Origin of the sequence: Pseudomonas sp. USTB-Z (assembly GCF_019691255.1) — a bacterium.
GTDB lineage: Bacteria > Pseudomonadota > Gammaproteobacteria > Pseudomonadales > Pseudomonadaceae > Aquipseudomonas > Aquipseudomonas alloputida.
In genome coordinates this window covers 115,344-227,731 of sequence record NZ_JAECZP010000009.1, presented here as the reverse complement: position 1 = coordinate 227,731, position 112,388 = coordinate 115,344, and the positions used below count along the sequence as shown (strand labels likewise).

At 62.2% G+C, this 112,388-nt stretch carries 107 protein-coding genes and 2 tRNA genes (2 of these 109 cut by a window edge); 59 read left to right on the top strand and 50 right to left on the bottom strand.

Translation table 11 applies throughout. The features are described 5' to 3' along the window. The 4 genes in view from I8746_RS13350 to I8746_RS13335 are tightly spaced (at most 17 nt apart) and all read left to right on the top strand, a layout consistent with a single transcriptional unit that may run on beyond the window. A protein-coding gene (locus I8746_RS13350; RefSeq protein ID WP_003255919.1) for a TauD/TfdA family dioxygenase crosses the window boundary here: on the top strand, positions 1–623 show its 3' portion. 277 nt of this gene lie to the left of the window's left edge; 623 of the gene's 900 nt are visible here — the last part of the coding sequence; the start codon falls outside the window, past its left edge; the stop codon is at positions 621–623. A gap of 17 nt (positions 624–640) precedes the next feature. Further along, complete coding sequence (locus I8746_RS13345) at positions 641–1,660, top strand: ABC transporter substrate-binding protein (RefSeq protein WP_003255916.1); 1,020 nt, start codon at positions 641–643, stop codon at positions 1,658–1,660. A gap of 6 nt (positions 1,661–1,666) precedes the next feature. Next, positions 1,667–2,530, top strand: a complete 864-nt coding sequence (locus tag I8746_RS13340; protein ID WP_003255915.1) for an ABC transporter ATP-binding protein — start codon at positions 1,667–1,669, stop codon at positions 2,528–2,530. A gap of 14 nt (positions 2,531–2,544) precedes the next feature. Next, on the top strand, positions 2,545–3,408 hold the full coding sequence (locus tag I8746_RS13335) for an ABC transporter permease (protein ID WP_011953178.1): 864 nt from the start codon (positions 2,545–2,547) through the stop codon (positions 3,406–3,408). Between the two features lie 117 nt (positions 3,409–3,525). Here the strand turns inward: I8746_RS13335 and I8746_RS13330 are convergent, their stop codons facing one another. After that, positions 3,526–4,086, bottom strand: coding sequence for a WYL domain-containing protein (locus tag I8746_RS13330; protein ID WP_003255912.1), 561 nt, complete (start codon positions 4,084–4,086; stop codon positions 3,526–3,528). A gap of 207 nt (positions 4,087–4,293) precedes the next feature. On the opposite strand from I8746_RS13330, the gene I8746_RS13325 reads away from it, so the two are divergent. From I8746_RS13325 to I8746_RS13290, 8 genes are all read left to right on the top strand, one after another. Continuing rightward, positions 4,294–5,088: a tetratricopeptide repeat protein gene (locus tag I8746_RS13325; RefSeq protein WP_011953180.1), complete on the top strand. Its 795-nt coding sequence runs from the start codon at positions 4,294–4,296 to the stop codon at positions 5,086–5,088. A gap of 207 nt (positions 5,089–5,295) precedes the next feature. Continuing rightward, positions 5,296–5,748, top strand: a complete 453-nt coding sequence (locus I8746_RS13320; RefSeq protein ID WP_003255908.1) for a MarR family winged helix-turn-helix transcriptional regulator — start codon at positions 5,296–5,298, stop codon at positions 5,746–5,748. After that, positions 5,745–7,832, top strand: coding sequence for an FUSC family protein (locus I8746_RS13315; RefSeq protein WP_221100747.1), 2,088 nt, complete (start codon positions 5,745–5,747; stop codon positions 7,830–7,832). The genes I8746_RS13320 and I8746_RS13315 overlap by 4 nt, the downstream gene beginning before the upstream one ends. Continuing rightward, complete coding sequence (locus tag I8746_RS13310) at positions 7,829–8,041, top strand: DUF1656 domain-containing protein (RefSeq protein ID WP_003255905.1); 213 nt, start codon at positions 7,829–7,831, stop codon at positions 8,039–8,041. Before I8746_RS13315 ends, I8746_RS13310 begins: the two co-directional genes overlap by 4 nt. Further along, positions 8,038–8,913: an HlyD family secretion protein gene (locus I8746_RS13305; protein WP_003255903.1), complete on the top strand. Its 876-nt coding sequence runs from the start codon at positions 8,038–8,040 to the stop codon at positions 8,911–8,913. The genes I8746_RS13310 and I8746_RS13305 overlap by 4 nt, the downstream gene beginning before the upstream one ends. Then, on the top strand, positions 8,910–10,328 hold the full coding sequence (locus I8746_RS13300; RefSeq protein WP_011953182.1) for an efflux transporter outer membrane subunit: 1,419 nt from the start codon (positions 8,910–8,912) through the stop codon (positions 10,326–10,328). Before I8746_RS13305 ends, I8746_RS13300 begins: the two co-directional genes overlap by 4 nt. A gap of 100 nt (positions 10,329–10,428) precedes the next feature. Further along, positions 10,429–11,382, top strand: coding sequence for an RHS repeat-associated core domain-containing protein (locus tag I8746_RS13295; RefSeq protein ID WP_011953183.1), 954 nt, complete (start codon positions 10,429–10,431; stop codon positions 11,380–11,382). Between the two features lie 80 nt (positions 11,383–11,462). Next, complete coding sequence (locus I8746_RS13290) at positions 11,463–13,406, top strand: FTR1 family protein (RefSeq protein ID WP_221100746.1); 1,944 nt, start codon at positions 11,463–11,465, stop codon at positions 13,404–13,406. 62 nt (positions 13,407–13,468) lie between these two features. Here I8746_RS13290 and I8746_RS13285 read toward each other — a convergent pair whose 3' ends face one another. Both I8746_RS13285 and I8746_RS13280 read right to left on the bottom strand, forming a co-directional pair. Then, complete coding sequence (locus I8746_RS13285; protein ID WP_003255900.1) at positions 13,469–13,714, bottom strand: TIGR02647 family protein; 246 nt, start codon at positions 13,712–13,714, stop codon at positions 13,469–13,471. A gap of 69 nt (positions 13,715–13,783) precedes the next feature. After that, the gene (locus tag I8746_RS13280) at positions 13,784–14,086 is read right to left on the bottom strand and encodes a hypothetical protein (protein WP_011953185.1); all 303 of its coding nucleotides are present in this window, start codon (positions 14,084–14,086) and stop codon (positions 13,784–13,786) included. Positions 14,087–14,233: 147 nt separating this feature from the next. Between I8746_RS13280 and I8746_RS13275 the strand changes: the two genes are divergently transcribed. Further along, positions 14,234–14,896 carry a glutathione S-transferase gene (locus I8746_RS13275; protein ID WP_011953186.1) on the top strand — a complete coding sequence of 221 codons (663 nt, stop codon included), beginning with the start codon at positions 14,234–14,236 and terminating at the stop codon, positions 14,894–14,896. Positions 14,897–15,002: 106 nt separating this feature from the next. Here the strand turns inward: I8746_RS13275 and argH are convergent, their stop codons facing one another. After that, entirely contained in the window at positions 15,003–16,397 is a 1,395-nt protein-coding gene (gene argH / locus I8746_RS13270; RefSeq protein ID WP_003255897.1) for an argininosuccinate lyase, read from the bottom strand. A gap of 297 nt (positions 16,398–16,694) precedes the next feature. Here argH and I8746_RS13265 point away from each other — a divergent pair, with 297 nt between their 5' ends. The 7 genes from I8746_RS13265 to I8746_RS13240 all read left to right on the top strand — a co-directional run bounded on the left by I8746_RS13265 (position 16,695) and on the right by I8746_RS13240 (position 23,074). Next, the gene (locus tag I8746_RS13265) at positions 16,695–17,438 is read left to right on the top strand and encodes a LytTR family DNA-binding domain-containing protein (RefSeq protein WP_003255896.1); all 744 of its coding nucleotides are present in this window, start codon (positions 16,695–16,697) and stop codon (positions 17,436–17,438) included. Between the two features lie 118 nt (positions 17,439–17,556). Then, positions 17,557–18,498, top strand: a complete 942-nt coding sequence (hemC, locus tag I8746_RS13260; RefSeq protein WP_011953188.1) for a hydroxymethylbilane synthase — start codon at positions 17,557–17,559, stop codon at positions 18,496–18,498. Continuing rightward, positions 18,495–19,262 carry a uroporphyrinogen-III synthase gene (locus I8746_RS27215; protein WP_011953189.1) on the top strand — a complete coding sequence of 256 codons (768 nt, stop codon included), beginning with the start codon at positions 18,495–18,497 and terminating at the stop codon, positions 19,260–19,262. The genes hemC and I8746_RS27215 overlap by 4 nt, the downstream gene beginning before the upstream one ends. A 45-nt stretch (positions 19,263–19,307) precedes the next feature. Further along, entirely contained in the window at positions 19,308–20,408 is a 1,101-nt protein-coding gene (locus tag I8746_RS27210; RefSeq protein WP_003255892.1) for a uroporphyrinogen-III C-methyltransferase, read from the top strand. Continuing rightward, positions 20,405–21,643 carry a heme biosynthesis protein HemY gene (locus I8746_RS13250; RefSeq protein WP_011953190.1) on the top strand — a complete coding sequence of 413 codons (1,239 nt, stop codon included), beginning with the start codon at positions 20,405–20,407 and terminating at the stop codon, positions 21,641–21,643. Before I8746_RS27210 ends, I8746_RS13250 begins: the two co-directional genes overlap by 4 nt. A gap of 222 nt (positions 21,644–21,865) precedes the next feature. Then, complete coding sequence (locus I8746_RS13245; protein ID WP_003255889.1) at positions 21,866–22,372, top strand: disulfide bond formation protein B; 507 nt, start codon at positions 21,866–21,868, stop codon at positions 22,370–22,372. Between the two features lie 231 nt (positions 22,373–22,603). Next, the gene (locus I8746_RS13240) at positions 22,604–23,074 is read left to right on the top strand and encodes an Rsd/AlgQ family anti-sigma factor (protein WP_003255887.1); all 471 of its coding nucleotides are present in this window, start codon (positions 22,604–22,606) and stop codon (positions 23,072–23,074) included. Positions 23,075–23,082: 8 nt separating this feature from the next. Here the strand turns inward: I8746_RS13240 and I8746_RS13235 are convergent, their stop codons facing one another. Next, positions 23,083–23,721: an FKBP-type peptidyl-prolyl cis-trans isomerase gene (locus I8746_RS13235; RefSeq protein WP_221100745.1), complete on the bottom strand. Its 639-nt coding sequence runs from the start codon at positions 23,719–23,721 to the stop codon at positions 23,083–23,085. A gap of 178 nt (positions 23,722–23,899) precedes the next feature. Here I8746_RS13235 and I8746_RS13230 point away from each other — a divergent pair, with 178 nt between their 5' ends. Continuing rightward, positions 23,900–24,880, top strand: a complete 981-nt coding sequence (locus tag I8746_RS13230) for an AlgP family protein (RefSeq protein ID WP_221100744.1) — start codon at positions 23,900–23,902, stop codon at positions 24,878–24,880. On the opposite strand, the gene I8746_RS13225 is transcribed toward I8746_RS13230, so the two are convergent. Further along, the gene (locus tag I8746_RS13225; RefSeq protein ID WP_011953193.1) at positions 24,859–25,338 is read right to left on the bottom strand and encodes a TIGR02444 family protein; all 480 of its coding nucleotides are present in this window, start codon (positions 25,336–25,338) and stop codon (positions 24,859–24,861) included. The two genes, I8746_RS13230 and I8746_RS13225, sit on opposite strands and share 22 nt — an antisense overlap. A 50-nt stretch (positions 25,339–25,388) precedes the next feature. Here I8746_RS13225 and I8746_RS13220 point away from each other — a divergent pair, with 50 nt between their 5' ends. From I8746_RS13220 to I8746_RS13210, 3 genes are all read left to right on the top strand, one after another. Further along, positions 25,389–27,299, top strand: a complete 1,911-nt coding sequence (locus I8746_RS13220; RefSeq protein WP_088513465.1) for an ATP-binding cassette domain-containing protein — start codon at positions 25,389–25,391, stop codon at positions 27,297–27,299. After that, the gene (locus I8746_RS13215; RefSeq protein WP_003255880.1) at positions 27,299–27,886 is read left to right on the top strand and encodes a mechanosensitive ion channel family protein; all 588 of its coding nucleotides are present in this window, start codon (positions 27,299–27,301) and stop codon (positions 27,884–27,886) included. The genes I8746_RS13220 and I8746_RS13215 overlap by 1 nt, the downstream gene beginning before the upstream one ends. Positions 27,887–27,985: 99 nt before the next feature. Next, positions 27,986–28,618: a LysE family transporter gene (locus I8746_RS13210; RefSeq protein WP_011953195.1), complete on the top strand. Its 633-nt coding sequence runs from the start codon at positions 27,986–27,988 to the stop codon at positions 28,616–28,618. 45 nt (positions 28,619–28,663) lie between these two features. On the opposite strand, the gene I8746_RS13205 is transcribed toward I8746_RS13210, so the two are convergent. Together I8746_RS13205 and I8746_RS13200 are read right to left on the bottom strand one after the other, a co-directional pair. Then, the gene (locus I8746_RS13205; protein WP_020190425.1) at positions 28,664–29,419 is read right to left on the bottom strand and encodes a slipin family protein; all 756 of its coding nucleotides are present in this window, start codon (positions 29,417–29,419) and stop codon (positions 28,664–28,666) included. Positions 29,420–29,421: 2 nt separating this feature from the next. Then, positions 29,422–30,768: a nodulation protein NfeD gene (locus I8746_RS13200; RefSeq protein WP_011953197.1), complete on the bottom strand. Its 1,347-nt coding sequence runs from the start codon at positions 30,766–30,768 to the stop codon at positions 29,422–29,424. 98 nt (positions 30,769–30,866) lie between these two features. On the opposite strand from I8746_RS13200, the gene I8746_RS13195 reads away from it, so the two are divergent. The 3 genes from I8746_RS13195 to I8746_RS13185 all read left to right on the top strand — a co-directional run bounded on the left by I8746_RS13195 (position 30,867) and on the right by I8746_RS13185 (position 32,337). Then, positions 30,867–31,325: an aminoacyl-tRNA deacylase gene (locus tag I8746_RS13195; protein WP_003255874.1), complete on the top strand. Its 459-nt coding sequence runs from the start codon at positions 30,867–30,869 to the stop codon at positions 31,323–31,325. 61 nt (positions 31,326–31,386) lie between these two features. Continuing rightward, entirely contained in the window at positions 31,387–31,629 is a 243-nt protein-coding gene (locus tag I8746_RS13190) for a DUF2789 domain-containing protein (protein WP_011953198.1), read from the top strand. A gap of 69 nt (positions 31,630–31,698) precedes the next feature. Next, on the top strand, positions 31,699–32,337 hold the full coding sequence (locus I8746_RS13185; protein ID WP_003255871.1) for a hypothetical protein: 639 nt from the start codon (positions 31,699–31,701) through the stop codon (positions 32,335–32,337). A 6-nt stretch (positions 32,338–32,343) separates the two neighbouring features. Here the strand turns inward: I8746_RS13185 and I8746_RS13180 are convergent, their stop codons facing one another. The 3 genes from I8746_RS13180 to I8746_RS13170 form a co-directional block, all read right to left on the bottom strand. Further along, a complete protein-coding gene (locus I8746_RS13180) occupies positions 32,344–32,781 on the bottom strand; it encodes a CBS domain-containing protein (RefSeq protein WP_003255870.1) in 438 nt (145 codons plus the stop codon). 170 nt (positions 32,782–32,951) lie between these two features. Beyond that, entirely contained in the window at positions 32,952–34,682 is a 1,731-nt protein-coding gene (locus I8746_RS13175; RefSeq protein WP_041168251.1) for a dipeptidase, read from the bottom strand. Between the two features lie 162 nt (positions 34,683–34,844). Then, positions 34,845–34,921 (bottom strand) — tRNA-Arg (locus I8746_RS13170). Between the two features lie 30 nt (positions 34,922–34,951). Between I8746_RS13170 and I8746_RS13165 the strand changes: the two genes are divergently transcribed. The 4 genes from I8746_RS13165 (at position 34,952) to I8746_RS13150 (ending at position 39,689) form a co-directional block, all read left to right on the top strand. After that, positions 34,952–35,170 carry an aryl-sulfate sulfotransferase gene (locus I8746_RS13165; protein WP_004576384.1) on the top strand — a complete coding sequence of 73 codons (219 nt, stop codon included), beginning with the start codon at positions 34,952–34,954 and terminating at the stop codon, positions 35,168–35,170. A gap of 219 nt (positions 35,171–35,389) precedes the next feature. Further along, complete coding sequence (gene gabD / locus I8746_RS13160) at positions 35,390–36,832, top strand: NADP-dependent succinate-semialdehyde dehydrogenase (protein WP_003255867.1); 1,443 nt, start codon at positions 35,390–35,392, stop codon at positions 36,830–36,832. A gap of 182 nt (positions 36,833–37,014) precedes the next feature. Continuing rightward, positions 37,015–38,292, top strand: a complete 1,278-nt coding sequence (gabT, locus tag I8746_RS13155; protein ID WP_003255866.1) for a 4-aminobutyrate--2-oxoglutarate transaminase — start codon at positions 37,015–37,017, stop codon at positions 38,290–38,292. A 137-nt stretch (positions 38,293–38,429) separates the two neighbouring features. Further along, the gene (locus I8746_RS13150; RefSeq protein ID WP_003255865.1) at positions 38,430–39,689 is read left to right on the top strand and encodes a response regulator; all 1,260 of its coding nucleotides are present in this window, start codon (positions 38,430–38,432) and stop codon (positions 39,687–39,689) included. Positions 39,690–39,791: 102 nt separating this feature from the next. Here the strand turns inward: I8746_RS13150 and I8746_RS13145 are convergent, their stop codons facing one another. Continuing rightward, positions 39,792–40,820 (bottom strand): sensor domain-containing diguanylate cyclase, encoded by a 1,029-nt coding sequence (locus I8746_RS13145; protein ID WP_003255864.1) that lies wholly within the window; start codon positions 40,818–40,820, stop codon positions 39,792–39,794. 99 nt (positions 40,821–40,919) lie between these two features. After that, positions 40,920–42,104, bottom strand: coding sequence for a delta-9 fatty acid desaturase DesA (desA, locus tag I8746_RS13140; protein WP_004576383.1), 1,185 nt, complete (start codon positions 42,102–42,104; stop codon positions 40,920–40,922). Positions 42,105–42,250: 146 nt separating this feature from the next. Between desA and dibA the strand changes: the two genes are divergently transcribed. Then, the gene (gene dibA / locus I8746_RS13135) at positions 42,251–44,146 is read left to right on the top strand and encodes a phosphodiesterase DibA (RefSeq protein ID WP_011953200.1); all 1,896 of its coding nucleotides are present in this window, start codon (positions 42,251–42,253) and stop codon (positions 44,144–44,146) included. 27 nt (positions 44,147–44,173) lie between these two features. Here the strand turns inward: dibA and I8746_RS13130 are convergent, their stop codons facing one another. The 9 genes from I8746_RS13130 to tcyJ form a co-directional block, all read right to left on the bottom strand. After that, entirely contained in the window at positions 44,174–44,818 is a 645-nt protein-coding gene (locus I8746_RS13130) for a methionine ABC transporter permease (RefSeq protein WP_003255861.1), read from the bottom strand. Beyond that, positions 44,808–45,917, bottom strand: coding sequence for a methionine ABC transporter ATP-binding protein (locus I8746_RS13125; protein WP_011953201.1), 1,110 nt, complete (start codon positions 45,915–45,917; stop codon positions 44,808–44,810). Before I8746_RS13125 ends, I8746_RS13130 begins: the two co-directional genes overlap by 11 nt. A gap of 1 nt (position 45,918) precedes the next feature. Then, on the bottom strand, positions 45,919–46,719 hold the full coding sequence (locus I8746_RS13120; RefSeq protein ID WP_003255857.1) for a MetQ/NlpA family ABC transporter substrate-binding protein: 801 nt from the start codon (positions 46,717–46,719) through the stop codon (positions 45,919–45,921). After that, positions 46,712–48,097 (bottom strand): LLM class flavin-dependent oxidoreductase, encoded by a 1,386-nt coding sequence (locus tag I8746_RS13115; protein ID WP_014755019.1) that lies wholly within the window; start codon positions 48,095–48,097, stop codon positions 46,712–46,714. Before I8746_RS13115 ends, I8746_RS13120 begins: the two co-directional genes overlap by 8 nt. Continuing rightward, complete coding sequence (locus tag I8746_RS13110; protein ID WP_011953204.1) at positions 48,097–49,278, bottom strand: SfnB family sulfur acquisition oxidoreductase; 1,182 nt, start codon at positions 49,276–49,278, stop codon at positions 48,097–48,099. Before I8746_RS13110 ends, I8746_RS13115 begins: the two co-directional genes overlap by 1 nt. A gap of 141 nt (positions 49,279–49,419) precedes the next feature. Next, entirely contained in the window at positions 49,420–50,661 is a 1,242-nt protein-coding gene (locus I8746_RS13105; protein ID WP_003255852.1) for an SfnB family sulfur acquisition oxidoreductase, read from the bottom strand. A 317-nt stretch (positions 50,662–50,978) separates the two neighbouring features. Continuing rightward, the gene (tcyN, locus tag I8746_RS13100; RefSeq protein ID WP_003255850.1) at positions 50,979–51,737 is read right to left on the bottom strand and encodes an L-cystine ABC transporter ATP-binding protein TcyN; all 759 of its coding nucleotides are present in this window, start codon (positions 51,735–51,737) and stop codon (positions 50,979–50,981) included. 2 nt (positions 51,738–51,739) lie between these two features. Next, a complete protein-coding gene (gene tcyL / locus I8746_RS13095) occupies positions 51,740–52,408 on the bottom strand; it encodes a cystine ABC transporter permease (RefSeq protein ID WP_003255849.1) in 669 nt (222 codons plus the stop codon). After that, positions 52,405–53,199 carry a cystine ABC transporter substrate-binding protein gene (gene tcyJ, locus I8746_RS13090; RefSeq protein WP_003255847.1) on the bottom strand — a complete coding sequence of 265 codons (795 nt, stop codon included), beginning with the start codon at positions 53,197–53,199 and terminating at the stop codon, positions 52,405–52,407. Before tcyJ ends, tcyL begins: the two co-directional genes overlap by 4 nt. A gap of 307 nt (positions 53,200–53,506) precedes the next feature. Here tcyJ and epsC point away from each other — a divergent pair, with 307 nt between their 5' ends. Together epsC and betT are read left to right on the top strand one after the other, a co-directional pair. After that, positions 53,507–54,439 carry a serine O-acetyltransferase EpsC gene (gene epsC / locus I8746_RS13085; RefSeq protein ID WP_011953205.1) on the top strand — a complete coding sequence of 311 codons (933 nt, stop codon included), beginning with the start codon at positions 53,507–53,509 and terminating at the stop codon, positions 54,437–54,439. A 270-nt stretch (positions 54,440–54,709) separates the two neighbouring features. Beyond that, entirely contained in the window at positions 54,710–56,713 is a 2,004-nt protein-coding gene (gene betT, locus I8746_RS13080; RefSeq protein ID WP_003255844.1) for a choline transporter BetT, read from the top strand. Between the two features lie 123 nt (positions 56,714–56,836). Here betT and tauD read toward each other — a convergent pair whose 3' ends face one another. From tauD to tauA, 4 genes are read right to left on the bottom strand one after another with little or no spacing between them, the layout of a single operon-like run. Then, positions 56,837–57,670: a taurine dioxygenase gene (gene tauD, locus I8746_RS13075; protein WP_019750185.1), complete on the bottom strand. Its 834-nt coding sequence runs from the start codon at positions 57,668–57,670 to the stop codon at positions 56,837–56,839. 48 nt (positions 57,671–57,718) lie between these two features. Continuing rightward, positions 57,719–58,558 carry a taurine ABC transporter permease TauC gene (tauC, locus tag I8746_RS13070; protein WP_011953207.1) on the bottom strand — a complete coding sequence of 280 codons (840 nt, stop codon included), beginning with the start codon at positions 58,556–58,558 and terminating at the stop codon, positions 57,719–57,721. Continuing rightward, a complete protein-coding gene (tauB, locus tag I8746_RS13065) occupies positions 58,555–59,343 on the bottom strand; it encodes a taurine ABC transporter ATP-binding subunit (protein WP_011953208.1) in 789 nt (262 codons plus the stop codon). The genes tauC and tauB overlap by 4 nt, the downstream gene beginning before the upstream one ends. A gap of 13 nt (positions 59,344–59,356) precedes the next feature. Next, positions 59,357–60,328 carry a taurine ABC transporter substrate-binding protein gene (tauA, locus tag I8746_RS13060; RefSeq protein ID WP_003255840.1) on the bottom strand — a complete coding sequence of 324 codons (972 nt, stop codon included), beginning with the start codon at positions 60,326–60,328 and terminating at the stop codon, positions 59,357–59,359. Positions 60,329–60,846: 518 nt separating this feature from the next. Here tauA and I8746_RS13055 point away from each other — a divergent pair. The 8 genes from I8746_RS13055 to I8746_RS13020 all read left to right on the top strand — a co-directional run bounded on the left by I8746_RS13055 (position 60,847) and on the right by I8746_RS13020 (position 67,922). Then, positions 60,847–62,187 (top strand): OprD family porin, encoded by a 1,341-nt coding sequence (locus tag I8746_RS13055; RefSeq protein ID WP_011953209.1) that lies wholly within the window; start codon positions 60,847–60,849, stop codon positions 62,185–62,187. Between the two features lie 165 nt (positions 62,188–62,352). Beyond that, positions 62,353–62,991: a peroxiredoxin gene (locus I8746_RS13050; RefSeq protein ID WP_003255836.1), complete on the top strand. Its 639-nt coding sequence runs from the start codon at positions 62,353–62,355 to the stop codon at positions 62,989–62,991. A gap of 218 nt (positions 62,992–63,209) precedes the next feature. Continuing rightward, a complete protein-coding gene (gene ssuE / locus I8746_RS13045) occupies positions 63,210–63,803 on the top strand; it encodes an NADPH-dependent FMN reductase (protein WP_003255835.1) in 594 nt (197 codons plus the stop codon). A gap of 85 nt (positions 63,804–63,888) precedes the next feature. Further along, on the top strand, positions 63,889–64,854 hold the full coding sequence (locus I8746_RS13040) for a sulfonate ABC transporter substrate-binding protein (protein WP_010951615.1): 966 nt from the start codon (positions 63,889–63,891) through the stop codon (positions 64,852–64,854). Positions 64,855–64,913: 59 nt separating this feature from the next. Continuing rightward, on the top strand, positions 64,914–66,062 hold the full coding sequence (gene ssuD, locus I8746_RS13035; protein ID WP_011953210.1) for an FMNH2-dependent alkanesulfonate monooxygenase: 1,149 nt from the start codon (positions 64,914–64,916) through the stop codon (positions 66,060–66,062). A gap of 10 nt (positions 66,063–66,072) precedes the next feature. Next, on the top strand, positions 66,073–66,870 hold the full coding sequence (gene ssuC / locus I8746_RS13030) for an aliphatic sulfonate ABC transporter permease SsuC (RefSeq protein WP_003255831.1): 798 nt from the start codon (positions 66,073–66,075) through the stop codon (positions 66,868–66,870). Beyond that, positions 66,867–67,679 carry an aliphatic sulfonates ABC transporter ATP-binding protein gene (gene ssuB / locus I8746_RS13025; RefSeq protein WP_010951617.1) on the top strand — a complete coding sequence of 271 codons (813 nt, stop codon included), beginning with the start codon at positions 66,867–66,869 and terminating at the stop codon, positions 67,677–67,679. Before ssuC ends, ssuB begins: the two co-directional genes overlap by 4 nt. 27 nt (positions 67,680–67,706) lie before the next feature. After that, a complete protein-coding gene (locus tag I8746_RS13020) occupies positions 67,707–67,922 on the top strand; it encodes a molybdopterin-binding protein (RefSeq protein ID WP_003255829.1) in 216 nt (71 codons plus the stop codon). Positions 67,923–68,064: 142 nt separating this feature from the next. Here the strand turns inward: I8746_RS13020 and I8746_RS13015 are convergent, their stop codons facing one another. The 4 genes from I8746_RS13015 to I8746_RS13000 form a co-directional block, all read right to left on the bottom strand. Next, complete coding sequence (locus I8746_RS13015) at positions 68,065–68,697, bottom strand: TetR/AcrR family transcriptional regulator (RefSeq protein ID WP_011953211.1); 633 nt, start codon at positions 68,695–68,697, stop codon at positions 68,065–68,067. Beyond that, on the bottom strand, positions 68,697–70,274 hold the full coding sequence (gshA, locus tag I8746_RS13010) for a glutamate--cysteine ligase (protein WP_029611781.1): 1,578 nt from the start codon (positions 70,272–70,274) through the stop codon (positions 68,697–68,699). Before gshA ends, I8746_RS13015 begins: the two co-directional genes overlap by 1 nt. Positions 70,275–70,427: 153 nt before the next feature. Then, complete coding sequence (locus I8746_RS13005) at positions 70,428–70,811, bottom strand: PaaI family thioesterase (RefSeq protein ID WP_003255824.1); 384 nt, start codon at positions 70,809–70,811, stop codon at positions 70,428–70,430. Beyond that, positions 70,811–73,135, bottom strand: coding sequence for a Tex family protein (locus tag I8746_RS13000; RefSeq protein ID WP_004576371.1), 2,325 nt, complete (start codon positions 73,133–73,135; stop codon positions 70,811–70,813). Before I8746_RS13000 ends, I8746_RS13005 begins: the two co-directional genes overlap by 1 nt. Positions 73,136–73,352: 217 nt before the next feature. On the opposite strand from I8746_RS13000, the gene ompR reads away from it, so the two are divergent. Continuing rightward, positions 73,353–74,093 (top strand): two-component system response regulator OmpR, encoded by a 741-nt coding sequence (ompR, locus tag I8746_RS12995; protein ID WP_003255821.1) that lies wholly within the window; start codon positions 73,353–73,355, stop codon positions 74,091–74,093. 13 nt (positions 74,094–74,106) lie between these two features. Then, complete coding sequence (locus tag I8746_RS12990) at positions 74,107–75,420, top strand: ATP-binding protein (protein ID WP_003255819.1); 1,314 nt, start codon at positions 74,107–74,109, stop codon at positions 75,418–75,420. Between the two features lie 97 nt (positions 75,421–75,517). Here I8746_RS12990 and rimK read toward each other — a convergent pair whose 3' ends face one another. Next, complete coding sequence (gene rimK / locus I8746_RS12985; protein ID WP_003255817.1) at positions 75,518–76,423, bottom strand: 30S ribosomal protein S6--L-glutamate ligase; 906 nt, start codon at positions 76,421–76,423, stop codon at positions 75,518–75,520. After that, entirely contained in the window at positions 76,420–76,902 is a 483-nt protein-coding gene (locus tag I8746_RS12980) for an ATP-dependent zinc protease (RefSeq protein ID WP_004576370.1), read from the bottom strand. The genes rimK and I8746_RS12980 overlap by 4 nt, the downstream gene beginning before the upstream one ends. A gap of 109 nt (positions 76,903–77,011) precedes the next feature. Here I8746_RS12980 and I8746_RS12975 point away from each other — a divergent pair, with 109 nt between their 5' ends. Next, positions 77,012–77,413, top strand: a complete 402-nt coding sequence (locus I8746_RS12975) for an RNA-binding S4 domain-containing protein (protein WP_003255812.1) — start codon at positions 77,012–77,014, stop codon at positions 77,411–77,413. A 27-nt stretch (positions 77,414–77,440) separates the two neighbouring features. Here I8746_RS12975 and I8746_RS12970 read toward each other — a convergent pair whose 3' ends face one another. Continuing rightward, on the bottom strand, positions 77,441–78,235 hold the full coding sequence (locus I8746_RS12970) for a phosphatase PAP2 family protein (protein ID WP_221100743.1): 795 nt from the start codon (positions 78,233–78,235) through the stop codon (positions 77,441–77,443). A 120-nt stretch (positions 78,236–78,355) separates the two neighbouring features. On the opposite strand from I8746_RS12970, the gene hslO reads away from it, so the two are divergent. The 3 genes from hslO (at position 78,356) to I8746_RS12955 (ending at position 81,698) form a co-directional block, all read left to right on the top strand. Next, the gene (gene hslO / locus I8746_RS12965; protein ID WP_011953214.1) at positions 78,356–79,255 is read left to right on the top strand and encodes an Hsp33 family molecular chaperone HslO; all 900 of its coding nucleotides are present in this window, start codon (positions 78,356–78,358) and stop codon (positions 79,253–79,255) included. Positions 79,256–79,434: 179 nt separating this feature from the next. Continuing rightward, positions 79,435–80,976, top strand: a complete 1,542-nt coding sequence (locus I8746_RS12960; RefSeq protein ID WP_003255806.1) for a phosphoenolpyruvate carboxykinase — start codon at positions 79,435–79,437, stop codon at positions 80,974–80,976. 281 nt (positions 80,977–81,257) lie between these two features. Next, entirely contained in the window at positions 81,258–81,698 is a 441-nt protein-coding gene (locus tag I8746_RS12955) for a thioesterase family protein (protein WP_011953215.1), read from the top strand. Between the two features lie 56 nt (positions 81,699–81,754). Here the strand turns inward: I8746_RS12955 and I8746_RS12950 are convergent, their stop codons facing one another. The 3 genes from I8746_RS12950 to fdhD form a co-directional block, all read right to left on the bottom strand. Continuing rightward, positions 81,755–82,237, bottom strand: coding sequence for a glycine zipper domain-containing protein (locus I8746_RS12950; protein ID WP_003255803.1), 483 nt, complete (start codon positions 82,235–82,237; stop codon positions 81,755–81,757). Between the two features lie 196 nt (positions 82,238–82,433). Beyond that, on the bottom strand, positions 82,434–84,779 hold the full coding sequence (locus I8746_RS12945) for an FdhF/YdeP family oxidoreductase (protein ID WP_011953216.1): 2,346 nt from the start codon (positions 84,777–84,779) through the stop codon (positions 82,434–82,436). A 5-nt stretch (positions 84,780–84,784) separates the two neighbouring features. Then, entirely contained in the window at positions 84,785–85,615 is an 831-nt protein-coding gene (gene fdhD / locus I8746_RS12940) for a formate dehydrogenase accessory sulfurtransferase FdhD (RefSeq protein WP_011953217.1), read from the bottom strand. A gap of 175 nt (positions 85,616–85,790) precedes the next feature. Here fdhD and lysM point away from each other — a divergent pair, with 175 nt between their 5' ends. Next, on the top strand, positions 85,791–86,231 hold the full coding sequence (gene lysM / locus I8746_RS12935; RefSeq protein ID WP_010951629.1) for a peptidoglycan-binding protein LysM: 441 nt from the start codon (positions 85,791–85,793) through the stop codon (positions 86,229–86,231). A gap of 111 nt (positions 86,232–86,342) precedes the next feature. Here the strand turns inward: lysM and yrfG are convergent, their stop codons facing one another. Continuing rightward, complete coding sequence (gene yrfG, locus I8746_RS12930; protein ID WP_003255795.1) at positions 86,343–87,005, bottom strand: GMP/IMP nucleotidase; 663 nt, start codon at positions 87,003–87,005, stop codon at positions 86,343–86,345. Positions 87,006–87,069: 64 nt separating this feature from the next. Between yrfG and nudE the strand changes: the two genes are divergently transcribed. Next, positions 87,070–87,636: an ADP compounds hydrolase NudE gene (gene nudE / locus I8746_RS12925; RefSeq protein WP_003255794.1), complete on the top strand. Its 567-nt coding sequence runs from the start codon at positions 87,070–87,072 to the stop codon at positions 87,634–87,636. After that, the gene (cysQ, locus tag I8746_RS12920; RefSeq protein ID WP_088513476.1) at positions 87,633–88,451 is read left to right on the top strand and encodes a 3'(2'),5'-bisphosphate nucleotidase CysQ; all 819 of its coding nucleotides are present in this window, start codon (positions 87,633–87,635) and stop codon (positions 88,449–88,451) included. Before nudE ends, cysQ begins: the two co-directional genes overlap by 4 nt. Positions 88,452–88,597: 146 nt before the next feature. Here cysQ and I8746_RS12915 read toward each other — a convergent pair whose 3' ends face one another. Genes I8746_RS12915 through rfbC form a run of 4 tightly spaced genes read right to left on the bottom strand, consistent with a single transcriptional unit; the run spans position 88,598 to position 92,858 of the window. After that, positions 88,598–89,053: a YiiD C-terminal domain-containing protein gene (locus I8746_RS12915; RefSeq protein WP_004575932.1), complete on the bottom strand. Its 456-nt coding sequence runs from the start codon at positions 89,051–89,053 to the stop codon at positions 88,598–88,600. Continuing rightward, positions 89,053–90,459 (bottom strand): sigma-54 dependent transcriptional regulator, encoded by a 1,407-nt coding sequence (locus I8746_RS12910; RefSeq protein ID WP_014589347.1) that lies wholly within the window; start codon positions 90,457–90,459, stop codon positions 89,053–89,055. The genes I8746_RS12915 and I8746_RS12910 overlap by 1 nt, the downstream gene beginning before the upstream one ends. Next, a complete protein-coding gene (locus I8746_RS12905) occupies positions 90,456–92,270 on the bottom strand; it encodes an ATP-binding protein (protein WP_004575931.1) in 1,815 nt (604 codons plus the stop codon). Before I8746_RS12905 ends, I8746_RS12910 begins: the two co-directional genes overlap by 4 nt. 42 nt (positions 92,271–92,312) lie before the next feature. Beyond that, positions 92,313–92,858: a dTDP-4-dehydrorhamnose 3,5-epimerase gene (rfbC, locus tag I8746_RS12900; protein ID WP_011953219.1), complete on the bottom strand. Its 546-nt coding sequence runs from the start codon at positions 92,856–92,858 to the stop codon at positions 92,313–92,315. Positions 92,859–93,136: 278 nt separating this feature from the next. Between rfbC and aguA the strand changes: the two genes are divergently transcribed. Together aguA and I8746_RS27205 are read left to right on the top strand one after the other, a co-directional pair. Beyond that, positions 93,137–94,243: an agmatine deiminase gene (gene aguA / locus I8746_RS12895; protein ID WP_011953220.1), complete on the top strand. Its 1,107-nt coding sequence runs from the start codon at positions 93,137–93,139 to the stop codon at positions 94,241–94,243. A gap of 194 nt (positions 94,244–94,437) precedes the next feature. Then, complete coding sequence (locus I8746_RS27205) at positions 94,438–94,635, top strand: hypothetical protein (RefSeq protein WP_011953221.1); 198 nt, start codon at positions 94,438–94,440, stop codon at positions 94,633–94,635. A 66-nt stretch (positions 94,636–94,701) separates the two neighbouring features. Here I8746_RS27205 and I8746_RS12890 read toward each other — a convergent pair whose 3' ends face one another. Beyond that, complete coding sequence (locus I8746_RS12890; RefSeq protein WP_011953222.1) at positions 94,702–96,771, bottom strand: TonB-dependent siderophore receptor; 2,070 nt, start codon at positions 96,769–96,771, stop codon at positions 94,702–94,704. Positions 96,772–97,245: 474 nt separating this feature from the next. On the opposite strand from I8746_RS12890, the gene I8746_RS12885 reads away from it, so the two are divergent. After that, complete coding sequence (locus I8746_RS12885) at positions 97,246–98,565, top strand: OprD family porin (protein ID WP_003255784.1); 1,320 nt, start codon at positions 97,246–97,248, stop codon at positions 98,563–98,565. A gap of 150 nt (positions 98,566–98,715) precedes the next feature. Here the strand turns inward: I8746_RS12885 and I8746_RS12880 are convergent, their stop codons facing one another. The 3 genes from I8746_RS12880 to I8746_RS12870 form a co-directional block, all read right to left on the bottom strand. Then, positions 98,716–100,386, bottom strand: coding sequence for an FMN-binding glutamate synthase family protein (locus tag I8746_RS12880; RefSeq protein ID WP_020190008.1), 1,671 nt, complete (start codon positions 100,384–100,386; stop codon positions 98,716–98,718). Positions 100,387–100,631: 245 nt separating this feature from the next. Further along, positions 100,632–101,999, bottom strand: coding sequence for an ATP-binding protein (locus tag I8746_RS12875; RefSeq protein ID WP_221100742.1), 1,368 nt, complete (start codon positions 101,997–101,999; stop codon positions 100,632–100,634). Between the two features lies 1 nt (position 102,000). Further along, positions 102,001–102,720, bottom strand: a complete 720-nt coding sequence (locus I8746_RS12870; RefSeq protein WP_108191480.1) for a response regulator — start codon at positions 102,718–102,720, stop codon at positions 102,001–102,003. A gap of 140 nt (positions 102,721–102,860) precedes the next feature. Here I8746_RS12870 and I8746_RS12865 point away from each other — a divergent pair, with 140 nt between their 5' ends. Then, positions 102,861–105,158: a TonB-dependent siderophore receptor gene (locus I8746_RS12865; RefSeq protein ID WP_221100741.1), complete on the top strand. Its 2,298-nt coding sequence runs from the start codon at positions 102,861–102,863 to the stop codon at positions 105,156–105,158. A 150-nt stretch (positions 105,159–105,308) separates the two neighbouring features. On the opposite strand, the gene I8746_RS12860 is transcribed toward I8746_RS12865, so the two are convergent. Then, positions 105,309–105,515 carry a DUF3079 domain-containing protein gene (locus tag I8746_RS12860; RefSeq protein ID WP_011953227.1) on the bottom strand — a complete coding sequence of 69 codons (207 nt, stop codon included), beginning with the start codon at positions 105,513–105,515 and terminating at the stop codon, positions 105,309–105,311. Between the two features lie 58 nt (positions 105,516–105,573). Here I8746_RS12860 and I8746_RS12855 point away from each other — a divergent pair, with 58 nt between their 5' ends. From I8746_RS12855 to I8746_RS12845, 3 genes are all read left to right on the top strand, one after another. Next, positions 105,574–106,050 (top strand): type II toxin-antitoxin system HigB family toxin, encoded by a 477-nt coding sequence (locus I8746_RS12855; protein WP_230849509.1) that lies wholly within the window; start codon positions 105,574–105,576, stop codon positions 106,048–106,050. Between the two features lie 41 nt (positions 106,051–106,091). Then, positions 106,092–106,565, top strand: a complete 474-nt coding sequence (locus tag I8746_RS12850) for a type II toxin-antitoxin system HigA family antitoxin (protein WP_103470263.1) — start codon at positions 106,092–106,094, stop codon at positions 106,563–106,565. 224 nt (positions 106,566–106,789) lie between these two features. Beyond that, positions 106,790–108,400 carry a sensor domain-containing diguanylate cyclase gene (locus I8746_RS12845; RefSeq protein ID WP_088513481.1) on the top strand — a complete coding sequence of 537 codons (1,611 nt, stop codon included), beginning with the start codon at positions 106,790–106,792 and terminating at the stop codon, positions 108,398–108,400. Positions 108,401–109,197: 797 nt separating this feature from the next. Here the strand turns inward: I8746_RS12845 and I8746_RS12840 are convergent. Further along, positions 109,198–109,273 (bottom strand) — tRNA-Thr (locus I8746_RS12840). 98 nt (positions 109,274–109,371) lie between these two features. Beyond that, complete coding sequence (locus I8746_RS12835) at positions 109,372–109,620, bottom strand: hypothetical protein (protein ID WP_221100740.1); 249 nt, start codon at positions 109,618–109,620, stop codon at positions 109,372–109,374. Positions 109,621–110,145: 525 nt separating this feature from the next. Between I8746_RS12835 and I8746_RS12830 the strand changes: the two genes are divergently transcribed. Further along, positions 110,146–110,433, top strand: coding sequence for a DUF3077 domain-containing protein (locus I8746_RS12830; RefSeq protein ID WP_047603189.1), 288 nt, complete (start codon positions 110,146–110,148; stop codon positions 110,431–110,433). A gap of 354 nt (positions 110,434–110,787) precedes the next feature. Here the strand turns inward: I8746_RS12830 and I8746_RS12825 are convergent, their stop codons facing one another. Together I8746_RS12825 and I8746_RS12820 are read right to left on the bottom strand one after the other, a co-directional pair. Then, complete coding sequence (locus I8746_RS12825; RefSeq protein WP_221100739.1) at positions 110,788–111,993, bottom strand: methyltransferase; 1,206 nt, start codon at positions 111,991–111,993, stop codon at positions 110,788–110,790. 111 nt (positions 111,994–112,104) lie between these two features. Continuing rightward, positions 112,105–112,388 carry the final stretch of an ABC transporter permease gene (locus I8746_RS12820; protein ID WP_014755060.1) on the bottom strand. Its footprint extends 406 nt past the window's final position, so only the last 284 of its 690 coding nucleotides appear in the window; its start codon lies off the right edge, out of view; it ends in the stop codon at positions 112,105–112,107.

The following is a 112,388-nucleotide window of genomic DNA, read 5'->3' as shown; positions in this document are numbered from 1 at the left end:
GCCACCCCGAGATCCTGATCGTTTCCAACATCATCGAAAATGGCCAGAACATCGGCCTGGGTGATGCCGGCAAGTTCTGGCATTCGGACCTGTCGTACAAAGAGCTGCCAAGCCTCGGTTCCATGCTGCATGCCCAGGAACTGCCCAGTGAAGGCGGTGACACCTTGTTCGCCGACATGCATAAAGCCTGGGACGCTGTACCTGATACCCTGCGCAAAGTGGTCGAGGGCCGCAGTGCCGCTCACTCCTATACCGCCCGTTACGCTGAAACCAAATTCGAAGGCAACTGGCGCCCGACCCTGACTGCCGAGCAACTGGCGCAGGTAAAGGAGGTCATTCACCCGGTAGTCCGCACCCACCCGGAAAACGGCCGCAAGGCCCTGTTCGTGAGTGAAGGCTTCACCACCCGCATTGTCGGCCTGCCTGATGATGAAAGCCGCGACGTGCTGCAGCAGCTGTATGCCCTTAGCGTGCTGGAGCAGAACATTTACCGCCACCAGTGGCAGCCCCATGACCTGGTGTTCTGGGACAACCGCTCGCTGATCCACTTGGCCACCGGCTGCCCCGCGCACCTGCGGCGCAAGCTGTACCGCACCACCATCCAGGGCGATGCCCCGTTCTGACGACTGAGGAAACCATCATGCGCAAATCCATCAGCCGCCTGGCGGCAAGCATCGGCCTGGGCGCAAGCCTGGTCGTCGGCAGCCTAGCCGCCCCCGCCGTGGCCCAGGCCGAAGGCAAGATCCGTATTGCCGAACAATTCGGCATCGTCTACCTGCTGCTGAACGTGGTGCGTGACCAGCACCTGATTGAGAAACACGGCAAGGAGCAGGGCATCGACATCGAAGTCGATTGGGCGCAGCTGTCGGGTGGCTCGGCCATCAACGACGCATTGTTGTCCGGTTCGGTGGACATCGCCGGCGCCGGTGTCGGGCCGCTGTTGACCGTCTGGGACCGCACCAAGGGCCGGCAGAACGTGAAGGCCGTGGCTTCGCTGGGCAACTTTCCGTACTACCTGGTCAGCAGCAACCCCAACGTGAAGACCATCGCCGACATCTCCGACAAAGACCGTATCGCCGTTCCGGCGGTGGGTGTTTCGGTGCAGTCGCGCTTCCTGCAGTACGCCGCTGCCCAGCAGTGGGGCGACAAGGAATACAACCGCCTCGACAAATACACCTTGGCCGTGCCGCACCCGGACGCCACCGCCGCACTGTTAGCGGGCGGCACCGAGCTGAACGGGCACTTCTCCAACCCGCCGTTCCAGGACCAGGTGCTGGCCAACAAGGACGTGCACGTGGTGCTCAACAGCTACGACCTCCTCGGCCCCAACTCGCCGACCTTGCTGTTTGCTACTGAGAAGTTCCGCAAGGACAACCCCAAGACCTACAAGGCCTTCGTCGATGCCCTGGCCGAAGCCGCAGACTTCGCCCAGAAAGACAAGGCCGCTGCCGCCGACACCTATATCCGCGTAACCAAGGCCAAGATCGACCGCGACGCGCTGATCAAGCTGATCGACAACCCGCAGTACGAATTTACCGTTACGCCCAAGAACACCTACAAGCTGGCCGATTTTCTCTATCGGGTAGGCGCCATCAAGCACAAGCCGCAATCGTGGAAGGATTACTTCTTCCAGGATGAACGCCCGCTGCAGGGGAGCTGACCGATCATGACCGCCCCATTGCCAGGCCACACGGCCAGCAACCTGAGCCGTGTTGCAGCGCCGCCTTTGCTCAAGGTGGATAACCTCAGCCTCGAATACCGTACCGCGCAACGCGTGGTGCGGGCCACCCATCAGGTCAGCTTCGAAGTCGACCGCACTGATCGTTTTGTACTGCTCGGCCCCTCCGGCTGTGGCAAGTCCACCCTGCTCAAAGCCGTGGCCGGTTTTATCCAGCCGCAAGAAGGCCAGATTCTGCTGCAGGGCCAGACAGTTCGTGGCCCAGGCCCCGACCGCATCGTGGTGTTCCAGGAGTTTGACCAGTTGCCGCCGTGGAAAACGGTGAAGCAGAACGTCATCTTTCCGCTGCTGGTGTCTGGCCAACTCAAGCGTGCGGAGGCGGAGGAGCGGGCGCTGCATTATCTGGAGAAGGTCGGTCTGGCCGCCTTTGCCGATGCTTATCCACACACGTTGTCCGGTGGTATGAAGGCACGTGTGGCAATTGCCCGGGCCTTGGCCACCCAGCCCAAGATCCTGTTGATGGATGAGCCGTTCGCCGCCCTGGATGCGCTGACCCGGCGCAAGATGCAGGAAGAGCTGTTGCTGCTGTGGGAGGAAGTGCGGTTCACCCTGTTGTTCGTCACCCACTCCATCGAAGAAGCGCTGGTGGTCGGCAACCGCATCCTGTTGTTGTCGCCCCACCCGGGGCGGGTGCGCGCCGAAGTGCACAGCCATCAATACGGCCTGGGCAGCCTGGGTGGCAGCGACTTCCAGGCCAGTGCCCGGCGTATCCACCGTTTGCTGTTCGATGAAGCCGATATCCCGGAACAGCCTGACAACCTTGGGTTCAACGATATTCGTATCGCCTACTGACAGGAGCCTCAGCCATGACCACTACACCTGTACGCCAGGAATACGAGGTGCAGCTGGAGCCCCTGCTCAGTGTGCCTGTAGAACGACAACTCCCCTTGGCCCAACGCCTGTGGCAGCAAGGCTGGTTGAGAAAGGCGGTCATATTGCTGGTGATCGCTGTGCTATGGGAAGCCGTTGCCCGCTACCAGGACAATGACCTGCTGCTGCCAAGCTTTCTGCAAACCGCCACGGCGCTATGGGACGGCATGATCAGTGGCGAACTGCCCGCCAAGGTCGGTGTTTCGCTGGTAATACTGCTCAAAGGCTATGTGCTGGGTATCGTCCTGGCCTTTGGCCTGACCAGCCTGGCGGTGTCGACCCAATTGGGCCGAGACTTACTGGGCACACTGACCTCGATGTTCAACCCGTTGCCGGCCATTGCCCTGCTGCCGCTGGCCTTGCTGTGGTTCGGGCTGGGTGACAACAGCCTGATCTTCGTGCTGGTGCATTCGGTGCTATGGGCGTTGGCGCTGAATACTTATGCCGGCTTCCTCGGTGTGTCGGAGACGCTGCGCATGGCTGGCCGCAACTATGGTCTGAAGGGCCTGCGGCTGGTATTGCACATCCTCGTGCCAGCAGCCCTGCCGTCAATCTTGTCGGGGTTGAAGATCGGCTGGGCGTTTGCCTGGCGTACCCTGATCGCCGCTGAATTGGTGTTTGGTGCCAGCAGTGGCAAAGGCGGGTTGGGTTGGTACATCTTCCAGAACCGCAACGAACTGTATACCGACAAGGTCTTTGCCGGGTTGGCGGTGGTGATCCTGATCGGTCTGCTGGTGGAAGGGCTGGTGTTCAATACGCTGGAGCGGTTGACGGTGCGGCGATGGGGGATGCAGCGCTAGCAGGTTAGCCAGTACCGGCCTTTTCGCGGCAGATTGACGCTAGAATCCGCGTCTGCGGGATCTTCGTCCTTGAAAGAGGGGCGAGGCGCCGAACCGCCGCGAAAGACCCTGTACTGGCTACAAATTCTGGTACTGAGCTGCCGCATTGCTCAGAATCCTGCCAATCTCTTCCCGCAAGCCGGCAGGCTGCTCTACCACCACCCTGTCCCCATGGCTCAACAGCCACCAGCGTAATGGCCAGCCGTCACTTACCGTGCCGCGTAACCGATGCCCATGCTCCAGCGCCGTCAGTTGCATGTCGCTGCTCAATGGCGCATCCCGCAACTGCCGCGCCAGTGCATCGCTGATTCGCGCCACCAGCTCCACGCCCTCACCCTGCGATGGCTGCAATGCATCCCCTCGCAGATGTGTCAGCAAGTCGAAATTGCCGCGCAATTCGCCCACGGCACTGGCCGACCAGTGCCAACCGAACGGAATGCTCTTGTCATTGCGCTCCAGCGGGAATATCAGCGAAAGCTCGTTGAGGTCACGCTCGACAGTGCGTTTGCTGACCGTGAACCCCACGTCACGCAGGCGCCAGACCAGCTCGGCGCTGGTTATGCCTGGGGAACGGCTGGGCAACTGGCGCAGCAGCGCCCACTGTCGGCTAAGGGTGGCGCGAGTGGTGGCGAACGGCAAAAGATAACGTCCTTGTCTAGGCTTGCCGCAATAGGATGGCGGCATGCGAGGGGCATGGCAATTGGCCACAGCCTGCTCAGATCAAGGAAGTCGCATTTGGTTGCCTCGTGCCGGTTCGTTCGCGACAGGTTTTGACGTGACATCACGCAGAATCACGCCTCATCACAGCCGAAGGTTGGGGCTGTGCGTCGTTCAATGAGGATGAACATGTCTGTTGCCAGCAATATCCATTCGCTACTTGCCCGCCTTCTGCCCGAGCGGGTCATCGCCCCTCCTGCCCCTGCAGGAAGGCGACAGCGGCTGTTCTGCGGTGTGGGCTTGCCCAGCCAGCGGTCACTGCTGGTCAACCGCCTGGATGAGGCCAACGACCTGCAGGCGGTGTATGTCGACTTGCGTCGCCAGGCATTGCAAGGCAGCGTGTCCGCATTGAACGATCTCGGCTGGATCTGGCTCAACGGCAAGTACTGGCGGGCCGATACCGTGCTGGCCGGGCACCTGTTGCGCATGGCGGCCCTGCAGGGCAATGCTGCTGCCTGGTTCAACCTTGGGCAACAACACTACTTCGGCAAAGGCATCGACCCTTCCTATGTGCAGGCGGCGGAGTGTTACCGGCAGGCCTTCGACCGCGGCATGCTGCATGCCGCCGCCGCACTGGGTGACCTGTATGAGGAGGAGGTGTGCGACGGTGACCTGGAGTGGCAGGTTGACCTGGTGCAGGCCTACCAGTGGTTCATGCGTGGCGCCGAACAGGGCGAGGCGCGTTGTCGTTTTGAAGTGGGCTACCGGCTGATGCATGGGCTGCACGTAGAGGCCAACCTCAAGGCAGCGCTTTACTGGCTTGAGCTGGCAGCAGCGGCGGGGGTGGTGCAAGCGGCAGAGGAGCTGGCGGTGCATTTCAGCAGCCGTGATGCGGTGCGGTATCAGGAGTGGCGGGACCGGGCGGTGCAAATGGGCAGTACATTGGCCTTGACCATGAAGCTGGAAGACCAGATCCAGCCCTGAGTATTTCTCTCCAGTGCTGCACAGGGATTGCGTAGATTCCGAAACCGGTGCAGCCCCTGTGTGCGGGTTTACCCGCGAAGCGCGCCAGCACTGGCTGAAAAATGAACAACATTTCACCCCGGCTATCCGTCGCCCCCTGTTGACGACAGGGGGATGTCGGGGCGTATATTGATAGTTAGCAAACTATGAATATACTTGGTTCTCTTCATGTCCCTTGATTTCCTGCGCCTGCAAGTCAGCAGTGGCCTGGTAGTTGCTGCCCGCCACTGGCGGCGCATCTGTCATACCGCCTTGACCGGCTACGGCATTTCCGAGGCCTGCGCTGCGCCGTTGCTGATGATCGTGCGCCTGGGCGACGGCGTGCACCAGGTGGCTGTGGCCCAGGCCGCTGGCCTGGAAAGCCCGTCGCTGGTACGCCTGCTTGACCAACTGTGCAAAGCTGGCCTGGTGTGCCGCAGCGAGGACCCACTGGATCGCCGCGCCAAGGCACTGAGCCTGACTGCCGAAGGCCGTGCCCTGGCAGAAGCCATTGAAGCCGAACTGGTGCGCTTGCGCCGCGATGTGCTCGGCGGTATCGATCAGGCCGACCTGGAAGCTGCCTTGCGTGTGCTTCGTGCCTTCGAGGCTGCCGGTCTGGGCAGCGCAGGCGGGGTGGCATGAACGGTTTCTTCAGCTCTGTCCCTCCGGCCCGTGACTGGTTCTACGGCGTGCGCACCTTCGGCGCGTCCATGATTGCCCTGTACATTGCTCTGCTCATGCAACTGCCGCGTCCCTACTGGGCCATGGCTACGGTGTACATCGTCTCCAGCCCCTTCGTCGGCCCGACCAGCTCCAAGGCGTTGTACCGTGCCGTCGGCACGTTGCTCGGCGCTGGCGGGGCAATCTTCCTGGTGCCGCCGCTGGTGCAGTCACCGTTGCTGCTGAGCATCGCCATTGCCCTGTGGACCGGCACCTTGCTGTTCCTTTCGCTGAACCTGCGCACGGCCAACAACTACGTGCTGATGCTGGCCGGTTATACCCTGCCGATGATTGCCTTGGCCGTGGTGGATAATCCGCTGGCAGTGTTCGATGTGGCCTCTTCTCGCGCGCAGGAAATCTGTTTGGGAATTGTCTGCGCGGCAGTCGTCGGGGCTATCTTCTGGCCACGCCGGCTGGCGCCGGTGGTAGTCGGTGCCACCGGAAACTGGTTCACCGAGGCGATTCGCTACAGCGACACCTACCTGGCCCGCGATGCCAGTGCCGACAAGGTCAGCGGGATGCGCGGGGTGATGGTCACCACCTTCAACTCGCTGGAGCTGATGATCGGTCAGCTCGCCCACGAAGGTGCCGGCCCGCATACCCTGAAGAACGCCCGCGAATTGCGCGGGCGGATGATCCATCTGCTGCCGGTGATCGACGCCCTCGACGACGCACTGGTAGCCCTGGAAGGCCGCGCCCCGGCCCAGTTCGCCCAGCTTCAACCCGTGCTGGAAGCCGCTCGTGAATGGCTCAAAGGCACTGCCGACAGCGCTTCGGTAGCGCACTGGGCCACGTTGCATGAGCAGATCGGCCGCTTGCAGCCCGCTACAGCCGCCCTCGACCAGCGCGCCGAGCTGCTGTTGTCCAACGCCCTGTACCGCCTGACCGAATGGGCCGACCTGTGGCAGGACTGCTGCACCCTGCAGCACGCCCTGCGTACCGATGATGCCAAGCCTTGGCGTGCGGTGTATCGCCACTGGCGGCTGGGCCGCCTGACAGCGTTTTTTGATCGTGGCCTGATGCTGTACTCGGTAGCCTCAACGGTCCTGGCGATCGTGGTCGCCTGCGGCCTGTGGATCGGACTGGGCTGGAACGACGGCGCCAGTGCGGTAATCCTCGCGGCAGTTGCGTGCAGCTTCTTCGCCGCCATGGACGACCCGGCACCGCAGATCTACCGGTTCTTTTTCTGGACGCTGATGTCGGTCATCTTCTCCAGTCTGTACCTGTTTTTGGTACTGCCCAACCTGCACGACTTCCCGATGCTGGTGCTGGCCTTTGCCGTGCCGTTCATCTGCATAGGCACCCTGACCGTACAGCCGCGCTTCTACCTGGGCACCTTGCTGACCATCGTCAACACGTCGACCTTCATCAGCATCCAGGGCGCCTACGACGCCGACTTCTTCACCTTCCTCAACTCCAACCTTGCCGGCCCCGCGGGCCTTCTGTTCGCCTTTATCTGGACCCTGGTGATGCGCCCGTTCGGCGTGGAGCTGGCGGCCAAGCGCATGACCCGCTTCGCCTGGCGCGACATCGTCGAAATGACCGAGCCTGCGACCTTGGCCGAGCACCGCCAGGTTGGCGTACAGATGCTCGACCGCCTGATGCAGCACCTGCCACGCCTGTCGCAAACCGGCCAGGACAGTGGCGTGGCACTGCGCGACCTGCGCGTAGGGTTGAACCTGCTCGACCTGCTGGCGTACATGCCGCGCGCCGGCCAGCAGGCTCGCGAGCGCCTGAACACTGTGGTCGAGGAAGTCGGTGCGCACTACGCCGCCTGCCTGCGTGCTGGCGAACGCCTGCATGCCCCGGCCGCACTGTTACGCAACATGGAACGCGCTCGCCTGGCGCTGAACCTGGACGAGCTGTACGAGCGCGGTGATGCCCGCACCCACCTGCTGCATGCCCTGAGCGGTCTGCGCCTGGCGCTGTTGCCGGGGGTGGAGGTGATGCTCGAGCCAGCTGAACAACCGCAACTGCCCCCCGGCCTCGACGGAGCACCCCTGTGATTGGTGAACTGGATATCAGCGGGGTGTTCCTGCCCACGCTGCTGGTGATGATGTTTGGCACCTACCTGCTGTTCCTTGGGGTGCACGCGGTGCTGGTGCGCCTGCATTTCTACCGCCTGGTCTGGCACCGGGCGTTGTTCAACGTTGCTCTGTATGCCGTGCTGCTTGGTGCGGTGGACCACTTTTGCCGAAACCTGATGCTGCCATGAAAAAACCTATGCTGACCTTGGGCCGTGTGGTCCTGACCTTGCTGGTAGTGACCTTCGCCGCCGTGCTCGTGTGGCAGATGGTGGTCTACTACATGTTTGCCCCCTGGACCCGTGACGGCCACATACGCGCTGACGTGATCCAGATCGCCCCCGATGTGTCGGGATTGATCCAGAAGGTCGAGGTGCGCGACAACCAGACCGTCAAACGTGGCGACGTGCTGTTCACCATCGACCAGGACCGCTTCACCTTGGCCCTGCGTCAAGCCAAGGCAACCCTTGGCGAGCGCCAGGAGACCCTGGCCCAGGCTTCCCGCGAAGCGCAGCGCAACCGCAAGCTGGGCAACCTGGTGGCCGCCGAGCAACTGGAAGAAAGCCAGTCCCGCGAGGCCCGTGCCCGTTCGGCTGTCAGCGAGGCGCAAGTGGCTGTCGATACTGCTCAGCTCAACCTTGACCGCTCGGTGGTGCGCAGCCCGGTAGACGGCTACCTCAACGACCGCGCGCCGCGTAACCACGAGTTCGTCACCGCCGGCCGCCCGGTGCTGTCGGTGGTCGATAGCGCCTCGTACCATGTCGATGGCTACTTCGAGGAAACCAAGCTTGGCGGTATACACATCGGCGATGCCGTGGACATCCGTGTGATGGGCGACAACACCCGCCTGCGCGGCCATGTGCAGAGCTTTGCCGCTGGCATCGAAGACCGCGACCGCAGCAGTGGCGCCAACCTGCTGCCTAACGTTAACCCGGCGTTCAGTTGGGTACGCCTGGCCCAGCGCATCCCGGTGCGCATCGCCTTTGACGAAGTGCCGCAAGACTTCCGCATGATCGCCGGGCGCACTGCCACGGTGTCGATCATCGAGGGCCAGCGCCCATGAAACAGCTGATCCTGGCTGGCCTGTGCCTGTCGCTGGGGGCCTGCATGATGGTGGGTCCCGACTATGAGGTGCCTGGGGATGCGGCCGTGCAACGCAATGACCTGAACGGCCCGCTGCGCCAGGATGCCGACAGCGTCGTGTCGGCGCCGGTCCCCGAGGACTGGTGGCAGCTGTATCAGGATCAGCGGCTGAATGAACTGGTGCGCCAGGCGCTGAGTGCCAACACCGAATTGCGCGTGGCGGCGGCCAACATCGCCAAAGCTCGCGCCCAGGTGGAGGTGGCTGAATCGCAAGGCGGCTTCAACGGTGGCGTCAAACTCGGCGCTCAGCGGCTGCAGGAGTCGGGCGAAGCTTTCCTGCAGCCTGAGAAGGTGCCGGTAGCCAACATCGGTGAGGCCATCATCAGTGCCTCGTACCAGTTCGACCTGTGGGGTACCTTCAAGCGTGGTACCGAGGCTGCCAAGGCAAATGCCGACGCAGTGCAGGCCGCTGCCGACACTGCCCGCATCACGCTTGTGGCGGACGTGGTCAAGGCTTATACCCAGGTGTGCTCGGCCAACGAGGAATACCACATTGCCCGTGAGTCCCTCGATCTGCAGGAGCAAAGCGTGAAACTCAACCAGCGCCTGCGCGATGCTGGGCGTGGTGATGAAACCCAGGTCACCCGCTCGCAGACCCAGTTCAAATCCTTGCGTGCCGAACTGCCACGCTTCAAGGCCGAACGCGAGACGGGCATGTACACCCTGGCCGCGCTGCTGGCCAAGCCGGTCGACCAGTTGCCTGCCGGTACCGCCGATTGCGCCGAGCTGCCGCACCTGAACCAGCTGGTCCCGGTGGGCGATGGTGCGGCCCTGCTCAAGCGCCGCCCCGACGTGCGTCAGGCCGAACGCCAGCTGGCTGCCGCCACCGCCTATATTGGCGTGGCCACCGGCGCCTTGTACCCGGACATCAGCATTGGCGCCCAGGTTGGCACCATCGGTATCCTGGAGAACCTTGGTGAGCCTTCGACCAACCGCTGGGGTTTTGGCCCGCAGATCAGCTGGACCATCCCCACCAACGGCACCCGTGCCCGCATTCGCATGGCCGAAGCCTCGACCCAGGCGGCCCTGGCGAACTTCGATGGGGTTGTGCTGAATGCCATCCGCGAGACCCAGACCCGCCTGGCGCAATACAGCGCCTTGCTCGATCGGCGCGAGGCGCTGGCCGAGGCGGAGAAATCGGCCAAGGAAGCGGCGGACCAGACGCACCGGTATTACCAAGCGGGGCGTGAGTCGTTCCTGGCGGATTTGCAGGCGACGCGGACCTATACCGATATGCGTGCGCAGTTGGCGGCGGCGAACAGCCAAGTGGCGTTGGGGCAGATTGGGGTGTTTCTCGCGTTGGGTGGGGGGTGGAAGGCCCGTACTCAGGAATAAGTGTGCTCACGGCTCGGCGAATTACGCACTATCAAAATTGCCAGTTACGCGGTTCGAAAATAGGGGGCATGCTTCCGTGAGCTAAAAAAGGAGGTGTGATATGGGCGAGGATTCGACGAGTGTCGTGAAGAGCTTTTACTGCCGAGATCGATTGGCAACACAAGTGCGCGAGTTATCGTCGTACTCGTTACTTGACCACCGGCAAGGCTGTCTGGCTCAGGTAAATGTCGGGCAGGGCGCAGGCTCTGTATTATTTGCTGTCGATGCCATGCGGACTGTAATTGCAGGTAGTGCTGAGCTATCTTTTGCCAAAATGTGCTATCAAGCGTACGGACTCAGTTCTCCTCAACCATCGATAGTTCCCGGCTTTAATGGTGAGTCTCGTGACGCCGTCACCGGCTGCTACCTGCTGGGTGCAGGCTACCGTCTTTACAGTCCGGTAATGATGCGATTTTGCAGCCCGGATAGTTGGAGCCCATTTGGCGAAGGTGGTTTGAATGCATATGCCTACGTGTCGTGTGACCCTGTCAACTATTCTGATCCAACGGGGCATGGTAAACACATTAAGATGAAGGTTTCACAACCGAAAGAAAGGCCTGGTAAGTTAGCGGTAGAGCCTCTCCGTACTCCGGCTTCGAAGAGTCCCTCACTGGATCGATCGAACTCAAGCGGTTCGAATTTATCTGGGGCGTCGTCACCCTTGACCCCCTCCCCAGTCAGTGCGGGAAGTAGTAAGCGATACAGCTCTCAAGCTTCAAGTGACACCAGTGCATCTACTGACCTTGACGACATTTGGAAGCTTGATAAGAGCCGAGCCACGTATAAAGAGCTGACACCTGCCGAGCAGTATGTGTTTGATGAATTTCAGAATGCTATAAAAAACGAGGGCAAGTCTCCCAGAGACGCTGCAGAGATGGCAGGTGCCAGTGACTATAAGAGAATGAAAGATAAAAAAGTCAATAGGTTTCAAATCCGCCTTAGTCAAGGGCAGCGTGTGTCATTTGAAATAGAAGGTAAGAACGTGATCATTCGCCAAGTAGGTGGGCATACCTGATTATCGCGTATCAAATTTGTAGCAAGATTTTTCATGAAATCTGCCCAAGACCCTTGAGGTAAGCTGAGTCAGAGTAAAGAATGTTCTCTTTCGCATTCCCTCCGAGACTGGCCATGAATTCCCGTTTCCGTCTACTTGCCTGGCTACCGGCTGTGTTGCTTGGCCCGGTGCTGGCGCTGTGCAGTAACCTGGCGCTGGCAGAAGCGCCCGCCGAGGCCACCAAGGCCTTGCATTTGCTCGATTACATCGGTGCCGACTACCCGCCGACCGTACAAGACGGGACGGTGATCGACGATGGCGAGTATCGCGAACAACAGGAGTTCAGCGCGGTATTGGCCGATCTGCTCAAAGGCCTGCCGGCAAATGCTGAGCAAAAGGGTCTGGAGCAAGGTGTTCAAGCGCTACGCCAAGCCATCGACCAACGCCAGGAGGGCGCCGCAGTCGCCAAACAGGCCCGACAGCTGGGTGCGCGACTGGCTGTGGCCTACGAGGTCAGCCAGGCACCGGTGATTACCCCGGACCCAGCCCGCGGTGCTGCGCTGTACGCGCAAAACTGCTCGATTTGCCACGGCGAAACCGGCGCCGGCGATGGCCCGGCTGGCGTGGGCCTGGAGCCTGCACCCGCCAACCTGCGTGATGTCTCGCGCCTGGACCAGTTGAGCCTGTTCGACCTCTACAACACCCTGGCCTTGGGTATCGACGGCACCGAAATGCCGTCGTTTGCCGACCAATTGGACGATCGCCAGCGCTGGGACGTGGCCGCGTACATTGCCAGCTTCACCGCCAAGCCGGAAGCAGGCAAGGGTGACAAGACCTGGAACCTCGCCGACCTGGCTCGCCAGACGCCGGCCGAAGTCGCCGCCAACGAAGGCACTGCGGCCGTCGAGGCATTCCGTGCCCAGCGTGCTCAACCGCCGCAAGTAAAGCGCGGCCCTGCGCAATTGCTCGAATACACGGCCAGCACACTGGACAAGAGCCTGGCGGCCTACCGCGCAGGCGACCACGATCAGGCCTATGACCTGTCGGTGGCGGCCTACCTGGAGGGTTTCGAGCTGGTGGAAAGCTCGCTGGACAACATCGACACCCAGGCGCGCAAGGACACCGAAAAAACGCTGATGGCCTACCGTCAGTCCTTGCAGGACGGCTTGCCCGTGGCCCAGGCCGAACAGCGTCTGGCCGACGCCAAAACCAAGCTCGAGCAGGCGGCCAAGCTGCTGGGCAGCGATGGCCTGAGCTGGACGCTGAGTTATATCTCCGGTTTGCTGATCCTGCTGCGTGAAGGCCTCGAGGCGATTCTGGTGCTGGCGGCGATCCTGGCCTTCCTGCGCAATACCGGGCAGCAGTCGGCAGTGCGCAGCGTCAACATCGGCTGGGGCCTGGCGCTGGTTGCCGGCTTCGCCACCTGGGCGCTGGCGGCCTATGTGATCGATGTGGGGGGCGCTCAGCGCGAGCTGCTGGAAGGCTGCACGGCGCTGTTCGCTGCTGTGATGGTGCTATGGCTGGGTGTGTGGATGCATGACCGCCGCCACGCCGCCGCCTGGAAGGACTACATCAAGAGCAGCCTGGTCAGCGGTGGCGGGCGCTTCGGCTTTGCTGTGCTGGCATTCTTCTCGGTATACCGCGAATTGTTCGAAGTGATCCTGTTCTACGAGACCCTGTGGCTGCAGGCAGGCCCTGCCGGGCATCAGGCGGTGCTGGCGGGTGGCGCGACGGCATTGTTGCTGCTGGTGGGCCTGGCCTGGGCGATTCTGCGGGGTTCGGCCAAGCTGCCGCTATCGCTGTTCTTCAGCATCAACGCCGCGCTGCTGTGCGCGCTGTCGGTAGTATTCGCCGGGCATGGCGTGAAGGCGCTGCAAGAGGCCGGCGTGCTGGGCACACGGCCAGTGGCGTTCTTTGAGTTCGACTGGCTGGGGATTCATGCCGATGCCTACTCGCTGTCGGCGCAAGCGGTGGCCTTGCTGGCCATCGTGTTCCTTTACGGCCGCTCGTGGCTGGCGGAAAAGCGCAGTACTGCGGCCAACTGACTGGAGCCTGCGCGGTCCTGCAGGGCCCGCGCAAGGTCTCAGATCTTGCGCGAGCCTGATGCTCAGGCCGGCTGTGGCGCCTTGAGAATGTTCTGTAGCAGTTGGACACTTTCAACGGCGTCATGACCCAGGCTGGTCAGATAGCCGCCATCCGGTTGATCGGTCAGCCCCTTCTCATGCAGGCGTTGCGCAGCCGCGATCAGGGCAGGGGATGCGGTGCTGGTTATCTTGATGCCTTCCTGGCTGCTGTCGTGTTTGAACAGCGCGAGTACTTCCATTTCGTCGATCAAATCGGGGGTAAAAGGCATGGCGACTCCTGACTTCCAGACAAGGATTGCGGCACTTTCTACGGTGCCTGATCTTCGAGTGTAGCCGGGTTATTCGTCGTCGCCTTGATCCATCTCAGGCGGCAGCTCCGGCAGTGCCCGCAGAGCGTTCTCATACCACTCGCCGTTGAACGCACGGTCCTCTACCAACATGTTGTCGATTTCGAAGGCCAGCACATGGGCCATCAGGTTCAGAATGTCTTCACGCTCATAGCCGACCAGCGTCAGCTTGTTGAAAGTGGCCTTGGCCGCAGGCGGCTCGCCGCTCTCGATCTGGTTTTCGATGGCCTGGGTCAGTGTTGCCTCGGCGAAGGCTTCGTCGTCGTCATTGTCGATGTTGGTGGGCTCGCTCATCGCGGTACTCCTAGGATGGATGCAACAGTGTGCCATGCCTGTGGCGGCAATGCCCGGGCATTGACGGGGTGCATGACGCTGGTCAGCGGCAGGCGTTCAGTCTATAAAAGCCAGGCCAACCCCTTACGGCCTGGAGGCTGTTACCTCATGCTCAAGCTTCATGGATTCTCGGTCAGCAACTACTACAACATGGTAAAGCTGGCCCTGCTCGAAAAAGGCCTGCCTTTCGAGGAAGTCACCTTCTATGGCGGCCAGGCGCCACAGGCGCTGGAAGTGAGCCCGCGGGGCAAGGTGCCGGTGCTTGAAACCGAACATGGCTTCCTCAGCGAAACCAGTGTGATCCTCGACTACATTGAACAGACCCAAAGCGGCAAGGCACTGCTGCCGGCCGACCCGTTCGAGCAGGCCAAGGTGCGTGAGCTGCTCAAGGAAATCGAGCTGTACATCGAGCTGCCTGCGCGTACCTGCTACGCCGAGTCGTTCTTTGGCATGTCGGTCGAACCGCTGATCAAAGAGAAGGCGCGTGCTGACCTGCTGGCCGGGTTTGCCACGCTCAAGCGCAATGGGCGCTTTGCACCCTATGTTGCGGGCGAGCAACTGACGCTGGCAGACCTGATGTTCTGCTTCTCGGTCGACCTGGCCAACGCGGTGGGCAAGAAGGTGCTGAGCATCGACTTCCTGGCGGACTTCCCGCAGGCCAAGGCATTGCTGCAGTTGATGGGGGAGAACCCGCACATGGCGCGGATCATGGCGGACAAGGAAGCGTCGATGCCAGCCTTCATGGAGATGATCCGCAGCGGCAAGCGCTGAGATTTGTGTTGGGTCATTCGCGGGTAAACCCGCTCCTACCGGTAAAGCACAACCGTTGTAGGAGCGGGTTTACCCGCGAACGAGGGCGAAGCCCTCGCCCCGGAGGTTAGCGAGACGCCAACAGGGCCTTGCCACGAACAACGGCAGCACGCACCTGCGCCGGCGCCGTACCACCAATGTGGTCGCGCGCATTCACCGAACCTTCCAGCGTCAGCACGGCAAACACGTCCTGTTCGATCTGGTCGCTGAACTGGCGCAGTTCGTCCAGGCTCATCTCGGCCAGGTCCTTGCCAGTGTCCACACCATACTTCACCGCGTGGCCAACGATCTCGTGACAGTCACGGAATGGCAGGCCACGGCGAACCAGGTAGTCGGCCAGGTCGGTCGCGGTGGAAAAGCCGCGCAGGGCCGCTTCACGCATGATGGCGTGCTTGGGCTTGATCGCCGGGATCATGTCAGCGAAGGCCCGCAGCGAGTCGCGCAGGGTATCGGCGGCGTCGAACAGCGGTTCCTTGTCTTCCTGGTTGTCCTTGTTGTAGGCCAGTGGTTGGCCTTTCATCAGGGTCAGCAGGCCGGTCAGGGCGCCGAACACACGGCCGCTCTTGCCGCGTACCAGCTCTGGCACGTCCGGGTTCTTTTTCTGCGGCATGATCGAGCTGCCGGTGCAGAAGCGGTCCGGAAGGTCGATGAACTGGAACTGCGCGCTCGTCCACAGCACCAGCTCTTCGGAGAAGCGCGAAAGGTGCATCATCGCCACGCTGGCAGCGGCGCAGAATTCGATGGCGAAATCACGGTCCGACACGCCATCCAGCGAGTTGCCGGCCACGGCTTCAAAGCCCAGCAGCTTGCAGGTCAGTTCACGGTCGATCGGGTAGGTGGTGCCGGCCAGCGCGGCGCTGCCCAGTGGCATGCGATTGGTGCGCTTGCGGCAGTCGACCAGGCGCTCATAGTCGCGGCTGAGCATTTCGAACCACGCCAGCAGGTGGTGGCCAAAGGTGACCGGCTGCGCCGTCTGCAGGTGGGTGAAACCAGGCATGATGGTTTCGGCTTCACGCTCTGCCTGCTCCAGCAGGCCCTGCTGCAGGCGGGTGATTTCGCCCAGGATCAGGTCGATTTCGTCGCGCAGCCAAAGGCGGATGTCGGTGGCCACCTGGTCGTTGCGGCTACGGCCGGTGTGCAGCTTCTTGCCGGTGATGCCGATGCGGTCGGTCAGGCGTGCTTCGATGTTCATGTGCACGTCTTCAAGGTCGACACGCCAGTCGAAGTTGCCGGCTTCAATCTCGCCCTGGATGGTTTTCAGGCCATCGATGATGGTGTCGCGCTCGGCATCACTGAGCACGCCGACCTGCGCCAGCATGGTGGCATGGGCAATCGAACCCATGATGTCGTGACGGTACAGGCGCTTGTCGAAATCTACCGAGGCGGTGAAACGGGCGACGAAGGCGTCGACGGGCTCACTGAAGCGGCCGCCCCAGGACTGATTGGTCTTGTCGGTGCTCATGGATTCACTCATTGCAGGCGTGAACGAAAAAGTGGCGTCGATGATAGCAGGGTTGGGCTGGCTGCCGCAGGGCGCCGGTCGAGAGAAATGCCCGGAAAATCGCATAGAAGGATTTCAAGGAATGAACGGCAGTGTTCCACGGACCGTCTACAGTTGGACAAAGGACTGGCAGTGAATCTGCCGGGCCGAGTGAATCTTTGGCCATCGCACCGGTCTAGAGCGTGACCGCAGTGTCGCTCGAACCACACCTGTCTACGCTATACCTGTGCGAGACTCATTCAGGAATCCAGCGCAATTATGAATGTCCTGATCGTTGATGACGAACCCCAAGGCCGTGAACGCCTCAGCCGGCTGCTCGGCGAACTGGAGGGTTACACTGTGCTGGAGCCCAGCGCCACCAACGGCGATGAGGCCTTGGCGCTGATTGAAAGCCTCAAGCCCGATGTGGTCCTGCTGGACATCGGCATGCCAGGCCTGGATGGCCTGCAGGTTGCCGCTCGCCTGTGCGAACGCGAGGCGCCGCCGGCGGTGGTGTTTTGCTCCGGGGATGATGAATACGGTGCAGAGGCATTCAAGGACAGTACCCTCAGCCATGTGACCAAGCCCTTCCAGGCCCAGGCCTTGCGCGATGCCTTGCGCAAGGCCGAAAAACCCAACCGCGCCCAATTGGCGGCGCTTACCCGGCCGGCCAATGAAGGCGGCGGCCCTCGCAGCCATATAAGTGCCCGCACGCGTAAAGGCATCGAACTGATCCCTTTATCCCAGGTGATCTATTTCATTGCCGACCACAAGTATGTGACCTTGCGTCACGAAACCGGGGAGGTGCTGCTTGACGAGCCACTCAAAGCCCTGGAAGACGAATTCGGCGAACGCTTCGTGCGCATCCACCGCAATGCGTTGGTCGCCCGCGAGCGCATCGAACGCTTGCAGCGCACCCCGCTGGGGCACTTTCAGCTGTATCTGAAAGGCCTGGACGGCGATGCCTTGACCGTCAGCCGTCGCCATGTGGCCGGTGTGCGCAAGATGATGCAGACCCTCTGAGGCCCTTGGACTCGGCCCGCTCCTGCACCTGACTGCGTGTGGCCTGTTGATCCGTATCTGCAAGCGATACCGGCGATGCTGTTATGATCGGCGGTATTTCTCTGGATCGGGGCGTTTCATGTCCACTCGCGAAATCCGCATTGCCACCCGTAAAAGTGCTTTGGCCCTGTGGCAGGCCGAATACGTCAAGGCCCGCCTCGAGCAGGCCCACACCGGTCTGCAGGTGACCTTGGTGCCCATGGTCAGCCGCGGTGACAAGTTGCTCGACGCGCCGCTGGCAAAAATTGGCGGCAAGGGGCTGTTCGTCAAGGAACTGGAAACCGCGCTGTTGGACAACGAAGCCGACATCGCCGTGCACTCGATGAAAGACGTGCCCATGGACTTCCCCGAGGGCCTGGGCCTGTACTGCATCTGCGAGCGTGAAGACCCGCGTGATGCCTTCGTTTCCAATACCTTTGACAGCCTCGAAACGCTGCCCGCCGGCAGTATCGTCGGTACCTCAAGCCTGCGCCGTCAGGCCCAGTTACTGGCGCGCCGCCCAGACCTGCAAATCCGCTTTCTGCGCGGCAACGTCAACACCCGCCTGGCGAAGCTGGATGCCGGCGAGTACGACGCCATCATCCTCGCCGCGGCGGGCCTGATCCGTCTGGGCTTCGAGGACCGCATCACCTCCACCATCAGCGTCGATGACAGCCTGCCGGCAGGTGGTCAGGGCGCGGTGGGCATCGAGTGCCGCAGTGCCGACGTTGAGATTCATGCACTGCTGGCGCCACTGCACCATGTCGACACCGCTGACCGGGTGATCGCCGAGCGCGCGCTGAACAAACGCCTGAATGGTGGCTGCCAAGTGCCGATCGCCTGCTACGCGGTCCTTGAAGGTGACCAGCTGTGGCTGCGCGGCCTGGTCGGCCAGCCTAGCGGCGGGACCTTGCTGGTGGCCGATGCCCGTGCACCCCGTGCTGCTGCCGAGGCCCTGGGCGTACAGGTGGCCGAAGACCTGCTGGGGCAGGGCGCCGAGGCCATTCTGAAGGAAGTCTACGGCGAGGCCGGTCACCCATGAGCCAATGGCGCCTGTTGCTGACCCGGCCTGCCGAGGACTGCGCGGCGCTGGCGCAAAGCCTGGCGGCAGCGGGAGTGGGCAGCAGTTGCCTGCCACTGCTGGAAATTGAACCTATTACCGTGCAAGCCCCACAGCGACTGTCGCTGGAGGGCTTGCATGACTTCCAGGCGATCATTGTGGTCAGCAAGCCGGCCGCCCGGCTGTTGCTTGAGCATCTGGCCGAGACCAGCATCCAGCCTCCGCAGCGAGGCTGGTTCACCGTAGGTGAGGCAACCGCTGGGGTGCTGCAGGGTGCAGGGCTGGAGGTAAGCTTTCCGCCGCGTGGCGATGACAGCGAAGCCTTGCTGGCACTGCCGGCCCTGCGCCAGGCACTTACCGAGCCGGCACCGCGTGTCTTGATCGTTCGCGGCGTCGGAGGTCGCGAACTGCTGGCAGAGCGTCTTGCAGAGCAAGGTGCTAGTGTCGAATATCTGGAACTGTATCGTCGCTGCCTGCCGGCCTACCCGGCGGGTACGCTGATGCGCCGCATTGAAGCGGAACGCCTCAATGGCCTGGTGGTCAGCAGTGGGCAGGGTTTTGAACATTTGCAGCGGATGGCCGGTGCCGATTGGCTGCGGCTGGCCCAGTTGCCGCTGTTCGTGCCCAGCCCGCGGGTCGCCGAGCAGGCCAAGGCCGCCGGGGCCCAACAGGTTGTGGATTGCCGTGGCGCCAGTGCCACGGCCTTGCTGGCAGCCGTGCAGCGTAGCGCTGCACCTGCCTCTTAAGGCGCTAAGCTGAATGCGGTGCGCCCCCATGCAAAGGATGGATACGTGAGCGAGACTGTCTTGTCCAATAACGATCAACCGTCGGCACAGGCGCCTGCGGAACCCGTTACCACCCCACCTGCCAAGCGCTCCGGCAGTGGCCTGGCAGCGCTGGCCTTGCTGCTGGGTGCGGCCGGGGTGGCGGTAGGTGGCTGGGGTGTCTGGCAGGTGCGTCAACTGCAGGGCAGTGAGTTCAACCAGGGCCAGCACATCGAGGCGCTGACCCAGCGCGCCGAGGCGCTGCAGCAACGTGAACAGCAGATCAGTGCGCAACTGGCCAGTCTGCCAGCCGCCAGCGAGCTGGAAGACCGCCGGCGGCTGGTAGCCCAACTGCAGGGCGACCAGCAGCGGCTCAGTCAGCGCCTGGAAACCGTGCTGGGAGAAAGCCGCAAAGAGTGGCGCCTGGCCGAAGCCGAGCACCTCCTGCGCTTGGCTACCCTGCGCCTTTCCGCATTGCAGGACATCACCAGTGCCAAAGCCCTGGTCGAAGGCGCCGACGAGATCCTGCGCGAGCAGAGCGACCCGGGTGCCTTCGCCGCCCGCGAGCAGCTGGCCCGCAGCCTGGCCACGCTCAACAGCACTCAGCAACCGGACCGCACTGGCCTGTTCTTGAAGCTGGCTGCGCAGCGTGAGCTGGTACAGCAGTTGAGCGCCCAGTCCCCCGAGTTCGACAGTAACGCCGATGCGCTTGGCGCCCTGACCGCCGACGGTGATGGTGCCAGCAGGCTGTCGCAGTGGTGGGCAGAAATATCCAAGTACTTCCAGATCGACTTCAATGCCGATGAAAACGTGCGTCCGTTGCTGGCCGGGCAGCAACTGAACCAGCTGCGCCTGGCGCTGAGCCTGACTATCGAGCAGGCCCAGTGGGCGGCGCTCAATGGTGATGCCAAGGTTTACACGCAGGCGCTGGACGACGCCCGCAGCGTACTGCTGGCCAACTTCAACGCAGACAACCCGCAAAGCAAGGCCATGCTCGACAGCCTCAATGCCCTGGCCGATCAGCCGGTATCGGTGGTTACCCCTGACCTTAGTGAAAGCCTGGCGGCAGTGCAGGCCTATATTCAGCGCCGTCACCTGCCGGCCGAGGCTGAAGGGGGCAAGCCATGAAGCGTGTCTACCTGTTGGCCGTGCTTGCGATCGTGGTTGCTGCGGCACTGGGCATCGCGGTCGCCAAGCACAGCGGCTATGTACTGGTTTCCTATGGTGGTTTCCGTTATCAGTCGGGGCTGTGGGCAGCCTTGGCGGGTATTTTGGCGGTCGTCCTGCTGCTGTGGTTGCTGCGCTATCTGGTCGGCCTGGTGCTGACTTCCAGTGGTGTGGTCAACCCGTGGTCACGGCGTAACCGCAGCCGACGTATCCGCCTGGCGATCGAACAGGGCCAACTCGATCTTGCCGAAGGCCGCTGGGCCAGTGCCCAACGGCACTTGCACCGTGCCGCCGAGGCTGAGCGCCAGCCGTTGCTGTACTACCTCGGTGCCGCGCGTGCCGCCAACGAGCAAGGCCGCACCGAAGACAGCGACAACTTGCTGGAGCGTGCCCTGGAGCGCCAGCCGCAAGCGGAGCTGGCCATTGCCCTGACCCATGCCCAGTTGCAAATGGACCGTGGCGAAAACGATGGGGCCCTGGAAACCCTGCTGGCCATGCAGGAACGCCACCCGCACAACGGCCAGGTGCTGCGCTTGCTGCAACGCCTTTACGTGGAGCGCGGCGACTGGTCTGCACTGATCCGCCTGATGCCCGACCTGCGCAAGGGTAAAGTGCTGCCCGCCGCCGAGCTGGCTGCTCTGGAACAACGCGCCTGGGGCCAGAACCTTAGCCTGGCGACCACCCGTGGCGAAGATGCGCTCAGTGCACGTCAATCCTTGGAGCGCGCCTGGCAGCAGCTGACCGCAGCCCAGCGCCAGGAGCCACAACTGGTGCTGGCGTACGCCGAGCAACTGCGCCAGGTAGGTGCCCAGAACGAGGCCGAACAGGTGCTGCGCACGGCCCTCAAGCGCGACTACGAAAGCCACCTGGCCCGCCTTTACGGCCTGGTGCGTGGTGATGACCCGGCGCGTCAGCTGCAAACCGCTGAAGGTTGGCTCAAGGCTCACCCGCAAGACGCCAGCCTGCTGCTGACCCTGGGCCGTCTGAGCCTGCAAAACCGCTTGTGGGGCAAGGCGCGTGACTACCTTGAAAGCAGCCTGCGCATGGAGCGCAACCCCGAGGCCTGTGCAGAGCTGGCCCGCCTGCTCGCGGGGCTGGGCGAGACGGAGCGCAGCAACCAGCTGTTCCAGGAGGGCCTTGGCCTGCTGGACGAGCGCCTGCTGGCGCTGCCTTTGCCAGAAGGCGTACGCGCCTGACCTACCCCAAGGCCCGCGCAAAGGTGCGGGCTTTGGGGGCAGGTAATTTATCTTTCGCTGTCAGTTTGATCTGAAGTCCATTTCTTCCGTCGCCTCCTACGGCATATCTGGAAATTTCCTACGCGATTCAGTGACTTGTCGTTGCTGTCGTGCCTTGAAACAAAGCGTGTCTTTCCTCTACCGTTTCAAGCCACTACTTTTTCCCCGGGACCTTCACCGCCCATGCTGCCGGCCCGTTTGCGCACCTTTTTTCTTCCTGCCTGCCTAGTCGCACTGGCGGTACTGGTTGCGTCTTTCCGTCTGGAAAACACAGTGGGGCTGATGCCGTGCCCATTGTGCCTCAGCCAACGGTTGCTGCTAGGCGTGTACGCGCTGCTGTGCTTCGCAGCCGTGCTGCAGGCGCCGGGCACGCGGGGCATCCTTCGTTATGCTCGCCTGGTGCTGGGCTGCTCGTTGGCCGGCGCCTTGCTGGCAGCACGGCATGTCTGGTTGCAGGGGGCTGAGGGGGTCAATGAGGTATGCCCGGTGCCGATCGGGCGAGTGTTCGAGCAATCCTGGGGTGAGGCGGCACGGCAACTGTTGCTGGGTGGCCCGGATTGCCGTTCGCTTGCCTGGAGCTTTCTCGATCTGACACTGCCGGAATGGAGCCTGTTGGCCTTCCTGCTGCTGGCGGTGCTGCCCTTGAGTTGCCTGCTGGCGTATCGTTTCCGCACCCTGGCAAGAACATGACCTGGCGCAAGGTTGTGCCATTAGCGCGACCAATGGTGATGTAACAGGGTATTAAACACTTGTATGAACTTTGTGTGCTGCGTACCTTGAAGGGCAGCACGCGCGGGAATAATCTCCCAGCACGCATACCGGAAAAACAACTGCTCGATGCCGTCCTGCTGATGTCACCTTTGTGCTGCGCGGTCGTGGTGCGAGGTGCAGCGGCATCTACCCAGAAGGGAAGAGATCGCCATGCTCGATAGTTGTCAGAACGCCCAGGAACGCTGGGGTGGGGTTCACAAGCTGATCGACCGTTGGCTGGAGGAGCGCCAGGAACTGGTGCAGGCTTTTCGCGCCCTGCGCGATGTGAGGCCAGCCTTCGCCGACAAGGACACCAACGGGGACTTTTGCGCCCTTCTGGTCGACTACGTTTCGGCGTGGCACTTCGAAGTCTGCGAGCAACTGGTCAGCGAGGCCAAGGCGTTCGGAGACAAGAAGGCGCTGAAGCTGGCCGAAGAGATCAACCCACGGATCAACGACAGTACTCAGATAGCACTGGCCTTCAATGACCATTGCACCAAGGGGGAGTGCAAGGACACCGAACGCTTTGCCGAGAAGCTGGCCAAATTGGGCGGGTTGTTGCACGAGCGCTTCGAGCTTGAAGACTGCCTGATCGAAGTGCTGCACAACGCACACAAAGAAGAGGGTGCAGTGCAGGCCTGAGGTTGGCGTCAGTCGCCAACCGCCAGCAGTTCGATCTCGAATACCAAGGGGGTGTAGGGTGCAATCAGGTCTCCCGCCCCCTCGGCGCCATAGGCTTGCGCTGAAGGAATTACCAAGCGCCATTTGGCGCCGGTGTGCATTTTCGGCAAGGCGACCTGCCACCCTTCGATAACCGAATCCAGGTTGAACCATTGGGGGGTCTGGTTTTGGTCGAATATTGAGCCATCCGGCAATCTGCCCACATAACGCACCTGCACTTTGCCGCCCGCTTTCGGCTGTACACCCGTGCCTGGTTGCAATTCGCTGTACAACACACCTTCCGTTAGTTCGTGCACCCCATAACGCCCACGTTCATTAGCCATGAAACGCGTTTCGGCGGCCTGCAGCTTTTGCACAGCGGCGTCGCCTTCCTGGGCCTCATGCTGCTGCAGCACCGCCTGCATGCGTGCCTTGTCGAGTTTCAGGGGTTGCCCCTGATAGGACTGCTTCAGGCCTTCGACCAGTGCATCCAGCTGCAAGCCCGGCATCTCCTGGCGCAGGCGCTCACCCAGGCTGGCACCCAGGCTGTAGGCCAAATCGTGTTCGTCGTTGTCGGCCAAGGCGAGGGGTGCCATCAGGCATAAACCCAAAACAAGATATCGAGGCAACGCCTGACTCCCAAATACCAGCAATGATTAATTCAGCAACTACACTTTCACGCAGCTGCAAGATAACAACTTTGCCCAGGCATGCAACGCGGCGTAAACATTACGGTCAACATGCCCTAGCGGCGGTAGCAGCAGAAGCATAGTATGAGCCGCAATCTCGTCAGCCAGGAGGTAAACCATGTCGGCCAAAAAGAAGCCAGTAAGTACGCCGTTACACCTGCTCCAGCAACTTTCGGGCAGCTTGCTCGAACACTTGGAAGAGGCCTGCTCGCAAGCGCTGGCTGATGCGGAAAAACTGCTGGCGAAGTTGGAAAAGCAGCGTGGCAAGGCGCAGGAAAAACTGCACAACGGTCGCCTGAAACTGCAAGACGCGGCCAAGGCAGGTAAAGCCAAGGCGCAAAGCAAGGCGCAAAAAGCCATCGGTGAACTTGAAGAGCTGCTCGAGTCTCTCAAGGAGCGTCAAACCCAGACGCGCTCTTACATTCAGCAACTCAAACGCGATGCTCAGGACAGCCTCAAGCTGGCTCAGGGTGTAGGCAAGGTACGCGAAGCTGCAGGCAAGGCCCTTGATCAACGTGCGGCCAAACCGGTTGCCAAGGCAACCGCTGCCGCCAAGCCTGCGGCCAAACCGGCTGCCAAGGCGACCGCTGCTGCCAAGCCGGCGGCCAAACCAGCCGCCAGGGCGACCGCTGCCGCCAAGCCTGCGGCCAAACCGGCTGCCAAGGCGACCGCTGCCGCCAAGCCTGCGGCCAAACCGGCTGCCAAGGCGACCGCTGCCGCCAAGCCTGCGGCCAAACCGGCTACCAAGGCGACCGCTGCTGCCAAGCCTGCAGCCAAACCGGCTGCTAAGGCGACCGCTGCTGCCAAGCCTGCAGCCAAACCGGCTGCCAAGGCGACCGCTGCCGCCAAGCCTGCTGCCAAGGCGACTGCGGCAGCCAAACCTGCGGCCAAGCCAGCTGCCAAAGCCCCTGCTGCCAAGCCGGCCGCAAAACCAGCTGCCGCCAAGGCACCTGCACGCACGGCCGCCAAACCCGCTGCTAAGCCTGCTGAAGCCAAGCCCGCTACACCACCGGCGGCCACAACCAACTCGGTGAGCCCGGCTGCTGCTGCACCGTCGGCACCTGTGAGTACTCCGGCTCAGGCACCTTCGGCGTCCTGAAGCGCAGCCGCTGCGACGCGCAACTGAACTAGCGCGTCATGATGCAGAGCCTGGTCCGGTGCCAGCCGGGCCAGCCAGTCGTCCGCGGGCTCATGGGAGCCCACGGGCCACTGTTGCGAGCGTTCCTGCAAGCGCTCCAGCAAGGCTTTTTCAGCCTGCAACTCCAACCCCTTCACCTGCTCACGTAATGCCGCCAGTTGTGTATCACCCGATGCTGTGGCTCGCCATTGCTGGCGCAGGCTGCGCAGTGGGGCGACCACGTCACGCTGCCAGGGCTCGGCAAGTTCTTGCAGTGCTTGCGCACGTTCGCCCAGTACGGCCACACCACGTGCTTGCAGCCAGGTCGCGCACAGCAGCAGGCAGACATCGCCACCCAGTGCCTGCAGTTCAAGGCAAGCGGCTTCCACGCCGGGCCTGGTATACAGGGTCAGGGCGTAATTCCACAGGTCGGTGTGCATGGTTCCACTCGCGCTATGGGCCGAGGAAGCTGGTAGACTCCGCGACCATCATGATCAGACTATCCAACCTCACTTTACAGCGTGGTCCGCAGCGCTTGCTAGAAGGCGCCGAGATGACCCTGCACGCCGGTCACAAGGCCGGCCTGATCGGCGCCAACGGCGCCGGAAAATCCAGCCTGTTCGCCTTGCTGCGCGGTGAGCTGTCGCCCGATGCCGGTGACTGCCAACTGCCCGGCGACTGGCGCATCGCCCACATGCGCCAAGAGGTCGACACCCTCGACCGCCTGGCTGTGGACTATGTACTTGACGGCGACGTGCGCCTGCGCAAGGTCCAGGCCGAACTGGCCGCGGCCGAGCAGGCCCACGACGGCACCGCACTGGCGCGCCTGCACAGTGAGCTGGAAAGCGCCGACGGCTATACCGCCGACGCCCGTGCGCGCAAGTTGCTGGCTGGGCTGGGCTTCACCAACGAACAGATGGACCGCCGTGTCGGCGATTTCTCTGGTGGCTGGCGGATGCGCCTGAACCTGGCCCAGGCACTGATGTGCCCGTCCGACCTGTTGCTGCTCGACGAGCCCACCAACCACCTCGACCTCGACGCGATCCTGTGGCTGGAAGACTGGCTCAAGGGCTACCCCGGCACGTTGTTGCTGATCTCCCACGACCGTGACTTCCTCGATGCCGTGGTCGACCATGTGCTGCACGTCGAGCAACGCAAGCTCAACTTGTACAAAGGCGGTTACACCGCCTTTGAGCGCACCCGTGCCGAGCGCCTGGCGCAGCAGCAGCAGGCCTACGAGAAGCAGCAGGCGCAGCGCGCGCACATGGAGAAGTACATTGCCCGCTTCAAGGCGCAAGCCACCAAGGCCCGCCAGGCGCAAAGCCGGATCAAGGCCCTGGAGCGCATGGAAGAGCTGTCGGCGGCGCATGTCGATTCACCGTTCGACTTTGTCTTCCGTGAATCGCAGAAAATTTCCAGCCCATTGTTGAGCCTTTCCGAAGGTCGCCTGGGTTATGGCGACAAGGCCATCCTCGACAAGGTCAAACTGCAGCTCACCCCAGGCGCTCGTATTGGTCTGCTCGGGCCCAACGGCGCCGGCAAGTCGACCCTGATCAAGAACCTTGCAGGTGAGCTGGAGCCGTTGTCGGGGCGTCTGGTTCGTGGCGAGAACCTGGCTGTAGGCTACTTTGCTCAGCACCAGCTTGACTCGCTGGACGACAAGGCCAGCCCGCTGCTGCACCTGCAGCGCATCGCCCCTACCGAGCGTGAGCAGACGCTGCGCGACTTCCTCGGCGGCTTCGACTTCCACGGTGCCCGCTGCGACGAGCCAGTGGTTAACTTCTCCGGTGGCGAAAAGGCCCGCCTGGCACTCGCGCTGATTGCCTGGGAGCGGCCAAACCTGCTGCTGCTTGACGAACCGACCAACCACCTGGACCTGGAAATGCGTCTGGCACTGACCATGGCCTTGCAGGAGTTTGCCGGTGCAGTGGTGGTGGTGTCCCACGACCGTCATTTGCTCAAGAGCACCACGGACGACTTCCTGCTGGTGGCCGACGGTAAGGTCGACACCTTCGACGGTGACCTGGAGGACTACAGCCGCTGGCTGGTCGAGTACCGCCAGCGCAGTGCGCCGGCCAGTACTGCACCGGCCAACCCGGACAAGACCGACAAGAAAGCCCAGCGCCAGGCTGCCGCAGCCTTGCGTCAGCAGTTGGCACCGCACAAGAAGGCTGCCGACAAGCTGGAAACCGAGCTCAACCAGGTGCACACGCAATTGGCCGAGATCGAGACCGCGCTGGGTGATGGTGGCCTTTACGAGGCGGCGCGCAAGGACGAGTTGCGCGACCTGCTGGCGCGCCAGACCAAGCTCAAGCAACGCGAAGGCGAGCTGGAAGAGGCCTGGATGGAAGCGCTGGAAACCCTTGAAAGCATGCAGGCCGAACTCGAGGCGTTGTCCTGATGGAGGAACTGCGTTCGCTGCTGCCAGGGCAATGGATGGACACCTTCTGGCTGGGTTTGCAGATCCTCTTGATCCTGGCCGCGGCGTTCGTCCTGCAGCGCATCATTGCTCGCGGGCTGAGCCGCCTGGGCCAGCGTTACCCGTTGCCGCCGGAGCTGCTGGTGCCCGTGCGCGGCGGCCTGCGCTGGCTGATCATGGGCAGCGCGCTGCTGTTCGTGCTGGAGCGCATGGGTGTTTCGGCGACCGTGTTGTGGACAGCACTTTCCGGCTTCGTAGCGGTAGCGGCGGTGGCCTTCTTCGCCATGTGGAGCGTGCTGTCCAACCTGTTGTGCGCGGTGTTGATTTTCACGGTCGGGCCGTTTCGCATCGGCGATGTGGTCGAGCTGGTCGACACCCTCGACAAGCCAGGCGTGAAAGGCCGGGTGATCGCTATCAACCTGCTGTTTACCACCCTGCTGGAAGTGCCCGAAGCGGGCGGGGCGCTGGTGCAGGTGCCCAATAGTCAGTTCTTCCAGAAGTCGGTGCGACGCTGGCGCGGTGCCGAGGTACAGGCCCTGCACAAAGAAACAGCTGCCGAAGCTGACTGAGCCTGCACCGGCCCCACAAATCCATCAGAAAGCACTGGTTATTTTTTCGCCAAAACCTTAGCTTAACGTTTTGCAACAAATGTTCGAGCGAGGTGTGTGATGTCGATGGAAGTATGGTTAGGCTTCTTTGCCGCCTGCTGGGTGATCAGCCTTTCACCCGGTGCCGGGGCGATTGCCTCAATGTCCAGCGGCCTGCAATACGGCTTCTGGCGTGGTTACTGGAACGCCCTGGGCCTGCAGCTGGGCCTGATCATGCAGATCGCCATCATCGCCGCCGGCGTCGGTGCCGTCCTGGCCGCCTCGGCCACGGCGTTCCAGGTCATCAAGTGGTTTGGCGTCGCCTACCTTGTGTACCTGGCCTACAAGCAGTGGCGTGCCCTGCCGATGGACATGAGCGAAGAATCAGGCGTGCGCCCGATCGGCAAGCCGTTGAGCCTGGTGTTCCGTGGTTTTCTGGTCAACATCAGCAACCCCAAGGCGCTGGTGTTCATGCTGGCGGTGCTGCCGCAGTTTCTCAATCCCCATGCACCGCTGCTGCCGCAATATGTGGCGATCACCGTGACCATGGTGACGGTCGACCTGCTGGTGATGGCGGGGTACACCGGGTTGGCTTCGCATGTGTTGCGCATGTTGCGCACGCCCAAACAGCAAAAGCGTTTGAACCGCACCTTTGCCGGGTTGTTCATTGGTGCAGCCACCTTCCTCGCGACCTTGCGCCGCGCGCCGGTCTGAAAGGCCGCATACAGGCCATTCGCGGGCAAGCCCGCGATTGGCCCATCACTCTTTCTCCTTGTCCACCAAACCCTTCAGCAGATCTATCGGCAGCGGGAAGACGATGGTCGAGCTCTTGTCCCCGGCAATCGTCCCCAGCGTCTGCATATAGCGCAACTGCATCGCCCCCGGCTCCTTGCTCAGCATTTGTGCGGCTTGCATCAGTTTCTCCGACGCCTGCAGTTCACCCTCGGCATGAATCACCTTGGCCCGACGTTCGCGCTCGGCCTCGGCCTGGCGGGCGATGGCGCGTACCATCGACTCGTTCAGGTCAACGTGCTTGATCTCGACGTTGGCCACCTTGATGCCCCAGGCATCCGTCTGCGCGTCCAGCACCTGGCGGATGTCCATGTTCAGTTGCTCGCGTTCTGCCAACAGCTCATCCAGCTCGTGTTTGCCCAGCACCGCTCGCAGGGTTGTTTGGGCCAGCTGGCTGGTCGCTACCAGAAAATCCTCGACCTGAATGATCGCTTTCTGCGGGTCGAGCACGCGAAAGTACAACACTGCGTTGACCTTGACCGAAACGTTGTCTCGGGTGATCACATCCTGCGGCGGCACATCCAGTACCACTGTACGCAGGTCGACCCGTACCATTTGCTGGATCACCGGGATCAACAGGATCAGCCCCGGCCCTTTGACCTGCCAGAAGCGCCCCAGTTGGAACACCACGCCGCGCTCGTATTCGCGCAGGATGCGAAACGCCGACAGCACCAGCATGGCCAGCACGATCAGCACAGCGCCGAAACCGACTTGCATGAACATGGTCATTCTCCTTGCGTCGCTGGGGCGGCGGCGCTCACTTCCAGCATCACGCCATGGCGCGCGGTCACCCGTACGTTCTGGCCAGTTTGCAGCGGCGTTGCGCACTGCACCTGCCATTGCTCGCCCTGAGCCAGCACGACACCACAGAAGGGGTCGCTTGCCATCACCTGGGTGACGGTGACCAGGCTGCCGACCAGGCCGGCGTCGCCGCTGACCAGTGCCCGTCGGCGGGCCTTGAGGGCCATGCCCAGCACGCCACCGATCAGGAGTGCCGAGAGCAGCGCCAAGGTGCCGATCAAGGCCAGCGGGATGCCGAAACCGGGGGCGTCGGTGTCGATCAGGATCAACGCGCCGACCACAAAGGCAACGATGCCGCCGAAGCCGACCACGCCGAAACTGGGCAAGAAGGCTTCGGCGATCATGAAGGTGATGCCAAGCAGGATCAGCGCCACCCCGGCAAAACTCACCGGCAATAGCTGCAGCGCATACAGCGCCAGCAGCAGGCAGATACCACCGACCACACCGCCCACCGCAGAGCCGGGGTTCATGAATTCGAACAACAGGCCGTAAACGCCGATCATGATCAGGATCAGCGCTACGCTGGGGTTGGTGATTACCGCCAGAACCCGTGTGCGCCAGTCCGGCAGGTGCTCGACCACGCTGGCGCCTGCGGTCTGCAACTGGCGTGGCTGGCCGGCCACCTGGAGCGTTTTGCCGTCGAGCTTGCGCAGCAGGTCAGGCAGGTCATCGGCCACCTGATCGATCACGTTCAGCCGCAAGGCCTCGCTGGCGGACAGGCTGACCGCCTCGCGCACGGCCTTCTCCGCCCAGTCGGCGTTGCGGCCGCGCATCTGCGCCAGGCCACGGATGTAGGCGGCGGCGTCGTTGACCTGTTTGCGTGCGAGGGTTTCATCGTCGCCGCCTTTGGCTTTGTCGTCACTGGGCGTGCCAGGCGGGCCGCCGATCCGCACTGGCGTGGCAGCACCCAGATTTGTTCCGGGCGCCATCGCCGCGACATGGCTGGCGTAGAGAATATAGGTGCCGGCGCTGGCGGCACGGGCGCCGCTGGGGGCAACGTAACTGGCGACGGGTACGGTGCTGGCGAGAATCGCCTTGATCATCTGGCGCATGGCACTGTCCAGCCCGCCCGGGGTATCCATGCGGATAACCACCAGTTGCGCGCCTTGCGCCTGGGCCTGGCTGAGGCTGCGCACCAGGTAGTCGGCGCTGGCTGGGCCGATGGCGTCGTCGATGCCCAGCACCCACACCGCGCCGGGCGCTGCCTGGCCACCTGGCGTGATGCCAAGCAACAACAGCAGCAACAGCCAGCGCCAGCAGCGGGCGATCACCTGTCGTCACCTCATTTGCGCGTATTACACAAGTTTAGCCCCGACCACCCGTACCCGGCCTAAAATTGAGAATTGGGGGGCGAAACCGGAGGTGCATCATGCGTATGGCAAAGACCCTGCAGGCCCGCCTGGACAAGGCCAACTGCGACTACGACATCATTCCCCACCCACATTCGGCCACCAGCCTGGAGTCGGCCCGAACGGCCGGCGTGCCCGCCGAGCGGGTCGCCAAGTCGGTGATGCTCGATGACCGTCATGGCAACTACATCATGGCCGTGCTACCGGCCAACCGGCACCTGGACATGACCAAGGTGCGCATGTCCGGGGCCTGGCATCTGACCCGTGAAAGCGGTCTGCCGAGCCTGTTCAATGACTGCGAACGCGGAGCCGTGCCGGCCCTTGGCGATGCTTACCAGATAAAAATGCTGCTCGACCCGAGTCTTACCCGCCAAGGCGATGTCTACCTGGAGGCGGGTGACCACGATCACCTGATTCACATGAGCATGGAGCAGTACATGAAACTGGTGCCGCACGCCGAAGTGCGCGAGCTGTGCTGATGTTTTCAAACCAATGCCAGGCAGGCGTCGTGGACGGCTTGCCTGGCGCTAAGGAGGAACCATGGAAGCGCCGATCCATCCCTTTGCCGAACTGTTCAAGCAGCTGGGCTTGCCCGACGATCCCACGAGTATCGATCAGTTCATCACCAGCCATTCCCCGCTGAAGAACGAAATCAGGCTGGTGGATGCGCCGTTCTGGACCGACTCTCAGCGGGCATTTCTCCAGGACAGCATCATTGAAGATTCCGATTGGGCCGTGCCCTTCGATCAACTCAACGAAGCCTTGCGCCGCCCCCGAAAATAAAGCGCCGAGCGGCACCTGACGAGTGATCGGCCGTTGCTATGCTCAGGAAAACAATAAGGGGATAGCGCGATGAAAGATCCCTACGCACCAGGTTTCTGGTGTTCCGTGACGATCCTGGGCACCCTGACGGCCAGTTACTTCTATGGCATCAGACAGACGCAACAGATGAACCAGGCCGTGCATTTCCTGTACGCCGCTGCCGCAGTCACTGTAGCGGTTGCACTGGTGGCGCTGACATGGATCGCCTGGCAGCAGTTGCGCCTGAACAAGCGCGAAGTGGTGCAGGGGCGAACGTTGCTGACCATCTGGAATACCAAGGTTGCACTACGCCGCGTCGAGACGGTTTTCGACCGTTATTTCTGGGGCAGCTACTGGCATTCGGGGCGTACCTTCGAAGAGGTCATGGGCGAGCTCAGGGGCACTCCGCTGGAGCAGAGCCTGGATGCGCTGAAGCGCCAGTGCCGGGTGCTCGACCGCGAAATCCATGACCGCCATCACCACTGGCTGGCCAATGCTCGCGACCTGTCCAGCGTGGCCCAGGCGATGGCCCGTGAACGCTACCAGCTGGACCTCGGCGAGCCCACGCACAGCGGCCACGGCAATACGGCAGTGCTCAACCGTGACCTGGAAGTGCTGGTGTACACCTGGTCGGCGCGCTTGCGTAGCTTCGACCATCAGCTGGACGAACTGGAGCGCGCCTACCATTGAGGCGCTTCATTCGCCGCGGATGTACTGCTCCATTTGCTTGATCAGGCTCGCCTGTTCGTCAATGGTTTCCTTGACCAGGTCGCCGATCGACAGAAGGCCGAGCAATCTGCCGTTGTCGACCACCGGCAGGTGACGCAGGTGCCGGTCGGTCATCAGGTTCATGCAGAAATCGAGCTTTTGCTTGGGATCCACAGTGACTACCGGTGCGCTCATGATTTCGCGTACCGGCGTAGCGGCGGAAGAGCGGCCCTTGAGGACCAGTTTGCGCGCGTAGTCCCGCTCACTGACGATGCCCACTACCTGGCCACCCTCGACCACGGGCAGTGCACCGATGTTTTTCTCCGCCAGCAGTTTCAGGGCGTCGAGCACCGAGTCATCCGGGCCGATGGTGTACACGGTCTGGTGCTGGGACTTGGTCTTGAGGATTTGTTCGACGGTCTTCATACGGGCCTCTGCGGGTGAAAAAAGCACTGTCTCGGTGTAACTAAAGCATCCGGTACGGCGCTCTGCACGGCAATGCAGGAAACGGCATGGAGGCGATTGAAAAACGTCATGGCTGTTCGCTTGTGGGGGCCTTTTCGCGGCTAAAGCCGCGAAGAGGCCGGTACTGCCGATCAAAGCTTCGGCATCTGCCCGATCCGCGCCACCATTTCGCTCACCACCTGCAAGTCCAGCATGAACTGCTCCACGGTCTTGAACTCGTTGTCGTTGTGCCCGGTGTACTTCACGTCCGGCATGGCCAGGCCGAACTGGACGCCGTTGGGCAGGTCGTGGACCGAAGTCGCACCGGCGGACGTGCCGAACTCATGCTTCATCCCCAGGTTCTCGGTGGCCACAGCGAGCAGGGCCTTTACCCATTCGCCTTCAGGGTTGCGGTACATCGGCTCGTCCAGGCTGTAATCGAACGCCACCGAGGTGTTGCTTTGCCGGGTCCATTTACCCAGTTTGTCGGCCAGCTCGTCCTTGATCGTGGCGATCGGCTTCCCCTTGGGAATGCGCAGATTCACCGCCAGTTTCAAGCCTTTGTCATCCACCCCGACAAAGGTCAGCGAGGTGGTCAGCGGGCCCATGAACGGGTCCTTGAAGGCCACGCCGAGCGTGTTGCCCAGGTAGTCCAGGCCCCAGTTTTCGGCGGCGTAGCGGGCCGCGTCGGTAAAGTGGTTGTGCTTGAGCGACACCTGCTGGCCGAGGCCATTGATGAAGTCGAGCATACGCGCCACCGGGTTGATGCCGGATTCCGGCTCCGAAGAGTGTGCGGAAACACCGGTCACGGTGAGCAAGACTTGCTTGCCGTCGGCCTTGGCGTCGATGCTGAAGTCGCTTCCATGCTGCTTCACATATCTGGCACCGGCTTGCTGCAGGTGCTTGACCAGCTGTGCCGGGTTGTCAGAAATCAGGGTCGCAACCGAAGTTGTCGGGATCTGGTTGGTGGCCAGGCCACCGGTCAGGTTGACGATCTCGGCACCCTTGCCGCTGGCCGGGCGCTTGGTGAAGCTGGCCATGACCGTGCCGTAGCCTTTCTCGGCAATCACTACGGGGTAGCCGCCGTCGAGGGCCAGGTTGTAATCGGGCGTAGGGTTGCGCTCAAAGTAGTAGGGGATGGCATCACCGCTGGTTTCTTCGGTGGTGTCGATCAGCAGCTTGAACTGCCGGGCGAGCGGCAGGTTTTCGTCCTTGGCCACTTTCAGCGCATACATCGCCACCACGATGCCGTTCTTGTCGTCTTCGGTGCCGCGGCCGTACATGCGGTCACCCACCAGGGTGACCTTGAACGGGTCCAGGCGCGTACCGTCGGCCAGCTTCCAGTTGTCCGGGTTGACCGGCACGACGTCAGCGTGGGCATGGATACCGATCACTTCCTTCCCGCTGCCCAGCGAGATCTCGTACACCCGGTTGTCGATGTTGCGGAAGGCCAGGCCGAAGCGGTCGGCCAAGGCCTTGATCTTGTCGGCGATCTTGAGGAATTCAGGGTTTTCGTACTGCGGTGTACCCTCGACGTTGAAGGTGGGGATGGCTACCAGTTCACGCAGGGTTTCGGTAGCGGCTTTGCCATACTTGATGCGGGTATACAGGCCGAGCAGGCGGTTGATCTCGTCTTGTTGCTCGGCGGCCAATGGCTTGTTGGCCAGGTAGGCGTCGACGGTTGCCTCGAGGTTGTCGGCCTTGCCCAGGGCGCTGCCTTTGAGCTTGCCGAGGAATTGCCTGAAATCGCTTGGGTCGCTGCCGTCGAAGGCTTTGACGATAGCTGCGGACTGCTGCTGGGTGAGGTTGGCTTGGGCAGGCTGGGTGAACAGGCCAATGCCGGCCAGCAGCAGGGTGGTGGCGGTGAGTTTTTTCAACTGCATGGTTGTGCGCATTCCTTTGCCAATCATTGTTATGGGTTACCCGTTCGGAGAACGGGAAGACGCCCACGCTAACATCAATGACCCGTGGCACGGGAGTACCAGAAAGGTGACATGGCGCACAAACGAAAAAGCCCCGGGCTCAGGCCCAGGGCTTTCTTGATATGGCGCACTCGGCGGGATTCGAACCCACGACCCCTGCCTTCGGAGGGCAGTACTCTATCCAGCTGAGCTACGAGTGCAACGCGCACGCATGATACCCATCTGTATCGTTGACGTCCATCGCCTTGATCTGTAGCTGTTTTTACCGTGTTGGCTGTGCAGATCCCCGGGGCCGGATACACGACAATACCGATCAAACTGTCGGCCAGGGTGGAACCGGCCGTAACTGGACCCGCGTCAATGCCGTCGACTACGCTGCCGATGGCGACAGCATCATCGTTTCAGCTCACCATCAGGGTGTGTTGAACATTGGCTTTGACAAGCAGTGAAACGAATTTTGGCATCGCCCCGAGTCCGGCCGCAGCATCGTCTACCCTTCAGCGGCCATTCTGCGGGCGATTTCAGATGGGCTGTTCAACCATTCGTTCTTTTTTTCGAACAGCCTATTGTCCAACACCCCAGCAGCCGCTTAGCATTCGTTTGAGATTTCAAACGCTCGATGCCCTGCCTTGGGCGCTTTTCAACAATCAACAATTCGGGAAGCCGACATGCAGCTCAAAGACGCTCAGTTGTTCCGCCAGCAAGCCTATATCAATGGTGAGTGGCTGGATGCGGACAACGGCCAGACCATCAAGGTGACCAACCCGGCCACCGGCGAAGTCATCGGTACCGTGCCGAAGATGGGCACCGCGGAAACTCGCCGTGCTATCGAAGCCGCCGACAAGGCCCTGCCGGCCTGGCGTGCCCTGACTGCGAAAGAGCGCTCGGCCAAGCTGCGTCGCTGGTTCGAACTGATGATCGAGAACCAGGACGACCTGGCTCGCTTGATGACCACCGAACAGGGCAAGCCACTGGCCGAAGCCAAGGGCGAAATCGCCTACGCGGCCTCGTTCATCGAGTGGTTCGCCGAAGAAGCCAAGCGCATCTACGGTGACACCATCCCAGGCCACCAGCCAGACAAGCGCCTGATTGTCATCAAGCAGCCAATCGGCGTTACCGCGGCCATCACCCCGTGGAACTTCCCGGCCGCCATGATCACCCGTAAAGCCGGCCCGGCCCTGGCCGCTGGCTGCACCATGGTCCTCAAGCCGGCTTCGCAAACCCCATACTCCGCTCTGGCCCTGGTCGAGCTGGCCCACCGTGCCGGCATCCCGGCTGGCGTGCTGAGTGTGGTGACCGGCAGCGCCGGCGAAGTTGGCGGCGAACTGACCGGCAACTCCCTGGTACGCAAGCTGTCCTTCACCGGCTCGACCGAAATCGGTCGCCAGCTGATGGAAGAATGCGCCAAGGACATCAAGAAGGTTTCCCTGGAGCTGGGTGGCAACGCCCCGTTCATCGTGTTCGACGACGCCGACCTGGACAAGGCGGTCGAGGGCGCGATCATCTCCAAGTACCGTAACAACGGCCAGACCTGCGTCTGCGCCAACCGTATCTACGTGCAGGACGGCGTCTACGACGCGTTCGCCCAGAAGCTGGCCGCTGCAGTTGCCAAGCTGAAGATCGGTAACGGCCTGGAAGAAGGCACCACCACTGGCCCGCTGATCGACGGCAAGGCTGTCGCCAAGGTCCAGGAGCACATCGAGGACGCCGTCAGCAAAGGCGCCAAAGTGCTGTCCGGTGGCAAGCTGATCGAAGGCAACTTCTTCGAGCCGACCATCCTGGTTGACGTACCGAAGACCGCTGCTGTCGCCAAGGAAGAGACGTTCGGCCCACTGGCGCCGCTGTTCCGCTTCAAAGACGAAGCCGAAGTCATCGCCATGTCCAACGACACCGAGTTCGGCTTGGCCTCGTACTTCTACGCCCGTGACATGAGCCGTGTGTTCCGTGTCGCCGAAGCCCTGGAGTACGGCATGGTGGGTATCAACACCGGCCTTATCTCCAACGAAGTGGCGCCGTTCGGTGGTATCAAGGCTTCGGGCCTGGGCCGCGAAGGTTCCAAGTACGGTATCGAGGACTACCTCGAAATCAAATACCTGTGCATCAGCGTCTGATAGCACGGTAAAGGCTTTACCTCTGCCAGCGGGGCGCGAGAGCGACGTCTCGCTGGCCTTTTTTACATTGCAGTACCTGGTGGCCAGGGCGTTCACGACAGTCGATCAACGAATACTGTTCGCGAGCACTCCCAGCCGCCCCCGAATAAAAGCGCCATTCCTGTCGGCGCAATGAGGGCATTATGAGCAAAACCAACGAATCCTTGATGCAACGTCGTGTAGCTGCCGTCCCACGTGGCGTCGGCCAGATCCACCCGATCTTCGTCGACACCGCGAAGAACTCGACCGTGATCGACGTTGAAGGCCGCGAACTGATCGACTTCGCCGGCGGCATCGCAGTACTGAACACCGGCCACCTGCACCCGAAAGTGGTTGCAGCCGTGCAAGAGCAGCTGACCAAGGTCAGCCACACCTGCTTCCAGGTGCTGGCTTACGAGCCCTACGTAGAGCTGTGCGAAAAGATCAACAAGCTGGTCCCAGGCGACTTCGACAAGAAGACCCTGCTGGTCACCACCGGCTCCGAAGCCGTTGAAAACGCCGTCAAGATCGCCCGTGCTGCCACTGGCCGCGCTGGCGTCATCGCCTTCACCGGCGGTTATCACGGCCGTACCATGATGACCCTGGGCCTGACCGGCAAGGTCGTGCCGTACTCCGCTGGCATGGGCCTGATGCCAGGCGGCATCTTCCGCGCCCTGTTCCCGAGCGAACTGCACGGTATCAGCGTTGACGACGCCATCGCCTCGGTCGAGCGCATCTTCAAGAACGACGCCGAGCCGCGCGACATCGCCGCGATCATCCTCGAGCCAGTACAAGGCGAAGGCGGCTTCCTGCCAGCGCCGAAAGAGCTGATGAAACGCCTGCGCGCCCTGTGCGACCAGCACGGCATCCTGCTGATCGCCGACGAAGTACAAACTGGCGCTGGCCGTACCGGCACCTTCTTCGCCATGGAACAGATGGGCGTTGCGCCTGACCTGACCACCTTCGCCAAATCCATCGCTGGCGGCTTCCCGCTGGCCGGTGTGTGCGGCAAGGCCGAATACATGGACGCCATCGCGCCTGGCGGCCTGGGCGGTACCTACGCGGGTTCGCCGATCGCTTGCGCCGCAGCCCTGGCCGTGATCGAAGTGTTCGAAGAAGAAAAACTGCTGGACCGCAGCAAGGCTGTGGGTGAGCGCCTGACCGCCGGCCTGCGCGAAATCCAGAAGAAGTACCCGATCATCGGCGACGTCCGTGGTCTGGGCTCGATGATTGCCGTCGAAGTCTTCGAGAAAGGCACTCACACCCCGAACGCAGCTGCTGTTGGCCAGGTTGTCGCCAAGGCTCGTGAAAAGGGTCTGATCCTGCTGTCTTGCGGCACCTACGGCAACGTCCTGCGTATCCTGGTTCCGCTGACCGCCGAAGACGCGCTGCTGGACAAAGGCCTGGCCATCATCGAAGAGTGCTTCGCTGAAATCGCCTGATGTGACGCGCTTCAGAAAAAACCCGCCTCGGCGGGTTTTTTTATGCCCAGATAAGCCATGTGGCGCTATGGTTATCGGAGGATTGGCTTTGGAAGCTGCGACGGACTGTGTGTCAGGGTATTCAGGAGTAGTTGGTGATGAGCGCTGCAGCCCCCACCCCACCAAGCGTACTGATTGTAGAAGGCGATCCTTGGGTACGGGACATGCTCAGCGAGATGCTGCTCAGCGTGCGCTGTGACGCCCGCCTGCAGGTATGCGCTGACGGCGCGCAGGCGCTCAGTGCCCTGTCCAGCAAGCCGGACCTGATCATCGCTGCCCGCGAGCTGGCCGGTGTCGACGGCCTCGACCTGCTGCGCAAGGTGCGCGCCAAAGGGCCAGGGGTGCCGTTCATTCTCATGAGTAACCGCAATGACAGCGCCAGTGTGCGCGAAGCGCTGCCCCTGCACCCCACGGCTTACCTGAGCAAGCCACTGAACCTGGATAACCTGCGCAAGCGCCTGCAAGAGTTGCTGCTGGCTGTTGGCGAGGAGATTGCCTGCCCGGTACCGGCGTTGCAGGCGGGAGCCAGCCTGCCAGCCTACCTTGAGCAGCGCCGCGCTACCGCCGATGGCGGGCCGCTGCTGGCCGATGTGCAGGTAGCGATCAATCGAGCGCTGAACCCTCAGGGCCTGAACCTCAGGGTGCTCGAAGAGGAGGTGCGTAACGACCCGCAGGTGACGGCGGTGCTGATCGCTGCCGCCAATAGTGCGGCATTGCACCGTGAAGCCCCGGTGCAGACGTTGCTGCAGGCCCTGAACAAGCTTGGCAGTACCCAAAGCATGAACCTGATCCTGGGCATGACCCTCAAGCGCAGCGCACGCCTCAGCGACCCACTGTTGGCAGAGCACGCAGCCCGTTACTGGGACCTGTCACTGCACACTGCCGAATATGGCCGCACCTTGGCGCGCATGCTCGAGCTGGACGAGGGCCGTTGTTATTGCGCGGGCTTGCTGCATTGCCTGGGCGACCTGGCGGTGTTGCGCTGCCTGCAAGAGTGGCGGTTGGCCGGGGGAGACCTGGACGAGCGCAATGTGCAGCAATCGCTGGAAGAGTTTGGTGCGGCGTTCGGCTCGGCGCTGCGTACTCGCTGGCGTTTGCCGCTGGCACTGCGCGAGTTGATCGCTGCGATCTACCAGTTGGGCGGTGGCGTTTACTCGCGGGAGATCCTGGCCATGAACCTGGCTGGGCAGTTGTCGCGGCTGCCGGCTGGGCAGGGGCTGGAGAAGGTGGCCAGCGGCAAGACGGCGCGCCTGCTCAAGCTTGGCCTGCCGGAGCTGAGGCGGTTGCGCAAAGAGGAGAACCCGGAAGTAAAACCGCAGGAAGAACCGCCGGTGGCTGGGGCCGAAGTTTCCAGCTGAGATTCGGGGGCCGCATTGCGGCCCTTCGCGGGCTTGCCCGCTCCCACAGGTGTGGCGCCGGGCCCGCGAATACCGGCCAAAGCCGGTGCCCTTGCCGCCTGATCAGCCGCGGACTATCTGGTTCTTGCCCTGCCGCTTGGCCTGGTACATTGCCGCATCGGCCCGCGCATACAGGCTGTCCAGCGCCACATCCTCATCGGTCAGCTCGGTCAGCCCCTGGCTCACCGTCACCCCGTACGTCTGCTGGCCATGGCTGAAGCTCAAGTGCTGAATCTGCCGTTGCAAGCGCTCGGCAATCTGCTCCGCGACCTGGGCGTTGCAGCCCGGAAACACCGCCGCAAATTCTTCGCCGCCAATGCGTCCGAACAGGTCGCCCCGGCGTAGCACGGCCTTGCCGCTGTCGGCGATGTGTTGCAGCACCTGGTCGCCTTCCTGGTGGCCATAGCTGTCATTGATGCGTTTGAAGTCGTCGATATCCAACAGCAGGAAAGCCAGCGGTGTACCGTCCTCGCGTGCACTGTCGAAGGCTTGCTGGGCACATTCGAAAAAGTGCCTGCGGTTACTGCTCTGGGTCAGCACGTCGGTGGTGGCCAGGCGCTGCAGTTCGCCTTCAAGCTGCTTCTTCTCGGTGATGTCTTCGGCGATACCGACAATGATTACCCGGTCGCCATCGTGCTGCTGGTTGATGTAGCACTTGTCGCTCAGCCAGCGCAGTTGCCCATCGGCATTGAGGATGCGGTACTCGCGGTCTTCCACCGCGCCCTTGAGCAGTACCTGGGCCAGGCTACGCTCGGCGAACTCGAGGTCGTCGGGGTAGATGCTGTCACGCCATTCATTGTAGTCAGCCAGCACCAGGCTGACCGGGCGGCCGAAGATGCGCTCGTAGGCTGGGCTCACGTACAGCACCTGACGGGTTTCCCAGTCGAAGGCCCAAAGCACTGCGTTGACGCTGTCGAGCAACGAGCTGAACAGCTGATCACGCTCACTCAGGCGGGCAACCTCACCTTGGGCGTGGAGCAACGCCAGTAAAGTCTGGGCAGCTTCGGGAGGAGGGGTGCCGGGGAAAATCGTTGGAATGTTCTTGGCCATGTGCACGGAGCAGGTCTCAACGTGAAAGCGTGCGGCCAACATCCGGCCCGCCACGCAGGCGATATTCCGGATTCGAGTGGAGAGGCGGGGGCGAAGTTCCGAACGGCACGCCCCGTTGCGGGGCGTGCCGATCAACGGCGGTCAGGCGCCGGTCGGACGCAGCGAGTAAGTCTTGAGTTGTGCTGCGAAGTCGCGCAGTGCCTGGATGCCGCTGGTTTCGGCCTCGTGTACCCAGTCTTTCATGGCAGCCAGCATGTCGTGGCCGTTGGCACTGGTGCGCGCCCAGATCTGCTGCAGGGCCAGGCGTTTTTCGTAGATGGTTTTCAGTGCCTGGCTGTGCGCGAGCATGGACTCGATGCGCACGTGGTGGCGGTCTTCCAGCAGGCTGGTTTCGCGCGAGAGCAGCCGTTTGGCACGGCGGAAGCGGTAACGCACCGAGGCGTCGACACGGGCCAGTTCCTGTTTCACCAGCGGGCCGATCACCAGCTTGCGGTACTGGGCCATGATCTGGAAGCGGTTGTTGAGGATGGCCATGGCGGTGTCCATGTCCAGGCTGGCCTTGCCGGCCACCCGGTGGGCGATGGGCGCCACGCGCTGCACCTTGGCCAGACGCAACAGGCAGAACAAGCGGATCCACGCCCAGCCCATGTCGAACTCCCAGCGTTTGACCGAGAGCTTGGCCGAGTTGGGGTAGGTGTGGTGGTTATTGTGCAGTTCTTCACCGCCGATGATGATGCCCCAGGGCACCAGGTTGGTGGCGGCGTCGCGGCATTCGAAGTTGCGATAGCCCAGGGCATGGCCCAGGCCGTTGACCACACCGGCGGCCCAGAACGGAATCCACATCATCTGCACCGCCCAGATGGTGATGCCCAGGGTGCCGAACAGCAGCAGATCGATCACCGCCATCAGTGCGATGCCGCCCAGTTTGTAACGCGAGTACAGGTTGCGCTCAATCCAGTCATCCGGGCAGTTCTTGCCATAGATGCGCAGGGTTTCGGGGTTGCGTGCCTCTTCACGGTACAGCTCGGCACCTTTGCGCAGCACCGTGCCCAGGCCCTTGTACACCGGGCTGTGCGGGTCGTCGGGGGTTTCGCACTTGGCGTGGTGCTTGCGGTGGACGGCGGTCCACTCACGGGTGTTCTGCGCCGTGGTCAGCCACAGCCAGAAGCGGAAGAAGTGCTTGAGCGCGCCGTTGAGCTCCAGGGCCCGGTGCGCGGAGTAGCGATGCAGGTAGACCGTGACGCTGACAATGGTCACGTGGGTCATCAACAGAGTGATGCCGACCAGTTGCCAGGCCGACAGGTCGAGCAGGCCGTTATACCACATAGGTGCAAATACCCTCGAAATGCAGGGGGAAGGGCTGATTATCCCTTGGCGGGGAAATAAAACCAGTCAACCGTTGAGATAGGAGGTCACGACATGTTTCAGCCTTTATAATGCCCGCTCCTTTTTGATGGCCTTTCCCACCCGACATGTCTGTTTCCGTTCGCGACGCCTTGCGCATGGCTGCGCTGTATGTGGTGCTCTCGATCCTCTGGCTTGCGCTGGCGGAGGTGATGCTGCACAGCATGACTGACGACCCCTTGGCATTGACTGTGGGGCGGCAGATCAACGTGGTGGTCTGGGTGCTGCTCAGTGCCGTGCTGATCTACGTGTCGCGTGTGCGCCTGCTCAATTTCATCGGCCATGGCGCGCGTTTGCGTTGCGAAGACCGTGAACGGCTGCGCATGGCTGCCGCGGTGTTCGACAGTACCCTCGAGGGTGTGCTGGTGACCGACCGCCAAGGCCTGATCGTGCACGTCAATCGTGCCTTCATGCGCATCACCGGCTACCAGCAGGATGAGGTCATCGGCCAGCGCCCGAGCAAGTTCAAGTCGGGCCGCCATGGCCTGGCCTTCTACCAGGAAATTTTTGCCACCCTGGCCGAGAAGGGCGAGTGGAGTGGTGAAATCTGGAACCGGCGCAAAAGCGGGGAAATCTACCCGCAGTGGCAGACCATTTGCGCCATTCGTGATGACGAAGGTGAGCTCAGCCATTACGTGGCGGTGTTCAGTGACATCAGCGCCATCAAGCATTCGGAACAAGAGCTTGCCTACCTCGCCCACCACGACCCGCTGACCGGCCTGCCCAACCGCCTGCTGTTTACCGACCGGGTGGAGCAGGCATTGGCGGTGGCGCAGGCCAACAAGCGCGGTTGCGCCCTGTTGCTGCTGGACCTGGATCATTTCCAGAGCATAAACGACGGCCTGGGCCATACCATTGGCGACCAGTTGCTGAAGCTGGTAGGCGAGCGTCTGGGAGAGGTGTTGGGTAACGGCATGACCCTGGCGCGTCTGGGCGGCGACGAGTTCGGCGTGCTGGCCGAGAACTGCCAGCAGGTTGGCCAGGCGGGCAAGCTGGCGCAATGCATCATCGAGCGCATGCGTGAGCCGTTTCAGTTCGAGGGCAATCGTCTGTTCATCAGCGCCAGCGTCGGAATCAGCCTGTTCCCCAGCGATGCCTTGAGTGCCGAGCAGTTGCTGCGCAATGCCGACTCGGCGTTGTACAAGGCCAAAAGCAACGGTCGGGCCTGTTATGCGCTGTACACCGAAGAGCTGACCGCCCACGCCCAGCATCGGGTCGAGACCGCCGCCGAATTGCGTCGGGCCCTGGAGCAGGATGAACTGCGGGTGTACTTTCAGCCGGTACACGACTTGGCGACGGGCCGGCAGGTCGGGGTCGAGGCGTTGGTGCGATGGCAGCACCCCGGGCGCGGCCTGGTACCGCCGAGCGAGTTCATCCCGATTGCCGAACGCACCGGCCTGATTGCCGAGATCGATACCTGGGTGCTGCAACAGGCCTGTCGGCAAATGGTGCAGTGGCAGGCTGAAGGCCGGCAGCTGGCATTTGTTGGGGTGAACATCTCCAGTCGCCTGTTTGGCCAGCATGAGCTGTATCGGCAGATAGCCGAAGTGCTGCATGACACCGGCCTGGCCCCGGCCTTGCTGGAGCTGGAAGTGACCGAAAGCGCGGTGATGGAAGACCCTGAGGTGGCGCTGGAGCAACTGCACCGCTTGCGCGAACTGGGGGTGACCCTGGCCATCGACGACTTTGGCACCGGGTATTCGTCACTGCTGCGGCTCAAACGTTTGCCGGTGCAGAAATTGAAAATCGACCAAGGGTTTGTGGCTGGGTTGCCAGTGGATGAAGACGACATCGCTATTGTGCGGGTGATCATCGCCTTGGCCCGTAGCATGGGTATGCAGGTGCATGCCGAGGGCATCGAGCAGACGGAACAGGCCAGCTTCCTGTTGCAGGAGGAATGCCAGTTGGGGCAAGGGTACTGGTTCGGGCGGCCAGTGCCGGCTGAGGATCTTCGCTGGGATTGAGAGCGGGCTGCAAAGCAGCCCTGGATTTCAGCGCTTGTTCAAACCCTTCGCCAGGCGGTCCCCGCCCAGCTGGATCAACGCCACTAACGCTACCAGCATGGCGATCACGGTCAGCATGATCTGGCTGTCGAAACGCTGGTAGCCATACCGATAGGCGATATCCCCCAGCCCGCCGGCACCAATCGCCCCGGCCATCGCCGACGAGTTGATCAAGGTCACCAAGGTTATGGTGAAGCCCCCGACGATCCCCGGCAGTGCCTCGGGCAACAGTACATGCCAGACGATGTGCCAGCGCCGGCAGCCCATGGCCTGTGCGGCTTCCACCAGACCATGGTCGACCTCACGCAGGCTGACCTCGGCAATCCGCGCAAAGAACGGTGTGGCGGCAATGGTCAGCGGCACCACTGCCGCCCACACACCATAAGTGGTACCCACCACCAGGCGGGTGAAAGGAATCAGCGCAACCATCAGGATCAGAAACGGAATCGAGCGGAACAGGTTGACGAAGGCGCCCAGCACCCGGTTCAGCAGCCGCGCCTCGAAGATCCCACCCTTGTCGCTGGTGACCAGCAGCACCGCCATGGGTACACCCACCAGCAGGGCGATCAGTGACGAAACCCCAACCATCAGCAGCGTATCAAGCAAGCCTTCCAGCAGGCGATCAAACCACATGGCCCAATACCTCCACGTCCTCGGCCCAACGGCGGGCACGTTCCAGCAATTGATGGGTGTCGTGCGGCGAGTGTTGCACCGAGAGGATGAGTTGCCCCAAGGCATGTTCGCCGATGGTTTCCACGCCGCCCTGCAGCAGACGCACACGCCCGCCCAGGTCGTTGAACAGGGCAGACAGCTCTGGCTCGCCAAGCACCGTCAGTTTCAGCACTACGGCGCTGTTGCCGCTCGCCGGGTGGGCCTGGAGGCTGGCTTGCAGTGCGGCGGGTAGCTTGGCCTGCAAAGGGGCGAGCAGGGTGCGGGTAACCTCGTGACGAGGTGAACCAAACACCCGCCAGACCTCGCCCTGCTCGACCACTGCGCCGCGTTCCAGCACCACAACCCGGTGGCAGATGTCGCGAATCACCGCCATTTCGTGGGTGATCAGCACGATGGTCAGCCCCAGGCGCTGGTTGATATCGCGCAGCAGCTCCAGGATCGAGGCGGTGGTTTCCGGGTCCAGCGCCGAGGTGGCCTCGTCGCACAGCAGGATCTCGGGGGTGTGCACCAGTGCCCGGGCAATGCCCACGCGCTGTTTCTGCCCGCCGGACAGTTGCGCCGGGTACACGTGATGTTTTTCCTGCAGGCCGACCAGTTCCAGCAACTCGCGCACCTTGCGCTGGCGTTCGGCTTTTGCCACGCCGGCGACTTTCAACGGCAACTCGACGTTCTGCCACACGGTCTTGGCCGACATCAGGTTGAAGTGCTGGAAGATCATGCCGATGCGCCGGCGCAGGGCCACAAGCTGGTCCTCATCGAAAGGCGCGATATCCACCTGGTCGATCAATACGCGGCCCTGGCTGGGTTGCTCCAGGCGGTTGATGGTGCGCAGCAGTGATGACTTACCGGCGCCGCTGCGGCCGATGATGCCGAAGATCTCGCCATGGCGGATGTTCAAGTCAATGCCTTGCAAGGCCGGTTGCGCCTGGCCCGGGTAGGTCTTGCCCAGGCCGATGAAGCGCACGTGGGCTTCATTGACCTCGGGGCGCAGGGCCTGTTCCTTGGCTATAGGCGGCAGTGCTTGGGGTGTAGGCGCCCTGAGCGCGCTGGCCTGGCTCATGTCAGCCTTCCCAGCCGGCTTGGTAGAGCTTGCCGTGAGCTTTGTTCAACGCAGCGCGCACCACTGGCGAATGCTGGTAGATGTCGACGAACTGGGCCAGGCGTGGGTCGTCCTTGCTTTGCGGGCGAATGACGAACTGGATCACGTATTCCTTGTTTTCCAGCCCATCGAACAGCAACGCCGAGGTGGCATCGAAGGTGTTGGCCAGGCGGATGTAGGCCGGGTAACCCTGCACCAGGTCGGCGTCGTCGTAGGCGCGTACCAGTTGCACCGCCTCGACCTGAAGGATCTTCAGCTTTTTCGGGTTGGCGAGGATGTCATCCTCGGTGGCCTTGTAGCCCACGCCGGGCTTCAGGGTGATCAACCCGGCCTTGGCCAGCAGCAGCAGGCCACGGCCGCTGTTGATCGGGTCGTTGGCGATGGCCACGCTGGCGCCTTCAGGCAGCTCGGCAAAGCTTTTGTACTTTTTCGAGTACAGGCCAACGTTGTTGATGATGCCCGGGGCGTAAGGCACAAGGTTGAAGCCTGCAGCAGCCTTGGCGTTTTCCAGGAACGGGATGTGCTGGAAGTAGTTCACGTCGATGTCGCCGCTGTTGAGGCTGACATTGGGCGCAATCCAGTCGCTGAACTCGATCAGCTTCACTTCCAGGCCTCGCTTGTGGGCTTCTTCCACCGCGGCTTCCAGCGGAATGGCAAAGGCCGAGGTGGTGCCGATCTTCAACGGCTCGGCAGCAAGGGCACCGGCGCACAGGCCGAGGGTGATGGCAATGGCCGCGACGGGCCGGAACAGTTTCTCAAGCATGGTGCAGGGCTCCAGTCGGGGTAGGGGTAAAGCGGTAAGCCGAGCCAGGGTGGTCGGCGGGTAAGTGCGGGTGGTCGGCCTGGAACAGTTTTTCGCGCAGGGTGCCTTCGGTGTAGGCCGTCTTGTAGCGGCCACGCTGCTGAAGTTGCGGGATGACCAGCTCGACGAAGTCCTCGAAGCTCTCCGGGGTGACGGTGCGGGTCAGGTTGAAACCGTCCAGGCCGGTTTCATCGATCCACGCGATCAACTGCTCGGCCACCTGTTCAGGCGCGCCGACCAGGGTTACGTAGCGGCCGCCCAGGGCGTGCTGTTGCAACAGGCGCCGGCGGGTCCAGGCGTTGTCTTGCAACTGGCGCGTGGCTGACTGGATGGCGTTGCCCTGGTTGAAGGCAATGGGTTCGTCCAATTCATAGGCGGCGAAGTCGATGCCAGTGGACGCGGCGAAGTGCGCGACGCCCGCTTCGGCGCTGGCGTGGCGCAGGTACTCGGCGTGTTTGGCCTGGGCCAGTTGCTCGGTGGCCGCAACGATCACCGTGATGCCCATGAACACTTTGACTGCCTGCGGGTCGCGGCCGGCGGCCTGGGCGGCCGCGCGAACCTTGTCGACCTGGGCACGGGTGGCTGCCTTGTCTTGGCCACTGATGAACACGCATTCGGCATGGTTGCCGGCGAAGGCCAAGCCACGCGCAGAGCTGCCAGCCTGGAACAGCACCGGGGTGCGCTGCGGTGAGGGCTCGCACAGGTGGTAGCCTTCGACCTTGTAGAACTCGCCCTGGTGCTGAACCTTGCGCACCTTGTCGGGCGTGGCATAGACGCGATGCTCGCGGTCGGCGACCACTGCGTCATCGGCCCAACTGCCTTCCAGCAGCTTGTACAACACCTGCAGGTATTCATCGGCCTGATCGTAGCGGCGATCATGCGCCGGTTGCTGCGCCAGGCCCATGGCCCGGGCAGCGCTGTCGAGGTAGCCGGTGACAATGTTCCAGCCCACCCGGCCATTGCTCAGGTGGTCGAGTGTGGAAAGTCGCCGGGCGAACAGGTACGGCGCCTCGTAGGTGAGGTTGGCGGTAAGGCCAAAACCCAGGTGACGAGTGACTGCAGCCATGGCGGAGACCAGTAGCAGCGGGTCGTTGACAGGCAGCTGGATCGACTCCTTGAGGGTGACGTCCAGAGACTGGCCGTAGATGTCGTAGGTGCCGACGATGTCGGCAATGAAAAGCCCGTCGAACAGACCCCGCTCCAGCAGGCGTGCCAGGTTGGTCCAGTAGTCCAGGGTCTTGTACTGGGTTGAAGTGTCCCGTGGGTGGGTCCACAGACCGTGGTTGATGTGCCCGATGCAGTTCATGTTGAAGGCATTGAGCAGAATCTGCTTGGCCATCAGATGGTCCCCCGGCGTGGCGGGTTGGCATCGTTGAGGTAGTAGTTGCCGATGGCGTGGTACTTCCAGCGCACCGGGTCGTGCAGGGTGTGCACGCGAGCGTTGCGCCAGTGGCGGTCGAGGTTGTGTTCGGCCAATGTTGCCTGGCTGCCGCCCAGTTCGAACAGGGTGGTACCGGCGGTGAGGGAAATTTCGGTGCTGATGGCGCGTGCTTCGGCCACGGCAATGGAGGCGGCGGCCACGTTGTCGGCAGTGCTGTCGTCGCGGGCGCGGTCGAGGTATTCGCCTGCGCGCTCCAGCAGGGCTTCGGCCGCATGCAAGCGGACCGCCAGATGGCCGAAGCTTTTCAGCGTCAGCGGGTCATCCGTGGCCTTGTCCAGGCCGGAGTCGACCCACGGACGGCTGCGGGTGCGCACGAAGTGCAGGGCGTCTTCATAGGCGGCGCGGGCAATGCCGGTGTCGATGGCGGCATGGAGGATCTGCGCCAGCGGGCCAACCGGGGTGGGGCGCTCGAAGGCGCTCTGGAACGGCACCACGTCCGCTGCGCTGACGTACACGTTATCGAACACCACCGAACCGCTGCCGGTGGTGCGCTGGCCGAAGCCGCTCCAGTCGTCGATCACCTGCAGCCCCTGGCTGTCGGCCGGGACGAAGGCCAACTGTTGTATACCTTGTTCATCCACGACCGAGGTTGGAATGCGCTGGGCATAGATGGCGCCTGTGGAATAGAACTTGCGCCCGTTGATGCGGAAACCGTCGCCGTCACGGCTCAGGCGGGTGGTGCGCTCGTGGGCGGTCTTGGTGCCCAGCTCAGCCAGGGCATTGCCGAAACGGCGGCCGGCCAGCACCTCGGCGTACAGGCGCTGTTGCTGTTCGGGGCTGCCGTTTACCCGCAGCACTTCCAGACCGTAGAAATGATTCTGCGGAATCTGCCCGAGCGAACCGTCGGCCTGCGCGATACGGGCGATGACCTTGGCCAGGGTGACGTTGGATACGCCGGCACCGCCGAAGGCTTTGGGCACGCTGATGGCCCACAGGCCGGAGCGGGTGAACAGCTCGAGTTCGGCCAGCGGCAGGCGGCGCTCGCGGTCGCGCAAGGCGCTGTCGCGGCGCAGTTGCTGGGCGATGTCTTCGGCGACGGCCAAGGCTTGGGCGTCGCTGGTGATGATAGCGATTGTCATGGAGTTCTCCGGGGGCCGCTTTGTGGCCCTTCGCGGGCTTACCCGCTCCCACAGGTGAAGTGATGCCAGTTCAGACGGTGGCAGTCCTGTGGGAGCGGGCAAGCCCGCGAAGGGCTGCGCAGCAGCCCCAAAGGCAGCAAATCAGATCCAGGAATGCCGTGCAGGCAGGGTGCCGTTAAGGTGGTAAGCGCCCACCGCGTGGTACTTCCAGCGCACCGGGTCGTGCAGGGTGTGCACCCGAGCATTTCGCCAGTGGCGGTCGAGGTTGAACTCGGCAAGGGTGGCGCGGCTGCCGGCCAGCTCGAACAGCTTTTCGCTGGCCTGCAGGGCAATTTCGGTAGTCAGCACCTTGGCCTCGGCCACCGCAATCGAGGCACGTGCCGCACTGGCTGCGTCGATAGGCGCAGCATTGACCTCGTCGAGTACCCGAGCAGCTTTGCGCAGCAGCGCTTCGGCGGCGTGTAGCTCGAGTTTCAGGCGGCCGATGTCGGCAATTACATAAGGGTCGTCACTGGCACGGTCGACGTTGGCTTCAATCCACGGCCGGGACTTTTCGCGCACGAAGGTGATCGCATCATCGATAGCTGCTTCGGCGATGCCAGCGTCGATCGCCGCCTGGATCAGCTGCGAAGCGGCGCCCTGAATGTTGGGGATATCGCGCTGGCGCCAGTTGTCGATTACCAGTTCCGCGTCCACCGGCACCTGGTCCAGCAGCACGGTACCGCTGGCGGTGGTGCGCTGGCCGAACCCGGACCAGTCATCGACAATGCGCAACCCCGGGCTGCCCCGGCGCACGAATGCCAGGCGCTGGCGGCCTTCGTCGTCGAGGGCTTTTACCGCCACCCAATGGGCGAACAAGGCACCGGTGGAGTAGAACTTCTCGCCACTTATGCGGTAGCTGTCGCCGGCGCGCGTGATTCGGGCCTTGAGGGTGAGGGTATCCCTGGTGCCACGCTCAGGCCCGGCATTGCCTATGCGCCAGCCGTCGAGCACGCTGCGAAAGATCCGCGCTTGCTGCGCCTCGCTGGCCGTCAGGCGCAGCAGTTGCAGCATGCCGAACTGGTTCTGCGGGATCTGCCCCAGGGCGGGGTCGGCGGCGCTGATCAGGCGGAACACTTCGGCGACCGTTGCGAAAGATACGTCGGGGCCACCGTAGGCCTTGGGTACGCTGATGCTGCCCAGACCGCTGCGGGTAAACAGTTCGATTTCGGCCCAGGGCAGTTTGCGTTGCTGGTCGCGCCGGGCAGCTTGCTCACGGGCGACCTCGGCCAGTTCGCGGGCCGCTTGCAGGGCTTCGGCGTCGTTGCGCAGTACCTTGGCCGGCAGCAGCGGGGGCGAGCTGTCGAGATCGCTATGGAATTGGGTGTTGGCTTGGCTGGGCATCAGTGCCGCTCCTTGGCTGCACTCAATGCCCTGGCGTTACGCACTGGGGTGATTGTGATCCTGACCATTCCTGACCTCACAAAATAGTTATGTCGCTACAGCTGATCGCGACAGATGTGTGCTGGTCCGGTGGTCCGGTTTATATACCCTAATGATTTATAAAAATTTTATGAACTAACTTTTTGGAATATTTATAGAAGGGGATATGTTACAGACGTGCCGGGCTCTTCGCGGGTAAACCCGCTCCTACACAGATGCCTCAAGATCTGTGCATTCACTGTAGGAGCGGGTTTACTCGCGAAAGGGCCGGAACAGGTTTACTCGGAGGCCGCAGTCCCGAGGAACTTGCGCAAGAACTGCCGGGTACGTTCTTCCTTCGGCGCCGCGAACAGCGCCTTTGCTTCGCCCTGCTCCACGATCACGCCCTTGTCGAAGAAGATCACCCGGTTCGCCACGTCCCGGGCAAAGCTCATCTCGTGGGTGACGATGATCATGGTGCGCTTTTCCTCGGCCAGGCCGCGGATGGTCGCCAATACTTCACCGACCAGCTCCGGGTCTAGCGCCGAGGTCGGTTCGTCGAACAGGATTACCTCTGGTTCCATGGCCAGGGCACGGGCGATGGCCACGCGTTGCTGCTGGCCGCCGGACAGGCGCCGTGGGTAGGCGTCTTCCTTGCCCGCCAGGCCGACTTTGGCCAGCAGGCGCCGGCCGAGCTCGATGGCCTGTTCGCGAGGCGTCTTCTTGACGATCACCGGCCCCTCGATCACGTTCTCCAGGGCAGTGCGATGGGGGAACAGATTGAAGTTCTGGAACACGAACCCGGCTTGCTGGCGCAAACGGCGAATCGCACCCTGCTGCCCGCCCAAAGGGCGGTTGGCATCGATGCTGATGGCGCCGATCTGGATCTGCCCGGCATCGGGTGTTTCCAGCAGGTTAAGGCAGCGCAGGAAGGTGGTTTTGCCCGAGCCACTGGGGCCGATGATGGCCACCACTTCACCGGGCTGCACGGTCAGGTCGATACCGTTGAGCACGGTCTGGCCCTTGAACCGCTTGGTCAGGCCTTTGACTTCAATCATGCTCAATGCTCCTGGTCATGCTGGTTGACCCGCGCTTCCATGCGGTTCTGGAAGTGCGCAAGGATGCTGCACAGCACCCAGTAGATGACCGCGACCGCCACGTACATGGTGAACACTTCGAACGTGCGCGCAGTAATCAGCTGGGCTTGGCGGAACAGCTCGGGCACCTGGATGGTTGCCGCCAGGGCAGTGTCCTTTACCAACGAGATGAAGCTGTTGCCCAGCGGTGGCAACGCGGTGCGCAAGGCCTGTGGCAGGATCGCCCGGCGCATGGCTTGCACGCGGGTCATGCCGATGCTGGCGGCTGCTTCCCATTGGCCACGGTCGATCGAGGAAATGGCTGCGCGCAGGATCTCGCAGATGTAGGCCGCCATGTTCAGCGACAGGCCGATCAGCGAAGCGGGGATTGGGTCGAGCTCGATGCCGATTTGCGGCATGCCGAAATAGATCACGAACAGCTGCACCAGCAGCGGCGTGCCGCGGAAGAACGACACGTAGACCCGCGCCAGCCAGTTCAGCGGCAGAATCTTCGACAACCGCATCAGCGCCAGGGCAAAGCCCAGCACCAGACCGAAGAACATGCCGCCGACACTGAGCAGCACCGTATAACCCGCGCCCTTCAGCAGGAAGGGCGCGGAATCGACAACGAGTTGCAGGCTTTCAGCGATCATTTGGTGACATCGGCACCGAAGTACTTCTCGGACAGCTTGGCCAGCGTGCCGTCAGCTTTTAGCTTGTCGATGGCCTTGTTGATGGCTGCCAACAGTTCCGGCTCACCTTTGCGCAGGGCCACGCCGCTTTCCAGGCGCGAGAAGGCATCGCCAGCAAGTTGGGTGTCCTTGGCTTTTTGCGCGTATTCCAGCGCCGCCAGGCGGTCGATCAGGATGGCGTCGATACGGCCGTTGCGCAGGTCAGCGAACTTGCTTGGGTCGTCTTCATAGGTGCGCACATCGGCTTGCGGCACGTCCTTTTTCACCCACTGTTCGTAGTTGGTGCCAAGGCCTACGCCGACCTTTTTGCCGGCCAGGTCCTGTGCGCCCTTGATGTTCAGCTGCTCGGCTTTCTTTTTCAGGATCAGTGCCTGGATGCCGGAGACAGTGTAGGGCTCGGAGAAGTCGTACTTTTTCTTGCGCTCTTCGGAAATGGTCACCTGATTGACCACTACATCCAGGCGTTTGGATTCCAGCGCGGCGAGGATGCCGTCCCACTTGGTCGGCTGGATCTTGGCCTTGACCCCCAGCTCCTTGGCCAGCAGCTCAGACAGCTCCACTTCGAAGCCGGTCAGTTTGCCGTTTTCGTCCTGGAAGCTGAATGGCGGGTAGGTGCCCTCGAGGCCGACGTTGATGACGCCTTTTTCCTGAATGGTCTTCAATTGCTCGCCGGCGAAAGCCTGGCTGAGCAGGCCGGCACCCAGCAGAAGGGCCAGGCTGGCGTTGAGTAGCGGTTTGGCGAATTTCGACATGTCAGAGCCCCGCGCTTGTTGTCTAGGTAGTGAGGTGGCGACTATAGGGTTGGCTGATTAGGCCGGGAAATACTAAAAAATAACTTTAATATTCCTTTTTTGATTTGCGCCAGGTGCTGGCTGCTTTGAGGGTAGGCGACGATACCCACTCCGTCATCGCGGCTTATGCCTGACTTAGTGCAGGATGGAATAAAGCGTTGTTTTTTCCAAGCCTCAGATTTGCCGTAAAGTGGATTGCAGCAGGCAGGTTCGGCCTTTTCGCGGGCCTGGCAACAAAATCAGATGGCCTATACGGCAGGAGAACACCGTGAGCGAACAACCTTCATCCGCGCATTGGCAGTTGCAGAGCATTGTCACTGGCCTGCGCGGGGCCCGTGAGCAATGGCGCACCCGTAATGGCCGCAGTATTGGCGAGCAGGGCGGGCGCGAGCTGCCGTCGCGTGAAGCGATGCGACAGATTCTGGAGCAACTGTGCGGGGCGCTGTTCCCCATGCGCCTGGGGCCAGTTGACCTGCGCGAAGAAAGTGAAGACTTCTACGTCGGCCATACCCTGGATGCCGCGCTGACCGCCTTGCTGGCCCAGGCTCGTCTTGAACTTCGCTACGCGGCACGGCAAAGCAAGGCCGAGCTGGCGGGCGTCGACGCCCGTGCGCTGAGCCTGATCCAGGGCTTTGCAGCTGCGCTACCGGAACTGCGCATTCTGCTCGACACCGATGTGCTGGCCGCCTACCACGGCGACCCGGCAGCGCGCAGCGTCGATGAAGTGCTGCTGTGCTACCCGGGCATCCTGGCGATCATCCACCACCGGCTGGCGCATCACCTGTACAAGGCAGGGCTGCCGCTGCTGGCGCGGATCAGTTCGGAGCTGGCGCATTCGGCCACCGGTATAGACATTCACCCGGGGGCGCAGATCGGCCCGAGCTTCTTCATCGATCATGGTACGGGTGTGGTCATTGGTGAAACCGCGATCATCGGCGAGCGCGTGCGCATCTACCAGGCGGTGACCCTCGGCGCCAAGCGTTTCCCCAGCGATGAGTCGGGTACGCTGCATAAAGGCCTGCCACGCCACCCGATCGTCGAGGACGATGTGGTGATCTATGCCGGGGCCACGGTGCTGGGGCGTATTACCATCGGTAAGGGTTCGACCATTGGCGGTAATGTGTGGCTGACGCGCAGTGTGCCGGCTGAAAGCAACATTACTCAGGCCAACCTGCAGCTGGATTGCCAGGACAAGAACTGATCCAGCAGTGCAATTGCCTGTGCCGGCCTCTCCGCGGGCAAGCCCGCGCCTACACCGAACGTACCAAATGTAGGTGCGGGTCCACCCGCAAAGAGGCCGGAACAGGACGACACCAATCGGCGCCCCAATTCGCATTGAAATCCGATCCATGTTTAACTTGAACGCTTGTTCAATGAAAAACGCTGGTCCGCTGCCGGTGTTCAACAGGAGGATTCCTTTGCTGAACCCGTTCATTCCGAACCTCACGTCATTCGACGAGGTGCACGCCCTATGAGTGCACCGAACCCTTCCGCTGCCAACGGCAAAATCCGCATGAACCCCCCGGTGTTCTACTTTGCGGCGAGTTTCATCCTCATCTTTGGCCTGGTAGTCATCTCCAACCCGCAAGCCGCAGGTGACTGGTTGCTGGCGGCGCAGAACTGGGCGGCCAACACGGTCGGCTGGTACTACATGCTGGCGATGACGCTGTACCTGGTCTTCGTGGTGGTCACCGCCTTGTCTGGCTATGGCAAGATCAAACTCGGTGCCGACCACGACGAACCCGAGTTCAGCTACCTGTCGTGGGCAGGCATGCTGTTCGCCGCCGGCATCAGCATCACGCTGTTCTTCTTCTGTGTCTCCGAACCGCTGACCCACATGCTGCAACCGCCCCAAGGCGAAGCCGGCACGGTCGAGGCCGGGCGCCAGGCGATGCAGATCCTGTTCCTGCACTGGGGCCTGCATGGCTGGGGGGTGTTCGCCTTCGTCGGCATGGCATTGGCCTATTTCGCCTACCGGCATAACCTGCCGCTGGCCCTGCGTTCGGCGCTGTACCCGCTGATTGGCAAGCGCATCAACGGCCCGATCGGTTATGCGGTGGATGGCTTCGGCATCATCGCCACGGTGTTCGGCCTGGGCGCCGACATGGGCTTTGGGGTGCTGCATCTGAACGCCGGTCTGGACTACCTGTTCGGCATCAGCCACAGCCAGTGGGTGCAGGTGATCCTCATCACCCTGATGATGGGCGCGGCTGTGGCCGTAGCCGTGGCCGGGGTGGAGAAGGGGGTGCGGGTGATGAGCGACATCAACCTGTTCCTGGCCTGTGCGCTGCTGCTGTTCGTGCTGTTCGCCGGGCCTACCCAGCACCTGTTCAACACGCTGATCCAGAACCTGGGCGACTACCTGGGTGCGTTGCCGCGCAAGAGCTTCGACGTGTATGCCTATGGTGAAAACCGCGGCTGGCTGGGCGGCTGGACCGTGTTCTACTGGGCCTGGTGGATTGCCTGGGCGCCGTTCGTGGGCCTGTTCATCGCCCGCATCTCCCGTGGCCGTACCATCCGCGAGTTCGTCTTTGGCGTGCTGCTGATTCCGCTGGGCTTCACCCTGGCGTGGATGTCGATCTTCGGCAACAGCGCCTTGGACCAGGTGATCAACCACGGCATGACCGCACTGGGCCAGTCGGCGCTGGATAACCCGTCGATGAGCCTGTACCTGCTGCTGGAAACCTACCCCTGGAGCAAGGCAGTCATCGCCACCACGGTGTTCATCAGCTTCGTGTTCTTCGTCACCTCGGCCGACTCGGGCACCGTGGTGCTGTCGACCTTGTCGGCCAAGGGCGGTGACGCTGATGAAGATGGGCCGAACTGGCTGCGTATCTTTTGGGGGGCGATGACTGCACTGATCACCAGTGCGCTGTTGTTCGCTGGCAGCATTGATTCGCTGAAGTCGGCAGTGGTGCTGACGTCGCTGCCGTTCTCGCTCATTCTGCTGTGCATGATGTGGGGGCTGCACAAGGCGTTCTACCTGGAGTCGCAGCGGCAGATCGCGCAGATGCACTCGCTGGCCCCGTTCGCCCAGTCGCGTCGCGGCCGTGGCGGCTGGCGCCAGCGCCTGAGCCAGGCGGTGCACTTCCCGTCACGTGATGAGGTGTACCGTTTCATGGATGATGTGGTGCGCCCGGCGATTGCCGATGTGCGTGAAGTGTTCGAGCAGAAAGGCCTGGTGCTGATTACCCAGGACGACCCTAGCCATGACAACGTCAGCCTGAAGATTGGCCATGGCGAGGAACAGCCGTTCATTTACCAAGTGCAGATGCGTGGCTATTTCACACCATCGTTCGCCTTGGGGGGGCTGGGTACGCAGGAGTTGAAGAACCGCCGCTATTACCGGGCGGAGGTGCACCTGAGCGAAGGCAGCCAGAACTATGACCTGGTGGGCTACAGCAAGGAGCAGATCATCAACGACATCCTCGACCAGTACGAGCGGCACATGCAGTACCTGCACCTGGTTCGCTGACCAAGGTCTCCTGTCCTGGCCTCTTCGCGGGCTTGCCCGCTCCCACAGGCACGGCACCGGTTTCGAAACCTGTGTGTACCTGTGGGAGCGGGCAAGCCCGCGAAGAGGCCAGACAGGCAACCGCTAGAAAGGTGCATCCCCAAGGATGGTCGCCCGGTGCATCACCCGCCGGTTCGGCCGGTAATCATCCACCGCAAAATGCTGGGTCACGCGGTTGTCCCAGAACGCCACGTCATGCTCCTGCCAACGCCAGCGAATGCTGAACTCCGGTCGCGTCGCATGGGCGAACAGCAGCCTCAGCAGCGCATCGCTTTCCAGTTCGCTCAGTTCATTGATGCGTGTAGTGAACCCTTCATTGACGAACAACGCCTTGCGCCCGCTCACCGGATGCGTGCGCACCACCGGGTGCGACAGCGGTGGGTTGTTGCGCCGGGTGGCCTCCCAGCGCGTCAGGTCTTCCGGCGTGGTGCCAAAGCGCTCCAGCGGGAACGACTTGGTGAAGTCGTGGGTAGCGGTCAGCCCGCCCAGCATTTCACGCAGCGGCGCCGACAAGGCCTCGAAGGCCGCAATGCCGCTGGCCCAAAGGGTATCGCCACCGTAAGCAGGCAATTGCTTGGCGCTGAGTACCGCGCCCAGTGCCGGGGTCGGCAAAAAGGTCACGTCGGTGTGCCACACGGCGTTGTCGCGCACATCGGTAACCGCCGTGTCGAGCACCAGCACCTGCGGGGTGTCCGGCACGTTGGGGTAAATCGGGTGGATGTGCAGGTCGCCGAAGCGTGCGGCAAAGCGCGCCTGCTGTTCCGGGTTGATCGGCTGGTCGCGGAGGAACAGCACCTGGTGCTGGAGCAGTGCCTGTTCGATGGCATCGCGCTCTTCTGCGCTGATATCGCGGCTGATGTCCACGCCGCTGATCTGGGCGCCGAGTGCTGGGCTTAGGGGAGTGATGGTCAGGCTCATGTCGGTCTCTTCAATCGGGCGCCAGTGTGCTGGCGTGGACAATGGAGTTCAGTGAATCTGCCCATGCCAGGGCACCAGCTTGCGTTGCAGGGCACGCAGGCTCATTTCCAGAGCGAAGGCGATCAGGGCGATCAGCAGGATGCCCAGCACCACCACGTCGGTGACCAGAAACTGCGCCGCCGATTGCACCATGAAGCCCAGGCCGCTGGTGGCGGCGATCAGTTCGGCAGCCACCAGGGTCGACCAGCCGACCCCCAGGCCAATGCGGATGCCGGTAAGGATGTCAGGCAATGCACTGGGCAAAATGACGTGGCGGATCAGTTGGGCCTTGCTTGCGCCCAGCGACTGCGCCGCGCGCAGCTTGGCCGGATCTACCGTGCGCACACCGGTGGCTGTGGCAATGGCGATGGGGGCGAAGATTGCCAGGTAGATCAGCAGCACTTTCGACAACTCGCCGATACCGCACCAGATGACGATCAGCGGCAGGTAGGCCAGCGGCGGGATGGGCCGGTAGAACTCGATCAGCGGGTCGAGAATGCCGCGGGCTACGCGGTTGTAGCCGATAGCGATGCCGACGGGTATTGCGGTCAGGGTCGCTGCCACCAGCGCCAGGCCGATGCGGCCCAGGCTTGCGCCCAGGTGCTGCCACAGGCTGGCATCCATGTAGCCTTGGGTCAGCAAGGTCCATGCCTTGGCCAGGATGTCGCCGGGCGAGGGGAGGAACAGGGGCTCTACCCAACCGGCAGCCGTCACCAGCCACCAGGCCAGTAGCAGGCTGGCCAGGGTCAGGGTGCTGATCCAGCGGGTGGACAGTGGGTGGCGTAGCGTGGCGGCTGGCCGGGTTTGGGTGTTGTGTTTGCCGGCGACCGGCAGGTCCAGGCTGCTCATGCGCGCTCCTGCAGGCTTTGGCGTTGGGAAAACACCCGCGCCAGCACATGCTCGCGGGTTTCGATGAAGGCTGGATCGGACTTGATGGCCCGGGCCGATTCGCCAGCGGCATAGCGCTGGCCGAAGTTCAGCTGCAGGCGTTCCACTACGCGTCCCGGGTTGGGCGCCAGCAGTACCAGTTCGCTGGCGAGGAACACCGCTTCTTCGATGTCGTGGGTAATCAGGAACACCGGCTTGGCGGTGCGTTGCCAAACTTGCAATAGCAGCTCTTGCATCTGCTCACGGGTGAAGGCATCGAGGGCACCGAACGGTTCATCCATCAGCAGTACCCGAGGGGCAGCCGCCAGCGCCCGGGCAAGGCCCACGCGCTGCTTCTGGCCACCGGACAATTGCCAGATACGCCGTTCGCCGAAGCCATCGAGGTCGACCAGGGTGAGCATTTCGCGGGCCTTGGCCTCACGCTGGGCGCGGGGTACGCCAGCCAGTTCGAGGCCGAAGGCGACGTTGCCCAGCACGTTCTGCCATGGCAGCAGGGCATCGTCCTGGAACACCACGCCGCGTTCTGCACCGGGGCCCTGCACCGGCACACCATCGAGGGTGATGTCACCGCCACTGGGGGCGACGAAGCCGGCGATCAGGTTGAGCAGTGAGGTCTTGCCGCTGCCGGAAGGCCCCAGGGCCACCAGCAGTTGGCGTGGTCCCAGGCTCAGGTTGATGTCGGCCAGCACCGGGGTGCTGGCGCCTGGGTACTGTGCGCTGATGCGCTCCAGCTCGAGCAAGGCCATGACGGGCTCCGGATCAGTTTGGAAGGAACTTGGCGCTGACGTACGGCGAGTAGTCCGGCAGCACTGCTTCGACTTTGCCTTGCTGCTTGAGGAAGTTGGCGGTGTCCGTCAGCGCTTGGGTGGTCGGCGCGCCCAGGGCGTTGGCCTGGTCAGCGGCCAGCGGGTAGACGTTGCCCTCCAGCAGCACCGGGATGTCGCTGGCCTTGGCACCGGACAGCTTCACCAGCTTGTCTACGTTGCCCTTGTCGGCCAGCCAGGCTTTCGGGTCCTTGCGGTAGTCGGCGTAGGCATCGAGGGTGACTTTGGCAAAGGCCTTGACCACATCAGGGTGTTTCTCGGCGAAGTCCTTGCGCACGATCCAGGCATCGAAGGTAGGCGCGCCTTTCTGGGCCAGTTCGCCGGAGGTGATCAGGACCTTGCCGTTTTCCTTGGCCACGCCCAGGGCCGGGTCCCACACGTAGGTCGCATCGATGTCGCCGCGCTTCCAGGCGGCAATGATGGCCGGCGGCGCCAGGTTGAGGATCTGTACCTTGGAAGGGTCGATATTCCAGCTTTTCAGTGCGGCAAGCAGGCTGTAATGCCCGGTGGACACGAACGGGACGGCGACCTTCTTGCCGATCAGGTCTTGCGGCGACTTGATGCTGTCACGGGCCACCAACGCTTCACCCGCGCCAATCTGGGTGGCGATGAGGAAGGTTTCAACCGGCAGCTTGCGGGTGGCGGCAGCGGCCAGCGGGCTGGAGCCCAGGTAGCCGATCTGCACGTCGCCGCTGGCCACGGCAGTGATCACGTCTGCGCCGTTATCAAATTTGCGCCAGTCGATGCTGGCCTTGCTGGCTTTTTCGTAGTCGCCATCGACCTGTGCCACTTTGGCCGGGTCGACAGTGGTCTGGTAGGCCACTGTCAGGTCGGCTGCCTGGGCCAACCAGCTGGTGCTGGCGAGGGTCAGGGCGGCGAACAGGCGCAGCGGAGCGTGCGGGATCATGGTTGAACCTCTCGTCAGGCAAGTCGGGTTGGATGACGAGAAGGCTAAATGATCTAAGAAAATTAAAATAAATAACTTTTTTGCATTAGCTTAGGAGCCAAACGCTTTAAAGCCAGGCGTTTCGCAGGCGAACAAGGGGTGAGTGCGCCATGACCCGTGGCGAAATCAGCGAGGCGTGCGAGGCGTTCTAGGCCCGATAGAACGATTTGGCATTAGGTTATGAGCAAACGTTTGCAAATAACCAAAAGTTATTAAACGAGTCGTAGCTACAACGAATTGCAGTAAAGGTTTCTAATATATTCCTTAAAAGTCTTACAAATTCATAAAACGGTCATTTTGGATTTATAGGATTGTCATTATCCTGTAGCGCAGGTGGCGTCTTAGACCAAAGTCGCGAAACGTTTAGAAACGATTGACTTAATAGTCACGCTTTGGGACTAAATCGCCCATCCCGGTGAGCGGGGCATCAGACCCCTCCGCCAGAGATACACAAAAATTAGAACGTAGAGGAGCAAAACATGTACAAGTCCAGCCTGGCTCTGGCCGTGGCACTGGGGGTTCTCGCCCAACAAGCAGGCGCTGCCGGTTTCGTTGAGGACAGCAAACTGTCGCTCAGCTCGCGCACCATGTACTTCAACAACGACAACCGTGAAGATCACGCAAGACCTGGTGCGGAGCGCCCGGATCAGCGTGAGTCGGGCCAGGGCTTCAAGCTCGACTACATCTCGGGCTTTACCCAAGGCACCGTAGGCTTCGGTGTTGATGCCCAAGCGCTGTGGGGTATTCACCTGGATGGTGGCGAGGGTTACCACAAGTCCGGCTTCTTCCCGGATGACGGCAAAGGTTCTGCAGCCCAGTGGGCTCGTTTCGGTGCCAATGCCAAGGCGCGCTTCTCCAAGACCGAAGCGCATTTCGGTAGCGCGCTCGCACCGAACCTGCCGATCCTGGTTTCCAACGATGGTCGTCTGCTGCCACAAACCTTCGAGGGTGGCACCATCCAGTCGAAGGAAATCGATAACCTGACCATCAACGCGGGTCAGCTGACCCACGCCATGGGCCGTGCTTCGAGCAACCGTACCGGTCTGTCTGTCGCCGGTTCCAATGCCGAGAGCAACAAGTTCCGCTATGGTGGCCTGGACTACAAGCTCACTCCAGACCTGACCCTGCAGTACTACTACTCGAACCTGGAAGACTTCTACAAGCAGCACTTCCTGGGCGCGACCCACGTGTTCAAGATCGCTGACGACCAGTCGTTCAAGACCGACCTGCGCTACTTCGACAGCAGCAGCGACGGCAAGAATGGCAACGACAGCGCTTACAACTTCAACAACAACGGTGGCTACGCCAAAAACACCGGCGAGATCGACAACAAGACCTGGTCCGCCATGTTCACCTATACCTTGGGTGGCCACGCGCTGATGCTCGGTCACCAGCAAGTGGGTGACGACGGTGGCTTCGTATGGTTGAACCAGGGCAGCCTGAGCAACGACAGCGGCACCTCGGAAGGTGCTGGCGGCTCCAGCTTCTACCTGTTCACCGACAGCATGATCAACCAGTTCGCCCGTGCTGGTGAAAACACCACCTTCGGTCAGTACTCCTATGACTTCGCGGCGCTGGGTGTGCCAGGCCTGAAGGCATCGGTTGCTTACCTGCGTGGTGACGATATCCGCAACAAGTCGGGCAGCGGTACCTACAATGAATGGGAACGCGATGCGCGCATCGACTACACCCTCCAGGAAGGTGCCCTCAAAGGCTTGGGCTTCAGCCTGCGCCAAGGCGTGTACCGTGGTGCCGGTGAGAGCAGTGCCGACCAGGATCAGGCTCGCTTCATCGTGAACTACACTTACAGCTTCCTGTAAGTCGTAGCCACAAAGAAAGCCTCGCCTAGTGCGAGGCTTTTTTGTGCCTGCTAGTTCGTATGCGTTATGGTTATAAATAAATCGTTATTTATTCTTTTTATTTTTAACTGAATGCAGGCAAATTGAGCCCATACGGTACAGAACCCAGCCCAGGAGCCGCAGCCCATGAGCCTCAAACTCGGCGATATCGCCCCCGATTTCGAACAGGATTCCAGCGAAGGCAAGATCCGCTTCCACGAGTGGCTGGGCAACAGCTGGGGGGTGTTGTTCTCCCACCCGGCCGACTTCACCCCGGTGTGCACCACCGAGTTGGGCCTGACCGCCAAGCTGAAGGACGAATTTGCCAAGCGCGGGGTCAAGGCCATCGCCCTGTCGGTGGACCCGGTCGACTCGCATCACAAGTGGATCGATGACATCAACGAAACACAGAATACCGTGGTCAACTTCCCGATCATTGCTGACGCTGACCGCAAAGTGTCCGACCTTTACGACCTGATCCACCCGAACGCCAGCGACACCCTGACCGTGCGCTCGCTGTTCATCATCGACCCGAATAAAAAGGTGCGCCTGACCATTACCTACCCGGCCAGTACCGGGCGCAACTTCAACGAAATTCTGCGGGTGATCGACTCGCTGCAGCTGACCGACAACCACAAGGTTGCCACACCGGGTAACTGGCAGGACGGCGATGAAGTGGTGATCGTGCCTTCGCTCAAAGACGAGGAGGAGATCAAGCAGCGCTTCCCCAAAGGTTACCGGGCGGTCAAACCCTATCTGCGCCTGACCCCTCAACCCAATCGTTAATGGATTCCTCGTTGCATTGCTCTTAGCCAAGCAGGGATTTTCGGGCCGTTTCGACGGCCCTTTTTTATGCCTGTAAAAAACGGTGGGAGCGGGCGCGCCCGCGAGGAGGTCTTTATGGGTAAAGACAATAATGGAATAAACAAATGAAAAAATATGATTTCTAGATATATGTAGCAGCTGTTAATGTCTCCTCCAACAGAACACAAGGAAGCGCAGCAATGCTGGTCGTCTCAATCGGTGGTAGCCCAAGTCTCCGTTCACGCTCCGGCGTGCTGCTCGAGCGTTCGCGCCAGTGGCTGCAGGATCGCGGCGTTGAAGTGGTGACATTCCAGGTGCGTGACTTTCCCGCCGAAGACCTGCTGCATGCCCGCTTCGACAGCCCGCATGTGCAACACTTTCAGCAGCTGGTGGCCCAGGCCGATGGCCTGATCGTCTCCACCCCGGTGTACAAGGCTTCGTTTTCCGGTGCCCTGAAAACCTTGCTTGACCTGCTGCCCGAGCGCGCCCTGGCCCACAAGATCGTGTTGCCCATCGCCACTGGCGGCAGCATCGCCCACATGCTGGCGGTGGATTACGCATTGAAGCCGGTGCTGTCGGCACTCAAGGCACAAGAGACCCTGCAAGGGATCTTTGCCGACGACAGCCAGGTGGCTTACGCAGAAGGTACAAAGCCCGCGCAGTTGGTACAGGCGCTGGAAGAACGCCTGCACGACTCGCTGGAAACCTTCCACGTCGCCCTGGCCCGTCGGCCGCGCCCCGTGGCCCCTGGCGTACTGAACGAACGTCTGATCAGCGCTCGCTGGAGCATCTGAACGGCATTACCCGCTTCACCACCTTACTCGCCCGTTAACGAGGCAAGCAGGTGCAACCCGAACCCCATTCGCACAGGAGAGCGCCATGCGCACAGTCTTCTTGCGTCGTGGTCTGGTCGCCCTGTTTGCGGCGGCTGTGTCCTTCGGCGCCATTACCCAAGCCCAGGCCGAGAGCCTGCGTATCGGTTACCAGAAATACGGCACCTTGGTGCTGCTCAAGGCCAAGGGCACGCTGGAGAAGCGTCTGGCCGAGCAGGGAGTACAGGTGCAATGGACCGAATTCCCCGGCGGCCCGCAGCTGCTTGAAGGGCTGAACGTCGGCTCCATCGATTTCGGCGTAACCGGCGAGACGCCTCCTGTGTTCGCTCAGGCCGCTGGCGCCGACCTGCTCTACGTGGCCTACGAGCCGCCAGCGCCGCACAGCGAAGCGATCCTGGTGCCCAAGGGCTCGCCGATCCAGTCGGTGAAGGACCTCAAGGGTAAAAAGGTCGTCCTCAACAAAGGCTCCAACGTGCACTACCTGCTGGTCCGCGCCCTGGAAGACGCCGGCCTCAAGTACAGCGACATCCAGCCTGTCTACCTGCCGCCAGCCGACGCCCGCGCCGCCTTCGAGCGCGGCAGCGTGGATGCCTGGGTGATCTGGGACCCTTACCAGGCCGCCGCCGAGCAGCAGCTGCAAGCGCGCACCCTGCGTGACGGCAAGGGCCTGGTCGACAACCACCAGTTCTACCTCGCCACCCGCAACTATGCGACACAGCACCCAGCGGTGATCAACACCGTGATCGAGGAAGTGCGCGCCGTGGGTGAATGGTCCCAGGCCAACCCGCAGGAGGTGACCGACCAGGTTGCCCCGCTGCTCGGCCTGCCTGCCGGCATCACCCTGACCTCTGTCAAACGCCAAGGCTACGGCGCTGCGCCGCTGACCCCAGAGGTGGTGGCCGCGCAACAGAAGATCGCCGACACCTTCCAGGCGCTCAAGCTGATACCCAAGCCGCTGAGCATCAAGGACGTGATCTGGACACCCCCTGCCAAAGTCGCTAGCGCGCCTTGATTGACTGCCAGTGCCGGGGCGCCGCTCCGGCTAGAGCCACCCTTGAGGAGACGACTCCAATGAGCCTTAACATTTTCTGGTTCCTCCCCACCCACGGTGACGGCAAGTACCTGGGCACTTCCGAAGGCGCACGTGCGGTCGACCACGGTTACCTGCAGCAGATCGCGCAGGCTGCTGACCGCCTTGGTTTTGGTGGGGTGCTGATCCCGACCGGGCGTTCCTGCGAGGACTCCTGGCTGGTGGCCGCGTCGCTGATCCCCGTGACCCAGCGCCTGAAGTTCCTTGTAGCCCTGCGCCCGGGCATCATTTCGCCGACCGTGGCAGCACGTCAGGCGGCCACCCTCGATCGCTTGTCCAATGGCCGTGCGCTATTCAACCTGGTGACCGGTGGTGATCCGGACGAGCTGGCGGGTGACGGCCTGCACCTGAACCACCAGGAGCGCTACGAAGCCTCGGTCGAGTTCACCCGTATCTGGCGCAAGGTGCTGGAAGGCGAAAACGTCGATTACGACGGTAAGCACATCCAGGTAAAAGGCGCCAAGCTGCTCTACCCGCCGATTCAGCAACCACGCCCATCGCTGTATTTCGGCGGCTCGTCCGAGGCCGCTCAGGACCTGGCGGCCGAGCAGGTCGAGCTGTACCTGACCTGGGGCGAGCCACCGGCAGCCGTTGCCGAGAAGATCGCACAGGTGCGCGAAAAAGCGGCTGCTCAAGGGCGCGAAGTACGCTTCGGTATCCGCCTGCACGTGATCGTGCGGGAAACCAACGAAGAGGCTTGGGCCGCCGCCGAGCGCCTGATCTCGCACCTGGACGATGACACCATCTCCCGCGCCCAGGCCTCGCTGGCGCGTTTCGATTCGGTGGGCCAGCAACGCATGGCTGCCCTGCACGGCGGCAACCGCGACAACCTGGAGGTCAGCCCCAACCTGTGGGCAGGTGTTGGCCTGGTACGGGGCGGCGCGGGTACCGCGCTGGTGGGCGACGGCCCGACTGTGGCAGCACGGGTCAAGGAATATGCCGACTTGGGCATCGATACCTTCATCTTCTCGGGTTATCCACATCTGGAAGAGTCTTACCGCGTGGCGGAGCTGCTGTTCCCGCACCTTGATGTGCAGCGCCCAGAGCAGCCGAAAACCGGTGGTTATGTAAGCCCGTTCGGCGAAATGGTGGCCAACGACATCCTGCCCAAATCTGTGTCGCAGAGCTGAGGGCCTGGCCATGAGTCGTGCAACTTCCTCCAACCTGACCCAGCGCCTGGCGCCGTGGGCGCTGCCGGTGCTGCTGTTGGCAATATGGCAACTGGCCGTCAGCGCTGGCTGGCTGTCGACGCGTATCCTGCCGGCACCTAGCGCAGTGGTAAGCGCGGGCGTCGAGCTGGTGCGCAGCGGCGAAATCTGGACCCACCTGGCCATCAGCGGTTGGCGTGCAGGCCTGGGCTTTGTCATCGGCGGCAGCATCGGCCTGGTACTGGGCTTCATCACCGGCTTGTCGAATTGGGGTGAACGCCTGCTCGACAGCTCGGTACAGATGATCCGCAACGTGCCGCACCTTGCGCTCATACCGCTGGTGATTCTGTGGTTCGGTATCGACGAGTCGGCAAAGATCTTTCTGGTCGCGCTGGGCACGTTGTTCCCGATCTACCTGAACACCTACCACGGCATTCGCAACGTTGACCCAGCGTTGGTGGAAATGGCGCGCAGTTACGGCTTGTCCGGCTTCGGCCTGTTCCGCCAGGTGATCCTGCCGGGGGCGCTGCCTTCGATCCTGGTGGGCGTGCGTTTCGCCTTGGGCTTCATGTGGCTGACGCTGATTGTTGCCGAAACCATTTCGGCCAACGCTGGCATCGGTTACCTGGCAATGAATGCTCGCGAATTTCTTCAAACCGACGTGGTAGTGCTGGCCATCGTCCTGTATGCCGTACTCGGCAAGCTTGCCGACCTTGCGGCCCGGGGCCTGGAGCGCGTGTGGCTGCGCTGGCACCCGGCCTATCAAGTTGCCAGGAAGGAGGGCGCATGACCGTGCTCAAGGAACAGCCACCACGCCTGCTGCGTGGCACCCCGCTGGCCTCCAAGGGCCTGCGCAAGACTTTTGGTCAACGCGAAGTTCTGAAGGGTATCGACCTGCACATTCCGGCCGGCCAGTTCGTGGCCATCGTCGGCCGCAGCGGCTGCGGCAAGAGCACTTTGCTGCGGCTACTGGCCGGGTTGGACCAGCCCACTGCCGGGCAGCTACTGGCGGGTGCCGCGCCGCTGGAAGAGGCCCGTGAAGAAACCCGCCTGATGTTCCAGGACGCGCGGCTGCTGCCGTGGAAGAAGGTGATCGACAACGTTGGCCTTGGGCTGTCTGGCGACTGGCGCCCGCGTGCGCTGGAGGCCTTGGATGCGGTTGGCCTGGCCGACCGCGCCAACGAATGGCCGGCAGCGCTCTCGGGAGGCCAGAAGCAGCGCGTGGCTTTGGCCCGAGCCTTGATTCACCAGCCCCGCCTGCTGCTGCTGGACGAGCCACTGGGGGCGCTGGATGCATTGACCCGTATCGAGATGCAGCAACTGATCGAACGCCTGTGGCGTCAGCACGGCTTCACTGTGCTGCTGGTCACCCACGACGTCAGCGAGGCGGTTGCCGTGGCTGACCGGGTGATCCTGATTGAGGACGGCGAGGTCGGGCTCGACCTCACTGTTGACCTGGCACGGCCCCGGGCGCGTGGTTCGCACCGTCTGGCCGCGCTGGAAAGCGAAGTGCTCAACCGTGTTCTGTCCACCCCGGGCACTGCGCCCGAGCCGGATCCTGTAGCCCCTCTGCCCACGCAACTGCGCTGGGCGCACTGAATCCCAAAAGCCAAAAGGAAGCAAACCATGACTATCAAAGCCATCAATGTTCGTAACCAGTTCAAAGGTACTGTGAAAGAAATCCTCGAAGGCCCGGTACTGTCGGAAATTGACGTGCAGACGGCTTCGGGTATCGTCACTTCGGTGATTACCACCCGTTCCGTGCGTGAGCTGGAGTTGCAAGTGGGCAGTGAAGTGATTGCCTTTGTGAAGTCGACTGAAGTGTCTATCGCCAAGCTGTGATGCGGCGGGTCGATATTGGGGCTGCTTTGCAGCCCTTCGCGGGCAAGCCCGCTCCCACAGATACTTCGCAAGCTCCAGGGGGCGCGCGGGCTCTGTGGGAGCGGGCTTGCCCGCGAAGGGCCGCCAAGCGGCCCCAGATTTCTCAGCGGGAACGCTTGGCCAGAAACGGCGGCAGGTACAACCCTAGATACGCCTCGAACACCCGCTTGCCTTCCTCGGCCATGCGCGGGGTGATCGCCTCGTGCAACTGTACCGACCGCGCATACACCCGGTCGCTCAATTCCATGGCCAAGGCAAACACGTCCACATCCAGTGGCATCACCGGCAGGTGAAAATGCTGGTCGAACAACGTGTGCATCAAGTCGCCCAGTTCCATGTCGTGCTGCCGGTCGGCCTGCACCACCTCGCTCAGGCCATGCTGCGCCAGGATCAACTGCCGCGCCGCTGCATCCTCGTGATAGATATCAAGCATGCGTTGTTCGATCAGCCGTGACAGTTCGTGCCAGGTGCTGAACGCGCTGCTGTCGATCGGAGCGCTCAGGGCTTCGCGAAACGCCCGGTGCACATCTGCAGTAAGTGCCTCCAGCAAGGCCGGCACGCTGGCGAAAAAGTGATACACCGACGAAGGCGGAATCTGCGCCCGCTCGGCCACGCTGTAGATAGACAGTGCTGCCACCCCTTGCTCGGCCAACAGCTCACGCGCAGCCGCCAGGATCGCCTCGATCCTGGCCTGGCTGCTGGCGCGCGGTTTGCGCGGGGTGGTGGTGCGGTTCATCAGCTGCTGATTGCCAGGATGCTGGCCTGGTAGGCGCCGACGAACAAGTCGAAATCACCGACTTCGTCTCGCTCCAGCTCGGACTGCCTGGCGAGCGACTCGCGGGCCAGCGTCTCGAATGCTTGCTGCTTTTCGTTGCTCAGCGGTTGCTCGCGGAAAGTCTCGGCGTGCACACGGCTCTGGCGCAGCGAGAACTGGACGAAACTCTCGTCATGCTCGGTCATGCGTGCCAGCACCTGGGCCGACGGGGTCAGCGAGGTGTCGTCGACCTTGGCCTGCTGCGCATCCAGGGCCTTGGCGTGCTCATCAGAACCTTGCGCCTGGTCGAGCAGATTGGCCAATTGGCGGATACGCTCGATCAGCTCGCTGGCCCAGTCTTTCAGGCTGATCGGCTGGCCATTGCGGTGCAACTCCAGGCCCGGACGACGACCTTCCTTGACCACGGTCAGGAAGTTGCTGGTGCACTGGCCGCACTCACCGTTGTCCAGTTGCGGGCTGTCTTCCAAGGCGCAGAACAGCAGGAATGCGTCGAGGAAGCGCGCCTCGGTCAGGTCGATACCGACCGGCAGAAACGGGTTGATGTCCAGGCAACGCACTTCCACATACTGCACGCCCCGCGAGGTCAGGGCCTGGATCGGCCGCTCGCCGGTGTAGGTGACGCGCTTGGGGCGGATGTTCGAGTAGTACTCGTTTTCGATCTGCAGAATGTTGGTGTTCAGCTGAACCCACTCGCCATCCACATGCGTGCCGATTTCAACGTAAGGCGGGTAGGGCGTGCCAACGGCCTTGCGCAGGCTGTCGGTGTAGCTGGCCAGGTTGTTGTAGCAGGGCGTCAGGCCGGCCTGGGCGTTGCTCTGGTAACCCAGGTCGCTCATGCGCAGGCTGGTGGCATAAGGCAGGAACAGGGTTTCGGCATCCAGCTCTTCGAGCTGGTGCGGGCGGCCACGCAGGAAGCCTTTGTCCAGGGCCGGCGAGGCGCCGAACAGGTACATCAGCAGCCAGCTGTAGCGGCGGAAGTTACGAATCAGCGCGATGTAGGCCGACGACTGGTAGTCGCGGTCATTTTCCGTACTGCCTTCGGCTTCGCGCAGCAGTGGCCAAAGCGCTTCGGGCAGCGAGAAGTTGTAATGAATACCGGCGATGCACTGCATGGTGCGGCCGTAACGCAGGGCCAGGCCCTTGCGGTAGACGTGTTTGAGCTTGCCGATATTCGAGCTGCCGTACTCGGCGATCGGGATGTCCTCCTCGGCCGGCAGCGTGCACGGCATCGACGGGCTCCACAGGTATTCGTCGCCCAGCTTGCTGTAGACGAAACGGTGGGTCTCTTCGAGGCTTTCGAGCACCTTGGCCGGATCGGCCAGGGCTGGGGTGATGAACTCCAGCAGCGACTCGGAATAGTCGGTGGTGATCTGCTCGTTGGTCAGCGCCGATCCCAGTGCTTCCGGATGCGGGGTCTGGGCCAGGCGACCTTCATCGGTCACGCGCAGGCATTCGCGCTCAATACCGTGCAGGCACTGCTTGAGCAGGGGGAGATTGGCGCCGAGCAGGCTCAGGCGGCGGTTGAGGAGTTCGCTCAAGATGTATTCCTTCACGCGTCAGTCGCCCCAATATGGGGGTAGAGATAACGGTCTACAAGGGTAGGAAGAAAGGAACTGGCGTTGTCGCCTGGTTTACGCGGTTCCAGCAGTGCCAGCGCACTGCTGAAAATACCGCAGATACTGCTTGGTGAGCTAGAGAACCGCGAAGGTTCCTTGCGCTTTGGCCACCAGCTTGTCGCCCTGAACTACGTCGGCGTCGACCACCAGGGTGCGCCGCCCAGCGTGCAGCACGCGGGCGGTGCACAGCACTTCGCCGTCGCTGACGGCACGCATGTAGTTGATCTTGCACTCGATGGTGACGCTTTGCTGGTCAAAGCCATGGCTGGCCGAGCAGGCCAGGCCCATGGCGATATCCACCAGGCTGAAGATCGCCCCGCCGTGCAGCTTCTGGCCACGGTTGCGCAACTGGGGCTCCAGCGCCAGCGCTACCTCGGCAACACCTGTGTCCAGGTGTTGCAGGCGGCAGCCCAGCAGTTGGCTGAAGGCGCTTTCGACGTATTCGCGTGGTACGTCCATTACTTCTTCTTCAATTGCTTGGCGTTGGCGAACAGCGAGGCCATGGCGTTGTTGGCCGGCGCAGCCGTGGCGGTTTCACGCTGGCGCGGTGCCTGCTGCTGGCGGCTGCCACCATTGCCGCGGTTACCACCGCGGTTGCCTTCGACCTTCTCGCCCGGGGTGTCGCTCATGCGCATGGACAGGCCGACGCGTTTGCGCGGGATGTCCACTTCCATGACCTTGACCTTGACCACATCGCCGGCCTTGACCGCTTCACGCGGGTCTTTGACGAACTTCTCCGACAGCGCCGAGATATGCACCAGGCCGTCCTGGTGCACGCCGATGTCGACGAAGGCACCGAAGTTGGTAACGTTGGTCACCACGCCTTCGAGGATCATGCCCGGTTCCAGGTCCTTGAGGTCTTCGACGCCGTCCTGGAAGGTGGCGGTCTTGAACTCCGGACGCGGGTCGCGGCCGGGCTTGTCCAGCTCTTGCAGGATGTCGGTGACAGTTGGCAGGCCGAAGGTTTCGTCGGTGAACTTTTTCGGGTCCAGGCGCTTGAGGAAGCTGCTGTCACCAATCAGCGAGCGGATGTCGCGGTCGGTATCGGCAGCAATGCGCTGCACCAGCGGGTAAGCCTCAGGGTGCACCGCAGAGGCGTCCAGCGGGTTGTCGCCGTTCATCACACGCAGGAAGCCGGCGGCCTGCTCGAAGGTTTTCTCACCCAGGCGGCTAACCTTTTTCAGCGCTGCACGGGTGGCAAACGGACCATTGGCATCGCGGTGGGCGACGATGTTCTGTGCCAGCGTGGCATTGAGGCCGGAGATGCGCGTCAGCAGCGCCACCGAAGCGGTGTTCACGTCCACGCCCACGGCGTTCACACAGTCCTCGACCACCGCGTCCAGGCCACGTGCCAGTTTCAGCTGGGACACGTCGTGCTGGTACTGGCCGACACCGATTGATTTCGGATCGATCTTCACCAGTTCGGCCAGCGGATCCTGCAGGCGGCGGGCGATCGACACGGCGCCGCGGATCGACACGTCCAGGTCCGGGAACTCGCGGGCGGCCAGTTCCGATGCCGAGTACACCGAAGCACCGGCTTCGGAGACCATGATCTTGGTGATTTTCAGGGCTGGATATTTCTTGACCAGCTCGGCCACCAGCTTGTCGCTTTCGCGGCTGGCGGTACCGTTGCCGATGGCGATCAGCTCCACCGAGTGTTTGGCGCACAGTGCGGCCATGATGGAAATGGTGCGGTCCCAGTCGTTCTTCGGCGCGTGCGGGTAGACCGTGGTGTGGTCCAGCAGTTTGCCGGTTGCGTCGACCACGGCGATCTTGCAGCCCGTACGCAGGCCTGGGTCGAAGCCCAGGGTGGCGCGCGGACCGGCCGGGGCGGCCAGCAGCAGATCGTGCAGGTTGTGGGCGAACACGTTGATCGCCTCGCCTTCGGCATTGTCACGCAGCTCGCCGAACAGGTCGGTTTCCAGGTGGGTGTACAGCTTGACCTTCCAGGTCCAGCGCACCACTTCTCCCAGCCACTTGTCGGCGGGTCGGCTGCGGTTTTCGATGCCGACGTGGTTGCCGATCATCAGTTCGCACGGGTGCAGGGTGCCGGGCAGTTCTTCGCCGACCTTCAGCGAGACGCTCAACACGCCTTCGTTGCGCCCGCGGAAGATCGCCAGGGCACGGTGCGATGGCGCCGTGCGCAGCAGCTCGTCATGAGCGAAGTAGTCGCGGAACTTGGCGCCTTCTTCTTCCTTGCCAGCCACGACGCGGGCGCTGAGCACGGCTTCCTGCTTGAGATAGCTGCGCAGCTTGTCGAGCAGGGCGGCGTCTTCGGCAAAGCGCTCCATCAGGATGTATTTGGCGCCTTCCAGCGCGGCCTTGACGTCGGCCACGCCCTTTTCGACGTTGACGAAGCGTGCGGCTTCGCTTTCCGGGGCCAGGGTCGGGTCGTTGAACAGGCCATCGGCCAGTTCGCCGAGGCCGGCTTCCAGGGCGATCTGGCCCTTGGTGCGGCGTTTCTGCTTGTAGGGCAGGTAAAGGTCTTCGAGGCGGGTCTTGGTGTCGGCCAGCTTGATCTCGCGGGCCAGTTCCGGGGTCAGCTTGCCCTGTTCCTCGATACTGGAAAGGATGCTGGCGCGGCGCTCGTCGAGTTCGCGCAGGTAGCGCAGGCGCTCTTCCAGGTGGCGCAACTGAGTGTCGTCAAGGCTACCGGTCACTTCCTTGCGGTAGCGGGCGATGAAGGGCACGGTCGAGCCTTCGTCCAACAGGCTCACGGCCGCCTCGACCTGCTGCGGGCGTACGCCCAGTTCCTCGGCGATACGGCTGTTGATGCTGTCCATGTAAACCACCTGACATTTGTGAATACGGGGGTCGCCTGTGGGCTTTTTGCCCGGCGGCGCTGGATGAAAGCCGCGCATTATACCCATCGCAAACGGCTTGCGGTGATGGCGCCCGGCCAGCCGGAACTGGCGCCGGGGGAAAAATCTGCTAACAATGCTCACGCAACGTGCAGCAATGGCTACGCCATAATGCGCGGCGATATCAGAGGAGTTATTCATGACCGGCACGCCAAACACCGCTGAAGGTGACAAGATTCTCATCGTCGACGACGATCCGGGGCTTAGCAGCCTGCTGGAACGTTTCTTCACCAGCAAGGGCTACCGTGCCCGTGCAGTGCCCAACACCGAGCAGATGGATCGCCTGCTGCAGCGCGAGGTGTTCAACCTGGTGGTGCTCGACCTGATGCTGCCAGGCGAGGATGGTCTGTCCGCCTGCAAGCGCCTGCGCCAGCAGAACAACCAGATCCCGATCATCATGCTGACCGCCAAGGGCGACGAGCTCAGCCGCATCAAGGGCCTGGAGCTGGGCGCCGACGACTACCTGGGCAAACCGTTCAACCCGGACGAACTGATGGCCCGGGTCAAGGCGGTGCTGCGTCGCCAGGCGCCGAGCGTGCCGGGAGCGCCGGGCAGCGAAGACGAGTCGGTCACCTTTGGCGACTATGAGCTGTCGCTGGCCACCCGCGAGCTCAAGCGCGGCAACGAAGTGCACATGCTCACCACCGGCGAGTTCGCCGTGCTCAAGGCCCTGGTGATGCACGCCCGTGAGCCGTTGACCCGCGACAAGCTGATGAACCTGGCGCGCGGCCGCGAATGGGATGCGCTGGAGCGCTCCATCGATGTGCAGATCTCACGCCTGCGTCGCATGATCGAGCCGGACCCGTCCAAGCCGCGTTACATCCAGACCGTCTGGGGCGTCGGCTACGTGTTCGTACCGGACGGAAACGCCGGAAAATGATGCCTGAACGTCGATGAAAACACCGCTCTGGTTTCCGCAAAGTTTCTTCGCCCGCACCCTGTGGCTGGTGTTGATCGTCGTTCTGTTCTCCAAGGCGCTGACCCTGGTCTACCTGCTGATGAACGAGGACGTGCTGGTCGACCGTCAGTACAGCCATGGTGTAGCGCTGACCTTGCGCGCCTATTGGGCCGCCGACGAAGAAAACCGCGACAAGATCGCCGAGGCGGCAGGTCTTATCCGGGTGACCGGCTCGGGTGTGCCCGAAGGCGAGCAGCATTGGCCCTACAGTGAAATCTACCAACGGCAGATGCAGGCCGAGCTGGGTGACGACACCGAAGTGCGGCTGCGCATTCATGCACCGCCCGCGTTGTGGGTCAATGCGCCAAGCCTGGGTCCGGGTTGGCTGAAAGTGCCGCTGTACCCGCACCCATTGCGTGGGCAGAAGATCTGGAACGTGCTGGGCTGGTTCCTGGCCATTGGCTTGTTGTCCACAGCATCGGCGTGGATTTTTGTGCGTCAGCTCAACCAGCCGCTCAAACGCTTGGTGTTCGCCGCCCGCCAGCTTGGCCAGGGGCGCAGTGTGCGCCTGCCGATCAGCGATACCCCCAGCGAGATGACCGAGGTGTACAAGGCGTTCAACCAGATGGCCGAGGATGTCGAGCAGGCCGGGCGCGAGCGCGAGTTGATGCTGGCCGGGGTTTCCCACGACTTGCGCACGCCACTGACGCGCCTGCGTCTGTCGCTGTCCTTGCTGAACAGCGACAACGAGCTGAGCGATGACATGGTTCGCGATATCGAGGACATGGACGCGATTCTCGATCAGTTCCTGGCCTTCATCCGCGATGGCCGTGACGAGCCGGTGGAGGAGGTCGACCTTGCTGACTTGGTGCGTGAGGTGGTGGCTCCGTACAACCAGCCGGAAGAGCGTGTGCGCCTGTGCCTGGAGCCGATTCCACCGTTCCCGCTGCGCCGGGTTTCGCTCAAGCGCATGTTGGGCAACCTGATCGGCAACGCCCTGCACCATGCTGGCAAGGGGGTCGAGGTGGCTGCCTATGTGTCAGGTGACGAGAGTGCGCCGTATGTGGTGCTCAGTGTGCTGGACCGGGGCACCGGTATTGACGAGTCGGAGCTGGAAACCATCTTCAACCCGTTCATTCGCGGTGACCGGGCGCGGGGCGGCAAGGGCACCGGGTTGGGGCTGGCGATCGTCAAGCGGATTGCTGCGCAACATGGCGGGAACGTGGAGTTGCGTAACCGGTCTGGCGGCGGGATCGAGGCGCGGGTCAGGTTGCCGCTGGGGCTGCTGCTGCCGCGTAATGCTGTGTGAGGCTCACTGGCCTCTTCGCGGTTAAAGCCGCTCCTACAGGGACTCTGCAATACCTGTGGCAGCGGCTTAGCCGCGAAGAGGCGGGCACAGGCTTGAATCAGCCTTTGCCCTTGGTCCGGGTCTGATTGGGCCCGCCATTCTTCTCCAGGTGCTCGATGATCATCCCGGCGACGTTCTTGCCGGTGGTGACTTCGATGCCCTCCAGCCCTGGCGACGAGTTTACCTCCATCACCAACGGCCCGTGGTTGGAACGCAGGATATCCACACCCGCCACGCTCAACCCCATTACCTTGGCCGCCCGAATGGCGGTGATGCGCTCTTCTGGGGTGATTTTTATCAGGCTGGCGACGCCACCCCGGTGCAGGTTGGAGCGGAACTCGCCCGGTTTGGCCTGACGCTTCATCGAGGCAATTACTTTGTCGCCTACCACGAAGCATCGGATATCTGCGCCACCGGCCTCCTTGATGTACTCCTGCACCATGATGTTCTGCTTGAGGCCCATGAACGCTTCGATCACCGACTCGGCCGCCTGGGGCGTTTCGCACAGCACCACGCCAATGCCCTGGGTGCCTTCCAGTACCTTGATCACCAGCGGGGCACCGTTGACCATCTGGATCAAGTCGGGGATGTCGTCCGGCGAGTGGGCGAAACCGGTGATCGGCAGGCCTATGCCGCGCCGCGACAACAGCTGCAACGAGCGCAGCTTGTCGCGCGAGCGGGCAATGGCTACCGACTCGTTGAGCGGGTAGACGCCCATCATTTCGAACTGGCGCAGCACCGCGCAGCCATAGAACGTAACCGAAGCACCTATGCGCGGGATCACGGCATCGAAGCCTTCCAGCGGCTTGCCGCGGTAGTGGATCTGCGGCTTGTGGCTGGCAATGTTCATGTAGGCCCGCAGGGTATCGATCACCACCATTTCGTGGCCACGCTGGGTACCGGCTTCGACCAGGCGGCGGGTGGAATACAGACGCGGATTGCGCGACAGCACAGCGATCTTCATGCAGCACCTGTGACAGGGGAAAGGGTGGCCGGGAAGGCCGGTTTGTCTTGTACGTATTTCAGGCCTGGGTTCACTACCAGCTGGCCGTGTATCAGGGCCTTGGAGCCAAGCAACAGGCGGTAGCGCATGTTCTTGCGGCAGGCCAGGGTGAACTCCACCTCCCACACACCATCACCCAGCGCCAGTGACGTGCGGATGACGTAGCGGGTCTGGGCGTGGCCGTTGGAGCTTTTGATGGTCTTCATCGTCACCAACGGTGCCTCGCAGCGGCGGTGGCGCAACTGCACCACCGAGCCCAGGTGCGCAGTGAAGCGAACCCAGGGCTGGCCGTCGCGCTCGAAGGGTTCCACTTCGGTGGCATGCAGGCTCGACGTGCTGGCACCGGTGTCGATCTTGGCGCGCAGCCCGGCCACGCCGAGGTCAGGCAGGGCGACCCACTCGCGCAGGCCGATCACAGTCAAATGGTCAAATGTCTTCACGAAGCGCACCCTGCGAATGAGGTGGAGAACTTTAAGCACGGCGGGGACTTTTTGCATCCGTATGTGAAGGTAGTACAGTTCGATGAAAGACAGAATCCGAGGTAACGGGATGGCACAAAAAGCCGAAGACGACGACAAGGTTCGCCTGGACAAATGGTTGTGGGCGGCGCGCTTCTACAAGACGCGAGCGCTGGCCAAGGCGGCGATCGAGAGTGGCAAGGTGCATTGCCGGGGCGAGCGTTGCAAGCCGGGCAAAGAGCCGCGGGTGGGCGACGAGTTCGTGCTGCGTACCGGCTTCGATGAGCGCACGGTGGTGGTGAAGGCGCTGTCGGTGGTGCGTCGTGGTGCCCCAGAGGCGCAGGCGTTGTACGAGGAAACCGAAGAAAGTGTGCGTCGCCGTGAACAGGCGGCTGAGATGCGTAAGGCCGGGGCCATGGGCGTGACCACCGATGGCCGGCCGACCAAGAAGCAGCGGCGGCAGATTCACCAGCTGCATGGAAGTTACGATTGAATGGGGCTGCTGCGCAGCCCCAGGAATCTAGCGCAACACCGCCATTCGTCCGACCAGCGGTAACGTGGACAGCAGCTTGAACAACGGCGCTGTCCAGCGCATCAACGCCTCGCTGCCTTTGGCCGCCAGGGGCGTGTAGTAGCTCCAGCCCAACGCCAGTACGGCCATCAGCAAGCCGCCGATGTAGTCGTCCTGCCCCCAGTGGGCACCGGCCACCAGGCGCGGCAGCATGAACAGCGCTGCGAGCCCCCAGACCACCAGGTATTGCACAAGGCGGCGGCTGAACACGCTCATGAACAGCGCCCAGATCAGCAGCACCGAGGCGTGATCACCCGGGAAACTTTTGCTGGAACGGTCCTTGAGTTCCCAGGCCGCCTCCAGGTTCGGGTAATAGTCACTCAGGTGCACGACGTCGTCGAAGATCATCGATGGGCTCTTGTGTTGCCACCCGGCTGCATCCACCCACTTGGAAAACAGCGCGCGAATCACCACTAAGAGGAGTAGCGTGACCAGAAAGCCGAAAAATGCCTGGCGAACCTGAGCGGCCTTGAACACCCAGTCACCACGAATGAGCACAGCGAGCAGGATCAGGCAGACGACGATGTCGAACGGGCGTAGGCTGCCGATGGTCCAGATGTAGCGCCAGGTGGTGCTATCGGCCAGCGGCGCGTTCAGGCTGCGGAACAGCCACTCGTCGAAAGTCAGGCACAGGATCTGGCCAAAAGGCCATAACCAGAAACACAGTAGAGCGATGGGAAGCAGCGTACAGGCTGCCAATGGCCCCCAGGACCACCTTGCTTGGAACAGTGGTCGATTGTCCATAAAATACCTCTATTGCAAACAGGAATCGGAGCGCCTTGTGAGCGCTCTGTCACGGGTTCTCGCCGATTCTCGACAACCCTTGTAACCATTTTGTCATCATTTTTTAGATAGCCGAAACCTATGAGCGATTTGCCTGATACAGATTTCACCCAACGTTTCATCTTCGACGAGCGCGATGTGCGCGGCGAGTGGGTGTCTCTCGATGACAGCTACGCCGCAGTGTTGGCGCGTCATGAGTACCCCCAGCCGGTCAAGGTGCTGCTCGGTGAGTTGATGGCCGCCACCGCCTTGCTGGTGGGTGCGATGAAGTTCGATGGCTTGCTGATTCTGCAGGCGCGCTCGGCTGGGCCGATTCCGCTGCTGATGGTGGAATGCTCCAGCGAACGCGAGATCCGCGGCATGGCCCGCTACGAAGCGGACCAGATTTCGGCTGATGCCACCCTGTCGCAGCTGATGCCCGACGGCCACCTGACCCTGACCATCGACCCGGTCAAGGGCCAGCGCTACCAGGGGACCGTCGACCTCGATGGCGCCAACCTGTCGGAATGCTTCACCAACTACTTCGTCCAGTCGCAGCAGCTCAATACCCGTTTCTGGCTCAATGCCGCAGGCGGCAAGGCCCGAGGGCTGTTGCTGCAGCAACTGCCGCGTGATCGCCAGCCGGATGATGAAGAGCGCGAAGACAGCTGGCAGCACGTGGTGGCCCTGGCCAAGACGCTCAAGCCTGAAGAGTGGACAGAGGGCAACGAAACCCTGCTGCACCGCCTGTACCACGAAGACGCCGTGCGCCTGTTCGATATCCAGCCACTGCGCTTCAATTGCAGCTGTTCGCGGGAACGCTCCGGCAATGCGCTGGTCAGTCTGGGCGAGCACGACGCCAAGGCGCTGGTGGACGAATGTGGCGGGACGGTAGAGATCGATTGCCAGTTCTGCAACGAGCGCTACTTCTTCGATGCCAGCGATGTGGCGCAACTGTTTGCGGGTGGCGGTACTGACGTGGCCTCAGAAACTCGTCACTGAAACGTTAAATCACAGGATAATCTCCTGTCGAATTGCGCAAAAGCGCAGTTCTGACAGGAGGGGCCTACTTTTTTTGGGCGTTTCTGGCATAATCCGGCCACTTTTTTCGCTGTAGTAGTTTTTTCAAGACAACTACAAAACGTTTGGAGCACTCGGCCTCGGGCCGGATGGGGTATCTCATGACGCAAGCCAACAACACCGTGTACACCGACCTGAGCGTCGATGAGCTGGTAAAAGAAGCGCTGCAACGCGGTGAAGGCGTACTAGCCGATACTGGCGCACTGGTCGTGGAGACTGGTCACCGTACTGGCCGCTCGCCGGCTGACCGTTTCATCGTCGAAGAACCTTCCACCCAGGACGCCATTTCCTGGGGCCCGATCAACCGCAAGTTCCCGGCTGACAAGTTCGATGCCCTGTGGGCTCGCGTCGAGGCGTTCAACAACGCCCAGGATCACTTCGTTTCCTATGTTCACGTAGGGGCCGCAGCCGAGCACTACCTGCCGGTGAAGATGACCACCCAGACTGCCTGGCAGAACCTGTTCGGTCGTTGCCTGTTCATCAACCCGGAGCAGTTCAACCCGGCTGGCCGCGACCAGTGGCAGATCCTCAACGTCGCCAACTTCGTGTGCGAGCCTGAGCGTGACGGCACCAACTCCGACGGTTGCGTGATCATCAACTTCGCCCAGAAGAAAGTGCTGATCGCTGGCATGCGCTACGCCGGCGAAATGAAGAAAGCCATGTTCTCGGTGCAGAACTTCCTGCTGCCGGCTGCCGACGTACTGCCAATGCACTGCGCAGCCAACATCGGCGAAGAAGGCGATGTGACCTTGTTCTTCGGCCTGTCCGGTACTGGCAAGACCACCCTTTCGGCTGACGAAAGCCGTTACCTGATCGGTGACGACGAGCACGGTTGGGGCGAAGGCGTTGTCTTCAACATGGAAGGCGGCTGCTACGCCAAGTGCATCGACCTGTCCGAAAAGAACGAGCCGGTCATCTGGAAAGCCATCAAGCACGGCGCAGTACTGGAAAACGTCGTTCTCGACGCCAACAAGCACGCCGACTACACCGACGTCAGCCTGACTCAGAACAGCCGTGCGGCCTACCCGCTGGAGCACGTTGCCAAGCGTTCGGAAGCGAACCTGGGCGGCGAGCCTAACGCAGTGATCTTCCTCACCTGCGACCTGACAGGTGTTCTGCCTCCGGTTTCGATCCTGAACAACGAGCAGGCGGCCTACCACTTCCTGTCCGGCTACACCGCGCTGGTCGGTTCCACTGAAATGGGCTCGGGCGGCGGCATCAAGTCGACCTTCTCCACCTGCTTCGGCGCACCGTTCTTCCCGCGTCCGGCTGGCGAGTACGCTGAGCTGCTGATCAAGCGTATCAACGGTTTCAACTCCAAGGTCTACCTGGTCAACACCGGCTGGACCGGTGGTGGCTACGGCGTTGGCAAGCGCTTCAGCATCCCCACCACCCGTGCCGTGATCGCTGCCATCCAGAGCGGCGCACTGGTCGGTGCCGAAACCGAGCACCTGGACATCATCAACCTGGATGTGCCGAAGGCCGTTCCGGGCGTTGAAACCGAACTGCTCAACCCGCGCACCAACTGGGCTGACAAAGCGGCCTACGACGAGGCTGCCAAAGGTCTGGCCAAGCTGTTCATCGAAAACTTCAAGAAGTTCGAAGTTTCCGACGCCATCAAAGCCGCTGGCCCGCAGCTGTAAGCCGAGCTCAGCCGCAACGAGAAAGCCGCCCCCAGGGGCGGCTTTTTTGTGGATGCGGGATTACCCGCGAAAAGGCTGGACCTGCTGGCCAATGTCCACCCGCGATTCACCGTCGCAGCCGCCATCGTATTCGCGGGTAAACCCGCTCCTACATACTGATTGGTGGTGAGCACAGGCCGTTGTAGGAGCGGGCTTGCCCGCGAAGGGGCCCGCATAGGCAGCGAAAGTCTGGTTTTTCTGTTTCACTGTCAGCATCCATTGCGAAGACAAGAGCCAGCCAGATGACCGAAGCCCCTCAGCGCACTGCCTTCTCCCACTTCCACCCGATCCTCACCCGCCCCCAGGACAACGACCTGAACGGCCACATCGCCGGTGCAACGGTGCACGGTTTTTTTGAAACCGCGATCCAGGCGTTTCTCGTCGAGCAGGCTGAACTGGACCTGCGGCACGGTGAACTGGCCGCCTTCGTGGTCAGTTCGGCTGCGGATTTCTACGCGCTACCGGGCTTCCCGGATTTGTTGGAGGTGGGGTTGGGAGTGACGCGTCTGGCGGGCAGCACGGTAGAGTACCGGCTGGCGCTGTATCGCCCGGGCGAACCGGAGGCGTGCGCAGCAGGCACGGTAGTGCAGGTGTTCATCGAACGCGACAGTGGCCGGCCTGTGGCGTTGCCAGAGGCGCTGCAGGTTATCCTGTCCGGCCTCATGCTGGAGCGGCAGGCATAAAAAAGCCCCGCTGGCAGGGGCGGGGCTTTTGTTGCCGGGGGCAGGGCCCTCAGGCGTTAGTCGCGCCAGTGGCGCTTGTGCTTGCGGTGGCCATAGTGGTGACCACGGTCCCAGTGACGACGGTCGTCGTCGTAGCCGCGACGATAGCGGCGGCCATCGCGGTAATCGTCTTCGTCGGCCTCTTTGCCCAGGTAGTTACCCAGCGCACCACCGGCACCACCGCCGGCTGCCGCGCCAATGTAGCTACCCGTGGTGCCGCCCACGGAGCGACCGACCACGTTACCACCTGCAGCGCCCAGCGCGCCGCCGATAGCGGCCTCACCACGCTGGCGTTTGTCTGCGCCCAGGGCGCCACCTGCCGCACCGCCCAGACCGGCACCAATGGCGCCGCCGGTGCTGCCACCGATGGAGTTGCCCACGACAGAGCCCAGTACCCCACCCAATGCGCCGCCAATGCCGGCCTCGGTGGTGCCGCCTGCCATGGCAACGCCGCTGAGCAAGCTGAAAGACAACAACAGAATCGAGGAGTACTTCTTCATCAAGAGAGCCTCATAGGGATGACGAGGCGAATTTGAGGCTAAGAGACGTGGCTGGCAACGGAAATCCGACGAGTAACACGAGTTGTACACAATTCTCTAACTTGCTGTATTTACTATGAAACTTTATCGTTTTTAGGCTGTCTGAGACCTTTATGACAAAGCCCTGAGCCGCCACGGAACAGGGCTTTTTTCATTTTTACAGGATACGCCCGTCCTCGCGCGCACGCTCCAGCTTGATGGCAATGAACTTCGATGTTGGCGTATGGCTACCCACACCAATGCTCTCCAGTGGCACCAGCGGGTTCACCTCCGGGTAATACGCCGCCGCCTGCCCGGCAGGTATGTCGAAGGCCAGCAGGGTAAAGCCTTGCACCCGGCGCACATGTTCATCCCCCCACAGCGAAACGATGTCGACCTTCTGCCCCGGCTGGAAGCCCAGGCGGATGATGTCGGCTTCGTTGGCGAACAGCACCTCGCGTTGGCCGCGCACACCGCGGTAGCGGTCGTCCAGGCCGTAGATAGTGGTGTTGTACTGATCGTGCGAGCGCATCGATTGCATGATCAAGTCTGGCAACTGGCCGCTGGCCCGTACGCGTTCGTCAAGCAGCGTGTCGGGCAGCAGGTTGGCCTTGAAGTTGGCGCGGCCGGTGCTGGTCGCCCATTCGCGGCTGGCCGCGCTGTTGCCCAGATAGAAGCCACCCGGATTACGCAGGCGCTGGTTAAAGCCGCTGAAACCGGCAATGGTATCGCCGATCAGATCGCGAATGCGGTCGTAGTCGGCCACCAGCCAGTGCCAGTCCACCGGTTGCTTGCCCAGCGTGGCGGCGGCGATGCCAGCGATCACCGCAGGCTCCGAGCGCATTTGCGTCGACAGCGGCTTCAGCTGGCCGTTGGAGGCGTGGACCATGCTGAACGAGTCCTCCACCGTGACTGCCTGCGGCCCGTCGGCTTGCAGGTCGATGTCGGTGCGGCCCAGGCACGGCAGGATCAGTGCCTGCTTGCCATGGACCAGATGGCTACGGTTGAGCTTGGTGCTGATGTGCACGGTCAGCTCGCAGTTGCGCAGCGCCTGGGCGGTACGCTCAGTGTCGGGTGTGGCTTGGGCGAAGTTGCCGCCCAAGCCGATGAAAACCTTGGCCCGGCCATCGAGCATCGCGTGAATGGCTTCGACGGTGTTATGGCCATTGCGCCGCGGCACGGGGAAGCCAAAGCGCTTTTCGATGGCATCCAGCAGCGCCTCTGGCGGGCGCTCGTTGATGCCCATGGTGCGGTCACCCTGCACGTTGCTGTGGCCACGCACCGGGCACAGGCCGGCGCCGGGCACGCCGATGTTGCCACGCAGCATCTGCAGGTTGACGATTTCCTGAATGGTCGGCACCGAATGACGGTGTTGGGTGATGCCCATCGCCCAGCACATGATCACCCGCTTGCCACGGCAGTACATGCGCGCGGCCAGTTCGATGTCGGCCAAGGTCAGGCCGGACTGTGCCTGGATGTGCGACCACGGCGTGGCGTCCACCACGGCCAGGTACTCATCGACGCCATGGCCATGTTCGGCGATGAAGGCGTGGTCGAACACGGCCGGTTCGCCGTTGGCCTGGGCTTCGCGTTCCCATTGCAGGGCGAACTTGGCCATGCCACGCAGCATCGCCATGTCGCCACCCAGGGCCGGGCGGAAGAAGGCGGTGTTGGTCGGACGGTCACTGTTGGTCAGCATTTCCAGTGGGTTCTGGGGGTGCTGGAAGCGCTCCAGACCACGCTCCTTGAGCGGGTTGATACACACCACCTGGGCGCCACGTTTTACCGCATCGCGCAGTGGGTCGAGCATGCGCGGGTGATTGGTGCCGGGGTTCTGGCCCCAGACAAAAATAGAGTCGGCGTGCTCGAAGTCGTCGAAGGTGACTGTACCCTTGCCGACCCCGACGCTTTGCCCCAATGCCACGCCGCTGGCCTCATGGCACATGTTCGAGCAGTCAGGGAAGTTGTTGGTGCCGTAGGCGCGCACGAACAGCTGGTACAGGTACGCCGCTTCGTTGCTGGCACGTCCCGAGGTATAGAATTCGGCCTGGTCAGGGTTGGTCAGCTTGTTCAGTTCGCGGGCGATCAGGGCGAAGGCGGCATCCCAGCTGATCGGCAGATAACGGTCGCTGGGTGCGTCGTAGACCATCGGTTCGGTCAGACGCCCTTGGTACTCCAGCCAGTAGTCGCTTTGCTGCAGCAGCGAGGTGACGCTGTAACGGGCGAAGAAGGCAGCATCGACACGGCGCTTGGTAGCTTCCCAGTTCACCGCCTTGGCGCCGTTCTCGCAGAACTTGACCATGCCGCTTTCCGGCGAATCCCCCCAGGCGCAGCCGGGGCAGTCGAAGCCGCCGTTCTGGTTGGTCTTGAGCAGGGCGCGAATGTTCTTCAGCGCGTTATCGCTGCCGACCCATGCCTTGGCCACGCTACGCAGTGCGCCCCAACCGCCGGCGGGGCCGTGGTAGGGCTTGTAGCGAGGAGGGGAGGCTGGGGCGTTGTCCGGAAGAGGTTGGTACGAGGTCACGACTGTTACGACTCCGCCGCTGGGCTGTAGACCCGCGGTGCGCTGTGCTTGGGCAAATGGATAAGGTTGAGGTTGTGCTTGCGTGCCCATTGCAGGGCAAGGCCGGTGGGCGCTGACAGGCTGACCAGGGTCTGGATGCCGGCACGCAGTACTTTCTGGATCAGCTCCAGGCTGCAGCGGCTGGTGACGATGGCCAAGCCACCCTGGCTGTCGATGTGTTGCCGCAGCAGGGCACCAATCAGTTTGTCGAGGGCGTTGTGCCGGCCGATGTCTTCGCGGCCGAGCAGCAGTTCGCCTTGGCGGTCCATGAACAGTGCTGCATGTACGGCGCCGCAATGCTGGCCCAGTGGCTGGAAGGCGTCGATGCGCTCGCGCAGGCCGACCAGCCACTGGGCCGGGGGCAGGGGCGCACCCGGCAACACGGCCAGATCCGGCAGCGCCTGCTCCAGGGCCTCGACCCCACACAGCCCGCAACCACTGGTGCCGGCCAGTTGGCGGCGCTGGTTTTTCAGGTTCCAGAACGCCCGGCTGGAGATTTCCAGGTCGGCGTACATTGCCGAGCCGCTGCCGGAGAGCTTGAGGTCGTAGATTTCTGCGGTGCCTTCGACAATGCCGCTGCCGACGCTGAAACCGACCGCGAAGTCTTCCAGATCGGTAGGGCTGACCAGCATCACCGCCTGGTTGAGGCCGTTATAGACAATGGCCAGGGCCACTTCCTCGGCCAGCGGGGTGCTGTCGCGTTTGGCGTCGCTGAGCTGGACGTAATCGTAGGTGTTGCTGGCGGCGGGCATGGACAAGGGCGATGAGGCCGCGCAGACCGGAGGCTTGCTGTTCATCGGGGCGCTGAATACCGGCGGCTTTCTGATAGCACAAGCCTAGGCGTGCGGGCCGGCGGCGTCTAATCGCTAGGGTCTATGCCTTGATAGACCGCGTCGATTGGTCGCGCAGGGCGGGAGTGGTAAAGCTGGCCTAGACTCCTGTGTCCAAGGTTTCGTCAACAAGGAGAGCGCAATGAGCCTGTTCAGTTTCGTGAAGGAAGCCGGCGAGAAGTTGATCGACCTGCTGACCCCTGGCAACGCCAATGCCGAAGAGCAGCTTAAGAAACACGTGGAAGCTGTTGGCCTGGGCAACCCCAACATCACCGCCACTGTAGAAGGAGACAAGATCATCCTCAAGGGTGAAGTGGCCAGCCAGGAAGAGAAGGAGAAGATCATCCTGGCGGCGGGCAACATCAGCGGCGTGGCCAGTGTCGAGGACCAGATCACCGTGACCGGGCCGGTAGTCCAGGCGGCAAGGTTCGTCACAGTGAAATCGGGCGACACACTTTCAGCCATTGCCATGGTCGTGTATGGCAATGCCAATCAGTACAACAAGATTTTCGAGGCCAACAAGCCGATGCTCAAGCACCCGGACAAGATCTATCCGGGGCAGGTGCTGCGTATTCCTGACTGATCGCTGAAGTCTGTGCCGGCCTCTTCGCAGGCATGCCCGCTCCCACAGGTTGAGCGCCCTCTCACGGCTGGCGCAGTATCTGTAGGAGCGGGTTCACCCGCGAAGAGGGCCTCATAGGCCTACCAGTAACTCCCGGTAATCCTCGACCGCCGCAAACTCTTCAGTATCCCGCGGCCCTGCTTTGCTATCTGGCTGGCGCACCGCCAGCAAGTGCCCCACACCAAACCGCCGTGCACTGCGCAGAATCGCCAGCGTGTCATCAATGAACAGGCTGCGTTCTGGTTCGAAGCCGATATCCGCCTGCAGGGCATCCCAGAACTGCGGGCTTTCCTTCGGGTAGCCATAGTCGTGCGAGCTGATCAGCCGCTCGAAGTACGGTGCCAGCTCCACCCGTTCCAGCTTCAGCGACAGCGAGTCACGGTGGGCATTGGTGATCATCACGACACGCTTGCCGGCCTGGCGAATCGCCGCCAGGAAGGTATCGGCATCCGGGCGCAGGGCAATCAGGTCGGCAATTTCCCGCTTCAGCTCGCGAATCGGCAGGCGTAGCTCGCGGCTCCAGAAGTCCAGGCAGTACCAGTTCAATGTGCCGGCATTGCGTTCGAACAGTGGTTGCAGCTCCATTTCCGCCATGGCCCGGCTTACACCGTGCAGCTCGGCATAGCGCTGGGGCAGGTGGTCCAGCCAGAAGCGGTTGTCGTAATGCAGGTCGAGCAGGGTGCCATCCATGTCCAGCAGGACAGTGTCGATGGCAGACCAGGGAAGAACAGGCATGGGAAACTCTCGATCAGTCGGCAAGCCACGGTATAGTAACCCGTTCACGCCAAGGAGCCGCCCCATGCGCCAGAAACCCACCGTACTCAGCCGCGAAATTGTCGCCAGTAGCCGCCTGTTCCGCGTCGAAGCCGTACAGCTGCGCTTCAGCAATGGCGCCGAGCGCACCTATGAGCGCCTTGTGGGCCGGGGTAACGGCTACGGCGCGGTGATGATCGTGGCCATGCTCGATGCCGAGCACGCCGTGCTGGTGGAGGAGTACTGCGGTGGTACCGATGAATACGAGCTGTCGCTGCCCAAGGGCCTGATCGAGCCGGGCGAAGACGTGCTGGCGGCAGCCGACCGGGAGCTCAAGGAAGAAGCCGGTTTTGGCGCACGCCAGCTGGAGCACCTGACGGAACTGTCGTTGTCGCCGGGCTACATGAGCCAGAAGATTCAGGTGGTGCTGGCCAGCGACCTGTACGAAGAGCGCCTGGAAGGCGACGAGCCCGAGCCGATGCGGGTCGACAAGGTCAACCTGCGTGAGTTGTCGGCCTTGGCCATGCATCCGCAGTTCACCGAGGGCCGCGCCCTGGCGGCGCTGTACCTGGCCCGTGACCTGCTGATTCAGCGGGGGCTGCTGGAGCTATGAACGACCTGCAACTGATGCACGAAGTGGTCAAGCTGGCGCTGACGGCAGGCGAGGCGATCCTGCCATTCTGGCGCGCCGATGTCGCGGTAACCAACAAGGCCGACGATTCGCCGGTTACCGCCGCCGACCTGGCCGCGCACCGGGTAATTGCCGATGGTCTGCTGGCGCTGGCGCCGCAGATTCCGGTGCTGTCCGAAGAGGACTGCAATATTGCGCTGGCCGAGCGTCAGGGTTGGAGCCGCTGGTGGCTAGTCGACCCGTTGGATGGCACAAAGGAATTCATTGCCGGCAGTGAAGAGTTCACGGTCAACATCGCCCTGATCGAGAACGGCGAGGTGGTGTTTGGCGTGGTGTCGATGCCCACCAATGGGCGCTGCTATTTTGGTGGGCGCGGCATGGGGGCCTGGCGTGCAGATGCCGGTGAGGCAGCCCAGCTGATCCAAGTACGCAACGCACCCGCGCAGGGCGAGCGTTTTACCGTGGTGGCCAGCCGTCGGCATTCCAGCCCGGAGCAGGAAGCGCTGTTGGCCGGCCTTGGGGCTGCGGTGGGCGAGCTGGAGCTGGCCAATATTGGCAGCTCGTTGAAGTTCTGCCTGTTGGCCGAGGGCAGCGCCGATTGTTATCCGCGCCTGGCGCCGACTTCGCAGTGGGATACTGCTGCGGCGCAGGGTGTGGTGGAGGGGGCCGGTGGCGAAGTGATCGGGCTGGATGGCTTGCCGTTCCGGTATCCACCGCGCGAGTCGCTGCTCAATCCGCATTTCCTGGCATTGCCTGCCAATGCTGCATGGCGCCAGGCCTTCCTGAACCTCATCTAACTGCCTGGCACGATCCTGTGGGCCTTGTGTCGCGAAAGGGCCGCAAAGCGGCCCCGGCAATTCTGGCGGCGAAGCTGAAATCCTGGGGCCGCTTTGCGGCCTCATCGCGACGCAAGGCCGCTCCCACAAAGGCCGCGTTAGTCGTACTAGCGGTGCAGAACGTACTGGCCGCTGAATTTCACTGCAGGCTCGTCACTTCCGGCATTGCTCACGGTGGTTTCCAACGTCAACCGCGCCCGCCCACGGCGCTGGTACAGGGTCAGGAACCGCTCCCAGGTTTTCTCGTCTGGCGCGGCACAACGCGCCACTGCCGTGCCGGTCACTGGCAACGGGTAGCTGATCTGCCCTTCCTGGATGACGATATGCCCGTCATCGATCCCCAGTTCACGCAGGCGCAGGTGCAGCCAGCCCCAACCCACCAGCACGGCTGCGCAGTACAGGCTGCCGCCGAACATGGTGCTTTTGTGGTTGACGTTGGCCGCCAGCGGCAGTTGCAGGCGCAGGGTGTGCTGCTGCCAATCGATCACTTCCAGGCCCATCTCGCGGGTCAGGGGGATGTCGCTGTGCAGTACGGACTGCAGGTACTGGCTATTGGTGCTCATTAACGGTTGTCCTCTTGATCGTCATGCCCGCCGCTGCCGCCGTCGAAGTTCAAGCCATGCTTGCGCAGCTTGTCATGCAGGGTTTTGCGGGGGATACCCAGTGCTTCGGCCAGGCTCCGCATGGAGCCGTGTGGCTGGGCCAGTTCGGCGGCGATCAGCGAACGTTCGAACTGCTCGACCTGTTCGCTGAGGTTGCCGCTGAGCATGGGCGCTGCCGGCGCTGCTGCCGAGGGTGCCTGGCCATCCAGTGCCAGTTCCAGGCCAAGGGCGAAACGCTCGGCGGCGTTCTGTAGCTCGCGGACGTTGCCTGGCCAGTCATGACGCAGCAGCAGGGCGCGTTGCGCGGGTTGCAGCGCATGCGGCGACAGGCCATGACGTTGGCTGGCAGCATCGGCGAAATGCTGGAACAACACCAATATGTCGTCGCCGCGTTCACGCAGTGGCGGAATACGCAGCGGCGCCACGTTCAGGCGGTAATACAGGTCCGCGCGGAAACGCCCTTGGTCGGCAGCCTGACGCAGGTCTTCCTTGGTGGCGGCTATGATGCGGATGTCCAGCGGGATCAACTGGTTGCCGCCCAGGCGTTCGACCACCCGCTCCTGCAGCATGCGCAGTAGCTTCACCTGTACATCCAGGCTCATGCTCTCGATTTCGTCGAGGAACAGCGTGCCGCCGTTGGCAAATTCGAACTTGCCGATACGGCGTTTCTGCGCGCCGGTGAACGCACCGGGCTCGTGGCCGAACAGTTCGCTTTCGACCACCGACTCGGCCAGCGCGCCGGCGTTGATCGCCACGAACGGCCCTTCGCTGCGGCTGGAAAGGTCATGTAATGCGCGAGCCACCACCTCTTTGCCAGCGCCCGTCTCACCCAGAATCAACACGTCGGCGCGGGTGCCGGCCAAGGCGCCGATCTGCTCGCGCAGGCGCAGCATGGCCGGTGAATGGCCGACCAGGCGGGTTGCCAGTTGCTGGCGGTCGCTCAGTGCCAGACGCAGGCTACGGTTGTCCAGCACCAGTCGGCGCAAGGCCAGGGCGCGGCGTACGCTGTCGAGCAGGGCGTCTGTGGCAAAGGGTTTTTCCAGGAAGTCATAAGCCCCGGCACGCATCGCCTGCACCGCCAGCGGCACATCGCCATGGCCGGTTATCAGCAGCACCGGCAGCTCGCTGTCGCGGCCGTGCAGTTGTTCCAGCAACTGCAGGCCATCGATGCCCGGCATGCGGATGTCGCTGACCACCACGCCGGGCCAGTCGGCCTCGATACGTTCGGCCAGGCCTTGGGCCTCGGCCAGGGCGACTACCTTGAGCCCGGCCAGGTCCAGGGTCTGGCTCAAGGCTTGGCGCAGGTGGGGGTCATCGTCGACCAGGATGACCTGGGCTCGGCTGTCGATCAGTGTCTCGGTGGTCATGCCGAGGGGTCCTCCGAATTGGGCAAAGTAGCGCCAGATGCGGCCACACGCAGCTGGAGGGTCAGCATTGCACCACCTTCCGGGTGGTTGGCCAGCAGCAGTTCACCGCCCAGGGCGCGCATCAGGCTTTCACAGATGGCCAGCCCCAGGCCCAAGCCCTGGGTACGGGTCTTGGTGGTGAAAAACGGCTCCTTGGCGTGCTCCAGGGCTTGGCGGCTGAAGCCGGGCCCGTTGTCACGGATGTACAGGTAGACGCAGTCATCACGCTGCTCGGCACTTAGCCACAGGCGGCGCGGGTTGGCTTTTTCGGTCAGGGCGTCGAGGGCATTGGCCAGCAGGTTGCCTAGCACCTGGCGCAGGCGGGTTTCGCCTGCCTGTACCCACAAGGTGGCTTCCGGCAGGTCGCGGATCAGCTCTACGGCCATCGCCCGGCGGCGCTTGGCCAGCAGCGCCAGGGCATCGTCCAGGGCCGGCTGCAGGGCAACGCTCTCCGGGGCATGGCGGTCACGACGGGCGAAGGCACGCAGGTGGGCAATGATCGAGGCCATGCGCCCGGTCAGCTCGCCGATCAGCTTGAGGTTGCCGCGGGCGTCTTCGGTACGTTGGTGGTCGAGCAGGATCTCGGCGTTTTCTGCGTAGCTGCGGATGGCGGCCAGGGGCTGGTTCAACTCATGGCTGATACTGGCCGACATGGTGCCGAGCACCGACAGCTTGCCGGCCTGCACCAGTTCGTCCTGTGCGCGCACTGCCTCCTGCTGAGCGTTTTCGCGCTCCAGCACGGCATTTTTCAGGCGGGTATTCAGGCCTTCAAGGTCGGCGGTGCGTTCGGCCACGCGCTTTTCCAGTTCCTGGCGGCCCCGTGCTTCGAAGTCGATGCGGTCGATGTAATGGCGCCGCCGTTGCATCACCAAGCCTGCCAGCAACATCAGTACCAGCAGCGTACCGGCACCGATGGCCATTACCGTCTGCACCGAGCGATCAACCAGCGTGCGCGGGGCAAGGATGCTGACTTGCCAGCCAGTTTCCTTGATGTCGCGGGTCTGGGTGATCCAGGCCTGCGGGTTGAGAACCAGCGGCTGTGGGGCCTGGGTCGGATAGGGCTGGATGGCGATGATGGCCTGGCGCTCGGCGTCGGTTAGCGTGCGGGTAGCACGAAAGCGCCAGTCGGGCCGCGAAGTCAGGATGACCACGCCATTGTGATCGGTCAGCAACAGCTGCTCGGGCGTACGGCCCCACAGGGTTTCGGTGTGGTCGAGATCGACTTTGACCACCAGCACGCCGACGATCCGCTCGCGGTCCCGCACGGCCGCGGCAAAGAAGTAGCCGCGCTTGGCCGAGGTGGTGCCCTGGCCGAAGAAGCGGCCCAGGTGGCCAGCCATGGCTTCGTTGAAGTAGGGGCGGAAGGCGAAGTTTCGGCCGACGAAGCTGTCGTGCTTGTCCCAGTTCGAGGCGGCCAAGGTGTTGCCGCTGACATCCATCAGGTACATCACCTCGGCACCGGTCTGCTGCACGATGTCCTTGAGCAGGCGGTTGGCGTTGGTCACCGCTTCCAGGCGGAAAGGGTCGGCCAGCACGCCACGCAGCGCCGGCAAGTCGCCGAGAATTTGCGGCAAGGTCTCGTAGCGGTGCAGGGTGCCGAGCAGGTTGGCCACATACAGGTCGAGGGTCTGGCGGTTCTGCGAGGCCAGTTCCTCCTGGTAATAGCGTTCGGCCAAGTGATGCAGGGGCCACAGTAATGGGGCCAAGATCAGCGCCAGCAGGGCCAGGCTGCGCCAGCGGGGACGGCGTGGGGGCGTGGGCTTTGCAATCATCAGGTAAATGCGCCAGAAAAGTCTGACGCAATTATGCGCTAGTTAAGGCAGCAGTTCCGCCTCTGCCAATGGCAGGCCCACCTTGTCCTTGTCCGACAACAGCGGAGGCTGCTGCAGCCCCCAGTCGATGGCCAGTTGCGGGTCGTCCCAGCGGATGCAGCGGTCGGCGCCCGGGTTGTAGTAGTCGGTGGTCTTGTAGAGGAACTCGGCCGATTCACTCATCACCGCAAACCCGTGGGCGAAGCCAGGCGGAACCCACAGCTGGCGATGGTTGTCGGCCGACAGGTGCACCGCGACCCATTTGCCGAATGTTGGCGAGCTTTTGCGCACGTCCACGGCGATATCGCGGATCTCCCCGTGCACCACGCGCACCAGCTTGCCCTGGGTGTTTGCCACCTGGTAGTGCAGCCCACGGAGCACGCCCTTGATGGAGCGCGAGTGGTTGTCCTGGACGAACTCCATGTTCACGCCGGTTTGCTGTGAGAACTCACGGGCGTTGAATGCCTCGAAGAAAAAACCACGGCTGTCAGCGAACACCTTTGGCTCGATGATCAGTACTTCAGGGATTGCTGTAGGGATGATGTTCATAGCGGCTCGCTGGTCCGTCGTTCAAGTATTGACACTAGTCGGCCTTGCCGAAAATTTCCGCGCGTAGCTGTAACAGGATGCATAAGGTGGGGCTATGGTGGACGGCAGGCCGTTCCTTTCAACAGACCAGCTCTGATATGTGTCGATTGTTATCGATTTAAATTCGCCGAGTGGCGCGACATTCTTCGATTTTCAGGCTTCAATTATCGATATATATCGGTTATAAATTGACAAACGCCCCAGGCACACCCGGCTCAGGGCCATCACAGAGGTCACCCATGAAAACCCTCAACTCCACGCCCCGTGCCGATGGTTTCCACATGCCCGCCGAGTGGGCCCCGCAGACTCAGGTGTGGATGGTCTGGCCGGAGCGCCCGGACAACTGGCGCCTGGGCGGCAAGCCGGCGCAGGCTGCCCACGTAACCCTGGCCAAAGCCATTGCCCGTTTCGAACCTGTGACCGTCGCGGCCTCCGCCGGCCAGTACGAAAACGCCCGGCGCCAACTCGACCAGCCGAACATTCGTGTGGTTGAAATCAGCAACGACGATGCCTGGGTGCGTGATACCGGCCCGACCTTTGTCATCAACGGCCATGGCGAAGTGCGCGGTGTCGATTGGGGCTTCAATGCCTGGGGCGGCTTCGACGGCGGCCTGTACGCACCCTGGAACCGCGACGAGGAACTGGCCGCCAAGGTGCTGGAAATGGAGCGCTGCCAGCGCTACCAGACCGAAGGTTTTGTGCTTGAAGGTGGTTCGATCCACGTAGACGGTGAAGGCACCGTGATCACCACTGAGGAATGCCTGCTCAACCGCAACCGCAACCCGCACCTGAGCCGCGAGCAGATCGAAGCGGTGCTGCGCGATCACTTGGCGGTCGACACCGTGGTATGGCTGCCTGATGGCTTGTACAACGACGAAACCGACGGCCACGTCGACAACTTCTGCTGTTACGTGCGCCCGGGCGAAGTGTTACTAGCCTGGACCGATGATTCCAACGACCCCAACTATGCGCGCTGCCACGCGGCCATGGATGTGCTGAAGAACACCCGCGACGCCAAGGGCCGCGAGTTCATCGTGCACAAGATGCCGATCCCGGGTCCGCTGTACGCCACCGCCGAAGAGTGCGCCGGTGTCGACCAGGTCGCCGGCAGCCAGGAGCGTGACCCGTCGGTGCGCCTGGCGGGTTCGTACGTGAACTTCCTGATTGTTAACGGTGGCATCATTGCCCCAAGCTTCGACGACCCGGCAGATGCCGAAGCCAGAGCGATCCTGGCAAGGATCTTCCCCGACCATGAGGTGGTGATGATCCCGGGCCGCGAACTGCTCTTGGGGGGCGGCAACATCCACTGCCTGACCCAACAGCAGCCGGCGCCGGTCAAGCGCTGAGCGCGTGATGAATAAAGAGGCCCGTCCTGTGACGGGCCTCTTTTTTGCGCGGGCGACGCCCGGAGGCCCGAGCTGGCATACGTTTTGTATTGTTTTTCAAGCAGATAGCGAGATGGCACGGCCAGGCCGCGCCTCTGATCTGTAACAATACCTACGTAAATTAGCCGCTCACGGGCCAGGGAGTACGTGTGGACATGAACGCAGCAAGTGAGTCGGCTTTGCGCCCATCGGCAGTTGATCGCCAATCGCTCAGGCTTTTGGCGAAGCGGTTGAAACACCATGGAAGCATCAGGGTCAGGACGACCGACCCACGACGTCTGCTTGCCGGGCGATACCCCCAAGGGTTGATCAGCGAAGCAGAGATGCAGGCGCTGATGGCAGTGTGGCACTGATTGATTGCACCTGTACCTGCCCCTTCGCGGGCATGCTCGCGAAGAGGCAGGTACAGGCAACTAAGATCAGAAACTGTAGCTACCCGTCACCACAAGGCTACGCGGATCGCCCACCTGGATCTGCGCCGCACTGGTTGCCGAGCTGTAGTAGGTCTTGTCAGCAATGTTGCTCAATGCCGCCCGCACATCCCAGTCATGGGTCCGATACCCCGCCAGTGCATCCCAACGGCCATACCCCGGTAATACCGTGGTGTTCTGGTTGTCCGCATAACGCTCGCCCACCAGTGTGAGCCCGGTTTCGGCGTACCAGCCCAGCTCAGGTTTCCAGGTCACGAACAGGCTGCCATTGCGCTTGGCCACGTCATTGATGCGGTTGCCTTCCTGGCCGTTATTGTCCTTGACGATGGTCGCATCCTGCAGGCCAATGCCGCCGCGTACATACCAGTTGCCGACGATGTTGCCGGTGGCTGTCAGTTCGATGCCGCGCGAACGCTGCATGCCGCTGAGCAAGATGATGTTCGGGTCGTTCGGGTCGCGGGTGCGGCGGTTGTAAAGTTCCAGCTCGTAGATGGCCAGGGTGGTGGTCAGGCGCTGGTCGAGCCAGTCACTTTTCACCCCGATTTCCTTCTGCCGGGTCTGCTCCGGACGGGTGTCGTTGGTATTGCCCGGCGCCCCCGGGGTGATGCCGATCAAGCCTCCGCCCACCGGCGAGAAAGTCTTGCTCCACGAGGCGTAGAACGAATGGTCGCGCCATGGCGTGTAGACCATGCCCAGGCGTGGGCTGGTGCTGTTGCTGTCCTGCGGTTCGCGCAAGCCATCCTTGTTGGTGGTTTCCACTTCGAACTGGTCAAAGCGCACGCCGGCGAGAACCTGCCACTGATCGTTCAGGCGAATCTGGTCTTGCAGATAAACCCCGCGGCTGTCGACCACGGTGTGGTTGTTGCTCGATACCGCCAACGTACCATTGTGCGGCTGGCTGGGTTTGCCCAGGCCTGGCAGGTTCTGGCTGCCGGCGCTGTATAGCAGCGGATCGCGCCGCTGGTTGCCGAACTCCAGGCCTAGCAGCAGCTTGTGTTCAAGGCCCAAAGTGTCGAAGTCGCTCTCGGCCTCCAGGTTGTTGAACAGGTTGCGGGTGTTCAGGTCCTGCTGCCAGCGTTGGCGAGTCAAGGTATTGGTGCCGGCGTTGTAGCCCGTGACATAGGTGTTGTCGAACTCGCTGTCGAGTTTGAACAGGCCCAGGGTGTGGCGCAGCTGCCAGGTTTCGTTCAACTGGTAGTTCAGGCGCGAGCGCAGCGATTGGGCGCGGTCGTCAATGTAGTCGCGATGGTCGCCGTAGGTGGCGCTGCGGCTGACGTCTGCCGGGCGGCCGTTGACACTCGGGATGCCGCGGTCTGGTGTGCGGTTGTAGCGGCTGTATTCATACTGCACCAGCCAGTTCAGGTCGGGGGTGATCTGCCAGCTGATCGACGGGGCGAACAGTTGGCGGCTGCCGTCGATACCATCGCGAAAGCTGTTGTTGTCCTGGTTGCCCATGTTCAGGCGCAGGCTGACCGTGTCGCTGGGGTCTGCGCTGAGGTCGGCATACAGGCTGCGCAGGTCTTCGCTGCCGGCCTGCGCTTCGATGGTCGAGCGGCGACCCGGCTCTGGTGCCTTGCTGACCCTGTTGACGATGCCGCCCTGGCTGCCACGGCCATACAGTACCGCTGCAGGCCCCTTCAGCACTTCGACCCGCTCGATGTTGTGCAGGTCGCGAATGTACTGGCTGTCGTCGCGAATACCGTCCAGATAGAAGTCGTTGCTGGCCTCGAAGCCGCGGATGCGTACGCTGTCAAAACGGGTGTCGGCGCCGCTGCTGACGTTGGGGATACCCTCCAGCGCCTTGCCCAGCGTGTTGCTGCCGTAATCCAGCACATTGGCGGTTTTCACCGTATCGATGGCCTGCGGCACATAACGCACGGGCGTCGAGGTGCGGGTTGCGGTGCTCACCTCCTTGACCCGCGGGTTGTCCTTCTCGCGCTCGCTGTCGGCGGTAACCGACGACTCCGGCAGTGTGGTGGTGGCGGCGCTGGCCAGGCTGGCGCTGAACAGCAGCGACAGGCCAAGCGTCAGGGGTGAAAGACGGCAGGGTACAAGCATGGGCACATCCGGAACGGGCAGTTGAAAATAAAGTGCGGATGGTAATGCTTGTTATTTGCTCTTGCTCGGCTATTTGTAAAGGGTTGTCTTTACATATGTGTCAGTTTGTAACTACCTCTACGGCCACGCTTTGCCTGCTTTCAGGAAATTGTCCGCTCGATCAAAAGGCAATTTCCTACACAAGATAAATTGCCCGCTGATAGCGCAAACCTGCATGGAAATGCACCAGACAGGCCGGTAATTTTGGTTATATCAACCTGCATTTCACGACTTTTTGACATTTGTAATCGCACACGGCTAGGATTCGGCCAACGCCAGCTGGCCATGGTATTGGCCAAGCTGCTGCCAAGGGCCGCCGTGAACTTACCGGTCGGCCCGCCCGGCTGGATCCGCATAGCGTCGAACCTACGAAGGGGCGTTGGTTCCTGGCGTCATATTGCAGAGCGTTTTTGATTAAGAAATAAGGAAAACAACATGTTGAAAACCAGGATCAGCCTGGTCGCCCTGGCGATGATCGCCGCGACCCAGGCTCAGGCCAATGACCAGGCTGACAGCAAGGGCTTCATCGAGGACAGTCACGCCAACGTCCTTCTGCGCAACGCCTACATCAACCGTGACAAGAAGCATGGCACCGACGACCAGATCGAATGGGGCCAGGCGTTCATCGCCAACTTCTCCTCCGGTTTCACCCAGGGCACCGTTGGCGTCGGTGTTGACGCATTCGGCCTGTACGCCGTGCGCCTGGATGGTGGCAAAGGCCACAACGGTGGTGGCGGCGTCGACTTCTTCAAACCGCACGAAACCACCAATGCCGAAGGCAACGCCAGCTCGCCGCACAACCTGGCGCGTGGTGGTGCTGCTGTGAAATTCCGCATTTCCAACACCGTGCTGAAGTACGGTGACCAGATGCCAGCACTGCCAGTGCTGCAGTACGACGATGCACGTCTGCTGCCAGAAAGCTTCACCGGCACCCTGATCACCTCCAAAGAGATCCAGGGCCTGGAACTGAACGCCGGCCGCTTCACCCAGGAAGCGCGCAAGAGCGCCGAGCGCCGTGATGGTGGTGGCCTGAAGTCGATCAACGTCTTAGGTGGCAGCTACAAGTTCACCGACAACTTCACCGCTTCGCTGTACACCGCCGACAACGAAGATGTGATGAAGAAGCACTACCTGGGCTTGAACTACGTCTTCCCGATCGCCAGCGACCAGTCCCTGACCCTGGACTTCAACGGCTACAAGTCGGACATCAACAACAAGTACGTAAAAGCCGCAGGCCTGAACGGCGACTCCAACACCATCTGGAGCCTTGCAGCCACCTACGCGTACGGTGCGCACTCGTTCACCCTCGCTCACCAGCGCAGCACCGGCAGCACTGGCTACAACTACGGCTTCTACCAGAACGCCGGCGGCGTGGGTGACGGTGGTTCCACCATCTACCTGGCCAACTCGTACTGGTCCGACTTCAACGCCGAAGACGAGCGCTCCTGGCAGCTTGGCTACGGCCTGGACTTCGGTGCCTATGGCATTCCGGGCCTGACCTACAAGCTGGCCTACGTGGTGGGTGACAACATCAACACCCGTAACGTCGCCAACCCGCAAGGCTTCGGCGAAGGTAAAGAGCGCGAGATCTTCAACCAGATCCGTTACGTGGTGCAGGACGGCCCGGCCAAGGACCTGTCGATCAAGCTGCGTAGCTCGTTCTTGCGTACCAACAACGCCGTGCAGCAGAACGGTTACAACGACGACGGCAACGAAGTCCGCGTATTCGTCGAGTACCCGATCAGCATCTTCTGATCTGCAGTTGCTTGCATGAGTGCTGGGGCCGCGCTGCGGCCCTTCGCGGGCTTGCCCGCTCCCACAGGTACAGCGTTGCCTTCGCTGGCGCTGCAATTGTGGGAGCGGGCACGCCCGCGAAGGGCTGCAGTGCAGCCCCAGTCATGTTTGTCATGCAGGTTCAGTCTCTTCGTGGCGCAGTCTTGATGCCACAGTTCGTGTTGCAGTGTCCCCCGTCTCCGGCGCAAAACTGTCGCTACGCGCCATCCGCCACATCCGCGCATAAAACTCGCTTTCGATCGAGCCACTGAGTAATTCGCCCGGCTTGAGGAATGTGTGCAAGTCCGAAAACAACCCGATTTCACTGGGGCTGATGCGCCGTGCCAGGTGCTTGGGCTTGAGCTCCGAAGGGTGCTCCAGGCCTGCGGCAGCCAACATCTCGGCCAGCGCGTGCAGTGTGTTGCGGTGGAAGCTGGCCACCCGCTCGGCCTTGTCTGGCACCACCAGGGCGCGCTGGCGCAGAGGGTCTTGGGTCGCCACGCCGGTCGGGCACTTGTTGGTGTGGCAGCTTTGCGACTGAATGCAGCCGATGGCAAACATGAAGCCGCGTGCCGAGTTGACCCAGTCAGCGCCGATGGCCAATACGCTGGCAATGTCGAAGGCGCTGACGATCTTGCCCGCCGCACCAATGCGGATGCTGGAGCGCAGGTTCAGGCCGACCAACGTGTTGTGCACGAACATCAGGCCTTCGCGCATTGGCACGCCCATGTTGTCGCTGAACTCGCGAGGTGCCGCGCCGGTGCCGCCTTCCTTGCCATCGACAACGATGAAGTCAGGGGTGATGCCGGTGGCGAGCATGGCCTTGGCAATGCCCATGAATTCCCAAGGGTGGCCCAGGCAGAACTTGAAGCCAACGGGCTTGCCGCCCGAAAGCTCGCGCAGGCCGGCTACGAACTGCAGCAGTTCGACCGGTGTGCGGAAGGCGCTGTGCGCCGCCGGCGAGATGCAGTCCTCGCCTACACGTACGCCACGGGTCTCGGCAATTTCGGGGCTGACCTTGTGCCCCGGTAAAATGCCGCCGTGGCCAGGCTTGGCGCCCTGGCTGAGCTTGATCTCGATCATCTTCACCTGTGCCGAGCGGGCCTGTTCGGCGAAGCGCTGTGGGTCGAAACGACCGTCCTCGGTGCGGCAGCCGAAGTAGCCGCTGCCAATTTCCCAGATCAGGTCGCCGCCGTGTTCACGGTGGTATGGGCTGATACTGCCCTCGCCAGTGTCATGGGCAAACCGGCCCATGCGCGCGCCGCGGTTGAGCGCGGCGATGGCGTTGGCGCTGAGGGCGCCGAAACTCATCGCCGAGATGTTGAAGATCGAGGCCGAGTAGGGCATTCGGCACTGCGGCCCGCCGATGGCAATGCGGAACGAGGCAGGGTCTGGCGTGGCCACCGGCAGCATGGAATGGCTGATGAACTCGAAACCAGGTTTGTAGGCGTCGTTGAGCGTGCCGAACGCTTTCTCGGCGCTTTCGTTCTTGGCGCGGGCGTAGACCAGCGAGCGTTGCGAGCGGGAGAACGGCAGCTTGTCGTCGTCACCTTCGATCAGGTACTGGCGGATTTCCGGGCGGATGGTTTCGATCAGGTAACGGATATTGCCCAGGATCGGGTAGTTGCGTCGCACCGCATGGTGGCTTTGACGCAGGTCATTCAGGCCGACCAGGCTGAGCAGCGCGGTGATCAGCGTTACCGGCCACAGCCAGGCATGTTGGGCCAGCAGGGGCAGGCTGGCGAAAGTGAAGACAAGGCAGAGTACGAGGCAGGCGTAGCGGCTGGGAAGAGAGTGTTTCATGGGTCCATCGCAGGCAGGATGACCGGGCATAGGATAGGCAAACGCAGGGGACGGAAAACCTGGGTAATCGGTAAAAGACTGTTACCTGATTGCGAATTCCCAGGTCTGCGCAGCCCTATTTTGTGGGAGCGGCCTTGTGTCGCGATGGGCTGCGCAGCAGCCCCAGATATTGGTGTCACGGCACTAATCGTCGGGGCTGCTGCGCAGCCCAACGCGACACAAGGCCGCTCCCACAGAAGATCGCGTTAGCCTGGCAGCAGTATGCTGACCCGCAACCCACCGCTCTCACGGTTCGACAGCATCAGCTCACCCCCATGGCTGGTGGCGATCCGCTGGGCAATGCTCAACCCCAACCCATATCCGCCGGACGCCTGATTACGCGACCCGTCACCGCGCACGAAGGGGTCGGCAATAGTCGCCAGCAGGCCCGGGGCAATCCCTGGCCCGCAGTCGTCGATATGGATCAATACACCTGTGGTGGCACGTTCCAACGTGACCGAAATGTTCTTGGCGTAGCGCAACGCGTTGACCAACAAGTTTTGCAGGCAGCGCTGCAACAGCAAGGCATCTACCCGCAAGCTGCCCGCCTTGCCGTGCACCGGAAGTGGTTCTGCGGCAGTGGCCAGGTCCGCACACTGGCGCGCGACCAATCGGTCCAGGTCCACCTGCTGCAGATTCCGCTGCTCCCCCGCACGCAGGTAGTCCAGAACCTGACCGATCATATCGTCCATCTGCGTGATGTTCTGCCGCAAGCGCTGGCGGTGTTCGTCATCGGGTAAGCGCTCCAGACGCAGGCGCATGCGGGTGAGTGGGGTGCGCAGGTCATGAGACACGGCGGCCAGGAAGTAGGCCTTGTCGTTGACCATGGCAATCAGCCGCTGCTGCATCGCGTTGAATGCCTGCGCCGCCTGGCGCACTTCCTCCGGGCCATCCAGTGCCAGGGGAGGCTGCTCGAGGTTGCTACCCAGGCCGCGTGCGGCATCGGCCAGGCGCCGCAACGGGCGCAGGCACAGGCGCACGGCAACCAGGCATACCAGCAGCACCGCGACGATGCGCAGCGCATACACCCGCAGCAGGTAATCGCTGATCAGCACCCAGGCCGACTCGCCGCTCCAGCCCTGCAGTTCCTGGCCCGCAACGGTCAGCCAGTGGCCATCGGCCAGCGGCACCGCGAACTGGATATGCGCCTGGGCTGTGCGCAGGCCGAACAGGCTGCGCCAGACGATCGGCTGGCCCAGCTCGTCGGTGAGTTGCACGTTCATCAGGCGCACGTCCTGGGCATGCCCCAGCTCGTACTTCAGGGCCTGCTGCAACAACAGCTTGACCCGCCTGTGCCCGCGGCGCTCGTCATGCTCTTGCGCAGGCGGGCTTTCGACGCAGTGAAGCTGGTAGTGGGCTGGCGCCTGCAGCGTACCGCCGTGGCAGTCGGCCTGGGCAATCAGGGGGGCGCTGCGTGCAGCAACCAGTCGTACGGGCACCTCTAGCGCCTGAGCGAAACGCACGTCGAACCAGATGCTGCTCGACATCAACTGGATCACCAGCGTGCCACTGACCATGATCAGCAGCAGTTGACCAAACAAGGTGCGGGGCCATAGCCGGTGAAACCAGCGCATGTCAGGCACCGGCCGCGAGGGGGGCGAGACTCAGCAGGTAGCCTTCGTTACGGATGGTCAGGATTTGCGCGGTCCCCGCCGGCGCCCGGCGCAGCTGCTGGCGCAGGCGGCTGACACACATGTCCACCGAACGGTCGTCGGGCAGGTGGTCGCGGCCGAACGCGCTGCGGGTCAGTTGGTCACGGGAGACCACACGGTTGTTGGCTTCCAGCAGTTCGCGCAGCACGCGGTAGTCGGAGCGCGGCAGGGTCAGGGTCTCGCCATCCGGGCGGGTGAGCAGGCGCTTGACGTGTTCCAGGCGAAAGCCTGCGAACAGCTGGGCGTCCACCATAGGTTCTTCGGCAGAGGTGCCCAGGCGTTGCGGACGACGCAGTACGGCTTTGATCCGGGCGATCAGTTCGCGTGGTTCGAAGGGCTTGGCCAGATAGTCGTCGGCGCCTACTTCCAGACCGATGATGCGGTCCAGCGTGCTGCCCTTGGCTGACAGCATGATCACTGCCAACCCAGGTGTGGCCTGCAACTGCCTGCACAGGCTAAGGCCGTCCTCACCCGGCAGCATCAGGTCGAGCACCACCAGCTCCACTTTGTGCCGGGCCAGCTGGTCACGCATCTGTTGACCGTCTGCTGCCGCCAGCACGTTGTAGCCGGCATCGGTCAGGTAATCACAAAGAAGTTCGCGGATCTCGTCGTCATCATCGACAACCAGCAGGGTCGTGCTCATGCAGAAAATCACCTGTTAGGTGAGGGCCGGCGGCGCTCGTTACGTTCAATTACATCCCCGTACATGTCGGGTCTGGAGCCCGGAGGGCTGATCCCTAGAATCCTAACAAAAAATCATCTGCAAATACGAAGCCTTCCCAAATGAATCCCCAAAGCATCACGCCAGTGTTCACCCCCTTCAGTCAAAGCGGCAATTGCCTCAAGCCGCTGGCCTTCTGCGTCGCCGTCGCCATCAGCGGTGGTGCAGTGGCTGCCGACGGCAAACCCCTTGAACTCGACGCCACACAGATCGAAGACAGCGCAGTACTGCCTGCCGACGAGGCCGGCCAGTTGGGCTACACGGTCGAGAGCACCCGCAGCTCCACTGGCCTGGCACTGACGCCACGGCAGACACCGCAATCGGTTACCACCATCACCCGCCACCAGATGGATGACCGCGACATCCATACCATCGAGCAGGCATTGGAAACCGCCCCAGGCGTAACGGCCAACAAGTCCGAGGTGGGTGGGCGCACCGACTACCGCGCGCGTGGATACTCGATCAGCAACTGGAAGGTTGATGGCCTGCAGACCCAGGGCGGCTCCGATTTCAGTGGCAGCGGCAATGCGCTGAACATGGACCTGTACGAACGCATCGACATCGTGCGCGGCGCCAACGGCCTGCTGGGCGGCACCGGCGACCCCTCGGCCACCGTCAACCTGATCCGCAAGGCACCGACCAAAACCTTCGGCGGCAGTGCCTATGCCACTTACGGCAGCTGGGACAAGCGTCGTCTGGGGGCGGACTTGAACCTGCCGCTGTCCGAAGATGGCCGCCTGCGTTCGCGCTTTGTGATGACCCAGCAGGATGCCAACTCCTTCCGCGACAACCAGTCCGAACGTTCCCGCGCCGCGTTGGCCAATTTCGAGTTCGACCTGGACGACGCCACTACCTTGGGCGCCGGTTACCAGTATGAATACAACAAGGTCGTGGGTGGCGGCTGGGGCGCGAACATCCCGATCTGGTACCGCGACGGCAGCAAGACCGACTTGCCGCGCAGCACCAACGTGGTGCCCAGCTGGAGCTTTGGCGAGTACACCACCCGCACTGCGTTCGGTTCGCTTGAGCACCGCTTCGACAACGACTGGACCCTGGACCTGAAAGCCGCCCAAGCCACCACCGAAGCCCTGAACCATCGCGGCCTTGCCAAGGTGAACTCAGCTGGGCGCGGCAGCTACGGTGGCTATTGGGACCAGGACGGCAGCGGCGCCGTGCTGAACGGTTTGCACAGCTCCAGCGACACCACCCAGCAGTCGGCGCAGATCGACCTCTCCGGCCCGTTCCAGCTGTTTGGCCGCACCCACCAGGCCATGGTCGGCTACAACGACAGCCGCACCGTCGGCTGGTCGCCTCAGTACACCTGCACCATGGTCGGCGACGGCATGACCAGCGCGCCTGCACTGGGTTGCCAGTTCCGCGCCAACAACGGCTTCCCGGTGACCGACTGGCACAATGGCGTGGATGACGACTACGACCTCATCGCCTCGCGCACCGGCCTTCACAGCAAGACCACCACTCGCCTGCAGGGCATGTACGCCGCCACCCGCCTGAGCATCACCGACCCGTTGTCGGTGATCGTTGGCGTGCGCACCAGCAACTATTCCTCGGTCACCCGCAGCGTGGCCGGCGAGCGCAGCAGCCAGGAAGAAAACGGCATCGTCACCCCTTACCTGGGCGCGGTGTATGACCTCAATGACAACTACTCGGTATACGCCAGCTACACCGACATCTTCACCCCGCAAACCTCTGAAACCAGCAGCGGCAGCAAGGTCGAGCCCATTCGTGGGCAAAGCTACGAGACCGGTATCAAGGGTGAGTGGTTCGATGGCCGCCTGAACGCCTCGGCGGCCTACTTCCGCACCAAGCAGGAAAACAAGGCCGTGTTGGACGGCGACCTGACCACCCCGACCGGCGGCAGCGCCTACAAGGCCGGCTCCGGGCAGGAAACCGACGGTATCGACCTGGAAGTCGCAGGCGCCCTGACCCCCAACTGGAACGTCTACGCCGGTTACACCTACCTGCACTTCCGCCGCGTCGACAGCGACGGCCGCAGCGACCCGTCGCACCTGTTCAAGGCCTCCACCACCTACCGCCTGAGCGGCCCGCTCGACCGCCTGACCCTGGGCGCCGGCGTGACTGCGCAGACCAACATCCGCGCCATCTCCAGCCCGGCTGGCCAGCCCACGAACGGTGTGAGCAATGGTGCCACTGACGTGAACTGGTCCGGTTATGCCATCTGGAATGCCATGGCCAAGTACCAGCTCACCGACAACACCAGTGTCAGCCTCAACGCCAACAACCTGTTCGACAAGCACTACTACAGCCAGTACGGGTTCTATGCCGGGGCGATTTATGGCGACCCGCGTAACCTGTCGTTGACGGTAAGCACCGCGTTCTGATCAAGCCCTTCCACAAGGCCTGGCGCTGTACCTGTAGGAGCGGGTTCACCCGCGAACACCGGCGAAGCCGGTGCCTGCACGCGCATCGCCCGCTCCCACAGAAGCAGCGCTGGGTTCAAGGCCTGCGCTGGGCCGCCAAGCGGCCCTTTCTTACCTGGGCTCTACCGCTTGCCCTGGATCAACCGGCTTCTCCAACTGGCCCTCGAAGCTATCCCAATCCTTGCCAAACAGCTCCACCGGATGCATGGTCCGGTCTGCGCCATTGCCACAGGCTAGCGCCTTGGCAGGGCAGTAAAGGTCGCAACCCCAGCAGATACGCTCGGGGTGGCGAGGGTTTGTGGGGAATCTCTTGGCCATGCTCAACCTCCCTCAGGGCTACCTGATCTGAACGTAAACCCCTCGCCCAGCCCGTCGTTTGACGGGCATCAATCCATTGGCGATCGCCAGGTCACCGTACATCGCGCATCCAGATATCTGGTTGACAGATATCTGGATCAGAGATATTTTCCACCCTATGTTGGTGCGCCGGGACAACACAATGCGGGTCATAACGAAAGCGGCGGTAACCAAGGCGATTGAAGCCCACGGCCAGTGGAAAGCGCCCCTAAGCCTGTGGCTGACGACCTTCGACAGGGCGACGCTGCGGTTTGAATCTTTTGAACAGTTGAGGCAGACGTGGGTCACTGTGTCTGGCTGGAATGTTGATCGCATCCCCCACTCAAAACTTAGGCCCGCCAGCCGCAAAGGGCCGCTTGATATCTACGTGTTCGATATCAAGAAAAACGAATGCCGCCTGATCGCGTGGCTCAATGCGCGAACGGGCACTCTCTACATCAAGGCCATTCTGTCGCACGCCGAGTACGACAAATGGTGCAGAAGCGATATCAGGTAGCAACCTGGGCCGCGCGATATTTCAATTCGACAGGTGACAACATGAAGCGGGATAAAATCGAAGCCAATGGACTAGATGCCTTCATCGCTAATATTTCACCCATGCTCGATGGCCTGAACACTCAGATGGCAACCATGGCCCAGCTTCTAGCCGCCTGCCATGACCCCATCAAGGACGATGCCGAGCTTGAGGCACGCATGGCATTGATCGACGAGCTCTACTCCCATGCGGACAGCGAAGGCCACGCTGCGGCACGCTTTGCCGAGATGGTTGCGGACCGCGTCTACGAGTATGAGAGTGAGTCTGTATTGGTGCCGTTCGCGAGCCAGGCCGAAGCGTTGGCCTTTCTGCTGTCGGACAGGGGCGTGAAGCAGAAGGACCTGTCGGCGATAGCGACCCAGAGCGCGGTATCCGAGATTCTGAACAACAAGCGGAAGATGACGGTTGCGCAGATAAAGGGCTTTGCTGAGTTTTTCGGCGTACCGGTTGAGTTCTTCATGCATGGGGTGGTTTGAAATCAAAGCCTTTGCTTGACCGAATGCTCCATATGAAGCGACCAGGCATGAAAAACCTCTCAATTTGTGCAGGGTTGCCGGACCAGCCATAGCCATGGTGGCTGTATTGGTGTAGACGTTCTGTCAATACACTGAGGTGAGAGTTTTACAATCTTGCGAGCCCCGCGGTGGTGGGGTATCGCAGGGTCGATGATGCACTTTGCTTTATCGCAAAAGGAGTTGCTTTGGAGCACCATTCAACCGGCAAGCGCGGCGTGAGTTACGATCCGCCGCAACGGCGGCAACGCAGGGACATCCCTTCCATCGTGCGCCGGGTGACGATGGGCGTTGTGGTCGTCTGGTTGGCACTTGTGGCAAGCCTTGGCGGCTGGATAACACAGCGCCTTACGGCAGAAGAGCTCGACAACCTGGCGGCAGGCGCCGAATACGAAGCCCAGATTACGGGGCGAATCGTAGACCGCCTGTTCACCGAAATGGCCAGCGTGGCCAACATGGTGGCCCGTCAAAGCGAAGTGATCCAACTTGCTGCCCGATATCGCCACGATCCGCCCGGCTTCGCCGCACTCACGCGTGAGGAGCGCGCTTCGAAGTTCACCCGTGACCCGCTGGTGCGAAGCGTGGGTGATTTCATGGATAGATTGGCCAGCGATCTCCACTATGGCCGTATCTACATGAACAATCTCTCAGACGATACGGTGACGGCCAGCAACTGGGCGGAGTCATTCAGCATCGTTGGCCAGATCTATACGGGCAGGGCCTACCTCATCGACGCATTGCGCACCGGCAGTGGTGAGATGTTCGGCATCGCCCGCTTGAACAAAACCCCCTCCTATTTCGTCGCCAGCCGCATCGACGATGCTGACGGCAAGCCACTTGGCTCTGTCACGGTCAAGTTCGATGCCCCGGACATAGCCCTCTACCTGACAGGGCGTCACATTGCCTTGATAGTGAACCGTCAGGGCCGTGTGACCACCGCGTCCAGCGAACTTTTCATGCTGCGTAACGTGGTGACACTGCTCCCGCCAGATATTCGCAGGCCTCTGGATGGCGACGAAGAGCCGGGCGAGCCCATGGATATCCGCGCTGTGGCAGACGCGGGTCAGGCCAATCAATGGCTCATTGACGGGCACCCTTATCTGGTGCATCGCCAGCCTCTGAACGACGCGCAATATCAGCTGCTGACGCTGGCAAAGCTTGATCACCTGCAGCCGATGCGTCAGCAGTACTACTGGACCGGAGCCTCTGTGGCAGCGCTCGGGTTGATCTTGATCTTGCTCTCCAGCCGTGTGGCCGGGCAGATGCTATTGCGCCGCCAGGAAGAACGCTATGCAGCCAACTATGACGCGCTGACCGGGTTGAAGAACCGGCGCGCGATCCTGGCTGCCTTGCATCGGCATTTCGCGTTGGCGAAGCGAACGGGGCAGGGGGTGCTGGTGGCGTTTATCGACCTCGACGAATTCAAGGCGATCAACGACACCTACGGGCACGAGGTGGGGGACAAGTTCCTGATCGAAGGCAGCCGGCGCTTGCAGGGCGGGTTGCGGGCAACGGATGAACTTGGGCGCTGGGGTGGTGACGAGTTCGTTGTGATCGGCTTGACCGCTTCGATCCACCCGGACGAAATGGCCAAAACTGCCGCAGCGATGCGCAGACGGCTGGTGCCGCTGCTGATTGGTAGCTACGAGTTTGACGACTGCCGGTTCGATTACGCGGGTGCGAGTTTTGGTATTACGAGTGTTGATCCCGCTGCGACTTCGCTGCAGGCCGCGCTTAAAGCGGCGGATCAGTTGATGTATGCCGATAAAGAGGTGCGGCGGGGGTTGCGGAGGGTTTGAGAGGGGGCTGCTGGATCGAAAGCAAGCACCAAGCTTTCAGGAGTGGCCTTCGCAGCCCGCCCCTAAGCCAGCAGTCTCTCGCAGCTTGTTGCATCCACCGCCGCATCCAGCTCAGCCCCAGCCAAATGCATTGAGGATAAGGTACTACCAATCGCACACTAAGAGAATTTTGCAGGGAGTTAAGAGTTCATTAAGTAGTACCTTATAGGCGTTAAGGTGTCATGAAGTGATACTTTATAAAGGGGTTAAACTAGCACAGGTAAGCCACGGTTGTGGTTCTGGACGATAGATCTGCGTCGCTTCGGCACCAGTCCAGGCTAGATCAGGCTTCTGCTGCGACTGGCGGTTTCTGGCCAATTGCGCTCAGCGTGATCATCAGGATCACTGTGCCATTGGCTTTTAATAAGGTTAGGTGCATGGGAGCGGGGCAGCTGTAGCCCGTTCCAATGAAGCCGCGGGGCCTAGTGCGATCGGTGGATAACTTCATAGCGAGCTTGAGAAAGAATGCGGCGGGCTACTCGGTTCGCATGGCACTGCTGAGGCGCGTGAGGTTCTCAGGCGCCTGGTTCGCGAACTGATTCTGCGTCACACATGCTCATCGCGGTTTGCCTCCAGAAACCGGCTCCATCAGGTTGTGATTATCGGGGTGTTGGGGCTGCTGCGCAGCCCATCGCAGGCAAGCCAGCTCCTACACCGATCGCGGTGGCTTCAGGGCATCCGTAAGGCAGGGGATTGGGGGCTGCGGGGGGAAAACAAAAAAGGCCCACCTTTCGGTGAGCCTTTTTTGGTACTGCGTATGGTGCCGGCACCAGGAATCGAACCCGGGACCTACTGATTACAAGTCAGTTGCTCTACCATCTGAGCTATACCGGCAATGGGGCGTCATTATAGCGATCGTTTGGCGCCTGTAAACCACTTCCTTGCGAATGTTCGCAAAAGACCTAAGTCACCGCCCCAAAAGAAGAATTTTCCTACCAGCCGCGGTGCATGGTGGTGACGCTAGGCTCGTTTTTACCCGGGTTGAAAAACAGCTTGTCATTGTCGCAGCCGCGCTTGCGGCATGGGGCTTCTGCGCGCAGGGGCAGGCCGTTGTCGCCGCCCAGTTGCATGCCGGGGTGGTTCCAGCCCAGGTTGCTGTTGGGGTGGGGCGAGGTGCCGCCGGCGCAGCCGGTCAGGGCCAGGGCGAAGGTCAGCAGGGCGAGGGGGTTGGCTCGGTTCACGATGCTCAGGTCCGGTGGTCCATTGTCGGTTCTGGCGCAACGCCAGAAGGTCGCGGGGCTGGCGGGCAGCGCGCGACGTCACTTTTTAATGATTTGGGGGGCGGATGATACACCGTTGCGGCGGTGGAGCATTAGCCTTGTGTTGTCTGTTATGGCCTCTTCGCGGGTGAACCCGCTCCTACAAGGGGGCGGGTAAGCCGGGTTATCTGTGTAAGGGAATTCTGAACCATGGGGTCAAAAGCTTCAGGGTTTGGATGCTTCGGAAGTATCCTACGCGCGCCGCCGAAGTAACGCTGTTGTCGGGGAAGTGGCTCACGGATACCGTTTTCGGGTCGCTCTGGCGACTGGGTGTGAGAACCCGACTTTGAACGTATCGGCTGCGTAATGGCGACTGTGCGCGGGCAGACCTTGGTCTGGCCGAGCTTCCTACGTTCACTCGGTTTCTCACCTCGTGCACGGTTGCCGCCTTTGTTCCGTGAGAAAGAATGAACACGGCAACTCCTTTTGAACTAGGGAGTTTGAAAATTGAAAAGCCTTCCGCCAGATAACACCCCCAAACCAATCACAACCGCAGGCGTGGAAACCTTCCTCGCAGCCGGTAACCCATCTCTCAATCTCCTACGCGTAGAGCCCGGCGTCCCCGTCGACGCGGCCTACGAGCATGTCTCGATCCTGATGGGCTACATCAAGCACCTGGTGCGCGAGGGGGATATGGAGGACGACCATAAATTCCTGGGGGCTGCCGATTACCTGTGCGACATGGCCAAGGCGCTGATGAACGATATCGAGATCGCCAAGGGTAAGGCGCATTAGGCATTGACGCGGTCATTTGTGGGAGCGGCCTTGCGTCGCGAATGGGCTGCAAAGCAGCCCCGGCGATTTCAGAGATTGCACTGAAAACGGGGGCCGCTTTGCAGCCCTTTCGCGACGCAAGGCCGCTCCCACAAAAGCCGCTTGCGCTAACCACAAGAAATGTTTATGCACAAGTGGCATTTGGGACCTGAGCGAAAGGCATGCCGGATCGCTACGCCGCTGGTCTTTGCGCAAACGCCTGTTTTTACTGGGCTGCAGCCGCAAGCAGGAATAAGCCAAGCGCTTGAAATAGCGCTTGGATCCAACAGGTAATCACAAGCTTGTTCACAGACTTATCCACAGGTTGTGCTGCGGCTAACCGTCGCGTTCCGCGAGAATGAGCAGGTTGCGCGGGGTCAGTGGGTAATCGCAAAACAGGCCCAGGCGCACGTCATAGCCTTGTTCTTCGAGGAACAGGGCGCGATCGAGTACCAGCCACAGCTCCAGTGGCCGACGGAACAGGTTGCGTACGCGCTCCAGGTTCCGAACCTCGGCCAGGCGTTGCCAGCCCGCAGCTTCCAGCATTGCCCAGTCCGGGTTGCCGCTCACTGGCAATTGCTTCAGTTCAGCCAGGTCACGGCAGTATTGCTCGAAGGGCTTCTCCAGCCAGGCCACCGGCAGGGAAGGTGTCGGCAGGTATTCATCGGTCTGGCGCTGCTGGCGTTGCAGCAGGTCGAAGCCCAGGCGCCGGGCCATCGAGGTGTCGCGCTGGCGCCGCACGCGGGCGCCGGCAGTGACGGTTTCGCTCAAGGGCAGGCCCAGGTCGTCCAGCGACAGCTGCAGGCTGGACGCCTGCGCGGCTGTGGATAACGCCTGGTATTGCTGCGCGGCGATGCGGTTGTAGCAGCAGGGGGCTATGGCCAGTTGCCGGCAACCTTGCTGGCTGGCCAGTTGCAGCAGGCGTACATGCAGATCGCCACAGGCATGCAAGGCAACCACGCTTTTATCGTCAGCCAGGTGGCGAGCGCTGTCGCTGGCCATCACATCCTGATGTACGTGCTGTGCTTGCAAGTGGTGGTGTGCACTCAGGGCCTGACCGGCAGCGACCAGGTCGGCGTCGTACTCCAGGCAGGTCAGGTGTTGCCCAGGTTGCAGCAGGCGACGGCCGAGGTGGCCTTTGCCAGAACACCAGTCCAGCCAGTGCCGGGGCTGCTCGCGGAAGGCCAGGTGGCTGGCGAAGGCTTCGATCTGTTGCCATTTGCGGCCGGGGACGGCGACGTCCAGGCGGTGGACGGCGGGTGGCAGGTCAGTCTGAGGGAGGCTGCCGAGGGCGGCGAGCTTTTGGACTTGTTCGGCCAGTTGCGGGAAGGGCGCGGGCAAGCGGTCAGCGGCGCTGTCGGCTTCGGCGTCTGCCAGGGAACATTGGCGCAGGTGGGTGGCGAGTTCGGGGTGGGTGGTTTCCCAGGGCAGTTGCAGGGTGGTGAAGGGGCGGGGTTTCCACAGCTGTTGGTGCTCGATCAGGAACTGGTCGAGGGCCTGGAAGCGGGTGCTTAGGTGGTGGCTGTGGAGGGGGCTGGGCATGGGGATGTGTGTTGGGGTTGAGGGCCTGTTCGCGGGTAAACCCGCTCCTACGAAGGTTCAGCATAGGCCTGTTGTAGGAGCGGGCGTGCCCGCGAAGAAGGCCAGGAGATGTCAGCGCCCTTGGCAGGCATCTACACGCAGCCAGCGCTCCAGCAGCTTGAAGCCCTGCACCAGCAGGAACGAGATCACCAGGTAGAACACGCCTGCGGCGAAGAAGATCTCCACCGGCAGGTAGGTGCGGGCGATGATGGTACGGGCCATGCCGGTCAGTTCCAGCAGGGTCACGGTACTGGCCAGGGCACTGGCCTTGAGCATCAGGATCACTTCGTTGCTGTACGCCGGCAGGCCGATGCGCGCAGCGCGTGGCAGCATGATGTAGAACAGCGTTTTGCCAC

Excerpts from the sequence above, each read along its gene's own strand:
- I8746_RS13295 (WP_011953183.1), top strand. The coding sequence starts at position 10,429 with ATGGGCGAGGATTCGACGAGTGTCGTGAAGAGCTTTTACTGCCGAGAT.
- tauC (WP_011953207.1), bottom strand. The coding sequence starts at position 58,558 with ATGAGCAGCCTGGACCTGCCGGTCGCCGGCAAACACAACACCCAAACC.
- yrfG (WP_003255795.1), bottom strand. The coding sequence starts at position 87,005 with ATGCCTGTTCTTCCCTGGTCTGCCATCGACACTGTCCTGCTGGACATG.
- I8746_RS13230 (WP_221100744.1), top strand. The coding sequence starts at position 23,900 with ATGTCGGCCAAAAAGAAGCCAGTAAGTACGCCGTTACACCTGCTCCAG.
- I8746_RS13280 (WP_011953185.1), bottom strand. The coding sequence starts at position 14,086 with ATGAGCGAGCCCACCAACATCGACAATGACGACGACGAAGCCTTCGCC.
- I8746_RS13215 (WP_003255880.1), top strand. The coding sequence starts at position 27,299 with ATGGAGGAACTGCGTTCGCTGCTGCCAGGGCAATGGATGGACACCTTC.
- I8746_RS12950 (WP_003255803.1), bottom strand. The coding sequence starts at position 82,237 with ATGAAGAAGTACTCCTCGATTCTGTTGTTGTCTTTCAGCTTGCTCAGC.
- I8746_RS12825 (WP_221100739.1), bottom strand. The coding sequence starts at position 111,993 with ATGCCCAGCCCCCTCCACAGCCACCACCTAAGCACCCGCTTCCAGGCC.
- I8746_RS12870 (WP_108191480.1), bottom strand. The coding sequence starts at position 102,720 with ATGAGCACGACCCTGCTGGTTGTCGATGATGACGACGAGATCCGCGAA.
- I8746_RS13210 (WP_011953195.1), top strand. The coding sequence starts at position 27,986 with ATGTCGATGGAAGTATGGTTAGGCTTCTTTGCCGCCTGCTGGGTGATC.
- I8746_RS13325 (WP_011953180.1), top strand. The coding sequence starts at position 4,294 with ATGTCTGTTGCCAGCAATATCCATTCGCTACTTGCCCGCCTTCTGCCC.
- I8746_RS13300 (WP_011953182.1), top strand. The coding sequence starts at position 8,910 with ATGAAACAGCTGATCCTGGCTGGCCTGTGCCTGTCGCTGGGGGCCTGC.
- I8746_RS13015 (WP_011953211.1), bottom strand. The coding sequence starts at position 68,697 with ATGAACCGCACCACCACCCCGCGCAAACCGCGCGCCAGCAGCCAGGCC.
- I8746_RS12975 (WP_003255812.1), top strand. The coding sequence starts at position 77,012 with ATGGCACAAAAAGCCGAAGACGACGACAAGGTTCGCCTGGACAAATGG.
- ssuB (WP_010951617.1), top strand. The coding sequence starts at position 66,867 with ATGACCGTGCTCAAGGAACAGCCACCACGCCTGCTGCGTGGCACCCCG.
- ssuD (WP_011953210.1), top strand. The coding sequence starts at position 64,914 with ATGAGCCTTAACATTTTCTGGTTCCTCCCCACCCACGGTGACGGCAAG.
- I8746_RS12905 (WP_004575931.1), bottom strand. The coding sequence starts at position 92,270 with ATGATTGCAAAGCCCACGCCCCCACGCCGTCCCCGCTGGCGCAGCCTG.
- betT (WP_003255844.1), top strand. The coding sequence starts at position 54,710 with ATGAGTGCACCGAACCCTTCCGCTGCCAACGGCAAAATCCGCATGAAC.
- I8746_RS12910 (WP_014589347.1), bottom strand. The coding sequence starts at position 90,459 with ATGACCACCGAGACACTGATCGACAGCCGAGCCCAGGTCATCCTGGTC.
- I8746_RS13225 (WP_011953193.1), bottom strand. The coding sequence starts at position 25,338 with ATGCACACCGACCTGTGGAATTACGCCCTGACCCTGTATACCAGGCCC.
- I8746_RS13290 (WP_221100746.1), top strand. The coding sequence starts at position 11,463 with ATGTTCTCTTTCGCATTCCCTCCGAGACTGGCCATGAATTCCCGTTTC.
- rfbC (WP_011953219.1), bottom strand. The coding sequence starts at position 92,858 with ATGAACATCATCCCTACAGCAATCCCTGAAGTACTGATCATCGAGCCA.
- gabT (WP_003255866.1), top strand. The coding sequence starts at position 37,015 with ATGAGCAAAACCAACGAATCCTTGATGCAACGTCGTGTAGCTGCCGTC.
- gabD (WP_003255867.1), top strand. The coding sequence starts at position 35,390 with ATGCAGCTCAAAGACGCTCAGTTGTTCCGCCAGCAAGCCTATATCAAT.
- I8746_RS13055 (WP_011953209.1), top strand. The coding sequence starts at position 60,847 with ATGTACAAGTCCAGCCTGGCTCTGGCCGTGGCACTGGGGGTTCTCGCC.
- ompR (WP_003255821.1), top strand. The coding sequence starts at position 73,353 with ATGACCGGCACGCCAAACACCGCTGAAGGTGACAAGATTCTCATCGTC.
- I8746_RS13320 (WP_003255908.1), top strand. The coding sequence starts at position 5,296 with ATGTCCCTTGATTTCCTGCGCCTGCAAGTCAGCAGTGGCCTGGTAGTT.
- I8746_RS13185 (WP_003255871.1), top strand. The coding sequence starts at position 31,699 with ATGAAAGATCCCTACGCACCAGGTTTCTGGTGTTCCGTGACGATCCTG.
- I8746_RS12860 (WP_011953227.1), bottom strand. The coding sequence starts at position 105,515 with ATGGCCAAGAGATTCCCCACAAACCCTCGCCACCCCGAGCGTATCTGC.
- hemC (WP_011953188.1), top strand. The coding sequence starts at position 17,557 with ATGTCCACTCGCGAAATCCGCATTGCCACCCGTAAAAGTGCTTTGGCC.
- dibA (WP_011953200.1), top strand. The coding sequence starts at position 42,251 with ATGTCTGTTTCCGTTCGCGACGCCTTGCGCATGGCTGCGCTGTATGTG.
- I8746_RS13120 (WP_003255857.1), bottom strand. The coding sequence starts at position 46,719 with ATGCTTGAGAAACTGTTCCGGCCCGTCGCGGCCATTGCCATCACCCTC.
- I8746_RS13205 (WP_020190425.1), bottom strand. The coding sequence starts at position 29,419 with ATGTTCATGCAAGTCGGTTTCGGCGCTGTGCTGATCGTGCTGGCCATG.
- I8746_RS13150 (WP_003255865.1), top strand. The coding sequence starts at position 38,430 with ATGAGCGCTGCAGCCCCCACCCCACCAAGCGTACTGATTGTAGAAGGC.
- I8746_RS13130 (WP_003255861.1), bottom strand. The coding sequence starts at position 44,818 with ATGTGGTTTGATCGCCTGCTGGAAGGCTTGCTTGATACGCTGCTGATG.
- desA (WP_004576383.1), bottom strand. The coding sequence starts at position 42,104 with ATGTGGTATAACGGCCTGCTCGACCTGTCGGCCTGGCAACTGGTCGGC.
- tcyN (WP_003255850.1), bottom strand. The coding sequence starts at position 51,737 with ATGATTGAAGTCAAAGGCCTGACCAAGCGGTTCAAGGGCCAGACCGTG.
- I8746_RS12955 (WP_011953215.1), top strand. The coding sequence starts at position 81,258 with ATGACCGAAGCCCCTCAGCGCACTGCCTTCTCCCACTTCCACCCGATC.
- I8746_RS13275 (WP_011953186.1), top strand. The coding sequence starts at position 14,234 with ATGCTCAAGCTTCATGGATTCTCGGTCAGCAACTACTACAACATGGTA.
- I8746_RS12890 (WP_011953222.1), bottom strand. The coding sequence starts at position 96,771 with ATGCTTGTACCCTGCCGTCTTTCACCCCTGACGCTTGGCCTGTCGCTG.
- tcyL (WP_003255849.1), bottom strand. The coding sequence starts at position 52,408 with ATGATCGCTGAAAGCCTGCAACTCGTTGTCGATTCCGCGCCCTTCCTG.
- I8746_RS12970 (WP_221100743.1), bottom strand. The coding sequence starts at position 78,235 with ATGGACAATCGACCACTGTTCCAAGCAAGGTGGTCCTGGGGGCCATTG.
- I8746_RS13250 (WP_011953190.1), top strand. The coding sequence starts at position 20,405 with ATGAAGCGTGTCTACCTGTTGGCCGTGCTTGCGATCGTGGTTGCTGCG.
- I8746_RS13340 (WP_003255915.1), top strand. The coding sequence starts at position 1,667 with ATGACCGCCCCATTGCCAGGCCACACGGCCAGCAACCTGAGCCGTGTT.
- I8746_RS13005 (WP_003255824.1), bottom strand. The coding sequence starts at position 70,811 with ATGGACGTACCACGCGAATACGTCGAAAGCGCCTTCAGCCAACTGCTG.
- I8746_RS12885 (WP_003255784.1), top strand. The coding sequence starts at position 97,246 with ATGTTGAAAACCAGGATCAGCCTGGTCGCCCTGGCGATGATCGCCGCG.
- aguA (WP_011953220.1), top strand. The coding sequence starts at position 93,137 with ATGAAAACCCTCAACTCCACGCCCCGTGCCGATGGTTTCCACATGCCC.
- I8746_RS12915 (WP_004575932.1), bottom strand. The coding sequence starts at position 89,053 with ATGAGCACCAATAGCCAGTACCTGCAGTCCGTACTGCACAGCGACATC.
- I8746_RS13195 (WP_003255874.1), top strand. The coding sequence starts at position 30,867 with ATGCGTATGGCAAAGACCCTGCAGGCCCGCCTGGACAAGGCCAACTGC.
- tauB (WP_011953208.1), bottom strand. The coding sequence starts at position 59,343 with ATGGCCTTGCTCGAGCTGGAGCGCATCAGCGCACAGTACCCAGGCGCC.
- I8746_RS13175 (WP_041168251.1), bottom strand. The coding sequence starts at position 34,682 with ATGCAGTTGAAAAAACTCACCGCCACCACCCTGCTGCTGGCCGGCATT.
- rimK (WP_003255817.1), bottom strand. The coding sequence starts at position 76,423 with ATGAAGATCGCTGTGCTGTCGCGCAATCCGCGTCTGTATTCCACCCGC.
- I8746_RS13265 (WP_003255896.1), top strand. The coding sequence starts at position 16,695 with ATGAATGTCCTGATCGTTGATGACGAACCCCAAGGCCGTGAACGCCTC.
- I8746_RS27215 (WP_011953189.1), top strand. The coding sequence starts at position 18,495 with ATGAGCCAATGGCGCCTGTTGCTGACCCGGCCTGCCGAGGACTGCGCG.
- I8746_RS13240 (WP_003255887.1), top strand. The coding sequence starts at position 22,604 with ATGCTCGATAGTTGTCAGAACGCCCAGGAACGCTGGGGTGGGGTTCAC.
- cysQ (WP_088513476.1), top strand. The coding sequence starts at position 87,633 with ATGAACGACCTGCAACTGATGCACGAAGTGGTCAAGCTGGCGCTGACG.
- I8746_RS27205 (WP_011953221.1), top strand. The coding sequence starts at position 94,438 with ATGAACGCAGCAAGTGAGTCGGCTTTGCGCCCATCGGCAGTTGATCGC.
- I8746_RS12960 (WP_003255806.1), top strand. The coding sequence starts at position 79,435 with ATGACGCAAGCCAACAACACCGTGTACACCGACCTGAGCGTCGATGAG.
- I8746_RS12865 (WP_221100741.1), top strand. The coding sequence starts at position 102,861 with ATGAATCCCCAAAGCATCACGCCAGTGTTCACCCCCTTCAGTCAAAGC.
- I8746_RS13245 (WP_003255889.1), top strand. The coding sequence starts at position 21,866 with ATGCTGCCGGCCCGTTTGCGCACCTTTTTTCTTCCTGCCTGCCTAGTC.
- I8746_RS13125 (WP_011953201.1), bottom strand. The coding sequence starts at position 45,917 with ATGAGCCAGGCCAGCGCGCTCAGGGCGCCTACACCCCAAGCACTGCCG.
- I8746_RS13335 (WP_011953178.1), top strand. The coding sequence starts at position 2,545 with ATGACCACTACACCTGTACGCCAGGAATACGAGGTGCAGCTGGAGCCC.
- tauA (WP_003255840.1), bottom strand. The coding sequence starts at position 60,328 with ATGATCCCGCACGCTCCGCTGCGCCTGTTCGCCGCCCTGACCCTCGCC.
- I8746_RS13345 (WP_003255916.1), top strand. The coding sequence starts at position 641 with ATGCGCAAATCCATCAGCCGCCTGGCGGCAAGCATCGGCCTGGGCGCA.
- I8746_RS13105 (WP_003255852.1), bottom strand. The coding sequence starts at position 50,661 with ATGCCCAGCCAAGCCAACACCCAATTCCATAGCGATCTCGACAGCTCG.
- I8746_RS13285 (WP_003255900.1), bottom strand. The coding sequence starts at position 13,714 with ATGCCTTTTACCCCCGATTTGATCGACGAAATGGAAGTACTCGCGCTG.
- I8746_RS12990 (WP_003255819.1), top strand. The coding sequence starts at position 74,107 with ATGAAAACACCGCTCTGGTTTCCGCAAAGTTTCTTCGCCCGCACCCTG.
- ssuE (WP_003255835.1), top strand. The coding sequence starts at position 63,210 with ATGCTGGTCGTCTCAATCGGTGGTAGCCCAAGTCTCCGTTCACGCTCC.
- argH (WP_003255897.1), bottom strand. The coding sequence starts at position 16,397 with ATGAGCACCGACAAGACCAATCAGTCCTGGGGCGGCCGCTTCAGTGAG.
- I8746_RS13305 (WP_003255903.1), top strand. The coding sequence starts at position 8,038 with ATGAAAAAACCTATGCTGACCTTGGGCCGTGTGGTCCTGACCTTGCTG.
- I8746_RS13020 (WP_003255829.1), top strand. The coding sequence starts at position 67,707 with ATGACTATCAAAGCCATCAATGTTCGTAACCAGTTCAAAGGTACTGTG.
- I8746_RS13050 (WP_003255836.1), top strand. The coding sequence starts at position 62,353 with ATGAGCCTCAAACTCGGCGATATCGCCCCCGATTTCGAACAGGATTCC.
- lysM (WP_010951629.1), top strand. The coding sequence starts at position 85,791 with ATGAGCCTGTTCAGTTTCGTGAAGGAAGCCGGCGAGAAGTTGATCGAC.
- nudE (WP_003255794.1), top strand. The coding sequence starts at position 87,070 with ATGCGCCAGAAACCCACCGTACTCAGCCGCGAAATTGTCGCCAGTAGC.
- fdhD (WP_011953217.1), bottom strand. The coding sequence starts at position 85,615 with ATGAACAGCAAGCCTCCGGTCTGCGCGGCCTCATCGCCCTTGTCCATG.
- I8746_RS13000 (WP_004576371.1), bottom strand. The coding sequence starts at position 73,135 with ATGGACAGCATCAACAGCCGTATCGCCGAGGAACTGGGCGTACGCCCG.
- ssuC (WP_003255831.1), top strand. The coding sequence starts at position 66,073 with ATGAGTCGTGCAACTTCCTCCAACCTGACCCAGCGCCTGGCGCCGTGG.
- I8746_RS12880 (WP_020190008.1), bottom strand. The coding sequence starts at position 100,386 with ATGAAACACTCTCTTCCCAGCCGCTACGCCTGCCTCGTACTCTGCCTT.
- I8746_RS13220 (WP_088513465.1), top strand. The coding sequence starts at position 25,389 with ATGATCAGACTATCCAACCTCACTTTACAGCGTGGTCCGCAGCGCTTG.
- hslO (WP_011953214.1), top strand. The coding sequence starts at position 78,356 with ATGAGCGATTTGCCTGATACAGATTTCACCCAACGTTTCATCTTCGAC.
- I8746_RS12850 (WP_103470263.1), top strand. The coding sequence starts at position 106,092 with ATGAAGCGGGATAAAATCGAAGCCAATGGACTAGATGCCTTCATCGCT.
- I8746_RS13145 (WP_003255864.1), bottom strand. The coding sequence starts at position 40,820 with ATGTTGGCCGCACGCTTTCACGTTGAGACCTGCTCCGTGCACATGGCC.
- I8746_RS13040 (WP_010951615.1), top strand. The coding sequence starts at position 63,889 with ATGCGCACAGTCTTCTTGCGTCGTGGTCTGGTCGCCCTGTTTGCGGCG.
- I8746_RS13115 (WP_014755019.1), bottom strand. The coding sequence starts at position 48,097 with ATGGCCAAGCAGATTCTGCTCAATGCCTTCAACATGAACTGCATCGGG.
- tauD (WP_019750185.1), bottom strand. The coding sequence starts at position 57,670 with ATGAGCCTGACCATCACTCCCCTAAGCCCAGCACTCGGCGCCCAGATC.
- I8746_RS13110 (WP_011953204.1), bottom strand. The coding sequence starts at position 49,278 with ATGACAATCGCTATCATCACCAGCGACGCCCAAGCCTTGGCCGTCGCC.
- I8746_RS13190 (WP_011953198.1), top strand. The coding sequence starts at position 31,387 with ATGGAAGCGCCGATCCATCCCTTTGCCGAACTGTTCAAGCAGCTGGGC.
- tcyJ (WP_003255847.1), bottom strand. The coding sequence starts at position 53,199 with ATGTCGAAATTCGCCAAACCGCTACTCAACGCCAGCCTGGCCCTTCTG.
- I8746_RS12875 (WP_221100742.1), bottom strand. The coding sequence starts at position 101,999 with ATGCGCTGGTTTCACCGGCTATGGCCCCGCACCTTGTTTGGTCAACTG.
- I8746_RS13315 (WP_221100747.1), top strand. The coding sequence starts at position 5,745 with ATGAACGGTTTCTTCAGCTCTGTCCCTCCGGCCCGTGACTGGTTCTAC.
- I8746_RS13180 (WP_003255870.1), bottom strand. The coding sequence starts at position 32,781 with ATGAAGACCGTCGAACAAATCCTCAAGACCAAGTCCCAGCACCAGACC.